The 114,235-nt window shown below is 57.4% G+C and carries 101 protein-coding genes, 1 tRNA gene and 1 pseudogene (2 of these 103 only partly in view); 37 read left to right on the top strand and 66 right to left on the bottom strand.

The features are described 5' to 3' along the window. From PK28_RS11295 to PK28_RS11265, 7 genes and pseudogenes are all read right to left on the bottom strand, one after another. Nucleotides 1-189, bottom strand: a pseudogene (locus PK28_RS11295) (beta-ketoacyl-ACP synthase III); it reaches 824 nt to the left of the window's first position. A gap of 58 nt (nucleotides 190-247) precedes the next feature. Beyond that, on the bottom strand, nucleotides 248-1,189 hold the full coding sequence (gene plsX, locus PK28_RS11290) for a phosphate acyltransferase PlsX (protein WP_044513906.1): 942 nt from the start codon (nucleotides 1,187-1,189) through the stop codon (nucleotides 248-250). Between the two features lie 74 nt (nucleotides 1,190-1,263). Further along, nucleotides 1,264-1,485, bottom strand: a complete 222-nt coding sequence (gene rpmF, locus PK28_RS11285; RefSeq protein WP_044513905.1) for a 50S ribosomal protein L32 — start codon at nucleotides 1,483-1,485, stop codon at nucleotides 1,264-1,266. A gap of 46 nt (nucleotides 1,486-1,531) precedes the next feature. Then, entirely contained in the window at nucleotides 1,532-2,068 is a 537-nt protein-coding gene (locus PK28_RS11280; protein WP_044516907.1) for a YceD family protein, read from the bottom strand. 76 nt (nucleotides 2,069-2,144) lie between these two features. Then, the gene (locus PK28_RS11275) at nucleotides 2,145-2,513 is read right to left on the bottom strand and encodes a helix-turn-helix domain-containing protein (protein ID WP_044513904.1); all 369 of its coding nucleotides are present in this window, start codon (nucleotides 2,511-2,513) and stop codon (nucleotides 2,145-2,147) included. A 136-nt stretch (nucleotides 2,514-2,649) separates the two neighbouring features. Further along, nucleotides 2,650-3,669: a 4-hydroxythreonine-4-phosphate dehydrogenase PdxA gene (gene pdxA, locus PK28_RS11270; RefSeq protein ID WP_044513903.1), complete on the bottom strand. Its 1,020-nt coding sequence runs from the start codon at nucleotides 3,667-3,669 to the stop codon at nucleotides 2,650-2,652. A 166-nt stretch (nucleotides 3,670-3,835) separates the two neighbouring features. Continuing rightward, nucleotides 3,836-5,290, bottom strand: coding sequence for a leucyl aminopeptidase family protein (locus PK28_RS11265; protein WP_044513902.1), 1,455 nt, complete (start codon nucleotides 5,288-5,290; stop codon nucleotides 3,836-3,838). Nucleotides 5,291-5,460: 170 nt separating this feature from the next. Here PK28_RS11265 and rsmA point away from each other — a divergent pair, with 170 nt between their 5' ends. From rsmA to PK28_RS21225, 4 genes are all read left to right on the top strand, one after another. Next, nucleotides 5,461-6,252 carry a 16S rRNA (adenine(1518)-N(6)/adenine(1519)-N(6))-dimethyltransferase RsmA gene (gene rsmA / locus PK28_RS11260; RefSeq protein ID WP_044513900.1) on the top strand — a complete coding sequence of 264 codons (792 nt, stop codon included), beginning with the start codon at nucleotides 5,461-5,463 and terminating at the stop codon, nucleotides 6,250-6,252. A gap of 59 nt (nucleotides 6,253-6,311) precedes the next feature. Continuing rightward, nucleotides 6,312-7,253 (top strand): NAD(P)-dependent oxidoreductase, encoded by a 942-nt coding sequence (locus PK28_RS11255; protein WP_082017072.1) that lies wholly within the window; start codon nucleotides 6,312-6,314, stop codon nucleotides 7,251-7,253. A 129-nt stretch (nucleotides 7,254-7,382) separates the two neighbouring features. Continuing rightward, on the top strand, nucleotides 7,383-7,856 hold the full coding sequence (gene greA, locus PK28_RS11250) for a transcription elongation factor GreA (protein WP_044513897.1): 474 nt from the start codon (nucleotides 7,383-7,385) through the stop codon (nucleotides 7,854-7,856). Between the two features lie 179 nt (nucleotides 7,857-8,035). Next, nucleotides 8,036-8,899, top strand: coding sequence for a nuclease A inhibitor family protein (locus tag PK28_RS21225; RefSeq protein ID WP_065814137.1), 864 nt, complete (start codon nucleotides 8,036-8,038; stop codon nucleotides 8,897-8,899). 98 nt (nucleotides 8,900-8,997) lie between these two features. On the opposite strand, the gene PK28_RS11240 is transcribed toward PK28_RS21225, so the two are convergent. The 3 genes from PK28_RS11240 to PK28_RS20945 all read right to left on the bottom strand — a co-directional run bounded on the left by PK28_RS11240 (nucleotide 8,998) and on the right by PK28_RS20945 (nucleotide 14,283). Next, nucleotides 8,998-10,029 carry an AI-2E family transporter gene (locus PK28_RS11240; protein ID WP_044513896.1) on the bottom strand — a complete coding sequence of 344 codons (1,032 nt, stop codon included), beginning with the start codon at nucleotides 10,027-10,029 and terminating at the stop codon, nucleotides 8,998-9,000. A gap of 105 nt (nucleotides 10,030-10,134) precedes the next feature. Continuing rightward, nucleotides 10,135-12,642, bottom strand: coding sequence for a DUF5686 and carboxypeptidase-like regulatory domain-containing protein (locus tag PK28_RS11235; protein ID WP_044513895.1), 2,508 nt, complete (start codon nucleotides 12,640-12,642; stop codon nucleotides 10,135-10,137). 261 nt (nucleotides 12,643-12,903) lie between these two features. Beyond that, entirely contained in the window at nucleotides 12,904-14,283 is a 1,380-nt protein-coding gene (locus PK28_RS20945) for a DNA/RNA non-specific endonuclease (RefSeq protein ID WP_044516903.1), read from the bottom strand. Nucleotides 14,284-14,910: 627 nt separating this feature from the next. On the opposite strand from PK28_RS20945, the gene PK28_RS11225 reads away from it, so the two are divergent. Both PK28_RS11225 and PK28_RS11220 read left to right on the top strand, forming a co-directional pair. Beyond that, nucleotides 14,911-15,249 (top strand): thioredoxin family protein, encoded by a 339-nt coding sequence (locus tag PK28_RS11225; protein ID WP_044513894.1) that lies wholly within the window; start codon nucleotides 14,911-14,913, stop codon nucleotides 15,247-15,249. A 133-nt stretch (nucleotides 15,250-15,382) separates the two neighbouring features. Then, complete coding sequence (locus tag PK28_RS11220) at nucleotides 15,383-16,147, top strand: YdcF family protein (RefSeq protein ID WP_044513893.1); 765 nt, start codon at nucleotides 15,383-15,385, stop codon at nucleotides 16,145-16,147. A gap of 56 nt (nucleotides 16,148-16,203) precedes the next feature. On the opposite strand, the gene PK28_RS11215 is transcribed toward PK28_RS11220, so the two are convergent. Then, nucleotides 16,204-17,607: an NAD-dependent succinate-semialdehyde dehydrogenase gene (locus tag PK28_RS11215; RefSeq protein WP_044513890.1), complete on the bottom strand. Its 1,404-nt coding sequence runs from the start codon at nucleotides 17,605-17,607 to the stop codon at nucleotides 16,204-16,206. Between the two features lie 234 nt (nucleotides 17,608-17,841). Between PK28_RS11215 and PK28_RS11210 the strand changes: the two genes are divergently transcribed. From PK28_RS11210 to PK28_RS11190, 5 genes are all read left to right on the top strand, one after another. Continuing rightward, complete coding sequence (locus PK28_RS11210; protein ID WP_044516900.1) at nucleotides 17,842-18,396, top strand: RNA polymerase sigma factor; 555 nt, start codon at nucleotides 17,842-17,844, stop codon at nucleotides 18,394-18,396. 2 nt (nucleotides 18,397-18,398) lie between these two features. After that, nucleotides 18,399-19,247, top strand: a complete 849-nt coding sequence (locus PK28_RS11205; RefSeq protein WP_044513888.1) for an anti-sigma factor — start codon at nucleotides 18,399-18,401, stop codon at nucleotides 19,245-19,247. A gap of 99 nt (nucleotides 19,248-19,346) precedes the next feature. Continuing rightward, entirely contained in the window at nucleotides 19,347-19,886 is a 540-nt protein-coding gene (locus PK28_RS11200; protein ID WP_156126359.1) for a heme NO-binding domain-containing protein, read from the top strand. A 102-nt stretch (nucleotides 19,887-19,988) separates the two neighbouring features. Further along, the gene (locus PK28_RS11195; RefSeq protein WP_044513882.1) at nucleotides 19,989-20,453 is read left to right on the top strand and encodes a peroxiredoxin; all 465 of its coding nucleotides are present in this window, start codon (nucleotides 19,989-19,991) and stop codon (nucleotides 20,451-20,453) included. 86 nt (nucleotides 20,454-20,539) lie between these two features. After that, entirely contained in the window at nucleotides 20,540-21,250 is a 711-nt protein-coding gene (locus tag PK28_RS11190) for a GAF domain-containing protein (protein ID WP_048825914.1), read from the top strand. A gap of 85 nt (nucleotides 21,251-21,335) precedes the next feature. Here the strand turns inward: PK28_RS11190 and PK28_RS11185 are convergent, their stop codons facing one another. The 7 genes from PK28_RS11185 to PK28_RS11155 all read right to left on the bottom strand — a co-directional run bounded on the left by PK28_RS11185 (nucleotide 21,336) and on the right by PK28_RS11155 (nucleotide 30,409). Beyond that, the gene (locus PK28_RS11185; RefSeq protein ID WP_044513880.1) at nucleotides 21,336-23,195 is read right to left on the bottom strand and encodes a M2 family metallopeptidase; all 1,860 of its coding nucleotides are present in this window, start codon (nucleotides 23,193-23,195) and stop codon (nucleotides 21,336-21,338) included. Between the two features lie 145 nt (nucleotides 23,196-23,340). Then, a complete protein-coding gene (locus tag PK28_RS11180) occupies nucleotides 23,341-24,276 on the bottom strand; it encodes a M90 family metallopeptidase (RefSeq protein WP_044513877.1) in 936 nt (311 codons plus the stop codon). A gap of 135 nt (nucleotides 24,277-24,411) precedes the next feature. Continuing rightward, nucleotides 24,412-26,940, bottom strand: a complete 2,529-nt coding sequence (locus tag PK28_RS11175) for a DUF5916 domain-containing protein (protein ID WP_048825912.1) — start codon at nucleotides 26,938-26,940, stop codon at nucleotides 24,412-24,414. Nucleotides 26,941-27,291: 351 nt separating this feature from the next. Beyond that, a complete protein-coding gene (locus tag PK28_RS11170; RefSeq protein ID WP_044513875.1) occupies nucleotides 27,292-28,119 on the bottom strand; it encodes a DUF4097 family beta strand repeat-containing protein in 828 nt (275 codons plus the stop codon). Next, nucleotides 28,119-28,985: a DUF4097 family beta strand repeat-containing protein gene (locus tag PK28_RS11165; protein ID WP_044513874.1), complete on the bottom strand. Its 867-nt coding sequence runs from the start codon at nucleotides 28,983-28,985 to the stop codon at nucleotides 28,119-28,121. Before PK28_RS11165 ends, PK28_RS11170 begins: the two co-directional genes overlap by 1 nt. Next, nucleotides 28,933-29,862 (bottom strand): HEAT repeat domain-containing protein, encoded by a 930-nt coding sequence (locus PK28_RS11160; protein ID WP_048825910.1) that lies wholly within the window; start codon nucleotides 29,860-29,862, stop codon nucleotides 28,933-28,935. Before PK28_RS11160 ends, PK28_RS11165 begins: the two co-directional genes overlap by 53 nt. Continuing rightward, nucleotides 29,837-30,409, bottom strand: coding sequence for an RNA polymerase sigma factor (locus PK28_RS11155; RefSeq protein ID WP_316931931.1), 573 nt, complete (start codon nucleotides 30,407-30,409; stop codon nucleotides 29,837-29,839). Before PK28_RS11155 ends, PK28_RS11160 begins: the two co-directional genes overlap by 26 nt. A gap of 394 nt (nucleotides 30,410-30,803) precedes the next feature. Between PK28_RS11155 and PK28_RS11150 the strand changes: the two genes are divergently transcribed. Both PK28_RS11150 and dinB read left to right on the top strand, forming a co-directional pair. Then, nucleotides 30,804-34,304, top strand: coding sequence for a PAS domain S-box protein (locus PK28_RS11150; protein WP_048825908.1), 3,501 nt, complete (start codon nucleotides 30,804-30,806; stop codon nucleotides 34,302-34,304). A gap of 68 nt (nucleotides 34,305-34,372) precedes the next feature. Continuing rightward, the gene (dinB, locus tag PK28_RS11145) at nucleotides 34,373-35,461 is read left to right on the top strand and encodes a DNA polymerase IV (RefSeq protein WP_044516886.1); all 1,089 of its coding nucleotides are present in this window, start codon (nucleotides 34,373-34,375) and stop codon (nucleotides 35,459-35,461) included. Nucleotides 35,462-35,467: 6 nt separating this feature from the next. Here dinB and PK28_RS11140 read toward each other — a convergent pair whose 3' ends face one another. From PK28_RS11140 to PK28_RS11130, 3 genes are all read right to left on the bottom strand, one after another. Further along, nucleotides 35,468-35,824: a low molecular weight protein tyrosine phosphatase family protein gene (locus tag PK28_RS11140; protein WP_044513871.1), complete on the bottom strand. Its 357-nt coding sequence runs from the start codon at nucleotides 35,822-35,824 to the stop codon at nucleotides 35,468-35,470. 295 nt (nucleotides 35,825-36,119) lie between these two features. Beyond that, nucleotides 36,120-37,508 carry a DEAD/DEAH box helicase gene (locus tag PK28_RS11135; protein ID WP_044513869.1) on the bottom strand — a complete coding sequence of 463 codons (1,389 nt, stop codon included), beginning with the start codon at nucleotides 37,506-37,508 and terminating at the stop codon, nucleotides 36,120-36,122. A 71-nt stretch (nucleotides 37,509-37,579) separates the two neighbouring features. Beyond that, on the bottom strand, nucleotides 37,580-38,518 hold the full coding sequence (locus PK28_RS11130; protein WP_048825907.1) for a YihY/virulence factor BrkB family protein: 939 nt from the start codon (nucleotides 38,516-38,518) through the stop codon (nucleotides 37,580-37,582). Between the two features lie 97 nt (nucleotides 38,519-38,615). On the opposite strand from PK28_RS11130, the gene PK28_RS11125 reads away from it, so the two are divergent. Further along, on the top strand, nucleotides 38,616-39,149 hold the full coding sequence (locus tag PK28_RS11125; RefSeq protein WP_197070405.1) for a DUF2062 domain-containing protein: 534 nt from the start codon (nucleotides 38,616-38,618) through the stop codon (nucleotides 39,147-39,149). Between the two features lie 50 nt (nucleotides 39,150-39,199). On the opposite strand, the gene PK28_RS11120 is transcribed toward PK28_RS11125, so the two are convergent. From PK28_RS11120 to PK28_RS11100, 5 genes are all read right to left on the bottom strand, one after another. Next, a complete protein-coding gene (locus PK28_RS11120; protein ID WP_044513865.1) occupies nucleotides 39,200-40,159 on the bottom strand; it encodes an enhanced serine sensitivity protein SseB C-terminal domain-containing protein in 960 nt (319 codons plus the stop codon). Nucleotides 40,160-40,253: 94 nt separating this feature from the next. After that, nucleotides 40,254-40,676, bottom strand: a complete 423-nt coding sequence (locus PK28_RS11115) for a c-type cytochrome (protein ID WP_044513863.1) — start codon at nucleotides 40,674-40,676, stop codon at nucleotides 40,254-40,256. Then, nucleotides 40,676-41,350: an SCO family protein gene (locus PK28_RS11110; RefSeq protein ID WP_156126358.1), complete on the bottom strand. Its 675-nt coding sequence runs from the start codon at nucleotides 41,348-41,350 to the stop codon at nucleotides 40,676-40,678. Before PK28_RS11110 ends, PK28_RS11115 begins: the two co-directional genes overlap by 1 nt. Next, nucleotides 41,347-41,796: a hypothetical protein gene (locus tag PK28_RS11105; RefSeq protein ID WP_044513861.1), complete on the bottom strand. Its 450-nt coding sequence runs from the start codon at nucleotides 41,794-41,796 to the stop codon at nucleotides 41,347-41,349. Before PK28_RS11105 ends, PK28_RS11110 begins: the two co-directional genes overlap by 4 nt. A 59-nt stretch (nucleotides 41,797-41,855) precedes the next feature. Then, nucleotides 41,856-42,347: a DUF4112 domain-containing protein gene (locus tag PK28_RS11100; protein WP_044513859.1), complete on the bottom strand. Its 492-nt coding sequence runs from the start codon at nucleotides 42,345-42,347 to the stop codon at nucleotides 41,856-41,858. A 159-nt stretch (nucleotides 42,348-42,506) separates the two neighbouring features. Here PK28_RS11100 and PK28_RS11095 point away from each other — a divergent pair, with 159 nt between their 5' ends. Further along, nucleotides 42,507-43,496, top strand: a complete 990-nt coding sequence (locus tag PK28_RS11095; protein ID WP_044513856.1) for an aldo/keto reductase — start codon at nucleotides 42,507-42,509, stop codon at nucleotides 43,494-43,496. A 168-nt stretch (nucleotides 43,497-43,664) separates the two neighbouring features. On the opposite strand, the gene PK28_RS19040 is transcribed toward PK28_RS11095, so the two are convergent. Further along, nucleotides 43,665-45,161: a DNA integrity scanning protein DisA nucleotide-binding domain protein gene (locus PK28_RS19040; RefSeq protein WP_197070404.1), complete on the bottom strand. Its 1,497-nt coding sequence runs from the start codon at nucleotides 45,159-45,161 to the stop codon at nucleotides 43,665-43,667. 173 nt (nucleotides 45,162-45,334) lie between these two features. On the opposite strand from PK28_RS19040, the gene PK28_RS11085 reads away from it, so the two are divergent. Next, the gene (locus tag PK28_RS11085; RefSeq protein WP_044513854.1) at nucleotides 45,335-45,610 is read left to right on the top strand and encodes a hypothetical protein; all 276 of its coding nucleotides are present in this window, start codon (nucleotides 45,335-45,337) and stop codon (nucleotides 45,608-45,610) included. Here PK28_RS11085 and PK28_RS11080 read toward each other — a convergent pair. Next, complete coding sequence (locus PK28_RS11080; RefSeq protein WP_044513852.1) at nucleotides 45,607-46,842, bottom strand: BaiN/RdsA family NAD(P)/FAD-dependent oxidoreductase; 1,236 nt, start codon at nucleotides 46,840-46,842, stop codon at nucleotides 45,607-45,609. The two genes, PK28_RS11085 and PK28_RS11080, sit on opposite strands and share 4 nt — an antisense overlap. 102 nt (nucleotides 46,843-46,944) lie before the next feature. Here PK28_RS11080 and PK28_RS11075 point away from each other — a divergent pair, with 102 nt between their 5' ends. After that, nucleotides 46,945-48,132, top strand: a complete 1,188-nt coding sequence (locus tag PK28_RS11075; RefSeq protein ID WP_044516875.1) for a cation:proton antiporter — start codon at nucleotides 46,945-46,947, stop codon at nucleotides 48,130-48,132. 14 nt (nucleotides 48,133-48,146) lie between these two features. Here PK28_RS11075 and PK28_RS11070 read toward each other — a convergent pair whose 3' ends face one another. The 6 genes from PK28_RS11070 to PK28_RS11040 all read right to left on the bottom strand — a co-directional run bounded on the left by PK28_RS11070 (nucleotide 48,147) and on the right by PK28_RS11040 (nucleotide 58,057). After that, complete coding sequence (locus PK28_RS11070; RefSeq protein ID WP_044513849.1) at nucleotides 48,147-49,925, bottom strand: chloride channel protein; 1,779 nt, start codon at nucleotides 49,923-49,925, stop codon at nucleotides 48,147-48,149. A 103-nt stretch (nucleotides 49,926-50,028) separates the two neighbouring features. Then, nucleotides 50,029-50,430 (bottom strand): hypothetical protein, encoded by a 402-nt coding sequence (locus tag PK28_RS20460; RefSeq protein WP_156126357.1) that lies wholly within the window; start codon nucleotides 50,428-50,430, stop codon nucleotides 50,029-50,031. After that, nucleotides 50,403-50,705, bottom strand: a complete 303-nt coding sequence (locus tag PK28_RS11060) for a hypothetical protein (RefSeq protein ID WP_156126356.1) — start codon at nucleotides 50,703-50,705, stop codon at nucleotides 50,403-50,405. Before PK28_RS11060 ends, PK28_RS20460 begins: the two co-directional genes overlap by 28 nt. A 65-nt stretch (nucleotides 50,706-50,770) precedes the next feature. Next, nucleotides 50,771-51,205 carry a nucleoside deaminase gene (locus PK28_RS11055; RefSeq protein ID WP_044516872.1) on the bottom strand — a complete coding sequence of 145 codons (435 nt, stop codon included), beginning with the start codon at nucleotides 51,203-51,205 and terminating at the stop codon, nucleotides 50,771-50,773. 107 nt (nucleotides 51,206-51,312) lie between these two features. After that, a complete protein-coding gene (locus PK28_RS11050) occupies nucleotides 51,313-54,303 on the bottom strand; it encodes a PD-(D/E)XK nuclease family protein (protein WP_082017069.1) in 2,991 nt (996 codons plus the stop codon). Between the two features lie 343 nt (nucleotides 54,304-54,646). Continuing rightward, nucleotides 54,647-58,057 carry a UvrD-helicase domain-containing protein gene (locus PK28_RS11040; protein ID WP_044513840.1) on the bottom strand — a complete coding sequence of 1,137 codons (3,411 nt, stop codon included), beginning with the start codon at nucleotides 58,055-58,057 and terminating at the stop codon, nucleotides 54,647-54,649. A gap of 299 nt (nucleotides 58,058-58,356) precedes the next feature. Between PK28_RS11040 and PK28_RS11035 the strand changes: the two genes are divergently transcribed. Continuing rightward, on the top strand, nucleotides 58,357-59,145 hold the full coding sequence (locus tag PK28_RS11035) for a hypothetical protein (protein WP_044513837.1): 789 nt from the start codon (nucleotides 58,357-58,359) through the stop codon (nucleotides 59,143-59,145). 120 nt (nucleotides 59,146-59,265) lie between these two features. Here PK28_RS11035 and PK28_RS11030 read toward each other — a convergent pair whose 3' ends face one another. Then, nucleotides 59,266-59,688 (bottom strand): acyl-CoA thioesterase, encoded by a 423-nt coding sequence (locus PK28_RS11030; protein WP_044513834.1) that lies wholly within the window; start codon nucleotides 59,686-59,688, stop codon nucleotides 59,266-59,268. Nucleotides 59,689-59,868: 180 nt separating this feature from the next. Between PK28_RS11030 and PK28_RS11025 the strand changes: the two genes are divergently transcribed. After that, nucleotides 59,869-60,063, top strand: coding sequence for a cold-shock protein (locus tag PK28_RS11025; RefSeq protein WP_044513832.1), 195 nt, complete (start codon nucleotides 59,869-59,871; stop codon nucleotides 60,061-60,063). 510 nt (nucleotides 60,064-60,573) lie between these two features. Next, entirely contained in the window at nucleotides 60,574-62,526 is a 1,953-nt protein-coding gene (locus PK28_RS11020) for a DEAD/DEAH box helicase (protein ID WP_044513830.1), read from the top strand. A gap of 165 nt (nucleotides 62,527-62,691) precedes the next feature. Here PK28_RS11020 and PK28_RS11015 read toward each other — a convergent pair whose 3' ends face one another. From PK28_RS11015 to PK28_RS11005, 3 genes are all read right to left on the bottom strand, one after another. After that, complete coding sequence (locus tag PK28_RS11015; protein ID WP_044513827.1) at nucleotides 62,692-63,138, bottom strand: PA2169 family four-helix-bundle protein; 447 nt, start codon at nucleotides 63,136-63,138, stop codon at nucleotides 62,692-62,694. 207 nt (nucleotides 63,139-63,345) lie between these two features. Continuing rightward, entirely contained in the window at nucleotides 63,346-64,608 is a 1,263-nt protein-coding gene (locus tag PK28_RS11010; RefSeq protein WP_044513824.1) for a BaiN/RdsA family NAD(P)/FAD-dependent oxidoreductase, read from the bottom strand. A 39-nt stretch (nucleotides 64,609-64,647) separates the two neighbouring features. Next, nucleotides 64,648-65,499: an SDR family oxidoreductase gene (locus PK28_RS11005; RefSeq protein ID WP_044513822.1), complete on the bottom strand. Its 852-nt coding sequence runs from the start codon at nucleotides 65,497-65,499 to the stop codon at nucleotides 64,648-64,650. 105 nt (nucleotides 65,500-65,604) lie between these two features. On the opposite strand from PK28_RS11005, the gene PK28_RS11000 reads away from it, so the two are divergent. Then, nucleotides 65,605-66,483, top strand: a complete 879-nt coding sequence (locus tag PK28_RS11000) for an SDR family oxidoreductase (RefSeq protein ID WP_044513820.1) — start codon at nucleotides 65,605-65,607, stop codon at nucleotides 66,481-66,483. A gap of 179 nt (nucleotides 66,484-66,662) precedes the next feature. Here the strand turns inward: PK28_RS11000 and PK28_RS10995 are convergent, their stop codons facing one another. Both PK28_RS10995 and PK28_RS10990 read right to left on the bottom strand, forming a co-directional pair. Further along, a complete protein-coding gene (locus tag PK28_RS10995) occupies nucleotides 66,663-67,514 on the bottom strand; it encodes a LysM peptidoglycan-binding domain-containing protein (protein ID WP_044513817.1) in 852 nt (283 codons plus the stop codon). Between the two features lie 74 nt (nucleotides 67,515-67,588). Next, a complete protein-coding gene (locus PK28_RS10990) occupies nucleotides 67,589-67,888 on the bottom strand; it encodes a YciI family protein (protein WP_044513814.1) in 300 nt (99 codons plus the stop codon). 100 nt (nucleotides 67,889-67,988) lie between these two features. On the opposite strand from PK28_RS10990, the gene PK28_RS10985 reads away from it, so the two are divergent. Beyond that, on the top strand, nucleotides 67,989-68,744 hold the full coding sequence (locus PK28_RS10985) for a glycosyltransferase family 2 protein (protein WP_044513812.1): 756 nt from the start codon (nucleotides 67,989-67,991) through the stop codon (nucleotides 68,742-68,744). Between the two features lie 2 nt (nucleotides 68,745-68,746). On the opposite strand, the gene PK28_RS10980 is transcribed toward PK28_RS10985, so the two are convergent. From PK28_RS10980 to PK28_RS10970, 3 genes are all read right to left on the bottom strand, one after another. Continuing rightward, nucleotides 68,747-70,048 (bottom strand): metal-dependent hydrolase family protein, encoded by a 1,302-nt coding sequence (locus PK28_RS10980; protein WP_410471225.1) that lies wholly within the window; start codon nucleotides 70,046-70,048, stop codon nucleotides 68,747-68,749. An 85-nt stretch (nucleotides 70,049-70,133) separates the two neighbouring features. Next, a complete protein-coding gene (locus tag PK28_RS10975) occupies nucleotides 70,134-70,640 on the bottom strand; it encodes a YkvA family protein (RefSeq protein ID WP_197070403.1) in 507 nt (168 codons plus the stop codon). Nucleotides 70,641-70,772: 132 nt separating this feature from the next. Further along, nucleotides 70,773-73,808, bottom strand: a complete 3,036-nt coding sequence (locus PK28_RS10970) for a T9SS-dependent choice-of-anchor J family protein (protein ID WP_044513809.1) — start codon at nucleotides 73,806-73,808, stop codon at nucleotides 70,773-70,775. A gap of 221 nt (nucleotides 73,809-74,029) precedes the next feature. On the opposite strand from PK28_RS10970, the gene PK28_RS10965 reads away from it, so the two are divergent. Continuing rightward, nucleotides 74,030-74,560: a DinB family protein gene (locus PK28_RS10965; protein ID WP_044513806.1), complete on the top strand. Its 531-nt coding sequence runs from the start codon at nucleotides 74,030-74,032 to the stop codon at nucleotides 74,558-74,560. 314 nt (nucleotides 74,561-74,874) lie between these two features. Here PK28_RS10965 and PK28_RS10960 read toward each other — a convergent pair whose 3' ends face one another. The 3 genes from PK28_RS10960 to PK28_RS10950 all read right to left on the bottom strand — a co-directional run bounded on the left by PK28_RS10960 (nucleotide 74,875) and on the right by PK28_RS10950 (nucleotide 77,048). Continuing rightward, nucleotides 74,875-75,498, bottom strand: coding sequence for an AlbA family DNA-binding domain-containing protein (locus PK28_RS10960; RefSeq protein WP_044513804.1), 624 nt, complete (start codon nucleotides 75,496-75,498; stop codon nucleotides 74,875-74,877). Between the two features lie 101 nt (nucleotides 75,499-75,599). After that, nucleotides 75,600-76,478, bottom strand: a complete 879-nt coding sequence (locus PK28_RS10955) for an SDR family oxidoreductase (protein ID WP_197070402.1) — start codon at nucleotides 76,476-76,478, stop codon at nucleotides 75,600-75,602. A 141-nt stretch (nucleotides 76,479-76,619) separates the two neighbouring features. After that, nucleotides 76,620-77,048, bottom strand: coding sequence for a DUF3127 domain-containing protein (locus tag PK28_RS10950; RefSeq protein WP_044513802.1), 429 nt, complete (start codon nucleotides 77,046-77,048; stop codon nucleotides 76,620-76,622). Between the two features lie 143 nt (nucleotides 77,049-77,191). Between PK28_RS10950 and PK28_RS10945 the strand changes: the two genes are divergently transcribed. Then, nucleotides 77,192-78,073, top strand: coding sequence for an isoaspartyl peptidase/L-asparaginase family protein (locus PK28_RS10945; RefSeq protein ID WP_231576142.1), 882 nt, complete (start codon nucleotides 77,192-77,194; stop codon nucleotides 78,071-78,073). A 208-nt stretch (nucleotides 78,074-78,281) separates the two neighbouring features. Here PK28_RS10945 and PK28_RS10940 read toward each other — a convergent pair whose 3' ends face one another. Beyond that, nucleotides 78,282-79,199, bottom strand: a complete 918-nt coding sequence (locus PK28_RS10940; protein ID WP_044516861.1) for a cyanophycinase — start codon at nucleotides 79,197-79,199, stop codon at nucleotides 78,282-78,284. A gap of 88 nt (nucleotides 79,200-79,287) precedes the next feature. Beyond that, nucleotides 79,288-81,096, bottom strand: coding sequence for a M1 family metallopeptidase (locus PK28_RS10935; RefSeq protein WP_044513799.1), 1,809 nt, complete (start codon nucleotides 81,094-81,096; stop codon nucleotides 79,288-79,290). A 264-nt stretch (nucleotides 81,097-81,360) separates the two neighbouring features. Between PK28_RS10935 and PK28_RS10930 the strand changes: the two genes are divergently transcribed. From PK28_RS10930 to PK28_RS20455, 3 genes are all read left to right on the top strand, one after another. Beyond that, on the top strand, nucleotides 81,361-83,106 hold the full coding sequence (locus PK28_RS10930; protein ID WP_044513796.1) for a L,D-transpeptidase family protein: 1,746 nt from the start codon (nucleotides 81,361-81,363) through the stop codon (nucleotides 83,104-83,106). Between the two features lie 362 nt (nucleotides 83,107-83,468). Continuing rightward, the gene (locus tag PK28_RS19035; RefSeq protein ID WP_156126355.1) at nucleotides 83,469-84,098 is read left to right on the top strand and encodes a helix-turn-helix domain-containing protein; all 630 of its coding nucleotides are present in this window, start codon (nucleotides 83,469-83,471) and stop codon (nucleotides 84,096-84,098) included. Nucleotides 84,099-84,785: 687 nt separating this feature from the next. Beyond that, entirely contained in the window at nucleotides 84,786-84,956 is a 171-nt protein-coding gene (locus PK28_RS20455) for a hypothetical protein (protein WP_156126354.1), read from the top strand. Nucleotides 84,957-85,088: 132 nt separating this feature from the next. On the opposite strand, the gene PK28_RS10920 is transcribed toward PK28_RS20455, so the two are convergent. Both PK28_RS10920 and PK28_RS10915 read right to left on the bottom strand, forming a co-directional pair. Beyond that, nucleotides 85,089-85,577: a hypothetical protein gene (locus PK28_RS10920; protein ID WP_044513795.1), complete on the bottom strand. Its 489-nt coding sequence runs from the start codon at nucleotides 85,575-85,577 to the stop codon at nucleotides 85,089-85,091. Between the two features lie 164 nt (nucleotides 85,578-85,741). After that, nucleotides 85,742-87,166, bottom strand: coding sequence for a DEAD/DEAH box helicase (locus tag PK28_RS10915; RefSeq protein ID WP_044513792.1), 1,425 nt, complete (start codon nucleotides 87,164-87,166; stop codon nucleotides 85,742-85,744). Nucleotides 87,167-87,359: 193 nt separating this feature from the next. Between PK28_RS10915 and PK28_RS10910 the strand changes: the two genes are divergently transcribed. Continuing rightward, complete coding sequence (locus tag PK28_RS10910; RefSeq protein WP_044513790.1) at nucleotides 87,360-87,884, top strand: NUDIX domain-containing protein; 525 nt, start codon at nucleotides 87,360-87,362, stop codon at nucleotides 87,882-87,884. 100 nt (nucleotides 87,885-87,984) lie between these two features. Here the strand turns inward: PK28_RS10910 and PK28_RS10905 are convergent, their stop codons facing one another. Next, the gene (locus PK28_RS10905) at nucleotides 87,985-88,536 is read right to left on the bottom strand and encodes a hypothetical protein (protein ID WP_156126353.1); all 552 of its coding nucleotides are present in this window, start codon (nucleotides 88,534-88,536) and stop codon (nucleotides 87,985-87,987) included. A 284-nt stretch (nucleotides 88,537-88,820) separates the two neighbouring features. Between PK28_RS10905 and PK28_RS10900 the strand changes: the two genes are divergently transcribed. Further along, entirely contained in the window at nucleotides 88,821-89,885 is a 1,065-nt protein-coding gene (locus tag PK28_RS10900) for a glycosyltransferase family 4 protein (protein WP_044513786.1), read from the top strand. Between the two features lie 145 nt (nucleotides 89,886-90,030). Here the strand turns inward: PK28_RS10900 and PK28_RS10895 are convergent. Continuing rightward, nucleotides 90,031-90,104, bottom strand: a tRNA-Asp gene (locus tag PK28_RS10895). A gap of 265 nt (nucleotides 90,105-90,369) precedes the next feature. Here PK28_RS10895 and PK28_RS10890 point away from each other — a divergent pair. The 6 genes from PK28_RS10890 (at nucleotide 90,370) to PK28_RS10865 (ending at nucleotide 95,217) form a co-directional block, all read left to right on the top strand. After that, a complete protein-coding gene (locus PK28_RS10890; RefSeq protein ID WP_044513783.1) occupies nucleotides 90,370-91,317 on the top strand; it encodes an acetyl-CoA carboxylase carboxyltransferase subunit alpha in 948 nt (315 codons plus the stop codon). 62 nt (nucleotides 91,318-91,379) lie between these two features. Then, nucleotides 91,380-92,228, top strand: a complete 849-nt coding sequence (locus PK28_RS10885) for an MBL fold metallo-hydrolase (RefSeq protein ID WP_044513781.1) — start codon at nucleotides 91,380-91,382, stop codon at nucleotides 92,226-92,228. A gap of 21 nt (nucleotides 92,229-92,249) precedes the next feature. Beyond that, nucleotides 92,250-93,020 (top strand): patatin-like phospholipase family protein, encoded by a 771-nt coding sequence (locus tag PK28_RS10880; protein ID WP_044513779.1) that lies wholly within the window; start codon nucleotides 92,250-92,252, stop codon nucleotides 93,018-93,020. Nucleotides 93,021-93,106: 86 nt separating this feature from the next. Then, a complete protein-coding gene (locus tag PK28_RS10875; protein ID WP_044513776.1) occupies nucleotides 93,107-93,682 on the top strand; it encodes a 1-acyl-sn-glycerol-3-phosphate acyltransferase in 576 nt (191 codons plus the stop codon). A gap of 75 nt (nucleotides 93,683-93,757) precedes the next feature. After that, complete coding sequence (locus PK28_RS10870) at nucleotides 93,758-94,624, top strand: methylated-DNA--[protein]-cysteine S-methyltransferase (protein ID WP_044516856.1); 867 nt, start codon at nucleotides 93,758-93,760, stop codon at nucleotides 94,622-94,624. A gap of 41 nt (nucleotides 94,625-94,665) precedes the next feature. Continuing rightward, nucleotides 94,666-95,217 carry a hypothetical protein gene (locus tag PK28_RS10865; RefSeq protein WP_044513774.1) on the top strand — a complete coding sequence of 184 codons (552 nt, stop codon included), beginning with the start codon at nucleotides 94,666-94,668 and terminating at the stop codon, nucleotides 95,215-95,217. Between the two features lie 36 nt (nucleotides 95,218-95,253). Here the strand turns inward: PK28_RS10865 and PK28_RS10860 are convergent, their stop codons facing one another. The 3 genes from PK28_RS10860 to PK28_RS10850 all read right to left on the bottom strand — a co-directional run bounded on the left by PK28_RS10860 (nucleotide 95,254) and on the right by PK28_RS10850 (nucleotide 97,562). Next, nucleotides 95,254-95,919: a DUF4159 domain-containing protein gene (locus PK28_RS10860; protein ID WP_044513771.1), complete on the bottom strand. Its 666-nt coding sequence runs from the start codon at nucleotides 95,917-95,919 to the stop codon at nucleotides 95,254-95,256. 42 nt (nucleotides 95,920-95,961) lie between these two features. Then, on the bottom strand, nucleotides 95,962-96,669 hold the full coding sequence (locus tag PK28_RS10855; protein WP_044513769.1) for a 16S rRNA (uracil(1498)-N(3))-methyltransferase: 708 nt from the start codon (nucleotides 96,667-96,669) through the stop codon (nucleotides 95,962-95,964). A gap of 107 nt (nucleotides 96,670-96,776) precedes the next feature. After that, nucleotides 96,777-97,562: a S1/P1 nuclease gene (locus PK28_RS10850; RefSeq protein WP_044516854.1), complete on the bottom strand. Its 786-nt coding sequence runs from the start codon at nucleotides 97,560-97,562 to the stop codon at nucleotides 96,777-96,779. Between the two features lie 169 nt (nucleotides 97,563-97,731). Between PK28_RS10850 and PK28_RS10845 the strand changes: the two genes are divergently transcribed. Further along, a complete protein-coding gene (locus tag PK28_RS10845; RefSeq protein WP_082017068.1) occupies nucleotides 97,732-98,847 on the top strand; it encodes an SDR family oxidoreductase in 1,116 nt (371 codons plus the stop codon). Between the two features lie 76 nt (nucleotides 98,848-98,923). Here PK28_RS10845 and pckA read toward each other — a convergent pair whose 3' ends face one another. After that, nucleotides 98,924-100,549, bottom strand: a complete 1,626-nt coding sequence (gene pckA, locus PK28_RS10840; RefSeq protein WP_044513768.1) for a phosphoenolpyruvate carboxykinase (ATP) — start codon at nucleotides 100,547-100,549, stop codon at nucleotides 98,924-98,926. A gap of 256 nt (nucleotides 100,550-100,805) precedes the next feature. On the opposite strand from pckA, the gene PK28_RS10835 reads away from it, so the two are divergent. Beyond that, a complete protein-coding gene (locus PK28_RS10835; protein ID WP_044513766.1) occupies nucleotides 100,806-102,542 on the top strand; it encodes a peptide MFS transporter in 1,737 nt (578 codons plus the stop codon). 463 nt (nucleotides 102,543-103,005) lie between these two features. Here PK28_RS10835 and groL read toward each other — a convergent pair whose 3' ends face one another. The 10 genes from groL to PK28_RS10780 all read right to left on the bottom strand — a co-directional run. Continuing rightward, on the bottom strand, nucleotides 103,006-104,652 hold the full coding sequence (groL, locus tag PK28_RS10825) for a chaperonin GroEL (protein ID WP_044513762.1): 1,647 nt from the start codon (nucleotides 104,650-104,652) through the stop codon (nucleotides 103,006-103,008). A 45-nt stretch (nucleotides 104,653-104,697) separates the two neighbouring features. Continuing rightward, nucleotides 104,698-104,988: a co-chaperone GroES gene (groES, locus tag PK28_RS10820; protein WP_044513761.1), complete on the bottom strand. Its 291-nt coding sequence runs from the start codon at nucleotides 104,986-104,988 to the stop codon at nucleotides 104,698-104,700. A 171-nt stretch (nucleotides 104,989-105,159) separates the two neighbouring features. After that, a complete protein-coding gene (locus PK28_RS10815; RefSeq protein ID WP_156126352.1) occupies nucleotides 105,160-106,887 on the bottom strand; it encodes a glycoside hydrolase family 26 protein in 1,728 nt (575 codons plus the stop codon). 287 nt (nucleotides 106,888-107,174) lie between these two features. Beyond that, complete coding sequence (secG, locus tag PK28_RS10810) at nucleotides 107,175-107,561, bottom strand: preprotein translocase subunit SecG (protein ID WP_044513757.1); 387 nt, start codon at nucleotides 107,559-107,561, stop codon at nucleotides 107,175-107,177. After that, the gene (locus PK28_RS19030; protein ID WP_048825889.1) at nucleotides 107,562-108,863 is read right to left on the bottom strand and encodes a DUF8458 domain-containing protein; all 1,302 of its coding nucleotides are present in this window, start codon (nucleotides 108,861-108,863) and stop codon (nucleotides 107,562-107,564) included. A 144-nt stretch (nucleotides 108,864-109,007) separates the two neighbouring features. After that, entirely contained in the window at nucleotides 109,008-109,541 is a 534-nt protein-coding gene (locus PK28_RS10800) for an LptE family protein (protein WP_082017067.1), read from the bottom strand. Beyond that, complete coding sequence (locus PK28_RS10795) at nucleotides 109,522-110,826, bottom strand: sigma-54 interaction domain-containing protein (protein WP_082017066.1); 1,305 nt, start codon at nucleotides 110,824-110,826, stop codon at nucleotides 109,522-109,524. The genes PK28_RS10800 and PK28_RS10795 overlap by 20 nt, the downstream gene beginning before the upstream one ends. 176 nt (nucleotides 110,827-111,002) lie before the next feature. After that, nucleotides 111,003-112,463, bottom strand: a complete 1,461-nt coding sequence (miaB, locus tag PK28_RS10790; RefSeq protein ID WP_071885144.1) for a tRNA (N6-isopentenyl adenosine(37)-C2)-methylthiotransferase MiaB — start codon at nucleotides 112,461-112,463, stop codon at nucleotides 111,003-111,005. 255 nt (nucleotides 112,464-112,718) lie between these two features. Next, nucleotides 112,719-113,993 carry an anthranilate synthase component I family protein gene (locus PK28_RS10785; protein ID WP_044516841.1) on the bottom strand — a complete coding sequence of 425 codons (1,275 nt, stop codon included), beginning with the start codon at nucleotides 113,991-113,993 and terminating at the stop codon, nucleotides 112,719-112,721. 50 nt (nucleotides 113,994-114,043) lie between these two features. Continuing rightward, nucleotides 114,044-114,235: the final stretch of a tetratricopeptide repeat protein gene (locus PK28_RS10780; protein ID WP_156126351.1), read on the bottom strand. Its footprint extends 1,275 nt past the window's final position; the window shows 192 of its 1,467 coding nt (coding positions 1,276-1,467); its start codon lies off the right edge, out of view; the stop codon is at nucleotides 114,044-114,046.

Raw genomic sequence — 114,235 nt, 5'->3', positions numbered from 1 at the left:
CTGAACCGCCTTAATAGCCATAACCGAAGTGCCCTGGTTCTCGCCTTTCAGAATGCGGCGCTCCTGGATACCCGTGCGACTCAAGATCCACTCGTCGTTGGTATCTACCATCGTCTCGAGCTCTTTGTTGGTCAGCACGTAGTCAGGGACATAGGCCCCTACTCCGGTAATGGCAGCAGTGATATTCATCGAAAAAAGAAGAAAACGCAGCTAAGAAAAAATCCGGCCGGGGCCGGACTTAGTCATTTTAGGACTTGAAGGTGCTTTTAATCTGGTCTGAGATGCCGGAATCGGCCATCTGGAAACCCTGCATGAGCATGTTACAGATAGCCTGCGGCGTGCTCACCCCGTGTCCGATAATAGCATTGTCGTTGATGCCCAGAATAGGGCTTCCGCCAATAGCTTCGTAGTTAAAGTTGTCGAAGAAGGGGTCATGCATGTTCTTCTCCGCCATGATTTCGTACACCGACTCGGCCATTTTTAAGAGCACGTTGCCGGTATAGCCGTCGCAGACGATTACGTCTGCCTTGGCATTAAACAGGTCGCGTCCTTCAATATTGCCGATGAAGTGTAGGTGTGGGTTTACTTTCAGCAATTGATGCGCGGCCTGCATAATGGCCGTGCCCTTGCCTTCTTCCTCACCCAGGTTCATCAGGCCCACTTTGGGCTGCGCAATACCCAGCACGTACTGGGCGTACAAAGAGCCAAGCTCCCCGAATTGCTCCAGCATTTCAGGCTTGCAGTCGGCATTAGCCCCTACATCCAGCATAATACCAAACCCACCGGCCAGCTTCGGAACAAAGTTAGCAATGGCGGGCCGCAGTACCCCCGGAACGGGTTTTACACTGAACATGGCTCCCACCAGCATAGCGCCCGTGTTGCCTGCTGAACAAAAGGCTTCTACCTCGCCGGCATGCAACATCCGGTAGCCCACGGCAATACTGGAGTCCTGCTTTTGCTGGTAGGCTTTGGCCGGATGTTCGCCCATCTCAATTATCTGCGAAGCAGAAACGAGGATAAGGCTGGCAGCCGCGGGCCCATGCTTTTCAAGCAGGGGCCGCACGGCATCTTCCTGGCCAATAAGCACAATCTGAGCTTTGCCGGCCAGCTTTTCAGCGGCCAGCACCGCGCCGTCGACGGCAGCCTGAGGAGCAAAATCGCCCCCCATTGCGTCCAGGGCTATCTTCATGTACGAAAGTTCAAGGGTCTATGGTCGGGAGAGCACTCCGGCTTGGGGCCGGCAAAACGAAGGAGAGCGGTGGGCTATTCTTCGTCGGGAGCAGCGGCGGCGGTAGCAACGGGAGCGTACCCTTTGATAGCTACTTTGCCGTGCAGGTACAGGTCGCCGTCCACCACATAGGCTTTGTGACGCAGGTGCAACTCACCGGTGGTGTTGCAGATAGAAATGGCCTTGGGGGTAAGGTTCTGGTGGGTGCGACGCTTGTCGCGACGGGTTTTGGAGGTGCGCCGCTTAGGATGTGCCATGGGTAAAAGTCAAAAGAAAAAAACGAAGAAAAAATCGATTGAAAACTTAGTTGAGGTTGCGCAGGGCGTTCCACCGTGGGTCCGTAGTATCCTCATCATCGTCATCCGGCGCGTCCTGCGAGCGGGTGCTGAAGATAAAGGTGCTGTCGGCATCGGGGTTTTCATCGGGCTCATTCTGGAAGCGCGGGTGCAGCTTCTTCATAGGCACGGCCAAGGCAATGTAATCGAAGAGATGCTCGGCAATGGGCAGCGTTTGCGTCTCCGGGGTAATCTGCAGCACATTATCGTCCAGCTCGGTCACCGTATCGCCGTAGCGCACCAGCAGTTGCTGCTGCACGTCAATGGGGTAATCAAACTCGTCGAGGCTCCGGTCGCAGATCAGCTTCACAGTGCCTTTAATGTGAAAATCCAGGGTCAGCACCCGCTCGGTCTTGGTCAGGGCCAGATCTACGTGCAGGTTGCCATCCTGAATAATGTTCTGCTCAAACCGCTCGAAAAACGCACGGTCGAGCTCAAACGCAAACGGGTGCGTCTTAAGCGCGAGCTTGGCAATGGCCAAATCAAATTGTGCGTCCTTTTTCACAGATAGGGTAATAGCAGGCGGCAAAAGTAGGAATATTTCCGCTTGCGTAAAAGGTAAAGCGGCTTACGGCAGCGGGTCAGGCGTTCTTTAAAATGAAATCGGAAGGAATGCCTAACCGTTCGTAGAGGCGTTTGGCCAGGTCCAGCGTGACGCGCCGTTTGCCACTCAGAATCTGGGAGAGGCGCCCGGCGGGTACTTCCAGCAACTGCGCCAGATCCTTTTGCTTGAGGCGCATCTGCTGCCGCTTCAGCTCAATCATCTCGGCCAGGGAGGTCGGTAGATTGGGAATCGGCAATAGGCCCAGCTTGCTTTCGTAGGTGTCCAGGGCAATAATCAGCTCCCGAAACTCCGCTTCCAGAGCGGCATTCCCTTCCACACCTGCTGCTACCAGCGCGTCCAGTCGGCGGAGCGCGGTACGGTAATCAGTAGGGGTATTGAGCATCATCGAAAGCAGAGAAAAAAGCAAACCGGCACATCATCCGCCGGCTTTGAGGATACAAACCTACGGTTGATTTTTTAAAACCGCAAACAAAATTTCGATTTTGGAAATAATATTTCGCTTATGTGCTTATTTCGGTGCCTTATCTTTTCTCCTTCACCGCTACCTGCCCGGCCCGCTCACGCACCAGATTACAGGCCATGTAAAGGGCTTCCCGGAAGGAAGTTGGATCGGCGCGGAAAGTGCCGGCCAGGCCGTACGCCGTACCGTGGTCGGGGGAGGTGCGGATAACGGGCAGGCCCGCCGTGAAGTTGACGCCCCGCTCAAAGGCCAGGGTTTTAAAGGGAATCAGGCCCTGGTCGTGGTACAAGGAAAGCGTGGCATCAAACTGCCGGAACTGGCCGGTGCCGAAGTAGCCATCGGCCGGGAACGGGCCGAAAACCAGGTGACCATCATTCAGAAAATCCTGAATCACGGGCTCCACAATCTCCTGCTCTTCGGTACCCAGCAGCCCGTTTTCACCAGCGTGGGGATTAAGGCCGAGCACGGCCACGCGGGGTTTCTGAATACCGAAGTCCTGCTTCAGGGAATTCAGCAGGATGCGCAGCTTGGTTGCCAGCAGCTCCTTGGTGATTTTGCCCGGCACGTCTTTCAGAGCAATATGGCCCGTAACGGTAGCTACACGCAGCTCTTCGCTGGCCAGCAGCATGAGGCTTTCGGGGGCGCCGAAAAAGCTGGTCAGGAATTCCGTGTGGCCGGGGTAGCGGAAGTCATCGGCCTGGGTGTTTTCCTTGCTGATGGGCGCCGTTACCAATGCATCCAGCAATCCGGCCTTCAGGTCGCGGGCAGCGGCCAGCAACGACTGCCGGGCGGCCGCGCCGCTGGCCGCGCTGGGCTGGCCAGGTGTGAGGGCGAAATCATCTTCCCAGCAGGTTACCGCGTTCAACTTGCCGGGGTCAATATCGGCGGCGGAGCGCACCTGACGGAAGGTGAGGTGCCCGGCCTGCTCGTCTACCGGAAACTCATCGAAGAGCACGGTCGCGGTGCCATATACCACGGGCGTGCAGTACTTGAGCAGGCGGCTGTCGAGAAACGTCTTATAAATGATTTCCGGCCCGATGCCAGCCAGGTCACCGACGGAAATACCAATGCGTGGGAGCATGAGTGAGGTTTTACTTGGAGTTATCTAGTTGAGGCGGGTATGCTGAGCCTGCCAATTGTCATGTCGAGCTAAGTCGGGACCTCTCGCGTGCTGATGTTGTGGTGCTATTGATTTTACCACACTAGCGAGATGCTTCGACTACGCTCAGCATGACGTTCTTATTTACTTAGGCTTTCGCTTTCAAAAAATCATAAAGCAGGCGCACGGCGGTGCCGGTGCCGTTTTTGCCGCGGTAGCTGTCGGGGGCGGAGAGGTAGGCGGGGGCGGCAATGTCCAAGTGAATCCAAGGGTAGCCTTCGGTGAAGCGCTCCAGGAATTTGCCCGCTGATATCTGGCCGGCTTCGGCCTTGCCCAGGTTCGCAATGTCGGCAATGTCACTCTTGATATGCTCGGCGTACTCTTCCCAGAGCGGGAATTCCACGATGCGCTCATACACGCGGTTGCCAGCAGTTTTCAGCGCGGCCATGGTGTCGTCCTCGGCGGTGCCCATGGCGGCAATGCCTTCTTTGCCCACGGCGCGGGCAGCGGCGCCGGTCAGGGTGGCTACATCAACTACCAGTTCGGGCTGATATTTCTTGGCAAATGCCAGTGCATCGCCCAAGAGAAGTCGGCCTTCGGCATCAGTGTTTAAGACTTCCACCGTGAGGCCGCTGTACATGGTAATCACGTCGCCGGGGGTGAAGGCCAGGCCGCCGGGGCGGTTGTCGGTGGCGGGCACCAGGCCGATGACGTGCAGGGGTACCTGGTTTTTAGCCAGCGCATAGAGCGTGCCTACTACGGCGGCCCCGCCGGCCATGTCGCACTTCATGGTGTCCATGCCGCCGGGGGTGGGCTTCAGGCTTAGCCCGCCGGTGTCGTACACCACGCCTTTGCCGACGAGCACAAATGGCTTGTCGTTTTTAGCATCTGCCGGCTTGTATTCCATAATGGTGAACGTGGGCGGCTCGGGGCTGCCCTGGTTCACGGCCAGCAGACCGCCCATGCGCAGGGCTTCAATGCGCACCAGATCCAGAATTTCGGTGTGGAAACCGGCCTGCTCACCGGCCTCGGCCATGCGCTCGGCAAACTGAATGGCGTTCAGCTTATTCAGTGGCGCGTTTACCAGGTCGCGGGCCAGTAGTACGCCGTCTACGACGTTGGTCAGCTCCTGCACAGCGGCTTCTGTCAGGTTAGGGCCGGAGAGGTGCACAGAGGTCAGCTCGGCCGCAGCTTTTGACTTGGCATCGGTTTTATAGCCTTCAAACTGGTAGGCCGTGAGGGCCAGACCTTCGGCGAAGGGCAGCGCGCCCGCGCCATCAGCCGTCAGGTCCTGTACGAACACCTCTTTTACCTTATCGGCTTTCAACTGGGCGTGGAGCTTGTGGCCCTGCTTGCGCAAATCTTCGGCTACCTGATAGGGTGTTTTTTTATCGGCGGCCACCACAAAATAATGGCGGTGCGAGTAATGATTCAGCGCAATCAGCTTGTTATCGGCGGCCAGCTGGTCGGCCACAAACTGGCGGGCCTGGGCCGGCAAATCAGTGGCGGCTTCCTCGGGCAGCGTGGTGGTGCCAGTGGGCAGCAGGAAAACCGTGTTGGCGTTTTTAGGGAATTCGGTGGCGTAGGCGAGCTGAAGCGACATAGTCAGACGTATCTTTGAGGGCGTGCAAGGTAGTTGTTTTGTAGAAGTGAGATGCTGGTACGAGGAAGGCTGCCGTAAGTAGGCCGCCTTCTTTCCCCATTTGCTCACCGGAAATCTGCATACGCATGTTACGGCCTGCCGCCTCATTCCTCGCCTTACCTTCCCGGAAAATGGATTCAGTTAAAGCCAAAAAACACCTCGGTCAACACTTCCTGGCCGATCCGAACATTGCGCGGCGCATTGTGGAGTCGTTGCAGCTGCCCGATGGCGTAACCGAGGTGCTGGAAATTGGCCCGGGCATGGGTGTACTGACGGGAACCTTGCTGCAGCACACCGAGTATCGCACGTCAGTAGTGGAAATTGACCGCGAATCGGTGGCGTATCTGCAGCAGCATTTTCCTTCGCTGGACGGCCGCATTCATTCCGCCGACTTTCTGAAGATGGATCTGGGTAAGCTCTATAATGATCAGCCCATCAGCATCATCGGCAACTTTCCCTACAACATCAGCACCCAGATTTACTTTCAGGTGCTGGCCCACCGGCAGCAAGTGCGCGAGGTAGTGGGCATGATTCAGAAGGAAGTAGCCGACCGCCTGGCGGAAGGGCCCGGCTCTAAAACCTACGGTATTCTGAGCGTGCTTTTGCAGGCCTATTATAAGATAGAGTACCTGTTTACGGTGCCGCCGCACGTGTTCAACCCGCCGCCCAAGGTACAGTCGGCCGTTATTCGCCTCACGCGCAACACCACCGAAAAGCTGGCCTGCGACGAGAAGCTGTTCTTCAAAGTAGTAAAGCAGGCGTTTGCCACCCGCCGCAAAACCCTGCGCAATGCCCTGAAGCCCTTTGGTATGCTGCCGGAGAATACTACGGACCCCATTTTTGAGAAGCGGGCCGAGCAGCTTAGCGTGGCTGATTTTGTGGGCCTGACGCAGCACGTGGAGAAATTCCGGCATAACGATTAGCCGTTTTCGCCCGCCCTTGTTACCGCATACTTCATCAATAGTTGTAGAAAATTCAGCCAGTGTCCCTCTGCCTCGTTATCGATGAAATGCACCCCAGCCTGCCCGATTACATGGCAGAAATAGGCGTGCAGCTGCATTACCGACCTGATCTGACCGCGGCCGAAGTACCCGCCGCCCTGGCCGCGCACCCCTACGAGGGCCTGATGGTGCGCAGCAAGCTGCGCATTACGGCTGCCCTGCTGGCCCACGGTCCCCAACTGCGCTACGTAGCCCGGGCCGGCGCCGGAGTAGATAACATTGACGAAGAAGCCCTGACGGCCGCCGGCGTAATGCTACTCAACGCGCCTGAGGGCAACCGCGACGCCGTGGGCGAGTACGCGCTGGGCCTGCTCCTGGCCCTGTTGCGCAACATCGTGCGTGCCGACCAGGAAGTACGCCAGGGCCAGTGGCGGCGCGAGGCCAACCGGGGCGAAGAGCTGGGCGGCAAAGCCGTGGGTATCCTCGGGTGCGGGCACATGGGCAAGGCCTTTGCGCGCCGCCTGGCCGCCTTTGGCTGCACTGTGCTCACCTACGACCAGGACCCGTTCTGCGACACCGGCGGCTTTGCCAGCGCCGTTACCCTGGCGGAGCTGCAAGCCCGGGCCGAAGTGCTAAGCCTGCACATTCCGTATACCGCGGCCAATCATCATTTCGTGAATGAAGCGTTCCTGAACGGCTTCCGCAACCCTATCTGGCTGGTAAATACGGCCCGCGGGGAGGTGCTGGACCACGCGGCGCTGGTGCGGGCGCTGCAAAGCGGCCAGGTGCGCGGGGTAGCCCTCGATGTGCTCGAAAATGAAAAACTTACGGCTCTTTCGCCGGAGCAGCAGGCGCGCTTCCAGTTTCTAATATCAGCCCCCAACGTGGTGCTCTCGCCGCATATTGGGGGCTGGACGCACCAGTCTTATGAGCGCATAAATCAGGTGCTGGCTCATAAAATTGCGGCATTCCTGCGTCCGTAACGGAATCTTCGGGAGGCGGCCTATGGCAACATTAGTGGCAGACTCGTATATTTGTCTCAAACCTGTATCGGGAGAACGGTCGGCACTGCTGACCGTTCTCCTTGTTTTTTAGCTTACCATCTCACGCTCATGTCTACTGTCAACTATTATACCCCGGAAGGCCTGCAAAGACTCAAGGACGAACTGCAGGACCTCAAAATCCGCGGCCGCGCCGAGGCCGCCCGTCAGCTGGCTGAAGCACGCGACAAGGGCGACCTGAGCGAGAATGCCGAGTACGACGCTGCCAAGGAGTCGCAGGGTCACCTGGAATTGAAAATCTCCAAGCTGGAAGAGGTGCTGGGCAACGCCCGCCTGCTGGATGAAAGCAATCTGGATGCCAGTAAAGTGCTCATTATGAGCAAGGTGAAGCTGAAAAATCTGAAGAATAATATGGTGCTCGACTACACGCTGGTAGCCGAGGAAGAAGCCAACCTGGCCGCCGGTAAGATTTCCGTGAAGTCGCCGATTGGTAAAGGCCTGCTGGGCAAATCGGCTGGCGATACCGCCGAAATTACCGTGCCCGCCGGCAAGCTGCAGTTCGAGATTCTGGAAATCAGCCGCTGATTTCAGGCGGTTAGCTGATGGCTGCTGGCTATTAGCTCTCGATAATAGAAAAGGCCACTGTTCCATACAGTGGCCTTTTCTTTGTCATTTGGAGTATATTTCCCGTCTCAACAACTCCGGTTGCTGGCCATCGGCTCAAAGCCAGCAGCCAACAGCCATCAGCTAACCGCTTTAAAACCATGCCTTCTATCTTCTCGCGCATCGTTTCCGGCGAGCTGCCGGCCTACAAAGTAGCCGATGACGACCACCACCTGGCCTTTCTGGACATTACGCCGCTGGTAGAAGGCCACACCCTGGTGATTCCGAAGAAGGAAGTAGACTATATTTTCGACCTGCCACCCGCTGAACTGGCGGCCCTGCACCTGTTTGCGCAGCGCGTAGCAAAAGGGGTGCAGGCAGCCGTGCCCTGCCGGCGCATTGGCGTGGCCGTCATCGGGCTGGAAGTGCCCCACGCGCACATTCACCTGATACCTATGCACAAGGTTTCGGATATGAACTTCGCCAACCCTAAGATTAAGGTGGCCGAGGAGCGCATGAAGGAGCTGGCCGCCGCCATTGCCGCCAAAGTACCGGATAATGGTATTGCCGCTGCTGAAAAAACAGGAGCTACCCCCAAGGCCACAAGTAGTGGGGACAAAGTATCGGCTGAGGCAGATGCTACCCTAAATCAGCTGAAGCAGCTCACCAAAGGGCTGTTTTTCATGAGCGAATCGGATGCGCCGCTGGAAGCCGTGAGCCTGGCCGCGCCGGACGGAGCGCTGTCGGACAAAGCGCTGGTGAAGCTGGTTGGCATGCCTGCCGATACCAAAGTGGAAACCCAGGAGCTGACCTATTTCCTGCGCAACCACACCGCCGACGACGGCGTGCTGGGTGACCCCGCGCTGGCTAACCGCTTCAAGGCCCTGCAGATGTTCCTGAAACAGGAACTGCAGGATGTAAAAGTGTATCGGCTGGGCAGTGGCCCGCAGGTAACTGTATATGCTCTGGGCAAAACCGATAACGGTAAGCTGGCCGGCTTCAAAACCGTCCTGACGGAAACCTAGGATAACTGACTAAAGCTCAGGCTTAATAATTCTTAACAAAGAAGACCGCCTTGGGAAAGGTGGTCTTCTTTGTTAAATGCTTTTGAAGTAGTTGATAATCAAATGCCGGACTCCCGCCGGCTGCGGTTTTCGCGCTCAAATACTTTGGTGAGCACAATAAAATAGGAGAGGAGCAACGGCCCGAGTACCAGGCCCAGAATACCGAAAATCTCAACGCCCAGTACCACCCCGGCCAGCGTGATGAGCGGGTGAATATCCCCGATGCGCTTGGCCAGCACAATGCGCAGCAGGTTGTCAATGTTCATGATGACGATAACCCCCACCAATAGCAGGCCCACACCCTGAGTAGTTTCGCCCTGCGCAATTCTAATAATGGCGGCCGGCCCCCAGACCAGCGGCGTGCCCAGTACGGGAATAAAGGCCATAAAGAATGCCACCACCCCCCAGAAATCAGCATCGCTCACGCCAAAAAACCAAAGGGCGACTCCAGTCAGAATAGCCTGAATGATGGAGATAAGCGCCGACCCAATGACGTTGGCATTCACGTTATTTTTCAGGGACTCGCCCATCTCGCGCAGCGTGCCGGGGCGGAAGGGCAGGTAGCGGTGCAGCCCCCGCAGAAAGGCAGCCTCCTCAATAAACATGAAATACAGCGCAAACAGCATCAGGCCAATTACTACCGTGAAATGCAGCAGCCCGCTGGCCAGGGACGGAATGCGCTGGCTCAGCCAGCTCATGCTCTGCTGCACAATGGTGCGCACGTTTTGCTCGGAGGTGAACGTGTAGCCAATGAGCTGCTCTACCCGGTGCAGCACGGCCATAATCTGGCTGGTGTCCTGCGCGTACTGCCGGATGCGGTCTACCAGCATGAAGGATAGAGCCGTAAACGGGAGAATAATGACTACAAAAGCGAAGGTGAGCAGGAAAAACGAAACAAACTGCTTATTCCAGCCCCGCTCATTTACCAGCTTCTGAAACCACGGGCGAAACACCACATACAAAATGCCCGAGCCCAAAAAAGCCGTGGTGTAGCTGCCCAGCCCCACCAGAATAAGGGTAGCCAGTCCCACCAGACATACAATGAGCAGAATATGCTGCTGACGGGCGGTGTAAATGTTATCGTTAGACATGGCCGCGGGAAAAGTAAGGAGGCGGCAAATTACAGTTTCAGCCCAAAAAACAGTTGCCCCAACATGGCGGGCACGTTGGGGCAACGGATACAGGTGGTGTTTAGGCTACAGCTTAAACTGAGCGCATACTTTCACTCCGAAATTCTTAGCGCCGGGATTATCCAGGTAAGTCAGGCGGTGAATGAAATCGACGCGCAGCACCTTGAAGATATTCTCCACGCCGTAGCCCATTTCCACATATGGCGCCGTGCCCAGCGGGCGGAAAGTAGGCAGGTTCTGGCCCTGGGAATCCACGGTGGGCGTGGCGCGGCGGTTGGCCTCGCTCACGCCGCCATACAGCACGTTGGCCGAGGCCAGCAGGCGCCAGTCGAGCTTTTTCAGCAGGGGTACGGAGTTGATGAACAGCCCTTCAAAGTAGTGCTCGGCGTGCAGGGAAGCATACCGGTCGCTCACAAACTCAAAGTAGCGCATCAGGTTATAGGCATTGCTGGTATAAATGGGCGACTCATTGCCCAGGTGCGTTTTCAGCACCGGGTACGGCACCGTGCTGGGAATGTAGCCCGCATCCAGGGTATACTCGGTGCGGCCCAGTTGTCCCAGCGGCAGGCTTTGCGCAACCAGCAGGTTAAATTTCTGATACTGGAAGTCGCTGCCCAGTACATTATCAATGCCCAGCGTGTAGCGGAACGTGAAGACCGGCCATTTGCGCAGCCCCACTGCGTAGCGCCGGTTTTTGTTCTGAATCAGCACCTCATCGGGGGCGTAGCGCGACTCCAGAATAACTTCGGATAAGGAGAACTTATCGGCCGTGGGGGCGCCGGGCTGGTGCAGGTCGCTGGTATAGTAGGCGAAATCGTAGAGCGGATCGAAGCGTTGGTGGCGCAGCGTGAGCTTCTGCGTGAAGCCGTGGAACAGGTCGGACTGGGCTGAGAGGCCGGTAACATCGCGCCACAGCGGCCGGCCCGGCTTAATGTTACCAAAGCGCACGGCGGCATCAAACAGCGGGTTTTCAATGGCATAGTCGTTGTCCAGCAGCGCTACCTGATCTACATCGTGGCTGCGCTCAAAGCGCAGCAGCGTCCAGTTGCGCCGGGCCAGAATCCGGTAGCCGGAGAGGCCATATTTCACGTCCCGGTCTTTGGTCCCGTAGGCCACGTAAGTACGCGCAAACCAGTTCGGGCTCAGGTCGCCGGTGGTGCGGAAGCCTACCTGCAGGCGGCTGCCTTCCACGTTGTTATAAGTATACAGGCTGGGAATGGGGCCGATTTCCAGCTTACCCACCTGCTTATAGCCCGTCACCAGCAAATCGGCCAGTTCCAGCGCCGACTGCACCGAGCGCAGCTTCCCTACCGAATCCAGGGCCGTGAGCGTGCGTACTTCCTGCGCCGACAAGGTATCGGGCCGATGCTGGTTCCAGAACCCGGCCGGCACCTCCAGCGCATCTACCGCGGAGGCAAACGGCTGCTCATAGAACTTGGCCTCGTGGGGTTGATCTGTGGCGAAGTTGGAATTGACCGTGTTAAAGCGCACCAGCAGGCCAGTTTGCTTTTTATTGGGTTTGAGGCCCACTACCACGCGGGTGCGCTGTGGCAGCCAGGGCCCGGCCGGAGTCGGTGCCAGATCCTGGTACACCCGAATCTGATCCACGAAATTGATGTTGGCCTTGGGGTCTACGCTCAGGTCTACGCGGCGCAGAGCATAGTCTTTCATCGTAATCCAGATGCGGCCGGTAAATGCCAGATCCTGCGGCCGCCGCGGAAATACCTTCAGCTGGTAGCAGCGGTCCTGGCCCACCAACACGGAGTCTTCCAGGTCGTAGTCATAAGTGATGCGCCAGCCCTCGGCAATGGGGGAAATGAAGTCTTTCCCCATCACAATCTGCCAGTTGGGGTAGAAGTCGTAATCCTGAAACGAGGAGCCCAGCACCTGCGACAGCACCGAACCATCCCGCGGAGCCACGCCGTGCAGCTGGGAGTGCTTGATATCTTCCCGCTCCCGGTTGGGCCGGTGCCGCACGTAGTAGCGCGAGAGCACCTCGGAGGCAAACACCGGCACCGTGGGCTTGCCGCTGGCGTTGCGCTCCATTTCGCCCACCGTCTGCGCCACGGAGGTCATATCCCGGATAACCTTTTGCTTTGCCAGACGGGCCGTTACATCAGATAAGGAAACCTCAACGCGGTTGTAGCTATCGAACTCAAATGAACCCAGCTGGGCTTTGTCGTGCTCTTTCTTGTGGGCCTGCACCTTGCGCAAAATAGCGAAGGCCGGGTTCTCGCCCCCATGCACCGTTACTTCGCCCAGCGCAAACGTGCTGCTTTTTAGGGCGAAGCCCACCGTTTGCTGTGGCTGCCGGGAAACCTTCCGGCTAAGCGGCCGGAAACCTACCGCGCCAGCCGTAAGCGAATCAACCGGTTGGGGAACGGTGAGCTGGAAACGACCATTTTCATCGGCCGTAGCTCCCAGGCTGGTACCGCGCACAAACACGGAGGCAAAAGGTACAGGCTGCCCCGTAGCGGCCTCCGTGACATGTCCGCTAAATACAATTCGTTGAGCAAATGAAACCGGAGCTGTCAGTAAAAAGAACAGGATTCCTAATAGAGTAAATTTTTGCATGCGCACCTAAATCCAACGTACTTCTAAATCAATCGTGCAAGGTACCGCTGATACTTTATGAACCCATGATATTTAATATAAGTATTTGACAATCAACACAAATAATTAAATATAAGAATAGCACAAATAAGGCACGCTGCCGGAGGTGTTCCGGGGAGAAGTGCCCGCATAACCAGCGGTAGACTGCTATTGTTTACCTAAAAAAAGGATAAGGTATTTCATTGATCAGTAAGAGGTATACATTTCTGAAGTCCAAAACGGCTATTTGGTTGTGCCCGTGTCTACCTGGCTTTCCAGCCGCTCCTGCACCACAGTGGGTACCTTACTTAGCAAATCCAGGCCGGTAGCATTTTCAATGGCATCAACGGAAACTCGGTAGCGGCTCCAGTCGGGGTTCACGCTTTGGTCGTTGGGCGTGTCTACCGCAATAATGCGGGCTTTGCCGTTGCTGATGCGGGTGAGGTCATCGGCGCCTTCGGGGAGGACGACCAGCACTTTCCACACCCGGGCGGGCACCGTTACGTGGCCATTATCCAGGGTGGTAGCAAAGCCGGCGGTGCCGGTGCCGCCCTTGCCGTAGCTGCCCATGATGATGTATACCTCGTTGCCGCGCTGCACCAGGGAGCGGGCATATTCCTCCAGCTTAGACCAGGTGCGCTGGTTGTTATTGCCGGCCTGCGGAATCATGTTGGTCATCAGGAAGGTGGCCGAGTTGTCGTCCAGGTCGGTGGTGCGGTCGGCGGAGGGGCAGTTGTGGCCCCGGTCGAAACCGCCGCCGGCGTAGCTGCGCGGCGTTACCTGGTAAAACTGGCGCGGCAGGGCGGGGTCGGGGCGGAAGTCATCCTGGCGCGGGGCGCTGCCCATCCAGGCCCGGTTGAGGTGCCAGCTTACCCAGGTAGGCGTGCCGCGCAGCGCGTTGTAGCTCAGCGTGTATTGCGGCTTCACCATCAGGTAGTTGGTGGGGTTATCAAGGCTGCCGGTGGCCCCACTGGGGTTGCCCAGCGCCATATTATCGTCGCGGCTGACCACCACGGCATCGGCCTGGGGTCGGTTCTGAGCGGGAGCAGGCGTAACGGCCGCCGGCGCGCTTCCCGCCGTGGTTTCCAGCGTAATATCATCCAGATTCAGGCGGGCACTGCCGCCGTCGGTCTTGCGGATTTCCAGGCGGAAGGGCCGGGTGGCGGCTACCGGGAAAATAGCCGTTACCAGCTGGGCTCCGCTGGTGCGCACCGGCTGGCCTAGGCGGGAAAAGAGGCGGCCGCCATCCTGGCTGGCCCATACTTCCCAGGTGCTGGCGCCATCGGTGCCGTAGCTGGCGGCGCTGATGCGAATGGAGCGCACCGTGGCCGGAGCATCGAAATTCATGCGCAGCCGACCCTGGCCCCGCAAACGGGCAGCGTGCATGCCGTTTTTATGGTCGGCGGGGGCGGAGCCAATCAGGGCATCTGTGAAGTGCCAGGTGCCGGAGCTCAACTGCTCATCTGCCTCGGCATAAGCGGTTTTGCTGCCAGCCTCAAAGGTTTCGGGGAAGCGGCCAACGGCGGGCGTTTGCGCCGGCTGTTCCGTAGGCGGGGTCTGGGGTTGCTGCGGAGAACAAGCCAGAATAGAAAGGCCCAGCAGAAGACTGGTGAGAGGCAGCATAGCGCGCATGATCAGGGTAAATAAGCCGCGCAAAAATAGCACACCAGCGGCAGAGCAAGGCTATGAGAAGGCAGGCACCACACCGGCCGGAGAATCAGGTGAGAACTGCCAGCGTTAGCAGGGAGGCGCCCACCAGGGTCCAGGTGCGCAGCAGGCGGTTTACCTGCTCGTGCTTTTGCTCCAGAAGCGAATAACGTGTTGCGGTATTGGTCATGGCTTTTGGTGTAGTTAACACAAATCCATTATGCCTACAAAACTCAATATCAATTCAATAACCAAGAGACAGAAGGACCGCTAAAGGATGCCTCGGACAAATAAAAAAAGACAAACCAATAATCAATATGCTGATTTTTAGATATATAAAATGATGAGTGCTAGTGCTTATAATGACGTCGGTGAATATCAGGTTAAGAAATGGCTTATGCATAGGCACAACACTCAGTATAAGCTGAAGGGGCAAAGCAATTGATACCGGGAGAAGCCAGAAAAAGCTATATAGACTTTAATCTTTTTATTGTCAGTAATTTACATGGATTAAGCAGATGCAGGGGATTTATTCGGCCTATTCTGGTGTATGCGTGTGTGCCAAGGGGCCGTACTTCACTTTCTATTATTGCAACACCACCTATGCGTATACTGGATACCCATGATGAGGTCCTCCGCCGTCTGACCCACGAAAGGCAGAAGGTTTTTGCCAAGTTTACTTCCGATAATTGTCCTACCTGCGAGCAGCTGACCAAGCCTTTCATCCGTTTATCCGATGATCCGGCTTTTGAAAATATCCTGTTTGTGCGGCTGAACTCGGAAGAAAACCCGGTAGCCAAACAAATGATGCAGGAGAAAGTAGCCCCATTCTTCGTGTCCTACTGCCAGGGTCAGCTATTGGAGTGCGACACGCTGTTTACCGAAGAAGAAGTGAAGAACATGATTCTGCGGCTGCGCCACTATATGCCTAAAGCATCGTAATGCGCTTTCGGGTGCATAAGGATATTGTTGCCTTGGGCTTTTTTCTGCTGACGCTGGCCCTGCTGTTTCTGTTCTTTCGCTAGCAAACGGCGCTGTTAAGCGCAGGTGAGGAATTCGCGGTAGCTTCGCGGCCATGTTCTTCGTGCTTTCCAAAGTGCTGGATTGGGCCCTGATGCCGGCCCTCTGGCTTGTTCTGCTCCTGCTGGCGGCCGTGCTGGACCGCCGGGCCCTCTGGCGCCGCCGCTGGCGGCTGGCGGCACTGGCCATTGCTATTATCGGTACCAACCTGGCCCTGGCCAACGCGGCCCTGCTGGCCTGGGAACTGCCGCCGGTGCCCCTGAGCCGCATTGCCCCCCACGATGCCGGCATACTGCTCACGGGCATTGCCAACGGAAAAAAGTCGCCCCACGACCGGGTGTATCTGAGCGAAGGCGCCGACCGCCTCCTGCATACGCTGTGGCTGTACCGGGCTGGTCGTATCCGCTACATTATTATTTCCGGCGGCTCGGGCGCCCTGCAGGGCAGCCAGCGAACCGAAGCTGCCGAACTGGCCATTCTGCTCCGGCTGGCTGCCGTGCCCACGGCCAACATCCTGATAGAAGACCGCAGCCGCAATACCCGCGAAAATGCCCTGTTCACGCGGGAGCTGCTACAGGCCCACCCCGATATTAAATCCTTGGTGCTAATCACCTCTGCCTTTCATCAACGCCGGGCTCTGGGCTGCTTTGAGAAAGCCGGGTTGCACCCCACCGCCTTTCCGGCCGGCTTCCTCACCCGGGACCCCAGCCCTACGCCTGATTACTGGCTGGTACCCAATGCCCAAGCCCTGGAGCGCTGGACCACCTTGCTGCATGAAGTAGCCGGTTACCTCATTTATAAGCTGATGGGTTACTGCTGATGCTTATTGGCAGAGAAAACGCAACTCGATAAAGCCTGTAGGTACCTATCAACCCGCTATTCGATTTTGGTTTTGTGAGCGGATGGCGCTGCCTCGTCAGCAATCCAGATGCTTTTCTGATTGACGAACTCCCGAATGCCCAGGTAGGAAAGCTCGCGCCCGTAGCCCGATTTCTTTACGCCGCCAAAGGGCATTTCCGGGGAGGACTTCACCAACGAATTCACAAACACAGCGCCGGCCTCTACCTGACGCGCCAACTCCTCGCCCCGGCGCACATCCCGCGTCCAGATGGCGGCACCCAGGCCAAAGGGCGAGTCGTTGGCCAGCTGCACAGCGTGGTCAGCGTTCCGGGCTTCCAGCACCAGCGCTATCGGCCCAAAAAACTCCTCGTGGTAGGCCGGCTGCCCGGGCTTCACATTCGATAAAATAACGGGCCGGAATAAAGCAGTGCCAGGCTTAGACTGCCCCCCATAGAGCTCTACGCGCGCCCCTTTCTTCACCGATTCCTCTACCTGTTTGGTGAGGTCGTCGGCCAGGTCGGGGCGGGCCAGGGGACCGTACTGGGTGGTTTCCTCCAGCGGGTCGCCGGTACGCATGGCCAGCAAGTGCGTTTTCAGCTTGCTGATGAAATCCTTCAGAATGGGTTTCTCCACAATAAAGCGCTTAGCGGCAATGCAGCTCTGGCCGGCATTAATCATGCGGGCCTGGGCGGCAGTTTTAGCGGCCAGCTCCAGGTCGGCATCGGCCAGCACAATAAAGGCATCGGAGCCGCCCAGCTCCAGCACGGTTTTCTTGATGTTGGCGCCCGCCGTGGCGGCCACGCTAGCCCCGGCGGCCTCGCTGCCCGTGAGCGTAACGGCCCGCACCCGGTCGTCGGCAATGAGTTTGGCCACCAGGTCAGACCCAATGAGCAGCGTGCGGAAGGCGTTGGTGGGAAAGCCGGCATCCTGAAAAATCTTCTCCAGGGCCAGGGCGCACTGTGGCACGTTGGAAGCATGCTTCAGCAGGCCCACATTGCCCGCCATAAGGGCCGGGGCTGCAAAGCGCACTACCTGCCAGAAAGGAAAGTTCCAGGGCATCACGGCCAGCACCACACCCAGGGGCTCGTGGGAGATAAGGCTGCGCCGGGCTTCGGTTTTGATGAGCTCATCGGCCAGAAATTCCTCGGCATGCTCGGCGTAGTAGTCGCAGGTAAGGGCGCATTTCAGCACCTCGGCGCGGCCATCGTTGATGGGCTTGCCCATTTCCAGGGCCATGAGGCGGGCCAGCTCATCCTGCCGCTCCCGCAGCAGGCGGCCTGCGGCTTGCAGGCACACGGCTCTTTCCGCAAAGGACGAGGTGCGCCAGCGGGCGGCCTCCCGGTGGGTCTGGCTCAGGATGCGCTCGGTTTTAGCCCAGCTGAAGGGCCGGAAGCGGCGGAGCGTGCGGTTGGTATAGGGATTGAAAGATTCAATAGCCATATGCGGGAGGACAAGGGGGCGAAAAGGCGCCTGGGTTCGGGAAGTGGTGTTTTGCCTTACGCAGCCCGCGGCCCAAAGGCTGCTAAAAGGCTGCTTTGTCTTCAAGGAGTGATAAAATATATAACAAAGTTGACCCCTTGCGTATTTAGGTGGCAAGAAACCGGGGTAAATGTTACATTTGGCCATAGGCTCGACCCCCAGTGTGGTTTAACGTCCTACTTATACGCAGACTTTGTGCCTTTAACCTCCACAGAATTAGCCTCCATCACCGAAGAGCAGCTGGTACAGCGGCTGCGGACCCGAGACGAGTCGGCCATGACGGTGTTCTACGATAAGTATGGCACCGCGCTTTATGGCGTCATCCTTCGTATTGTAAAAAAAGAAGAAGAGGCCGAGGACGTGCTGCAGGAAGCACTGGTTAAAATCTGGCATTCCTTTCTGAGCTACGATACGTCAAAGGGACGTCTGTTTACCTGGGTGCTGAACATTTGTCGGAATTTAGCTATCGACAAAATCCGCTCTCGTCAGCACCGCGTAGGTACTCGTACACAGCCGCTGGAAGACAGCCCGGCACAGTGGCAGGCCGCCCCCACGGCGTTCCGCCCTGAGCATATCGGGATACAGGAGATAACTAAACAGCTCAATCCGGAGCAAAAAGAGATTATCGACTTATTGTACTTCGGCGGTTTTACGCAAAGTGAAGTGGCAGAAGAACTCAATTTACCCCTCGGCACCGTTAAGACCCGCGCCCGGGCCGCCATCAAAGTACTCGCAAAACTGATTCGATAGCCGTGAACATTCAGGAATATATCGAATCAGGCGTTTTAGAGCAGTATGTGCTCGGGACTCTCACGCCGCGCGAGCAGGCGGAAGTAGAGCACCAGGCCGCTGCCTACCCCGAGATTCGACAGGAACTAGACCAGATTACGCAGGCCCTGGATGGCTATGCGCTGGCCCACGCCGCCCAGCCGCCCGCCGGCATGCGGGAACGGGTGCTGGCCGGCTGGCAGGCCGCTATTCAGGCCGATGCCCCGCCCACCGCTGCACCCCCCGTAGCTGAGCCCGGCCGCGTTATTGCCATGCCACCGCCCCAGGAAGCGACGCCCTCTACGGGGCGGGTGCTTACCTGGCTGATGGCCGCTGCCGTTGCGCTGCTGCTGGTGAGCAACTTTATTTTCTACCGCAACTGGCAGAATGCCTCTCAGGAGCTGGTAGCCATGCAAAGCTCCCGCGACGAGCTGGCGGCCAATACCCGTGTGGTGCAGCAGCGGCTGACCCAGCGCACCGCCGAGCTGGCTATGTTCCGGGATGATGCCTACCGCATGGTAGAGCTGACCGGTACACCCAACGCCCCAGGCGCTAAGGCCAAGGTGCATTTTAACCCCGCTACCCGGGCTGTATACGTAGAGGTGCGCAACCTGCCCAAGCCCCCGGAAGGCAAACAGTATCAGCTGTGGGCCCTGGATAAGGGCAAGCCCATTGACGCCGGTATGCTGGCCGAGGCTACCATGGTGGGGGATAGTGTGCAGCTTATGAAATCCATTGCCAGCGCGCAGGCCTTTGCCATGACGGTGGAACCTGCCGGCGGCAGTGCCAGCCCCACGCTTTCTTCCATGGCCGTGCTGGGCAACATGAACTAAACTCCGCCGCTCCGGCGCATAAGAAGCAGCTCCGTATCTTTACCAGAACCCCTGGTGAGAGCCGGAGCTGCTTTTTGTTTATCCTCTTAGTTTTTGGCTGTGCACGGAACCATCATGACCCTCCTGAAGCGCTATGTACAGACGCAATACGACCACGCCACCTGGGTGCGGCTGGTAGAGGCCTCCGGCATTGCCTACAGCGACTTTGAAGTGCAGGCCGTGTATCCGGATCAGGACCTGTATACCCTGGTGGGCCACGCCGCCGAAATGTCCGGTGTGCCGGCCGAAGAGCTGCACGAGAAATTTGGCGAGTACCTGGTGCCCGACCTGATGCTGATGTACGGCAAGCTGGTAGACCCCACGTGGCGGACGCTGGAAATGGTGGAAAACACTGAAAAGCATATGCACGTCCATATCCGGCATCAAAACCCCGGCCATAACCCGCCCGTGCTACAGGTAGAGCGGCTTGGGAAAAATGAGCTGCAGGTAGAATATGTTTCTCCGCGCCGGATGGGGGCATTGGCGGTAGGCATTATCCGGGGCCTGGCCGTGTATTACAACGAAGAAGAGCGAATTGAGATAGAGCCCGTAACCAGTGAAAACGGCGAGCGGGTGAGTATCCGGGTAAGGCGTAACTAGCCTTGCTAAACCGGATTGGGGCCGCCGGAACGGCCGGCAACCATAACCTTTCTACCCTGCCTGCGGTTAGGATCATTGCTTCAGGATAACTAAACACAGCACATGCTACAGGTAGGCAACTCAGCTCCAGACTTCACCCTCAAAACCACTACCGGCGAGACGTTTCGCCTCTCCGAGCAGCGTGGCAAGCGCAGCGTGGTATTATACTTCTACCCCAAAGATGATACGCCCGGCTGCACCGCCGAAGCCTGTTCTTTCCGCGACCAGTACGAGGATTTTAAGGATCTGGGCGCCGAGGTGGTAGGCATAAGCTCCGATAGCGAGGCCTCGCATCAGAAGTTTACCCAGAAGCACCGTTTGCCCTTCCCGCTGCTGGCTGATGAAGGCGGCAAAGTGCGCAAGCTCTATGAGGTGCCCCGCGCGCTGCTGGGCATAATTCCCGGCCGGGTCACGTTCGTCATCGACAAAGAAGGGGTTATCCAGTACATCTTTAACTCCCTTAACCGGGCCACCGACCACGTAGCCAACGCCAAGCAGGTGTTAACCACTCTGAGCATGCCGGCGTAAGCCAGGTACTGGCGACAAGCAGGATACATGGGGGTAGCTTAGAATACCCTTGGCCAATTTCTAAGAAGAGTACTTGATAGAATAGCATGAGCGATAAGCTTCCCCAATCTCTGATACCCGATACAGATGGTGCCCGCCTGCGGACGCTGCATCAGTACCAGATTGTGAACACCACGCCGGAGAGGATTTTTGATGATTTTGTCGCCCTGTCTGCGCAGCTCTTTAACGTTCCTATCTCCCTGATTTCATTGGTAGATGAGGATAGGGTGTGGTATAAGGCCAACACCGGAATGCCCGGGCTGGAAGCCGTGGCTCGCCCGGACAGCCTCTGCTCGGCGGCCATTCTGCAGGATGAGCCCCTGGTATATCCGGATCTGGAAAAGGAGCGTTGCCGGTTGGTGAGCCCCTTTGTGGCGCAGTCGGCGGGGCTGCGGTTTTACGCCGGCTCGGCCCTGCGCATGCCCGATGATTCTAACATTGGAACGCTGTGCGTCATTGGCCGGGAAGCCCGCGAGTTTACGGAAACGGAGTCGGCGCTGCTGACCCGGCTGGCCCACCTGGTTAGCCAGACCATTGCGCTGCGGGGCCAATACCTGGCCCAGGGCCAGCTGGCAGAGTGGGACTACGCCCACGATGAGCTGGAAGCCCGCCTGAACGAAAACACCACCCTGGCGCGCTATCTGACTTCCCGCGCGATGGGCGCGGCTAACTATGATACCGATGTGCTGGATATGGTGTATACCCGGCTGGAGAGCATTCAGAAAGTACTGGATAAATATCTGGTAGAGAGCCAATAGTCGGCGGTATTTCCGGCATCCATATAAAGAAAGAGCCCGCCGGATATGGCGGGCTCTTTTTGGTTAACCGGCAAAGCCGGGGTGCTTACATGGTGTACTTCCGGCCTTTGTTCTGCTGCTTCAGGTAAGCCATCAGCGGCTGGAAATAATCTACCATGGCGCGGGCAGAAAGGTCTTCGCCGGTTTTCTCTTTCAGCACCGTGCGCCAGTCTTTGCTGGCGCCGGGGCGCATAATGTCGGCCAGAAACTGCCCCACCTCTTTACTTCCGTAGTAGTTGGTAGCGTGCGGGTCCTGCTTCAGAATTTTCTTGGCCATGTGGTCGTGCAGCTGGAACAGGATAACGTAGCTCAGCGCGTAGTCATAGTACTGCGCGGGGTCGTCGTTGATGTGGGTTTTGGTGGCGGGGTCCAGGTACTGCTCGCCGCGCGTGGTGGGCGGCACAATACCCTGGTACTGCTTGGCCAGGGCCCACCAGCGGGCATTCAGCTGGTCGGCGGGGAGCTTATCGGCATAGAAGCTGTTTTCCCACTCACTCATCACCCCCGAAGCAAAGGGAATGAACACGGCATAGTTCAGGGCTTCCTTCAGCAGCGTCTGGGTCTGGTCGGTCTGGGTTTTGGGGTCTACCAGATTCAGGCCCGCCAGAAAGGGCTTTTGGGTAGCGGCCAGGCCCATGAGGCTGCCCATGGCCTCATGGTAGGCCCGGTTAGCACCACCGCGCAGCAGCACGGGCACCTCGGGGTTGGTGTAAGTGAGGTAGTAGTAAATGTGCCCCAGCTCGTGGTGGGTGGTTTCGTACCACTCGGTGTTGCCTTCCACGCTCATCAGGCTGCGCACATCGTGGTCCAGGTCCATATGCCAGGCCGAGGCGTGGTTGTTCTTTTTGTACCCGGCATCTTTAGGCAGCGGGTACAGGCTCGACTTTTCGTAGAACGAAGCGGGCAGGGCCGGGAAGCCCAGGCTCTGGTAGAAGCGCTCGGCCTGCTTTACCTGCCACTCAGCCCCCTTTTTGGCCAGTATGGGGTCGATGTTCAGGCCTTTCACGTCTACCATGGCGCTCCAGTCCTGGCCCCAACGGTTGGGCAGCCAGGAAGCCGGCAGATAGTCGGGCACCTGCTTCACGTTGTACTTCTTGGCCAGCTCGTAGCGGGCGTAGGTGTGCAGCTCCCGGTAAAGCGGGCGCAGCTCGTCGTTTATTTTGCGGACCAGCGCCATCATCTCCTCGCGGGTCATGCCGTAGTCGGAGGCCTGGTAGGTGAAGTAGTCGGGGTAGCCCAGGGCCTGCACGGTCTGGTTGCGCAGGTCGCGCAGGTTCAGCAGGCCATCTTTCAGCGTGGGGCCAATGGCTTTGCTGGCTTCCCAGATCTGCTGGCGCTTAGCCGGGTTTTTTTCCTTGCGCAGGAGCTCGTCCAGGTCGTTGGTGGTCACGGATTTGCCCTGGTACTTGTAGTCGAAACCGTAGAGCTTTTCTGTTTGGGCGGCTTCGGCCTTAATGCGGCGCTTCACCACCTCGGCAATGGTCTGGGGCGAGTTGGCGGCGTTGTACAGCGCCGTTTGCAGCTGCTTTACCTGCAGCTCGCTGAGGTCAGCTTTGTGGTCGAGCAGTTCCCGCAGGCGCTTGATATTCTCTGCCGAGCCGGTGAAGGCGGCCATGCGCTCATTAGCGCGGGTGGTGGCTCCGGAGTTGGCCGTGTCGCCAGCCACAATATGCGTGTTGGAGCGCCATTCCGCTTCCGCCGAGGCGGTGTAGAGGCGCTGGTATTCGGCGGAGTAAGACTTCAGAAAATCATCGGCCTGCTGGCTCCAGGAAGGGGCGGCCGCAACCGGCGCCGTTTCGGTGGGGGCCGGGGTAGTAGCTACGGGCGCCTTGCTGGTAGTAGCACACGACCATACGCCCGTACCCAGCGCCGCGAAGGCCAGGCCGGATAACAAGGTTTTTTTCATGGGTGGGAAAGAAGGGTAAGACAAAGGAAGGCCGCCAGGCGGCGAAAGGCCTAAATTAACCATCCGCCCGGAATTCGCACGGTGGCTCGGCATTCCCCGGCAAGGATAGCCGCGCCGGGGGAATGCGGGCCGCATCCATGACAACTCAGGCTTCCTGCAGCAAATGACATTCTTTGTACTTTTTGCCACTGCCGCAGGGGCAGGGGTCGTTGCGGCCAAACTTGCGGCGACTGCGCAGCGCCTTCAGCCACAGGCGCGGGTCGGTGGCCCACTGCCCAAAGCGGCTGCGCGGGTTCTGGCGGAAGGCCAGCAGCAGCAGCCCATATAGCTCGGGGTGCTCGGTCTGCAGCTTCTCGGGCTTCTCAAAGAAATACTCCGTTACCACGGCAAAAAACTCCGCCTCATTGGTGCCCGCGTAGTCGTTTATTTCGGAGCGCCCGGCCCGGATGGCGGCTATTTCGCGCTGCATCACGGCTTCCCACTCGGGGCGCAGGGCGGCCGGAAACGTGAGGGCCGGCACCCCGTCAATGACGCCATCGGCCTCATCCAGCAGATGCACAAACTCGTGAATGCCCACGTTCTGGCGGTCCAGCGAATCCTTGAAACCCTGCTCCAGGGAGGCTTTGGAAAGGTGCATGTAGTGGGAGGACTGGAAGTTGCGCACCGAGCCCAGCAGCGTGCCGGCCAGCGGGGCTTGCTCCTTGTGGGGGTCCTGCTTTTCCTTCCAGGCATCCGGCACCACCAGCACCTCGCTCAGGTTTCCATACTCCCAATCGGGAAAGCCAAACACCGGAATAATGGCCGAGGCCGCCACCAGCACCCGCGTAACATCGTCAATATCAGTCTGGATACCCGTAATGCGGGTCTGGGCCAGAAAAACCTGGATTCGTTTTTCGAAACGAGTTTTATCAACCTCGGAAAGCGACAAATAAAAGGCTACCCGCTCAGCCAGAATCTGCCGCCAGCTGGCCGGAAACTCCGCGGCCAGGGCCTGCTCGCGAAGGCGGGCGTCGCGCGTGACATACCGGTAAAAGAAAAACACCGTAACGGCCACCAGCGCCGCAAAAATAAAATACTGCATGGGCCCAGTAAACGGGGGCTTCCGGGGAAGGTTGTACGGTTTTTGAGGGCCCGGAACACCAAAAGCCCAGAGGCATTATTACTGACCTCTGGGTTTTTGGCTTTGTTTTGAAAACAGGCCTTTTTACTGCCGCCACTATTTAGGCCTTCTCACCATCAGATAATCCAGATAATAAAGAACCTTCACGGAGAGAGAGTTATTGTGCGGCGTATTGATGGTGTTGTTGAAGTTATCGAAGTACTGGGGCGTGGCTTTTTCGGCATTCAGGAAGGTGTAGCCGGCGTTTTTCCAGACCACGCTTACCTGCGAGCCGGGCGCAAACCACCAGGAGTACACCGCATCCACGTTGAAAGCATTGTAGGTATTGTCGCGGTTGCGGCGGTAGTCGGCCTGGCGCTCTTCGCCATCAGGGCCCAGCACGGCAAAGTCAGCGTAGCGCACGTTGCTGGTGTAGTGGCGCGTGCGCAGCGTGAACGACATACGGTTGGTGAAGGTATAGGCCGCCGATACTACGTTGGAAACCGTGGCCACATGGCGGCGGCCCAGCAGAATCTGCCCGGTGAAGGGCAAGTCCAGAGCTTCGTCCTGGCTGAGGCCGCCGTTTACAAAGCCAATCTGGTTGCGTTGCAGGCTCCAGTCCAGGCTATAGCTGAAGGTGAGGTGGTTGTTTATCCGGTAGCGGGGGTAGGCGCCCAGGCTGTATTTCAGGCGTCGCTCGCGCGGCAGCCGCTCATCCAGGCCGAAGCGCTGCAGACCGGCGTTCATACCCAGGGCAAACCGCTTGCGCGTATCGGAATTCAAGAAAGCCACGAAGTCGGCATTGCCGGGCACCCGCACAAAGAAGTCGCCCAGGGGGTAGGTGCGGGGCTCAAAGTAGTCGTGCGAAACGGGGCTCAGCACAAAGTCGTAGCCCACCTGCAGAAAGCTCTTGGTGAAGGTTGTGTTGAAGCCGTTGTAGAAATACAGGCTCTGATAGCGGGTAGGCTTATAGAGCAGCTCGTGGCCCACCTGCCCGAAAAACGCCATGTTGTTCACCTTCCAGAACGGCTGGTACTTGCGGTAGGCCACGCTAAACGACTGAGAAATACTGTTGTTGGAAAACAGCAGGCCCAAATCGTTGGGGTTGTACTTGTCTGACTCTATGCTGTGGTTTATGTCCCAGGTCAGATTGCCGCTGATTTTGCCCACGCCCAGGGAGTATTTGTAGCCGTCCTGGTCGTCAATAGGCTTATCCGAGCCGAACTGGGTACCGCGCCGCCGCGAATACACCATGCTGCCATCCAGGGCGTAAGAGTTTTTCTTGTTGTTGAAGCGGAACAGGCCGCCCGTCACGTTGGCATCGTAGGTACTGCCCCAGCGCGTGACGTTGGTGTTGATGAGCGACACATAGGAGTTGTTTTTCAGGGACTGATCCAGCACGGCAATGTTGTAATTGCTGAAGGGCTGCGTGAGGACCTCCCGCTCCTCGCCGGTTTCGGTGTTGCGCACGGTAGCGTACACATCATTGGAAAGCGCATTGAACAACCCCACGCCCAGCCCCTTTTTGGTGCGCCCCGAAATCTTGGTAGCATTCAGCAGGCGGGTTTCGGCCGGGTTGCGCAATATCTTCTCATTGGCACCCCGGCGTACCCCATAAAACCCGATGGGCGTGGCGCCCACACGGCGGGAGTAGAACAGGTTGCCTTTGTTGAAGAGCTCCGTGCCTTCGGTAAAGAACTGGCGGTTTTCGTTGAACTGCACCTCAAAGGGCGAGAGGTTCAGCACCTGGTTGTCGCTCTGCACCTGGCCAAAGTCGGGCACCAGCGTAGCATCCAGCGTAAAGCTTTCATTGATGCCCCATTTCACGTCAGCGCCGCCATTAAAGGAGGTGGTAGTGCGCTTGGTGCCTTCCTCATTCAGCGGGTTATGGTTCACATAAGCGGAAATGTAAGGCGTGAGGGAGAGGCGGAGCGGTGGTTTAATGTCGCGCACGCCGCGCAGCTCGCCCCACTGGTTTACAAAGCCATTCACGGTGGGCTTCACCTCGTTCCAGAAAAACTGCTGGTTGTCGCGCTTGCGCTGGCGGGCAAAGTTGAGACCCCAAAGCTGCTCGGGTAGTTTGCTGAAGCGAATGGCGGAGTACGGAATGCGCATTTCAGCCACCCAGTCGGTACCATGCTGGGTGGTGCGGGCATCCCACACGGCGTTCCAGTTAAAGTCTTCGCCCCCGGCCGGGGAGTAGCGCCCGTCCAGCTGCACGCCCGAGGTGGTCACCGTAAAGTTGTAGCCATTCAGCTGGTCGTGGTAGGTATCCAGAAACACGGAAAACAAGTCGGAGTTGCCAAACTGGTCCCGCTGGGTCATCTCCCGCATAATGGAGTCGGGGGAGGAGTCATGCATAATGGCCCCGATGTAGAGGTTGGCGTCGTCGTAGAGGACACGCACCTCGGTGCGGTGCTTCTCGGGCACGCCGGGGTTGGGCCGCTGCTGAATAAAATCGGTAGCAATGGGCGCCTGCTGCCACACGGCTTCATCCAGCAGCCCATCCAGCTTAATACCCCCACTAATGCGCAGGGCCTGCAGCTGCTTTTTGGGCGCTGCCGCTGCCGGGGCGGGCGCTACCTGGGCCAGGGCCTTTATGCCCAGAAACAGGAGGCCCAGAAAAAGAATAGAAATACGGAACATGGTGCTGGTTTTCAGGAGGTAGGAACTGAAAGTAGGGCGAGGAGGAGCAGCCTAAAACAGGGCCGCAAGCCGGACAAAGCCGTGGCAGTCAGCAACAAAAAGCTGCGCTGGAAAAAGCTGTCGGCAGAAGGAACGGTAGGAGGAGAGGGCTTGCTGCCGACGCCGGATGGAATGCTGCCGGAAGGCAGATTCCCGCAGAAGGGACGCGGTGAGCCCCGGAAATTAAGTACCCAGTCCCGGCAAACTCCCTTGTTACGGAGTCACTCACCACAGCTTACTCCTGATAATGCAGTATCAACAGAGAGGCCGGGACTGAGAATTACCCAACTGATATATGTATAAGTTAGTGCTTTACTTGGCCCGGCGGATATAAATGTCGCCGTTTAAGCTCTTCATCATAAACTCGGCGCCGCCGCCGTTAATCTTGCCGTACGTCCAGTTGTCGGTGTTAACGCGGTAGGTGCCATTCTTGGCGGTGCGCGTTACCTTGGGGGCGCTGTCGTCGGTGGTCATGTCGAAGTCGCTGTAGATTTCACCCATATCCGACTTCAGCTTAAGGGAAGCCTTGGCTTTGGCCGGTAGGGTAATGTCCAGCTTGCCGTTCACGGTGGAGAAGGCCATGGGTGCGCCCGCCGTTACGCTGTTGAAATCGGCTAATATTTCCCCGTTCACCGTGTTCAGCACTGCGGAGCCAGCCACATCCTTCAGCCGGATAGAGCCATTCACATTGGCTACCTCCAGCTCACCGGCCACGTTTTCTACCACCACGTCACCATCCTGCACAGTAGAAATCTGCAGGGAAAACTGCCGGGGCACCCGAATAACGAAATCAACCGGATGCTGCCAGGACTGCGTTTTGATATACACGTGGTTAGCGCGCTCCTGCGCTGTCACGTCCATGTTATCGGCCTGAGAAATGCGGCGCATACCGGCGGGCGCTTCCGAGGAGCCGGACTCGCGCCGCCCGCCCCGGGTAGAGGTTTCAATCACGACGTTTTTATCCGATGTGCCAATGACCCGAATACCGCCTCCCACCAGCTTAAGATGCAGTGTGCCGGGCTTGCCGGGGGAGCTGAGCGCCACCACCATCTGGTCTTTGGTAGCCTGCTGCGCCAGCAGTGGCTGGGCCCAGGTAAGTACCAGAAAAGCCAGGAGGGCACGAAATACTATCTTGTTCATCAGTTTTGCTTTTTGATGGTGACGTCGCCGTTCAGGGTTTCCAGGCGGATATCGGGGCCGCCTTTGCCCAGCCGCACGGCCGTCTCTTTGTTGAGTTTATACTTGGTGCCGGCGCCTTCGCGCTGCTGATTCTGCGTTACGCGGGCCGGCAATACTTCTGTTTGCGGGAAATCGGTATACATCTCGCCGTGCATGCTCTTAAAGTGCAGGTCCGCCGAGGCGTTGGCCGGATAGCTCACCGCTATGTCGCCGTTAATGGTTTGGTAGGAGGCTGCCTGCGTGGGCGCCGTGGTGAGGGAGACTTCTACTTTACCATTCACTGTTTTGGCCACAGTAGCCTCCCGGACATTTCGGATAATGACGGGGCCGTTCACGTTGCGGGCCTGAACCAGCCCCGTCACATCCTGTACCTGCATCTCGCCACCGTTTACCGTAGAGGCGTTTACTTTCATATCCCGGGGCACTTTCACCGTGATATCGAAGGAATACTCGTAGTCAATGTCGTGGTTGTTCCAGTTTCGGTTCCGGCGGGGCCGGGAGTCCTGGGGGCCCTGCAGGAATACAATTACACTGTCACCGCGCTGCTCAAAGCCCATCTGGGCTTCCTTTTTGCCCTGCTCTAGGTGGGTGGCGTTGTCGGCTTTAATGGTCCTGGTAGCTTCTACCACCACTTTATTGCCGCTATAGCCCTGCACCGTAACCGAGCCGAAGATGTTGTACACGGCCAGCGTGCTGCTGCCGGTGGCGCCGGTAAGGGTAATTTCCCGGTTGATTTTCTCTGTGGATTCGCGGTCCTGAGCCTGCAGAGAGCAGCTAGGCAGCCACAGAAGTGTCCAGATCAGTCCGAATATGGTGAAGGGTTTCATCGTAGGTTGAAGGGGTTGAGTGGTCCGCAGACCGTTCTGTAGACAAAGACTGAATGCTTTGCTCGATTTTGGTTTTTACCTGCTCGTTCAGGTTTTCCTGCTGCAGTAGTTTCCGCAGGGGGCGCACCGAGCGGCGCTCCTGCAGCTGCACCATCACATCGGCCATAGCCGACTGCACGAGCGGGGATTCCTGCCGGGCCAGAGAGCGTACCAGGCCCTGGCGCACGGTGGGGTCCTGGGAAAGGCCCGCCAGTACTTCCAGCGACGCCAGCCGCACATTCACGTTCGGGTCCTGGTTAAGCGTGCTGAGCAGGGCCGCCACCACCCGGTCGTTGCTGGGGGCCAACTCCTCGGCGTAGCTCACGGCGCGCAGCCGCTGCACCGCCGAGGGGTTAGCCAGCAGCGTGAGCATTTGCGCCTGCTGCACATTTCCGTCCGGGGCTTCTACTACCGCCATGGGCTGTTGGGAATCGGCCGGAGCAGCCGTTTCCCGGCCCCGCAGCAGGTAGCCGGCCGCCAGGCCCACTACCAGCAACACGAGACTGTAAGCCAGGCGGGTAGCATATTCCGGCTGCCACCAATCCTGCAGTTGTTGGAGCATGCCCGCCAACGACCAGCGCTGCTTGCGCTGCTCATCGGCCTGAAACTCCGCCAACATGCTGTAGAAGCGGGGGCGCAGCTGCTCACTGGGCTCCGGCACGGGCAGGTTTCCCATCGTGTGCCAGAGCTTTTGTACGGCCTGCAATTCGTGCTGGCAGGCCGGGCAGTGCGCCAGATGGGCGTGCATAGCCTGCTGTTCCTGCGCCGACAATTCGTTGGCCAGCAAGTCCATCAGCCCCTCTTGCACCCCCTCACAGTTTCCGAACTTGGCTTCCATTTTCCATTAGCAAATAAATGTCCTTCAATTGGCAGAGGGCCCGGTGCGCGCGCACCTTCACGGCTCCTACCGTCGTATCAAGCAGCTGCGCTATCTGCTCGTATTTCAGCTCCTGGAAACGACTCATGACGAGTATTTCCCGCTGTTCGGCACTGAGGCGGGCCATAGCCCGGTGCAATTGCGCTACCTCCTGTGCCTGCTGCAGACTGGCGTCGGCCGTCGTCCCGCCTGCAATTTTATCGGCCCAGTCTGCTATGTCCTGGTGGTGGGCCGAGGGTTTGCTTTTCTTCGCGGCATCGGCTAGCACGTTGCGCGCGAGGTGGTACATCCAGGTTCGAAACTCGCCGTCACCCGTGAAGGTGTGGCGGTATTTCAGCATGCGGTAAAACACGTTTTGCACCAGGTCTTCGCTGGCCGTGGCATTACCATTGGAGTGGTAGAAAAACGCCAACAACGGCCGATGGTAGCGCTCAAAGAGCAAGCCCATCTTATCGACCTGGCCGGCCTTCACTTGCAGCATGAGCGAATTGTCCGTGAGCGAGTTCAAGTGGAAGTCGATAAGTAGTGGGCGTATTCGAGCGTGGAAACTTCGGCTTTTGGGGAAGGTTACAGCTTATTTCAAATTAATTTTCGAAATACATCCGCTGCCCTTCTAATCCCTGGGTCAGGCCTGTTCCATAGTGGGCAGAAGCTCGCCAAAAGTGGCTGGTAGCTGCATTCAGCGAGCACCAGGCTACTGGGTAGGCGGTTGGTTTTTATAGCCGCAAAATAGTATCTAGGGTAAAATAGCTGCGCGAAGCTATTTATGAGCTACTTGCAGCCAGATTGCCGGGTATTGGATGGGGCGGTTTGTAGGCTCAGCTATACTTGGTTTCAAGGCAGAAGACACTTCAGGCCCCGCCCGGAGCTGCTTGCCGCAAGCCTACCCTTAGATTAGCGTAATGACTACCGATAAAAACCTTGCTTCCTCCTATAATTTCAACCCGCGGGAGCAGGAGCTCCTGCTGGTGCAGGAAGTATTTGATGCCGTGGTGCTGCTGGATCAGCACGGGTACATTACCTGGGTGAATCGGGGATTTACGGCGCTTTTTGGGTACGAGCACAGCGAAGTAGTGGGCCAGCCCGTCTGGATGATTCTGAGTGATTTAGCCAGCGACGAAAGCCCCGAGTACTACATGCAGGAGCGGCTGGCGGCTGGTACCGCTTTTCGCTATGAAGTGCTGGCCCCGCACAAGGATGGCACCATGGGCTGGGTGCAGGTGAAAGTGCAGCCCATGGGCCAGGGGCCCGATGGCGGCCCCCGCTTTGCCGGTCTGCTGGAGGATATAGCCGAGCGCAAAGCCACCCAGCGCTTTTTAGCCGAAAGCGAGGAGCGGTTTCGGTTTCTGGTGGAGCAGGTGCCCGGCGTACTATTTCAGTGGCGGGAAAACCAGGATGGCTCCGCCGGCCTTTCCTACAGCAGCCCCAAGCTGCGTGAGATGTTTGGCGTAGTGCCGGAGCAACTCAACCACCTGCGTGATATCATCCATCCGGAGGACAGAGCGCAGTGGGACGCCGCCATGGAGCTGGCCCGGAAGGAAGGGAAATCCTGGTCTTTTGAAGGGCGCCTGGTAGTACCCGGCCAGCCCCTGCGCTGGTGCCGGGCTAACTCCCGGCACTCCAGTACCGATGCGCAGGGTAGTATATTCAGCGGTATTCTCCTGGACATCACGGCGCTAAAGCAGGCCGAAGAAACCGTGCGCGAAAATGAGCAGCGCTGGCAGCTGGCCATGGAGCGCTTCGGCGACGGCGCCTGGGAGTTCAACTACCAGACCGGGCAGGAGTACTTCTCCAAAGCCTATATCCGCATGCTGGGCTACACCGAGGAAGAGTTTGAGAGTCATCAGCAAAGCTGGCTCAACCACGTACACCCCGACGACCAGGCCCTGAGCATACAGGCCTCCGATGCCTACCTGAGCGGGCAGGTGCCCATGTACTCTGTAGAGCGGCGCTTAATGTGCAAAAGCGGCGACTACAAATGGGTGTTGACCCGGGGCCTGATAACGAAATACGATGAGCAGGGCCGCCCCCTGATTATGACCGGCGTGCACACCGATATTTCGGAAATCAAGAAAGCCAACCTGGCCATTGAGGCCACTACGCTGCGCCTGTATACCACCATTTCCAACTTCCAGGAAGGCATTTTGCTGGAAGATGAAAGCAACCAGGTAGTGCTGGCCAACGAGGCTATCTGTCGCATCTTCGACTTGCCTGTGACGCCAGAAGCGCTGGTGGGCATGAACACGCTGACTTTTAATCAGCAGGTTAGAAGCAAGTTCAAAGACGAAGAGCAGTTTGACCGCCACTACCAGGCGTTGCGCCAGCACCCGCAGCTCAGAACCGGCGAAATCTTTAAGCTGAAAAGTGGCCGCACGCTGCAATGTGATTTTGTGCCCATTCAGGTAGACGATAAATACATTGGCAGCCTGTGCAAGTTCGAGGACATTACCGAGCGCAAAAACAATGAAGATGCCCTGAAGCGGCGGGAAGAAAAGTACCGCAGCATTATTGAGAGCATGAACATGGGCCTGGTAGAGCTGGACCTCAATAATAACGTGACCTATGTAAATCAGGCATTTTGCGACATTACCGGCTTTCAGCGGGAGGAATTCCTATACCAGAGGGCCATCCATCAAATTCTGCACCCAGAGGACGTGGAGTTCCTGGATGCCAAGAACAATAGTCGCCTGCAGGGCATTTCCGATACCTACGAGCTGGCCGTCATCAGCAAAACCGGAGAGGAAAAATGGCTGCTGATTAGTGCCGGGCCCATTTATAACGACCAGAAGCAGGTATACGGCTCCATCAGTATCACCCTGGATATCACGCACCAGAAGCAGTTGGAGCTTAATCTGCGTGCGGCCAAGGAGTTTGCCGAGGAGTCTACCCGCTCCAAAGAGCTATTTCTGGCCAACATGAGCCACGAAATCCGCACGCCGCTGAACGCCATTCTGGGCATGGGCCAGCTGCTGGCCAAAACCCCGCTCAACCAGGAGCAGCAGAATTACCTGCGGGCCATTGCCTCCTCCGGCGAAAACCTGCTCGTGATTATCAATGATATTCTGGACCTGTCAAAAATTGGCGCCAGCCAGCTGTCCATTGAAAGCATTGGGTTTACCATGGACCACCTGCTGCGCCAGGTCCAGAAAAGCCTGCATTTCAAAGCCGAAGAAAAAGGTCTGCTGTTCCTCACCTCTGTGGATGCGCGCCTGCCGGAAGTACTGCTCGGCGACCCATACCGCCTAACGCAGGTGCTGCTGAATCTGGCCGGCAATGCCATTAAATTCACCGAAAAAGGGCAGGTAACCATAACCTGCGAGCTACTGGCAAAGCAGCCCGGGCAGGTAGAAATTCAGTTCACCGTGTCCGATACCGGTATCGGCATCGACCCGGAATACCTGGCCGATATTTTCAAGGAGTTCAGCCAGGAAGATACCTCCGTTACGCGCAAGTTTGGCGGGACTGGCCTCGGCCTCAGCATCAGCCGCAGCCTGGTACGCCTCATGGGCGGCGAAATTCAGATTGAAAGCCAGAAATACCACGGCACCCGCAGCCAGTTTACGCTGGTGCTGCCGGTGGGCACCGCCCGGGACCTGCCCGAGAAAATAGAAGCCACCCCCGAAAGCCGGGAAATTCTGCGCGACAAGCACATTCTGCTGGTTGAAGACAACGCTTTTAACCGCCAGATTGCCAAGGGGCTACTGAGTAATGCCGGCATGCAGATTACCGAAGCCGAAAACGGCGCCATTGCCGTGGAGCTGGCCCGGCAGCACGTGTTTGACGTGATTCTGATGGACGTGCAGATGCCCGTGATGAACGGGTTGGAAGCCACTCAGTTTCTGCGCCAGCAACTGGTACTTACCACCCCCGTTATTGCCCTCACGGCCAATGCCATTAAGGGCGAGCGGGAAAAATGCCTGCAGGCGGGCATGAACGACTACCTCACCAAGCCTTTTCAGGAAGACGAGCTGTTCAAAATTATTGGCGCCTGGCTGACCGGGAAAGCCGGGCAGGAAAATGCCCTCGCTGTTTCCCGGCAGCCGGAAGAGCCGCCTTTTTATAATCTGGAAATCATTCAGAAAATAGGGCAGGGCGACCAAAGTTTTGTCCTCCTGATGCTGGAGTCGTTTATAGAAAGCGCGCAGGAGGCTATTGAGGAGCTTACCACCGCCCGCCAGCACCAGGATGTACAGGTGCTGCGCGCCAGCGCCCACAAGCTGAAGCCCAGTCTGGAGCACGTACAGGTGCACCGCATTCTGCCGCTGGTGCTGCAGCTGGATAAATGGCCCGGCAGCTTTAACCCCGATATTCTGGAGCCCCTGATTGAGGAAACCACGCTGCTGCTGCAGGAATTAATAGCCCAGATGACCCAGGAGCTGCATTCCCTGCAGAGCGAGGCCTAGCACCGGCTACGCCCATCCGCGCTGCGGAATCCTGCATGGGCCGGCGTATCTTTGGGCTCTTCCATACTATGGCCACCGAGCACCCCGATACCCGCAAAATCATCCATCTGGACATGGATGCTTTCTATGCCTCGGTGGAGCAGCGCGACAACCCCGAGCTGCGCGGCAAACCCGTAGCGGTGGGCAGCCCGCGCCAGCGCGGCGTAGTAGCCGCCGCCAGCTACGAGGCCCGTAAGTTTGGGGTGCGCTCAGCCATGCCCTCCACCATTGCCCAGCGCAAATGCCCCGAGCTTATCTTCGTAAAGCCCCGCTTCGATGTATACAAAGCTGTTTCCAGGCAGGTGCGGGCCATTATGGAAGACTACACGCTCCTTATTGAGCCGCTTTCCCTCGATGAAGCCTACCTGGACGTAACGCATACCCTGCAGGACCAGCATACCACGGCCACGGAGCTGGCCCGGCAAATCAGGGCGCGCATCCGGGCCGAAACGCAGCTGACGGCCTCGGCCGGCGTTTCCTACAACAAGCTGCTGGCTAAGCTGGCCTCCGATTACCGCAAGCCCGACGGGCTCTTCGTGATCCGCCCGCACCAGGGGCCGGCGTTTGTGGAGGCGCTTTCCGTGGGGCAGTTTCACGGCATTGGTCCGGTAACCGCCGCCCGCATGAACCAGTTGGGTATCTTCACCGGCCTTGATCTGCGCCAGCAGTCGGAAGCCTTCCTGCGCCAGCACTTTGGCAAGGCCGGCGGCTACTATTATGGCCTGGCCCGCGCCCAGGACCACCGCCCCGTAGAAGCCGACCAGGTCCGCAAGTCCATCGGCTCCGAAAACACGTTTGGCCAGGATCTGATGACCACCGAGGAACTGCTGGCGGGCCTGGAGCCTGAAATTCAATCCGTTTGGGGTACCACGGAGCGCATGGGCGTGCGGGGCCGCACCGTAACGGTCAAAATCAAATACACTGACTTTCAGGTGATAACCCGCAGCCGCACTTTCAGTGTGCCGCTCACCACGCAGTCCGCTTTTCAGCAGGTCAGCAATGAGCTGCTTCTTGGTATTCTACCCCTGGTAAAAGGCGTGCGCCTGCTGGGTGTTTCCCTTTCTTCTTTGGATGCCACGGAGCCTATAGCTGGGCAGCAGCTGCGTCTCAACCTGTAAAGGAATTTACCTTTGCTGCCGCCAAACGTCCGGCCCGAGGTGCTCCGCCAGCCGCTCCCGCAAAAGCTCCTGCAGCACCGGCGAGAGGAACTGGAATTTATCCGGGATGCGGAGGTTTATGATGGTTTTGCCGGCCAGCTCAGCCCCAAACTTTTGCTGCAGAATATCCGCATGCCGGCGCTCCATCACAAACACGGTATCGGCCCAACCCAGATGCCCGGCCGTGACGCGCACCCGGGCACCTGGCTCGGTGCCGGCCGAGCGGGCTTCATAGTGCGAATGCCCATCAAAAAGCCGCTCTGCCGTAAGGCTGCGCCAACGGTTCTGGCTGCAGATAAAGAGTAGCTGATGGGTGTTGCTCATGCTGAAACTCAATAACCTCCGTTGGGAGAAGAATTTATATAAATCAAACTGACCTCTACCATACAGCACGTATGGTAGAGGTCAGCTCATAATTTTGATGTGTATCGGAATCCGATTTTTTGTTGTTTGTCATCCTGACGCAGGAAGGACCTTTCTCCCGCTGGAATGAGTCGTTATGATGCGAGTCGTTCAGCCATAAAAAGGTCCTTCGCAAGCTCAGGATGACAGGAATTACTGATCAGCTTATCTTTCAGCTAAGCCAAAGAGAGTTATGCCAGTAAAGTTTACCTGCTGATTATTCCGCTACCGAAACCCGGATTTTCCGGCCTTTGATTTTGGCGCCGGTCACCCGCTCGGCCACTTCCGCCGCCATTTGGCGCGGCACGGCCACGTAGCTGTAGTGGTCGAATACTTCGATGTGGCCCACGGCGTCGCGCTCCAGACCGCCGTGCGCCATAAAGGTGCCCACCAAATCGTGGATGCTCACCTTCTCCTTTTTGCCGGCGGAGATGTGCAGCGTTACGTTGGTTGGCTTGGGCGCTTTGGGTGCGGCCGGGGGCAGCTTAGGTGCTTTGATGACATCCCACTTAATGCTGGCGGCAATGGGCCACTTCTGCACGTGTGCCTGCTCTTTGGGCGTGGCCAAAATGTGGGCGGTACCCTCGGCGCCGGCGCGGGCGGTGCGGCCGGCCCGGTGCTGGAAACCATCAGCCTTATCCGGCGCATCATACTGAATCACGGTGTCCAGCAGCGTTACGTCAATGCCGCGGGCGGCTACGTCGGTGGCTACCAGTACCTGGCTGGAGCCGTTGCGCAACTTAAGCAGGGCTTTGTCGCGCTCGGGCTGGGGCATTTTGCCGTGCAGTACTTCAGCGGCTACGCCGCGGCCCTGCAGAAAGCGGGTGAGCTCCACGCACCGGTCGCGGGTGTTGCAGAAGATGAGGGCGCGGCCGGTTTCGGGCTGGTGCAACAGGTGCAGCAGAGCGGCGGGCTTCTGCTCCAGGGTGCCAACATGGCCCAGCAGACGCAGGTTTTCGGGGAGGCGGTCATCGTCCTGGCCCACGTCAATCACGCGGGGGCGGGTCAGGTTTTTGCGAATCAGATCCACCACTTTATCCGACATGGTAGCCGAGAACAGCAACGTCTGGCGGCGACGCGGCAGGCGCTTCACAATCTCTACCAGCTCATCCTGAAAGCCCAATTCCAGCAGCTTGTCAGCTTCATCCAGCACCAGAATTTTCAGCTGATTAGGGATAATGGTGCGGCGCTCAAAGTGGTCGAGCAGGCGGCCGGGGGTGGCTACCACCACGTGCGGGGCCTGCTTCAGGCTCTGGGTTTCTTCGCGGAAGGCGTGGCCCCCGTAAAAGGCGGCTACGCGCAGGTTAGGCAGGTATTTGCCCAGCTTCTTGAGGGCGTCGCGCACCTGCAGGGCCAGCTCGCGGGCGGGCACCAGCACAATTACCTGCACGGCATCCTGCTTTACATCCAGCTGCTGCAGCACGGAGAGGCCGTAGGCGGCGGTTTTACCCGAGCCGGTGGGGGCCTGGCCCGCAATGTCCTGCCCGGCCAGCGCCAACGGAATTACCTGCTCCTGCACGGGGGTAGGGGTGGTAAAAGTCAGTTCCTCCAGGGCCTGCAGAAAGGAAGGAGCGAGGCCGAGGTCGGCGAAAGTAGCAGTAGACATACACGGGTTATTTGCTGCAAAGGTAGGGCAGATTTACGGAGCCGCTGCTTTTCGCGTTAACTGGCGTCTCTCTACTCGTCGGCTACATCCAGGAGCCGATAGCGCACTGCTGATTTTTTAGCCCGGATATCGACCCCAATGTAGTGCGCATACACCTTGGTAAAGCACGCCCCGAAGTAGAAAATCATAGCGGAGTAAAACACGAACAGCAGCACCAGCACAATGCTTGACGCCGGCCCGTAAATGGGCCCCAGGTTGCGCGGTACCAGGAGGTGGCCCAGCACAAACTCGCCCAAATCAATGAGTACGGCCGTGAGCAGGGCCCCGCGCAGCACCGCCCGCCACGGCACTTTGGCCAGGCTCAGGTTGCGAAAGGTGGCGGCAAACCAAGCGGTAAGAATCACCAAAGAAACCAGCTGATTCAGCACCTGAAGCACAAAGTAGCCGAAGGTGGGGTCGAAATCCTTGATGTAATCGGCAAACAGGGCCAGGCCGGTATCGGAGGCAAAGGCCAGCACCGAAAGCAGGGCCGTGGCCAGCAGCGCGCCCAGGGAGCGGGCCCGCTCTTTCAGGAGTTTCTGCAGCTTGTGCGTAGCCCGGCGGGGCCGGATACTCCAGAGTTGATTGAGCGAGTTCTGAATGACCACGAACAGGGTAGTGGCAATAAACAGTAGAAACCCAAAGCCCAGCCACGTGACCAGCCGGCTGCGCTCTACGTTGGATACGTTCTGTAGAATTTGCTGCACCAGCTCGGCGGCCGAGGAGCCCAGCAGGTGCGAAAGTTTCACCAACAGCAGCCCGCGCACCAGGGAGGTAGAGTAGAAAGAGCCGATAATCTGCACCAGAATGATGAGAATGGGCGGCAGGGCAAACGTGGTGAAGAAAGCCGTGGCGGCGCCCAGCCGCAGCGGGTCGTTGGCGGCCAGCACCCGGCCGGCGCGGTGCAGCAGCAGAAAGAAATCCGTCCAGGCTTTGGGGTGAGGCTCGCCTGGCTCGCGTACTTTTGTCATGGGCTTCGCTACCGTCTGTCGGCGGCGGGCCGTGGGTGCGTGGCGCGAAGATACGCGGCCGCGCCTCATCTGCCTATACCCTCAGCCCACCCGTATTTTGTCTGACTTGCAATCTGCTTCTTCCTCCACAACGCCACTGCCCCGGTCCGGCTGGTTTCGGCGCCGCGTTCTGGAGCCACTGCTGAATTTGCTGCGGCAGGGACTTTCGCCCCGGCAGCTGGCCCTCACGGTGGCGCTGGCTTTTTCCTGTGGGCTGGTGCCGCTACTGGGCGTAACTACGCTGCTGGCCACGGCCACCGCCGTGCGCCTGCGCCTGAATGTGGCTGCTTTGCTACTGATAAGCCACTTATTAAGCCCCCTGCAGCTGCTGCTCATGATTCCGCTGCTACAATGGGGCGAGAAACTGATATCCAACAGCAAAAGCTCGGGCCTTACCCTGGAAAAGCTGCGCCATTATTTTGCCAATGACTGGGCGGGGGGCCTGCAGGTGCTGTGGCGCGCTGAGCTGGGGGCGCTGCTGCTCTGGCTGGGCCTTTCGGCCTTAATGGTGCCGCTGCTGTTTGTAGTGCTGCGGCCCTTGTTTTCCCGTCTGGCCGCCCGGCAAAAAGCGAAGGCGGTTCAAAGTGCATAAAAAAAGCCCCCGTTTGCAGCGGGGGCTTTTTTTTAGTGGAGATTTGAAAATTAAGAGCCGCGCTGGTAAATGGGCTCCGTTCCGCGGAAGTAGTTGGCCAGCGGGTCCTCGGCGGAGGGGTTAATCAGCATCAGGTCAATGGTTTGGTCCTGCTGCAGATGGCCCTGCAAAATGGGCCCCATTTCCGGGAACAGACTGGTGTCTTCATTATCAATGATGAAGCCCAGCAGCAGGCGCGGCGGCGCGGGGTTATCTTCCACGGTTAGCTGCGCGAGGTACACGGACTCAATGGCGGGGTGCGAGGCGCCGAAAATCCGTACGGCATGAATCAATGCTTCGGGCCGCTCGGCGGGCTGGTCCAGGGAAACACGCTTATCCGCCAGGGAGCTGTCCTCTTCCTCATCGGCGCCCGAGAGGTTGCCGGCCAGCAAATCTTCCAGCTCCGGTACGGTCAGCAGCTTGCCAAAAGGCGAGAAAGGGTTCAGCACGCATTCGGCGCCCTGCACCATGCGGAAATAATCCAGGCCCGAAATCAGCATGTAGGCTACGTCGCCGCTCACGGCGCCATTCTCATACACCCGGTCCAGGGAGCTGAACACCGGCAGTTTACCATCATTCAGCACCTGGAGCTGAATCTGCATGCCGGGCTCGGGAATAATGAGGCCGGTGGCGGGGTTCTCTTCCTCAAAAGCCGGGAGCACCACCAGGTTCTGGCGCAACAGCTCCCGGTAGAACAAAGCCCGGGAGTTTGGGTCCTGCGCCGCCTGCAGCAGGGCCGCTTCCAGCGCATTGTTCGGCTCGAAGGTGGGCATGGGAGGCATGATGGGCTGCTTCATCGGCGGCAGAGGCGGCAGCGGCAGCTCAACAGGAGCAGGCGAGGTATAGTTGGGGCGCTTATAGCGGGGGCCGGCTGCCTCGGGCGCTGGGGTGCCAGGCGCGGAAGACGCAGGCGTGGCGGCCGGGGTAGGCTCAGCGGGTTTCTTGGATTTCAGGAAGTCAAACAGACCCATGGTAATGCGTAGCGAATGAAAAGGTGACCCAAGCTAGCCATTCTGCCCGAAAACTACCGGCAAAAGGCATGGGAAAATGATGCGAAAAGTACCCTTAGCGGCCGTCGCTGCCCTGGCAGGCGCCCAATAGTTCCGATACTTCCCGGATGGTGTACGGCTCGCCTTTGTTGCCCCATGACTGCTGCAGGAAGTTCAAGATGTTGGTAATCTGGGAGTCCGTCAGGTCCTCGTGGGGTGGCATCACCTGGTTATACTCCACGGCATTCACCACCACCGGGCCTTTCTGGCCTTTGCGCACAATGCATGGCAGCGCGGCCCTGTTCTTTGATAAATAATCGGCACCGGCCAGGGGCGGAATCAAACGGCGCAGGCCGGCGCCCTGCTCGCCGTGGCAGCTGGAGCAGTGCTCCTGGTACAGGCGCGCGCCTTCGTTCTGCTTGTTGGTAAAGCAGCCCGCCAGCAGCCAGATAGCCGCAGCTATGGCGGCGCCCCGCAACAGGTGGATGGCGGCAGGCATTAGGGCTTTGGTTGTTTGGCAGCTTCTTCGGCCAGCAACACGGGCAGCTCCCGCAGCAGGCGGTCTACCTCCTTGGGGTTCATGCCATCATAGAGTCCGCGCACGTGGCGCTGCCCGTCTACCAGGGCAAACGTGCCGTTGTGCGCAAAGCCGCCGGCCGCTTTTTTGTCGGCTTCGGCGCCCGTCATGTAAGCGCGGGCAAGGGCAAAGATGGTGTCGTGCGGGGCCGTTACAAACTGCCACTGGCTGGCGTTGGTCACGCCCAGGCGCTCGGCATAGTCGCGCAAAACGGGAATGGAGTCGTGGGCCGGGTCAATGGTGTGGGACAGGAAGGCCACGCGCGGGTTGTTCTTATACTGCTCATACACGCGCAGCATTTCGCTCTGCATTTTGGGGCAGATGCTGGGGCAGGTAGCAAAAAAGAAATCTGTGACGTAGACTTTGCCCGCTAGGCTGTTCGTGGTTACCGTTTTGCCCTCCTGGTTGGTGAGCGTGAAACGAGGGATGGTGGCGTAAATGGTATCGGCGGGGCCGCCATCGGGCCGGGCGCGCACATCATGCTCCCCAATGTAGGGCAGAGTGGTGGCCTTATCGGCCTTGTTTTCGGAGCAGGAAGCCAGCAGCAGGGTGCTGGCCACGGCCAACAGGCCACGGCGGAAAAAGCGGTGCATCATGGGGTAGGTGGCGTGGAGGAAGAAGCGGAAGGAGCAGTGTGTCGCTGCAGCAGCGCCTCGGCCGAATCGAGGCTGGTGTTCATCAGCTGCGCTACGGAGTCAATGCGGTGTTGCTGCACCGTGTAGTACACCATTTTGCGCAGGTGCCCTACGGTATCGGCGGGGCGGCGGTACTGGTGCATCCAGTCCATCATGGCAGCTTCTGCCGCCAGCAGCGCTCTTTTTTGGCGCCCGGCCGCGGCCGTATCCGGCAAAGCAGCTTTTTGCAGCTCCTGGCGTTTGGTGTAGAGCTGGTCCATGCGCATCATCAGGGAGTCGTGCGCGGCCAGCACACGTTTTTCGGCGGCAGCTTCCTGCGCGGGTGCATCCGCCGAAGGCGAGCAGGCGGCCAGTAGCGGGAGCAAAAGCAGCGCCGCCGGGCGGAAAATGGACAGAGAACTTTTCACGCCGCAAAGGTACGGCACGTTTGCTTGCCAGCGGTGCCCAGGAGCCGGATTTCGTGGCGCTACCAGGCGTGGCGCAGGTGGGCGTAGTTCCACAGCCAGGCCGTGCCGGCCCACAGCCCCCAGAACAACAAGGCAAAGAAGGCCAGAAATAAGATGGTAACTACCGCAATCAGCCCTTTGCCGCTGCCGCTGTACTTGCCCTCGGCGTAGTGGCGGCGCAGCAGCTCCACGTTCCGGTCGTTGCTTTTATAGGCGAAGTCGAATAGGTTGCCAATGAGCGGAATAGCACCAATAACCGTGTCCAGCAGAATGTTGAGGGCCATACGCACCACCAGCTGGCCACTGGCGCCGTGGCGCATCATAGTCAGCAACAGCACCCCCGACACCGCGAAGGTAGACAGGTCGCCGACCACCGGAATCAAACCCAGCAGCGGGTCCAGCCCGAAGCGGAAAGAGGTGCCTGGCAGCCGGAACTGGCTGTCCATCAGGCGGGCCACCCGCTCTACCCACCGCAGGCGCTCATCATTGGAGAAAGTAGGAGGACTAGGCATGGGCGGCGGGTGGTACGTGAGAGAAAAGCAGAATTATGGCAAAGGCGGCAGCGTCGCCGAACATGTGCCCTTCAACGGCGTTCCTATAGTATAAGGTTATGCCGGCGCTGCCAGCTTCATCAGGCTTACTTATTCACTTCTCACATTAGTTCCCTACTTATGCAAACCCGCACTTTAGGCCGGAATGGCCTGCAAGTATCTGCCCTCGGCCTTGGCTGCATGGGCATGTCTGATTTTTACGGCCAGCGCAACGATGCCGAAAGCACGCGCACGCTGCACCGCGCCGTGGAGCTGGGCATTACGTTTTTTGATACTGCCGACATGTACGGCCCCTTCGTGAACGAAGAGCTGCTGGGCCAGGCCTTTGCCGGGCAGCGCGAGCAGGTGGTTATAGCCACTAAATTCGGTATTCAGCGCGACCCGAACGACCCCTCCAAGCGCGGCATCAATGGCCGCCCGGAGTACGTGCGCCAGGCCTGCGAAGCCAGTCTGCGCCGCCTGAAAACCGACTACATTGACCTGTACTACCAGCACCGGGTAGACCCCACTACGCCCATTGAGGAAACCGTGGGTGCCATGGCCGAGCTGGTGAAAGAAGGCAAAGTGCGCTTCCTGGGCTTATCAGAGGCCGCGCCGGATACCGTGCGCCGCGCCCATGCCGTGCACCCCATTACGGCGCTGCAAAGCGAATACTCCCTCTGGAGCCGCGACCCCGAGGATGGTGTACTGCAAACCTGCCGGGAGCTGGGTATTGGGTTTGTGCCTTACTCACCGCTGGGCCGGGGCTTCCTCACTGGCCAGATTCAGAAGTTTGAGGACCTGGCCGCCGATGACTACCGCCGCTTCACGCCCCGCTTTCAGGGCGAGAACTTTCAGCGTAACCTGGATTTAGTAGCGCGCATCAAAGAAATGGCCACCGAAAAAGGGTGCACGCCCGGCCAGCTGGCACTAGCCTGGGTTCTGGCGCAGGGCAACGACATTGTGCCCATTCCCGGCACCAAACGGGTGGAAAACCTGGAAGAAAACGTAGGTGCGCTCAACGTACAGCTCAGCCCCGCCGACCTGCAGGCCATTGACGCCATTGCCCCGCAGGGCGCCGCGGCCGGCTCCCGCTACCCGGCCGAAATGATGAAATCCGTAAACGGCTAGACAGTTGCGAGTTACTGGTTGATAGTTGCCAGTATAGGAGTATTTTCAAGCATGACGAATGATGATAAAAAAAGCCTTTCCGTCCAGGAAAGGCTTTTTTTATCATCTGGTCTGGCAACTATCAACCGGCAACTATCAACCGGCAACTCGCAACCGATAACTGGCAACTCATTTCTGCAGCGGCGGCAGTAAATCAATCCAGCCATCCTCACTCACCACAATAGCTAAACAGGGGTAGCGGCTGCTTTCCACATAACGCAGCGCGGAGTTAAAGCGGGAGCCGCGGGAGGAGTCGCCTTTAGCTGTGGCCAGGCCATCCAGAATGGCGCCAATGGCAAAGCAGGTACCGGCCGGATCAATGAGCACGGCGCCGTCAATATTGGTTATGAGGCGCATGACGCTGGGGTTGATGCGGCAGGGCGTAATGCGGTAGCATTGGTTGGAAAGCCGGGCCGCTTCGTGCGTAGCCCCTTCCGATATCAGCAGAATGGTGCCCGTGGGCTGGGAGGTGGCGCTCAGGGTAAGCGACCAAAGGTGCTGAATATCGGCCTGGGGCAGGTTGGGCCAGTTGCGGTGAATGGCGCGCTCAAAATTATACTCATCCACGCGGGAGCGGGGCAGGCGCGGCGTGTTCGATACTACGCGCATCATCACCTCGCCATTGTGGGTTAAATCCCAGCTGTAGTGCTTGGTGAAGTGCACCGTAAACAGCGGCTCGTGGCGCGGGTCGTCGGGTTCTACCACCCGGCCCAGCCCAAACAGGTTGGTGGCATCCGTAATAAGGGCGGCTTTGTCTTCGCTGAGCTCCAGAAGCTTGCGCACCGAGCGGTGGTCGCGGAGCGGAATGGGAGCTTCCAGCGTCAGAATGGGCTGAATGGCCTGGTGATGTCGCCGGGCAATTACCATCAGGCCAATCCCTTCGTCGCCCTCGTGGCGCAGGGCGGCCACGCCGTTGCAGGCATCGTAGAGGCCGTGGGTGCCGTTGGCTACGCCCAGCATAAAGCGGCGGCCGGCGGCGCGCAGCAGCTCGTTATAATCCCGGTCGAGAATGGGACGGTCTTCGTCCCCGTCGGTTTCCCGCAGGGCGCGGGTGCAGTCAATGAGAAACTCCTGCGCGGTGGCTTGCAGCAGGGAGCCCGGGCGCCCGCTGGGCACCGCCGGCAGGGCATAGTGGCTGCGAAAAGCCTCGGCGTTCATTTGCACCACCACCAGCACCAGATAGCCATCTACGGTCACCGGCAACGAGCAGAAGGACACGCGGGGCTCCTCGGTAGCTGTCTCCAGCGAGGCTACGGTTTCGGCTACCGAGCGGCGCAGCAGGCCATACCAACGGTTTTTTTCGTAGCGGTCATGGTCCAGCGGGTGCAGGTGATACACTACTTCCCGCGGGCCTTCCGGCTCCAGCAGGGCCGCACGCTCTTTCACGCCCTGAAAGTGCACGGGCTGGTAGCGGTGGGTGGGGGGCTCTACCACTACGGCCCCGGGTTCAGCCCCTTCTTTGGCGGAGGCCAGGCCCAGCAGAAATACTTCGGGCCGCAGGTTGCGGTCAAGCAGGTTGAAGATTCCTTCGGCAAAGAGCTGGGCTGAGACGCGGAAAAGGCTTTTCTGAGAATCCCACATGGGCAACGGTGAGCGGCCGCCGGGCGGCAATAAGGCATAGTGCACGCATACCTACGGCAAAAGTCCCGAAAGGTAACGGAGGTAGCAGATATTTACCGGCAACCATTTCACCCAACGCAGGTTAGCAACGTATAAAACCAGGGCGGCACTTGCATTGCCGTTACAATTTGGGTAAATTAGACAAGAGCCGCCTTGCGCGCCTATCAACTGCTGCCACCATGTTTTTTGTTGATATTCTGCTGGGTTTTGCCTGTGCCATGTCGTTTATCCCCATCACGACGGGCTACTGCGCGCATAGCTACGGACGCTCGTTCTGGCTCTGGTTTGCTCTGGGGTGGCTGCTGCCCATTGTGTCCTTTTTCATTCTTTTTACCCTGATTTACCGCAAACACCTTGACCAGGGTGAGCGGCTGCTGGAGGAAGCCAAGGACATTCTGGCCGCCGCCGAAGAGGCGGAAGAAAGACGTACCCGCCTGGCCCCCCGGCCCGATTAACCGTACAGATACGCCTGCATGGCCTGGGCCGCCCAGGCGCCGGTGCTAAAACACCCCTGTAAAAGGTAGCCGCCGGTAGGCGCTTCCCAGTTCAGCATTTCGCCCGCTACAAAGGTGCCGGGGCGCTGGCGCAGCATCAGGCCGGGCGTAAGCGCCTCCCAGGCAACTCCGCCGGCCGTGGAAATAGCTTCGTCCAGGGGGCGCAGGGCCGTAATGGGAAGCGGTAGGTGGCGCAGCAGCCGGGCCAGCTCCTCAGGGGAGGCCGTGGCGGCGGTGGGTGCCACTTCGCGCAACAGGGTGGGCACCGGCGCAGCCAGATGCAGGGCCTGTTTCAGGAAATCGGCCAGGGACTTACCGCGCCGGGGGGCGCGCAGCCGGCTAAGCAGCTGCTCATCCGTGAGGTCGGGTTTCAGATCAAGCCAGAGAGTAGCCGGCGGGCCTGTTGCCAGCTCCTGGCGCAGCGCCGGGGTAAGGGCATATACCGGGGTGCCCTCCACGCCATATTCCGTGAGCATCAATTCTCCCCGCACCCGTTGGGCACCGCAGGTCAAGGCAATATTTTTAAGCGGCGCCCGGGCTACTTTCTGCTGAAAGAAAGCTGACCACGCTACTTCCGCGCCGCAGTTCGCCGGCGCAAACGGCACACAGGGCACGCCAATACTTTCCAACGCCGAAACCCAGGCGCCATCAGAGCCGGTTTTGGCCCAGCTGGCGCCGCCCAGGGCCAGTAGGGTAACCCTGGGTTCCACCAGCAGCTCTTCGCCGGAGGCAATATTTTGTATGCGTAGCCCGGTGCTGCCCGCAAAGCCCAGCCAGCGGTGCCGCGTGTGCAGCACCACGCCCAGTTGCCGCAGGCGGGTTAGCCAGGCGCGGAGTAAGTCGGCGGGTTTGTGCGCCGCCAGGGGAAAAATACGCCCGCTGGTGCCCACAAAGGTTTCAATGCCCAGCTCCGTTGCCCAGCGGCGTAGTTCAGTGGGGGAGAAGTGCGTCAGAAATTGGGCGAAGGTGGCGCTGTCCGGCCCGTAGCGGGTGGCAAAGGTCGTTTCCGGTTCGGCATTACTCAGGTTAAACCCGCCGTGCCCGGCCACCAAAAACTTGCGCCCCACGGTGGCCTGCGCTTCAAAAAGCACTACCTGATGCCCCGCCTCGGCCAGGCGCTGCGCGGCCAGCAGCCCGGCCGGCCCGCCGCCTACTATTACTACCTCCGCCTTCAAAATGGTATGTTTGCTCATCACCCGGGGCAGCAAGATACAATGCCTGGCGGCAGTAAAGTGCGGCATTTTTCCTCCTTTCCGGCCCGGGGCGCGTACATCCTACCCAACTTTACTTCGCCTATGGGCCCTTATTCTATTCTGATTTACCTGAGTATTGCGGTAATTCTCTCCTATCTGTTTGATATGGCAGCCCGGGCCACCAAGGTGCCTTCGGTGCTGATGCTGCTGCTCACGGGTATTGCCCTGCGCCAGGCCGCCGACTACTTCGATGCCTCCCTGAATATTCCCTCCGTGGTGCTGGAAATCTTCGGGATAATCGGGTTGATTATGATTGTGCTGGAAGGCGCCCTGGATCTGAAGCTGGAGGCGGGCAAAGCGCCCCTAATTCGGCGGGCTTTTTTTGCGGCGGCCCTCATGCTGGTGGTACAGGCAGTGGCCATTGCCCTCGTCCTGAAAGCATATTTAGGCGCTTCGTTTCAAAGCTGCCTGGTCAATGCCGTACCGCTCACCGTTATCAGCAGCGCCATTGCTATACCCAGCGTGGCTAACCTCACGGGCGAAAAACAGGAGTTTATCGTGTACGAAAGCACCTTCTCCGATATCCTGGGCATTATGCTTTTCAACTTTGCCATTCAGGATAATTTCGCGCAGGGCATCTCGGTTATCACCTTCTCACGGGATGTAGTGGCCGTGCTGGTGCTTTCCGTGGTGAGTACCGTAGCGCTGGCATTTCTGCTGCACCGCATCCGGCTGCATGTCAAGTTTTTCCTGGTTTTCGCCTTCCTGATTCTGATTTATTCGCTGGCCAAGAAGTTTCACCTGTCGTCGTTGGTGCTGGTGCTGGCGTTTGGGCTGGCCGTGAACAACGCCGATGTTTTCCTGAAAGGCTGGCTGCGCCGATTGGTGCACCCCGAGCGGCTGGCCGCTGAGGTACATCAGCTCAAAAGCATTACTGCCGAATCTGCCTTCCTGATTCGTACGTTCTTTTTCCTGCTGTTCGGTTTCTCTATTACGCTGGCCAATGTTCTGAATATAAGCCTTATCGTGCAGGGCCTGCTGATTGTTGGCATACTCACGCTGATCCGGTTTTTCTACCTGCGCTATGCCGCCCGCACCGACATGGTGCCGGAGCTTTTTATTGCGCCCAAGGGGTTGATTAGTGTGTTGCTGTTCTACAGCATTCCCCAGCAGCACCTCATCGGCGAGGTCAGCGAGAATATCCTGTTTGTGGTTATTCTGCTTACTGGCGTGATGATGATGGTGGGGCTGCTGCTGGCCGGCCGGGAGCCGGAGCTGGGCGAATATTGATGGAGTTTCCGGTGCTAGTCCGTTTCCTTAATCAGCTGCTTCCGGTAGCCGGCCAGAATAGCTGATTTCAGCAGGAACCCTACGTAGCGGCCCCGGTCTACCACGGGCAGGGCCCAGGCGCCTACCTGCTCCATGCAGCGCAGGGTGTCCAGCATGGTATCGTCGGGGTTTACAATGGCGGGCGGCTGAATCATCAGGTCGCGCACCAGGGTGGTTTTGTAGTGCTCGTCATCAAAGAGGGCATCGCGCACCGTATCCAGCGTTACTATGCCCTGCAGCTCGCCTTCGCTGTTCACCACCGGAAACAGGTTGCGGGTGGCGTGCCGGAAAATATCCACCAGCTCGCCCAATGTGGTTTCGGGGCGCACGCTCACAAAATCCCGCTGAATGAGGTGGTGCAGATCCAGCTGGGCCAGCAGGCCCCGGTCCCGGTCGGCGTGCATGTAAATTCCCTGCTTCACCAGCTTGCGGGTGTACACGGAATAGGGCTCGAAGTACTTGGTAATCAGGTAAGAAAAAGAAGTAACGGCCATGAGGGGGACAAACAGTGCATAGCCGCCCGTGATTTCCGCAATGAGGAAGATGGCCGTGAGCGGGGCGTGAATAACGCCCGCCAGCATGCCCGCCATGCCCAGCACAATGAAGTGCACCTCCGGCACGGTATTAATTCCGCTCAGGTTAATGAGGCGGGCATACACAAAACCCGCCAGCGCGCCCACAAACAGCGAGGAGCCAAACATGCCCCCGTTGCCGCCCGAGCCTACCGTAACCGTGGTGGCCACCACTTTCAGCAGCATACTGCCAATGGCTACCAGTAGCACCAGGCCCACGCTTTCGTCGCCGTACACGGAGAAAAGGGAGCCGTCTACCAAGTGGCTGGATTGCCCGCTCAGCAGCAGCTGCACAATATTGTAGCCCTCGCCGTACAGCGGCGGAAACAGGAAAACCAGCAGCCCCAGGGCCAGGCCGCCAAACAGGATTTTGTGGTAGGCGCCGGGCCACCGCTCATAAAACCGTTCGGCCGCGAAATACACCCGTATCATATATACCGAGAGCAGGGCCGTGAACATGGCCAGCATCAGGTAAAACGGAATGGCTTCCACGGGCCAGCTGGTGGTAATGAGCACGAAGGGCTGCCCGGCATATAGCAGCTTAGACACCACTGTAGCCGTGGCCGAGGAAATGAGCAGAGGAATGAAAAACGGGGCCGAAAGCTCCGAGAGAATAACCTCAACCGCAAACAAAACGCCCGCAATGGGGCTGTTGAAGATGGCCGCAATGCCGGCCGCCGCGCCACAGCCCACCAGCAGCCGCCTTTCCCGCTTCCCCACGCGCAGCACACGCGCCACATTAGAGCCAATGGCCGAGCCCGTAACGGAAATAGGCGCCTCCAGACCAGCTGAGCCACCAAACGTGACGGTGAAAAAGGACGTCACCATTTGCGAAAACAGCTTGCTGCGCGGCACAATACTGTTCTGGCGGGCAATGTTGTACACAATAGGGCCAATGCCCCGGCTTAGCGTGCCGCCCAGCACATAGCGCGTGAATAGCACCGAGAGCGAAATACCAATAATGGGGTAGAGCGACAGCGCAAACACGCGGTACTGCTCCGGCACCCAGGCAAAAATCAGGTCCTGCGAAAAATGAACCGAGTTTTTGAGCAGTACGGCGGCCAGACCAGCCATAATTCCCACCAGCACGCTCAACAGAATAAGATAGGCCCGGTCGTTAATGTAGCGTAAGCGCCACAACAGCAGTGGACCCAGGAGTCGATGAACGATGCTTTTGGGCATGGGAAATTAATTCACTTCCGGAGAACAGGTAGCATAAGGCGCATACCCGTTGTAACGATAACGGACAAATTATAAAACCCACTGCAAAAACAGTGCTTTTTTTCTAAGGTGTCTTTGCCGGTTGGTTCATCCAGCGCCAGAATATGAAGCCACCCAGGGTATATGCCACCACATCTAAAGGGTCAGCTACCATCCGGGAGTTGAAATACGGCATCAGCAGCTCAAACCAGATAGCTATGACCACCCAGGTGCTGATAATCCAGGAAAGGGGCAGCACAAAGGCGGGCTGGCGGAAATAACACCGGCGCATAAACCACAGCAGCAAAGTGAGTTGCAGGGGCAGGTCCACCAGATCGGCCAGATGGGAGTTGACGAACGTGGGCAGCTGCCAGAAGGGCCAGTAGCGGTTAATGCACGCAAAAAGGTACAGCGCCGTGCCCAGCAGGAACAGCGGGTGCCGCAGCTCGGCGGGTATGCTTAACCGGCCAGCGCGGTTACCAGCCATAGCATAAAGGCCAGCAGGGCGGCAAATGCCAGCTGCCCGCCCCGAATGATGTATTTGAAAAAACGCAATGCCGCCCCATCCTCCGGCTTTATTTCGATTAGCATGATGCCCGCCAGCGGTTCCTGGGCCAGCTTTTCCCGGGCCTGCTCACTGCGGTTGCGCACGGGGTCCAGCAGCTGTCCGCACCGCACACACCGGTCATCGGGGCGCTGCTGCCACTCCGACCAGTGCCCGCAATGGGGGCATTTCTTCGATGCAGAAAGTGGAGCGCTCATGCGTAAATGGGTAAGGTGAAAAAAAGCGGAAGGCCAACAGAGCAGTGACTCCGCTGGCCTTCTTTTTATTCTTCCATGATGTCTTCGTTCCAGAGGGCGGGCTCGGCTTCGATGAACTCTTCCATCATCTGCACGCACTCCGGTAAGTCCAGATCCACCACTTCCACGCCGTGGCTTTCCATAAACTCCCGGGCCCCGTCAAACGTGCGCGACTCGCCCACCACTACCTTGGGAATTTTGAACTGCACAATGGTGCCGGCGCACATGTAGCAGGGCATCAGGGTGCTGTAAATTACAGTGTCGCGGTAGGTGTGCTGGCGGCCGGCGTTGTTCAGGCAGTCCATTTCGCCGTGCTTAATGGCGTTGTTTTCCTGCACGCGCTTGTTGTGTCCGCGGGCCACAATCTGGCCATTGCGCACCAGAACCGAGCCAATCGGAATACCACCTTCTTTGCGGCCCTGGCGGGCTTCGTCAATGGCGGCCTGCATGAATTCGTCCATCATAGTATTCATTATTGAAATGCGCTTAGGCGTGTTCAGTCAGTGAAAAAAGGAAAGGCTGCAAGGTACAGAGGCCCACTCAGAAACCGGAGTTGCGCCTGAATTTCTTACCGCGCACAAATACCCCGGTACGGACAGTACTGACACTTTTCCAGGTCATCGGTTTTCCGGATGGGCTCCTGCGGATCCAGCATGCGGTTTGCCAACTGCCCCAGCAGTTCCTCGCTGCGCGCCATAAACGACATGCCTTCCTCCGTCAGAAAGCCCATATCCGCCGACATGGGTCCCGCGCTCAGGTTGCGCAGAGAGATAATAGCCGCATCGGCGGCGGGGCGGCCGTTTTGCTCCAGCATGAAGCGATACAGCCACAGCTGCCGCACTTTATCAGCCGCGGAGGTAGAGTCATGCAGCAGCCGCTCCACTGCTTCGGCAGGGCCTTCGCCGCGCTTTTGCAGGCGCAGTTCGGCGGCCTGCACCATCCCGGTTTTATAGTCGATAACGCGCAGGCGACCATCCGGCAGCTCATCCAGGCGGTCGGCGTAGCCGATAAGGCGCATGGGCAGCTTCTCGCCGTCGGGGCGGGGCACAAATACGGTGGCGTGCAGGCGCTCTTCCAGGGCATGAATGCGCAGCGGCAGGCCGCCGGGCTGCTCGGCCAGGCCTTCCAGGTAGCGGCGCACCAGCTGCGTGGCAACCTGGCCCAGCACGTGGTTCAGGCCTTCGTCGGCGCGGGCGTGGCGGTCGGTTTCTTCCTGGCGCAGGGCCTGCTGCACGGCGGCCGGCGCCTGTTTCAGCAGGCCGGGCAGGTCCTCGGCCGTCAGCGGGCGGTTCTCCTGAACAAAAGGTGTGAGCAGGTGCTCCAGGGCTTCGTGCACTACCGTACCAAAGGTATCGGCGCCCAGGTGTTCTTCCACTTCTTCGTTTTCCTGAAACTTAGCAATGCGTGCAAAATAGAATTGCAGGTTGCAGCCCAGGTATTGGTTTAGAGCCGAAGGGGAGAGGCCTTTATCGAGCACATGGCGCAGGGCCTGGAGCATTTCGCCGTCCTTTTCCAGCACTAGGTCGCCGGCAGTTTGCTGGGGCAGGGCCTGGGGCTTCGGGTGGCCGCTGCCTTCGGTGTCTGCCTCTACCAGCGCCGTGAGCTTTTCCAGCGTCATGTTGGGGCTCTGGGGCAGCAAGTCATTCTCAATCTGCAGCAGAAAGCGGCTTCGCTCGCCGGTGCGTGTGCCTTCCGCGCCAGGCAGCACGTGCACCAGATCTACGCGGCGGGCGCGCTGCAGCAGGCGCCAGAAGTGGTAGGCCGTAGCCGATTCGTGGTCGGCGTAGGTTGGCATCCGGAACTCCTTCAGCACATCATACGGAAACAGGGAGCCATGCCGCTTGGGCGCCGGCAGCACGTTTTCGTTGCAGCTGAGAATGATGATGTGGTCGAAATCCAGGGCCCGGGTTTCCAGCAGACCCATTACCTGCACATCGGCAATGGGCTCCCCGCTGAAGGGCAGGCGCGTGGTGCGCATCTGTTCATACAAAAACCGCCGGAAAGAGCGCACCGACAGCCGCTGCTCCCGGCAGTCAAACGCCGAATCCAGCTGCTTCACCAGGGTGTAAAACAGGTACAGATATTCCGCCTCAATGGCCGAGTGCTGCTCCTCATACACCTGCTTCAGCAGATCAATAAGCGTGTAGCAGGCCCGGATAATATCGTCGCAGTCGTTCCAGGTGCGGAAAAGGGCTTCAATGATGGGGTGATGATGGCCCAGCTCCAGTAGCTCGCGGGCGGGCAGCAGCACAGCGTTGCGCTGCACAATCTGCCGGCACACTCGGTCCAGCAGGCCATGGTATTTTTCGTTGGGCTGATGATCGAGCCACTGCTGATAGCGCCGCAGGAAGGGGTGGGCCAGCAGCTTGGTTACGGCCAGGTGGTGGTAGCGCGGTATCCCGTAGTCCGGCCCCTCGCCGCCTTCCCGAATACCGGTCAGGTGCACTTCAAACAGCAGATCCACCAGATTAAACAGCGGCGTGCTCTGGAAGCTCAGACCCATGGTGACGTTATAGCTGGGCACGTGCTCCGGCGGAAGGCCGTGCAGCACCGGCAGCAGCAGCGTTTCATCGGGCAGCACCACGGCTACCGTGGCATTGGGGTTTTGCTGCCGGGACTCGGCCAGCAGCTGACCGGCCACTTTGCCCTGCATAGAGGCATTGGCCACGCCCACAAAACGCATGGCCCGCGGCAGCCCGCGCAGCCACTCCACGTTGCCGCCGAAGGCCTCCCGGGAAAGCTCCCAGCGCGTGAGGTAGCGCCGCAGGTACTGGCCGGCGCGGTTGGGGGAGTCGGCTTCCAGGTAAAACGGGTCCCCATCGAAGCGCACTTCGGCGCGGCCGTGCTTCAGCAGCAGGCGCACCAGCCGCTCCTCCGACCTCGATAAAGCTCCCAGGCCCACAAACACGTGGCGGGCGGGTTCTTCGCCGCGCAACAGACGCTTTTCCATGCCTTGCACCGCCAGCCGGTAGGCCAGGCCGGGGTAGGCGAGGTGCTGGGCCAGCATCTGCTTTTGCAGCCGCTGGTACACTTTTTCCAGGTCGTCCCAGAACCGGAAATACTGCCCGGTAATGGAATCGGGCTCGGGCGTTTTGGTCAGGTCCCAGCGCTCCAGGGCCTTGGCCTGGGTGAGATATTCAAACACCTTGTGGGGCGGCGCCAGGTTCTGGTCCAGGTTGGAAAAGTCGGCCAGCAGCAGCCCGGCCCAGCCCACAAACCGGTCGAAGTCCAGGTTGGGGTCAATACCTTTCAGGATATCGAATAGCAAAAGCTGCAGGGCAATGGGCTCTTCTACCTGTACGCCGGCCAGCTCTACCATGTAGTCTTCCATGGCCGCCACGCGGGGGCTCCACAGCGCCTCACCCGCGCTCAGGCTCATGGCCAGCTCGTTCTTCAGATACACCACTGCCCGGCGCGTGGGCACCACCACCACCAAATCAGACAGCTCCTCGGCAGAGTAGCGCGCCGTAAGGTCCTGCGCCACCTGGGCGAGGAAGGAGGTGGTGGCAGAACCGGTGGAAATAGCAGATGAATTAAGGCTGGCTAAGATAGATGGCATGCGGCAGGGTAATGAAAAGGTACTGTTTCAGATTTGGGATGTCACACAGAAAAAAGGTGCTTATTTGCGGAATACATATCGTTTAGAAAAGTCTCCATATTTCGTCCCAACCAAATTTTATGAAAGCTAAATATGCCATCCTTTGTCTTGCTTTAGGCTTGTTCCTGAGCGTGGTTGGGTCACTCTTTAAGATAATGCTTTGGACTGGGGCTGATATCCTTATAATATCAGGCATGGTGCTCACTATCACGGGTGTTATCCTGTTTGTTTACAAGCTCATGTCTCAGCCGAAAATCAAAGATTTTTTGAATAAGTAAACGGAAATAGCCGGGTGTAAACCTGGTTAAAACACTACCACTTCCTCGGTTCCAAAATAATACAGCACACATTGCACCTCAGCATAGCCCAGCTGCCGGAACAGCTGTGCATACTGCTGCAATTGGTGCCGGTGCTGGGGCTTGGGCGGCGGAATCTTGAAGTCGAGAAGGGTAACGCGGGTGCCGTTGCGCCCAGCTGCAGCGCCGGTTTCAAATACTACCCGGTCGGGCTTGTAGTCACGGCGCCGCACACCGCCAATGAGGATTTCCCGCTCCGTCTCTACGCTTACCTGCGGCCCGAAATAGGGTGCCAACTGCGGGTGGCTTACTACCTGACGCAGCTTCTGCACCATTTCGGCTTTTTCCTTGGTGCTGATGATGCCTTCGGCGGCCAATTGCCCGGCTACGCGCTCCACCTCCGTGGCCCGGTGCAGGCGGCGTAGGCCGTAGTGCAGCTTGCGGTTCCACTCGCCTAGTTGCTCCTGCTCATCAAAATCAAATATGGTGGAGGCGTGCCGACGCAGGCGCAGGCGTTCCTCCCACGGCACGGAGGTTAGATTAGTGAGGGGAAAGCTGTCCGTCTTTTGCCGGGCGCTGCTGGCAGGCGTTAAGCTGCCTTCGCTGAGAATAAAGGCCGGGCGTTCCTCATCCCATTCTCCCAGGCTCACTAGATATTGGTGCAGCAATTCCGCTACGGAGCGGGCCGGGTCGGTACTAGATGTGGCTTCCTCCGATTTCTTTTTCGCGTCGGGGCGTTTGCTGATGATGTAGAGCCGTTGGCGCGGGCGGGTGAAAGCCACGTAGAGCATGTTCAGGCCCTCCAGAAAGGTTTTTTCGCGCTCTTCCACATATTGCTCGGCCAGGGGAGTGCGCTGTAGGGCTTTAGTGAGCCCCACTACAGCTACGCCGGGCATTTCCGGAACTGGCTTTTCGTCTTCTTCCAGGCGGCCCCAGAGCAGCGTGCCACGGTAAGGCTCCAGGCTCCAGTCGGCGTAGGGTACAATAACTACTCCGTAGGCTAAGCCCTTGGCTTTGTGCACAGTGGTGATGGTAATAGCATCACGGCCGGCGGGGGCATTGATGCTGAGGGCGCTTTTGCGCTGGTCCCAGTAAGTCAGGAAATTGTTGAGGTTGTTGCCCTGGCGCAGGCTGAATTCCAGGGTTAAATCCAGGAAGCGGAACAGGTATTCACTTTCCGCGTTGCGGCCCAGCAATCCAAAGGTGCCAATGAGGCGTTCGGTTAGCTCATACAAGCCCAGGTTGCCGGTTTCCTGCTCCCGCACATCGTAGCCCAGCGTACGCAGCTCATCGTAAAATTCCCGGACATGCGGAGCGTTAGCCAGCCCGGCAATGTGGCGCGCCCTGGCCGGCGTAGGAGCCAGGCGGCGCACTACTTTATCTACCAGCAGTAGGGCTTCGGCCCGAGCCAGCGTATCGGCGGGCTGATTGAGCACCCGGAAAATGGCCACCAGTAAATTCACTACTTCCGCAAATTCCAGAGAAAGGGAATCAGCCGAAATAATCTGGTAGCCGCGCTCTTTCAGGAATTTAGCCACTAACCGGCTGCCCCGGCGCGTGCGGCAGAGCACGGCCACATCTTGCGCCCTAAAACCATCGGCCATGGCCTGCTCCACCAGCTGCAGCGTGAGGTACAGCGTGCTTTCGTCGTAATCCAGCGTGGCCTCGGGCAGGTGCCCGGGCAGCACTTCTTCGGTATAGTGCCCGGCCCGGGCATCGTAGCGGCGGGCGGGCGCATTGTCCTGCGTAAAAAGCAACTCCACATGGCCCGGCAGCTGACCAAGCGGCGCTACTGCCTGCCCAAAATGCGCATCGTAAATGCCCTGCACCAGCGGCAGCATGGCGTGGCGCTGACTGACGTGCTCAAAAAACGCATTGTTGAAGCTGATGATTTCAGCCGCAGAGCGGAAGTTGGTATTCAGGGCTTTTGGCTCCAGCACACTATCTAAAGTGTAATACCGCTCGCGCAGCAGTTCCTGAAGCTCAGGGTCGTTGGCGCGGTTTACCAGTATCTCCGTCTGGCCCTGGTGCAGGCGCAGAATCTGCTCCATCTCGCCGCCGCGCCAGCGGTAAATAGCCTGCTTGGCGTCGCCTACGGCCAGGGAGAGGTTGCCGGTAGATACGGCGTTTTCTACCAGCGGCAGCAGGTTATTCCATTGCAGTACAGAGGTGTCCTGAAACTCGTCAATGAGCAGATGCAGGTACCGGTCGCCGAGACGCTCATACAAAAAGGGCACGGGCTCAGTAAGGACGATGCTGGCAATGCGGCGGTTAAACTCACTGATGAGCACCACATTTCGCTCCCGGCTGATTTGCTCAACTACTTTATTCAGCTCGTTCAGCAGCGAGGCGTGAAAGAGGTACGGCTGCATGGCCGAGAGCAGAATGTAGTGGGGGAGGTATTGTTCGCGCAGCCGCATCAATTCTGCGAAGGTGGACGTCAGCACGTCCTGCACAGCCGCAATGCGCTCAGCATATGGCGCTTTTTTGCCGACGGCGCTGGCCCAGTTTCCGGATTCGTAGGTTTTCAGGGCTGTGGCCGTAGGCGTGTCGCCATCCTGCAGCCAACGCTGCCAGTTGGCAAAATGGGTATAGATGCCCTTCTCACCGCTAGCCAGGTGCGCGGGCTCAATTCCGGCCTCGTGCAGGGCAGTCAGTGCCATTTGCGCGGTGGCGGCTACTTCGCTTTCAATTTCCTGGCGGCGCTGGCGCAGGGTTTCGTGCAGGCGGCGGAAGTCCTGCAGCGTGAGCTTCTGCAGCTGCGTGACGGCCTCGTGCACGGTTTCATTAAAGAGAAACTGCCCGAACTCCGCCAGCTCGGTGGGCAGGTTGTTCCAGCTCTTGCCTTCGTCGGCGCGGCTTAAAGCGTATTCCGAAAGGGCTTTGGAAAGCAGCTTGCTGTTCGGGTCGCGGTTTACTTTGTCCAGCAGCACGGCCACGGCGCTTTGCAGCACGGTATCGGTGTCCAGCTCGACCTCAAACGAGGCCGGCAAACCCAGCTCCCGGGTGAAAGCCGTGACAATGCGCTGCACAAACGAGTCGATAGTGCTGACGGCGAAGTCGGCGTAGTGGTAGAGCACCAGCCGGAACGTGGCGGCCGCGCGGCGGCGCACTTCCTGCTCCTGTTCCGCTACCGTTTGCGCCAGCCGGGGCAGTTGGTTTGCCGCGGCCAGCTCGGCCGTTACTTCGGCCAGCAGCCTATCCGGTTTTCCTTCCTCGGGGTAGGCAAATTTTCGCAGCGCGCCAATGATGCGCTCCTTCATTTCGCCGGCGGCATCATTGGTAAAAGTGATGGCCAGAATGCTCTTAAAATAAGCCGGGTCGTCGGAGCCCAGAGCCAGCTTCAGGTATTCTTTGGTGAGCTGATAGGTTTTGCCCGAGCCGGCGGAGGAAGAATAAATCTGGAAAGTAGCAGGCATAAAAAAGGCGCTGAATAGCGGGGCAAGTTACACCGCGGGCAGCAGTAATCTGGTAAAAGAAATACGGCAGGAATCAGCCGTAACAAAATGCGGGCATTGCGCCGCAACAGGTTATAAGATTTTGTGGGGCTTTCTTTGTTTTGTTTTTATAAAATGTTGAATATCAAAAATATAAATCATAATCGATGCTCTATTTTAAGCAAAAATCAGGCCTGTATTCCCAGTCCAATGCCTAACCTATGCCCCCGGAAATCAGTAAAATCAGGTCTCATTAGTTCACTACTTAACACCCACATACTATGGCACAGGAAAATCAATATTCGCGGGACAACTACCGCGAGAATTATCAGGATTCTGACATGGGCCGCCGCAGCAATTATCGGGATGACGACTATGATATGCGCGGCCGCGGCCAGTACTCCGGACGATACGAAGATGACGACCGGGGCATGCGCAACCAATATGGCTCCTCGCAAAACCGCAACCGCTCCGACTACGACCTGGGCCGGGCAAGTGGCTATGGCTCGTCGGGTTACGGATCTTCCAGCTATAATTCCTCCGGCTATGGCGGCATGAGCGACCGTTCGTCGGGCTCTTCCGGCATGGGCCGCGGTAGCCGCCATGACCAGTACGAAGACCGTTCGCGCAATCAGTACGGCCGCTACGAGTCCGATGATGACAGCCGCCGCAGTCGCAGCCAGAGCTGGGGCAACCCCTACGGTAGCGCCAGCAGCCGCTATAATGATGCCGACGAATACCGCAGCAGCCGTTCCGATTTCGGGATGGGCCAGGGCTACGGCAACGACATGTACGAAAGCAACTCGCGCGGCCGCAGTCAGTACGCTTCTTATGACGAGGACGACCGGGGCAGCCGCTCCTCTGGTTATGGCAGTGGCCGCGGCTCCAGTGCCCGCTATGAAGACCGGGATGAGCGCGGCCGTTTCCAGTCCTCCGACGATGACCGGAACCGCAGTCAGTATGGCCGCCGCCACGAGGATGACGACGACCGGCGCGGTGGCCGCTCCGGCCACGGCGGGTATTATGGTGATTCGGAAGGGCACGCCCGCAACGCCCGTGGCGGCCGGTAACCTACCGGCGTTATTTTAAAAGTTAAACAGGCCCTGGTACATGCCAACGTACCAGGGCCTGTTTGGCCTTTACTGCCCGCCGGAAGGCAATAAGATAGTTCCTATACTAACTCTAAAAGGCTATGACAAAGGCTCCTTAAGACGTTGTATCACGTGTGATTCTATGCGGCGGGGCCGGCCGGTGCCGGGGTCCAGTAAAACCCACCAGGTTTGGGCTTCGCACAGCAGTACATTATCGGAGATGCGCTCTATCCGGGTAAACCGCTGCGACAAGGCCCCGCGCACGTCGCCCAGCCAGGTAGAACAGCGCAGCTCTTCGCCCTCCAGTGCCGGGCGCAAATACTTTATGCGGTGCTCCTGCACCACCCATATGTACTTCTCCCGCTCTCCGGAAGGGAAAGCAGCCAGCCAGTGGGCTCCGGCGGTGTCCTGTACCCAGCGCACGTACTGCACGTTGTTGGCGTGGTTCAGCTCATCAATATCCGACGGTTGCACCCGGATGATATGGGAGAAGAAAAAGGGTGCGGGAGCTGGTACCGGCATAGAGTGCAAAATAAAGTTGGGTTAAGTACAGACAACAACTGATAACTAGGTGGAACTTCTAAGAGAAGTTGTATATTTGACGCAACTTAAGAAGATGAGTCTCGCTTAGCTTGCCGAATAAACAAGGTTTCAGCAGTAGTACAGTACCCATTTCTTAACGAAACCTTATATCCTTCCAACATGCAGACGGGAACTGTAAAATTCTTCAACGACGCCAAAGGCTTCGGATTTATCAAAAACGACGAAACTGGCGAAGACATCTTCGTACACGTAACGAACCTGCTCGTAGACGAGATTCGTGAAAACGACAAAGTTCAGTACGAAGTAGCTCAGGGCAAAAAAGGCCTGAACGCTGTGAAAGTACAGCTGGCTTAGTCTAGTCGTCGTTAGTTATCTAAGAACTAGAAACGACCTTTAAAAGGCACTCCTCAGGAGTGCCTTTTTTTTATGCCGTGAATAGTAGCGCGAAGCGCCGGCTTCGCGCACGAGCAGCGCGAGTTACTACGGCGTTAGTACAAGCGGCGCGTTTCCGGCTATTCGCTGCGCTCGTGCGCGAAGCCGGCGCTTCGCGCTACTATCCATCTGGCGCTTCGCGCTGTAATAGAACCTCAGTTCGCAGGATATTTCGGCGGCTATCCATTATTCTGCTCGTAAAGGATAGATGCATAATTCAAGCTCATCTGGCAAAATTGTAATCTTTTACGTACCTTTGCAGCCGCATTGAGAACGGCCCTGTTCCGCGCAGCTGTAGCTGCCCAGTAAAAAATTGTAGGCCGGCTTTATCTTCCGTCCGTTGCTTCCGTCACTTGTCGTTGTTGTAGAGTGGGAGAAGAGCGTCGCTGAATTCGCTGTTTTCAGAGCTATACACTCTCCATAACCATCGACATGGAAAAAGAATCGGAAAAAATGAAGTTCAGTGAGCTGACGCTCTCTGAAGAAATGCAGCGCGCTATTGCGGAAGTAGGCTACGAAGAAGCATCCCCCATTCAGGCCGCCGGTATTCCGGTGTTGCTGCAGGGCCGCGACGTAATTGGCCAGGCCCAGACGGGTACCGGCAAAACGGCCGCCTTCTCCATCCCCGCCATTGAGCGCATTGATACGGACTCCCGCGAAGTGCAGTGCCTGGTGCTCTGCCCCACCCGCGAGCTGGCCGTACAGGTATCAGGCGAAATCCAGAAACTGGGTAAATACAAGAAAGGCCTGGCCGTAGTGCCAATCTATGGCGGCTCCAGCTACGACCGGCAGTTCCGCGCCCTGGAGCGCGGTGTGCAGATTGTAATTGGTACCCCTGGCCGCGTAATGGACCACATCGAACGTGGTACCCTGAAGCTCGACTCCTGCAAGATGATCATCCTCGATGAGGCCGACGAAATGCTGGACATGGGCTTCCGCGACGACATCGAGACGGTGCTCAAGAAAATGCCTGAGGACCGCCAGACGGTATTCTTCTCCGCCACGATGAGCAAGCCCATCATGGAGATGACCAAGCGCTACCAGAAGGATCCGCAGATTGTGAAGGTAAACCATCAGGAAATGACGGTTACCAACATCGAGCAGAGCTACTTCGAGGTGCGTGGTCCCCAGAAGAAGGACGTCCTGACGCGCCTCATCGACATGTACAACATCAAGTCGGGCATCGTCTTCGCAAACACGAAGCGCATGGTAGACGAGATTGTGGGCGACCTGCAGGCGAAAGGCTATTTCGCCGAAGGTCTGCACGGCGACATGGGCCAGCAGCAGCGCCAGAACACGCTGGATAAATTCCGCAAAGGCACCCTCGAAATCCTGGTAGCTACCGACGTAGCCGCCCGCGGCATCGACGTGGACAACGTGGAAGTAGTAGTGAACTACGACCTGCCCGCCGACGAAGAATACTACGTGCACCGCATTGGCCGTACCGGCCGCGCTGGTAAACTGGGCAAAGCCTTCACCTTCGTGAGCGGCCGCGACATTTACAAGCTGCGCGACATCATGCGCTTCACTAAAGCCACCATCAAGCAGGAGCGCGTGCCTTCCTTTGAAGATGTGTCGGAGGTGAAAACCACCCTCATGCTGAACTCCATTAAGGAGGTCATTGTGAAGGGCAACCTGGACAAATATCTGGCCCGCGTACAGCGCCTCATCGATCAGGACCAGGAAGAGGCAGTAACGTCACTTGACATTGCCGCCGCCCTGCTCAAAATGACGATGAAGGAAGACAAGCGTGCGCAGGAAAGTCTGGATGCCAGCCGCACCCAGGGTGCTGCCCGCGCCGGCTTCACGCGCCTCTTCGTTACCATGGGTAAGAAGGACCGTTTGCACCCCCGCGACATTGTAGACCTGATTGCCGAGAACACCAGCCTCACGGCCGGCAAAGTAGGGGACATTGCCCTGTACGACAAGTTTAGCTTTGTAGAAGTACCGAATGATTTCGTACAGGAAATCATTGACCAGCTGGGTCGCAGCTCCATTCAGGGCCGCCCGGTAGCTTTCAACATTGCTACGCCGCGCCAGGAAGGTGATGCGCAGCAGGAAGGCAACACCCGCGGCTTCGGTGGCGCCAATGAGAACCGTCCGGCCCGTCGTGGTCCCGGTGGATTTGGCGGCGAGCGTCGCGAAGGCGGCAGCAGCTACGGCGGTGGCTACAAAGGTGGTGACCGGCGCGAAGGTGGCAGCGGCTACGGTGGAAACCGTGGCGGCAGCAGCTATGGCGGTGGCTACAAAGGTGGCGAGCGTCGCGAAGGCGGCAGCAGCTACGGCGGTAACCGCGGTGGCAGCAGCTACGGTGGCGGCTACAAAGGCGGCAGCGGCTCCGGCGGCGGCTACAAAGGCAAGCGCGACGGCGGCTACGGCGAATAGAACAAACCATATTATATGGATGGGTAAACGGATAACACCCATTATGTGCGTGTTACCTCCATCAAGGCCAACAAAAAAGCCCCTCATTTGAGGGGCTTTTTTGTTGATAGAATTTATCGAACGGTATCCGTTATATCCGGTTACCAATCCGTTAAATCTGAGGGCTTACTTAGCCGAGTCGCGCATGGCCCGGATGTTATTGTGCGCTTCCTGCACACCCTGGTACTGCTTTTCAATCACAGTTTTCAACGTGCCGGGCAGGTCCTGGGCTTTCAGGGCCGTCTGATAAGCGGTTTTGGCGTAGTCTTCCCCACGCTCGCACTCACTCAGAATGCTCTTGTTGTCTTTGCTGGTGAGGGCACCTTTCAGATTAATCCAGGCCCGGTGTACGGTGCCGGTGATGGAGCTTTCTTCGTCTGGCTTCAGGTCCAGCTTAAACATCTGGTCTTCCAGCTCCGTGATATAGCTGGCCCGCTGGGCGGCATATTTCTTAAACGTGTCTTTCAGCTGTGCATCTTCCACGTCGGTCATGGCTTCAGCATAGCCTTTCTGGCCGTCCTTTAGAGTTTCAATCAGTTCGTTTACGAGGGCCTGGGTTGCTTTGGCTTCCATGGGGTAGGAGTTTAGGAGTTGAGGTTCTAGGTTGTGTCTCCCTTTACTGCCGACTTGCCCGGAAGGTTGCAAAGTTGCACTTATCAGCTTTGCTATAGCACCAGATTGGGCCAGGCACCTTCTGGGTTAAGAAGGTGCCTCGTGAAATCAAGCGCATGCCTGATGCAGCCGCGTTATCCGGCACCGGCCCTTTTCCTGATTTAACGGTTATTTATTCAGTTGCGGTAATACTGCATTGGCCATAGCCTGGCCGGCCAGATACCCGGTGGTCCAGGCGGCCTGGAAATTGAAGCCGCCCGTTATACCGTCAATATCAAGCACTTCGCCGGCAAAATATAATCCCGGCACCAGGCGGCTTTCCATGGTTTTCATGTTGACTTCGGCCAGCGGAATGCCGCCGCAGGTCACAAACTCTTCCTTGTAAGTGGTTTTGCCCCGCACGGCCAAAGGCTGGCGCAACAGTACCTCTATGAGCCGGTTTTGCTGCTTGGCAGGAAGGTCACTCCAGCGGGTTTCCGGGCCTATGCCTGCCAGTTCCGTAAGGGCGCGCCACAACCGTTGAGGGAGCCCCAGCAAGGCGTTGCTGACTACGCCTTTGCGGCCGTTTTCCGCACGAAAAGTGTGCAGCCAATCGCGCAAGGTTTCCTCGGTATATTCCGGAATCCAGTTGATAAGAGCCGTACCCGTGTAGCCCAGCTGGGCCAGGCGGCGCGCTCCCCAGGCCGAGAGTTTGAGCACGGCGGGGCCACTTATACCCCAGTGCGTAATGAGCAGCGGGCCCTGGTATTCCAGCTTCTCGCCGGCCAGCACCACGCGCGCCTGCGGCACGCTCACGCCCGGCAGCTCTTTGAGCGGCGACTGTGGCACGTTGAAGGTAAACAAAGACGGAACCGGCGCTTCCACGCTGTGCGCCAGGGCCTGCAGCCAGGCATACTGCTCCGCTTTGGGTGCGCCGCCGGTGGCAACCAGCAACTTGTCTACCGCCAGTGGCTCCGCTTGATTTCCGCTCAGATGCAGCCGGAATCCACCCTCGGGCTGGGGTTCAATTCGCTCTACAGCCGTGTGCGTAAGAATGCGCACGCCTGCTTTGCGCGCGGCTTCCAGTAAGCATTGCGCAATGGTTTCGGAGGAATCCGTAACGGGAAACATCCGGCCATCCGCTTCGGTCTTCAGCGGCACACCGCGGCTGGCAAACCAACGCACCGTGTCCGGCGCGCCAAACTGCTTGAAGGGTTCTTTCAGCTGTTTGGCACCGCGGGGATAGTGCTGCACCAGCTGTGCGGGGGTGTCGGCGGCGTGGGTTACGTTGCAGCGCCCGCCACCGGATATGCGCACTTTGCTGAGCAGCTTGCCGGTTTTCTCCAGCAGATACACCGTCAGTAGGGGGTTGGCTTCGGCGCAGGCAATAGCCCCGAAGAAGCCAGCCGCGCCGCCGCCCAGAACGGCTACAGTATGAGTTACATTCGTCACCCGGCAAAGGTACGCCACGGCTGGCGCCCGAGCTGCGTTTTAGCAAAAAGCAAGGGCGGCCACTACATCATCATACCGGAACTGATAGCCGGTTGCCGCCCGTAAATTGCTGCTGCTGATGGTTTTGCTGCCTTCCAGAGAATCCATAGCAAAGGTGGGTGGTGCCAGCCCCAATGACTGGGCCGCCAGTGGGTAAAACTCCCGGCGCAGAGGATGCTGCGCGGCGCAGGCATTAAAGGTTTGGGCCGGCTGTGGGTTTTCAATCAAGGTATGCAGCACGCCCACACAATCATCTAAATGAATCAGGTTGACCGGCGCCGTTCCCTGCGGCAACTCCTGGCGCCCCGCCAGGAAGCGGCCTGGCGCCCGGCCCGGCCCCATTAGCCCCGCCATGCGAATAACGGTGGTGCTGATACCGGGCAAGTTCTGAAAAAGTGCCTCGGCCTGTAACATCTCCGAGGTGGAATCGGCGGAAGCCACGGCATCCTGTTCCTCCATCGTGCGGTTAGCTTCCGGATACACGCCAGTAGAGCTGACAAAAAGGATCTGCTTTACCTGCGAACCAACCACGGCCGCCGCTACGGGGCGGAGTAAATCCAAATACGGAATGCCTTGTTTAGCCCTCGGCGGGACGTTGAGCACCAAGATGTCGGCTTTGGAAAATAACCGCTGCAGCGTACTATCAGTAGCCGAAAGGGTGGGGCTGAGCTGCAGCAGATGGGCGCTGATTCCGGCTTCTTTCAGTAAAGGCAGGCGCTCGGGGGAGGTAGTAGTGCCGATAACGGAGTAGCCGTGTGCCAGCAGGTGCTTGGCCAGGGGGAGGCCCAGCCAGCCGCAGCCTAATACTGCTATGGTTTGTGGCGAGTCAGCGGAAGTGGGAGAAGGAAGCATCGGACAAAAGTCGGAAAAAGCTATTACTACTTTTCTGCAGGAAGCCGCGGCAATTTGCGTAATTGCGCTGCTTGCATCCTATTTTGATTTAAACCCCACTCACCCATGGCCTCTACGCATCCCTATGCCCAACCCATGCTCCGCGACAATGCCCTTCAAGGAAAAACTATTGTTGTAACGGGTGGTGGCACCGGCCTGGGCCGCGCCATGACCACGTATTTCCTGCAGCTGGGCGCCAACGTCACCATTACCAGCCGTAAGCTGGAGGTGCTGGAAAAAACCGCCACCGAACTGCGCGAGCAAACCGGCGGCAACGTGCTGGCCGTGCAGTGCGACGTGCGCAAGTACGATGAAGTAGAAGCCATGCTCCAGCGCACCATTGACACCTTTGGCGGGGCAGATGTGCTGCTGAACAACGCGGCCGGCAACTTTATCAGCCCTACGGAGCGCCTCAGCCACAAGGCGTTTGATGTCATAGTAGATATCGTTCTGAAAGGCTCCTACAACTGCACGCTGGCCTTTGGCAAGCGCTGGATAGCGGAAAAAAAGCCCGGTACCATTCTCAATATTGTTACTACCTATGCTTCCGTAGGCTCGGCCTATGTGGTGCCCTCCGCGGCGGCCAAAGCCGGCGTACTGGCCATGACCCGCTCCTTGGCCGTGGAATGGGCTAAATACGGAATCCGTTCCAACGCCATTGCACCCGGCCCTTTCCCCACCGAAGGCGCCTGGAGCCGCTTGTTTCCGGAGCCGCTGGCCAAAAAGCTGGACCCCGCCGCTTCCGTGCCGCTCAAGCGCGTGGGCGAACACCAGGAACTGGCCAACCTGGCCGCCTATCTGGTATCCGACTTCTCTGCCTACATGAACGGCGAGGTAGTGACCATTGACGGCGGCGAGTGGCTGAACGGGGCTGGCGAGTTTAATAAGCTGGAAGCTATTCCGGCTCCCATGTGGGACGAAATTGAAAAAGCCATGCGCCGCTAAATCACTTATTCATTCGGATTAGACGGATGTAACGGACTTTGTGGACGACTATTCCCGATAACAAAAAAGCCTCGCAGTCTGCGAGGCTTTTTTTGTTAGGACTTAATTAAAGTGGAATCAATTCCATCCGTAAACAATCTGTAGAATCTGCGGGCCGTGAAATCCAGGTGAAGCCGTGGTTACAGCTTGTAGCCTTTATAATCCTTACTGAATTCGGCCCCTGGAATAGGCTGATTGGCAATGACATCGAAAAACTCGAATTTCTCGAACAGACCTTTGTCATCAAATACCTGCACGGCCATGGGCAGGAACATCTTCTGATCCACGCACACAATGGTGCGGCGGCCGTAGGCGTTGGGCACCTGCAGGGTGCGGCCGGCGGCTACCACTTCGGTGGGGCTGAGGTGGTTGCGTTCCAGAATGCGGTACTCGCCACTGCCAAATTTATCGGCAATCTGGGCGGGGGTTTCGGGCTTGGTTACTTTATAGCTGACGTAGCGGAACTGAGGAAAATCGGAGCGGAGAATAAAGCACGGGCGCCCGGCTACCAACGTGTCGCCGGCGTAGCGGAAGCTCCGCTCAAACTCCTGATCCTGGCGCTTGCCGGAGCCGTGCAGGATTTCGGCAATAGTGCCAAAGCCGGCATCCAACACACTGTGGTGTTGATTTTTGCGCATCAGCGTGCCGTTGGGGTCCAGGCTAAGGGTCACGTAGGGAAAGCTGTTGGGATACACCCAGGCATCACCATCGTTCTGCCCATGCACCCAAAGCACTTCAATGCCTTTCTGGTTGCGCAGATAAACGCGCAGCGGAGCGTAGGCAATTTTCATTTGCGTGCGCGCCTGCTGGTAGTTTCCCCCAATGCGTTCCTGGGCCCGCACATTACAGCGCAGGGTTTTGAGGTTGCTGATAGAAGAGCTCAGGCGGGTAACCAGCTGGGCGGTGGTTATTTTTTCGGCCGGAGCAGAGGCTGCGCCCAGCAAAGTTGCCAGGATAATAGCCAGAGAAGTTTGCCGAAGAATACGCGTCATAGACAATTGAAAACAAAACACATAAGCAGGCCTTCTGCATAAACCAGGCCGAAGCCCGGCAAGCAGAAATATACCTAATTCAGACTGATGCGAGGAAACCGGGAGGCCGAACTATCAAACAAAAACAGCTCATCAATTTCAATCTGCTTAAAGAACCGGTACAGGGGCAGCTGCTCTACAATAGCCCGAACAGCTTCGCTGGACGGTCCGTTCATCGTTATCCAGCCCCGGGAACGGTCGGCGCTGATGGCATACACCTCTACCACGCTTTGCTCAATCAGCTGATTGACAAAGGTGCGGTGAGCCGGAATAAGGGCAACAAACTCCTCATCGAAGAACTCCGGGAGCCGCACCGATACAACGAACTTGGACATAGAAGCTAGAGACACTTGGTTAGCTAACGCCGGATACAAGTGGAAAGTTGACTGCCCGCCGCGGGAGTAACTTTTTTGGCCTATATCCGATAGAGCACCCATGCACTTCGTCGTAATTACTCCCACGCACAACCGCCTGCAGTTTCTGCCGGAAGCCGTTGCCAGCGTAAGGGCCAGCGTGCTGGCTCCGCTTAAAATTTCCGCTGAACACCTCATTTGTGAAAATGCCTGCACCGATGGCTCAGCCAGCTGGCTGCAGGAAGCCGCCGGGCAACCGGGTTTAGCGCTCCGTTACTGGCCCAGCCAGCAAAAGCTGCTGCCCGGCCCGGCCCGCAACCTACTGATAAAGCACGCCCCTGCCGATGCCTGGATTGTACCCCTGGACGACGACGACCTGCTGCTGCAGCGCACTCTCTACCATTATGGCGCGGAAGTGACCCGCAACCCCGCCGCCCAATGGTTTGTGGCTGATTTTCTGCGCATTGACCAGGAACGGCGCTACCTGCCCAACGAGGATTATTACGCCTGGCAGTTTGATTCTCCGGCTGATATGCTGCGCGCTATTTTTAAAGCCGAGCATTTTATTCAGGGCAACGTCTGCTACAGCCACGCCTTGTTTCAGGAGGTGAAAGGGTACGATGAGGAGCTGGCCATGGCCGAAGATCTGGACCTGTACGTGCGGTTTCTGCTGGCCGGGCACCTGCCCGTTATTTGTCCGCACATCAGCCACCTGCACCGCTTTCATACCAGCAACATCAGCATAGGAGTAGATGCCGACAAGCATGGCCACGACCTACAAGTGCTGTATGATAAGTATGCGACGCAGCTGGCCGCCGTAGGCGTAGAGTGGCCATAAGCCTAGGGCTGCTTATACAGTACCCCACCTTTCATCACCAGCTGCACGCGGCGCAGGACCTGAATATCCTGCGTGGGGTTTCCCTGCACGGCTATAATATCGGCCAGCAGACCGGGGGCCAGGCGGCCACGGTCTGGTAGGTGGAAGAGGCGGGCGTTGCCGCTGGTGAGGCCCGCCACTACGGCCTGCGGCTTCATTCCGTATTCGTGCACCAGCAGCTCGGCCTCCCGGGCATTGTCGCCGTGGGTGAACACGCCTACATCGCCGCCAATGGCCAGGGCTACTCCACTGCGCAGGGCCGCGGCCATGCTGCGGCGCTTTTCCTGAATGCGCTCCGGCTCCGGGTCCTGGCCTTTGCGCCAGCCTTTGTACTGGGCGCTGGCGTCGCCGGCGGCTACGGTGGGGCAGAGGGCCACGCCTTTTTTCTTCATCAGCTGAAACACTTCCAGCGTGCCGCCGTCGCCGTGCTCAATGGTTTCTACGCCGGCCAGCATGGCGCGGCGCATGCCTTCCGGAGTGCTGGCGTGGGCTACCACGGGGCGGCCGGCGCTCCGGGCCGTCTGCACAAGGAGGGTAAGCTCCTCCTGGGAAAAAGTAGGCCGACTGGGCTCATCTTTGCCCCAGCGGTAGTCGGCGTATACTTTAACAATATCAACTCCCTTGCCTATCTGCTCCCGCACAGCCCGCACAAGGCCATCAATTCCATCAGCTTCCTGCGCCCCCTGTGGTACGGCAACATCAGCCGTAAGCTTGGGGCCGTAGCTGCCGGTGGCCACCAGCGCCGGGCCGGCTACCAGCATACGCGGCCCCGGGATAATACCTTCGTTGATAGCCTGCTTTAGCGAGACATCGGCGTAGCCGGCGCCTTCCGTACCCAGGTCGCGGGTAGTGGTGAAGCCGGCCAGCAGGGTTTTCTGGGCATGCACCGTAGCGCGGGCAACCCGCAGCGCCTGGGATTCCTGCATCACCTGCTCATTCCAGGTGGCCTCGTTGTAGGGGTGCAGCAGCAGGTGGGAGTGGCCCTCAATTAAGCCCGGCAGTAAGGTGAGCCCGGGCAGCTCCAAGGTGTGCGCCCCCGCTGGTGCCGTAATCCGGTCGGCCGGTCCGCAGGCTTTTATCCTGTCGCCTTCCACTAGTACTACCCAGCCAGGATGCAGGGTTTCGCCATCAAAAATGGCCTCGGGCTGTAGCAGAATGCTGGTAGTGGCCGTCTGACCGGCCGTCTGAAAACTAAACAGCAAGAGACAGAGCATCAGGCGGAAAGCGTGCCTTAGCCGGATGTGCGGAAACAAGGAGTATACCATAGCAGCACGAAGGAAACGAAAAGCGCCGCCTTCCCCAATGGAAGACGGCGCCCAACGCAAATAAAGTAAAGTCGGAAGGCGGTGCTTAGGAATGACCCAGCTCTGCCACCGCACCGGTTATGGTAGCATCGGTAGCGGCGGGCACGGCCGCGGCAACGGCCGCAGCCTCAGTTGCGTGGGTACGTTCCCATTCCTGGAAGCTGACCAGCTCATCCCGGAACTTGCTGATAAACCAGCTGATCAGAGCCAGATCATCCATCAGACCCACAACCGGAATAAAGTCAGGCACCAGGTCCAGCGGGGAGAGAACGTACAGCAGCACGGCCAGCCCGGAAATAATGGTGCTGGTTTCGATGCGGCGGTAAGTGCCCGTTACATAAGCGTTTACCAACCGGATGAGGGTGCGCACCATGTCAATGGTTTGCTGGAAGGGGCCTTTTTTGCTGTTTTCATCATCCAGCTTGGCGGCAACTTCGCGCAGGGCAACGGCTACGGCAAAGGGTTTGCCCAGCAGCCGGGTAGCCCGTTTTAAGAACAGGCTGAACACGGCATTCTTGGCAATTTTCACCCCTTTTTCGGCAAGAGTTGACATAAGGAAATAAATCGAATGGAAAGAAGAGTACGACTGCATGTACGTGCCAGTGGGCCAGGTGTTGTTGCCGGCAGAAGCGCATAAAAAAAGCCCACCGAAACCGGCGGGCTTTTTTAAAAGTGTCAGAGGAGCTTATTGCTTCTGCAAACGCTGGGTATACACCTTGCTACCGCTGGTGATGCGAAGGATATACAGGCCGGAGCGCAGCTTGCTGAACTGCTGGTTCAGGCGCTGATTTACCTGTTCCAGAGTGCCGGTAGCTTCTACCACCGTGCGGCCATCAATGGCGCTTACCTGCAGGCGTACTGCCTGAGCGCCAGCCTGGGCCAACTGCAGCCGTACGGCGGTGCTGGCGGGGTTGGGGTACACGCTCAGCAGGCGGTTCTGCGCTGCCGCGGCCTGTTTGTTAGGCAGGGCAACGTTGGCCGTATTGTAGCGCGTCATCACCGGATAGTGGTCGGTGGTGGTGGTGCCGTAGTTCTCAATCATGGCGGCTACATCCGTGCGGATGCGGGCGGAGCCGGGCAGGTAGAACTGCGCCATCTCATTGGACAGCACCACGTGGTCGATGATATCATTGTAGGAAACCGTCGACTTTTCGCCGGCCAGGCTGAGGGGCAGCGTAACGGCCGTGTAGTTGGTAGCATCCTCGGTGAAAGCGCTGTAAGAAGAAGCCGTGGTGCTGATACCGGTGGTAATGGTTTTATCCAGGTCGTCGTTGAAGTCGCCGAGGATAATCACATTCTTGGTAGCAAAGTCGGCGTCCAGCTTGGCCTTCAGGGCTTCCGCACCCTTTTTGCGCCGGTCGTAGGACTCGGCCAGAGGCGTTACGTTGGCTTTGGCGTGAATCAGGATGAAGTTGATGCGCTGCGTTACATTGTTCAGGGTTACATCAGCCTCCATCAGGTAAGGGAAGCGGCCCGATGCCCAGTAGCCGTAATCGTCGCAGGAGGTGCAGCGCAGCAGGCCGGTGAACGTAGGGTTCTTCACCACGGAGGCGCGGTATACAAAGGCCAGCTTCTGGGCCTTGGCATATGAGTTATCATCGGTTACGTTAGAGCCAAAGTCCGACACCATGTACTTATAGCCACCCAGCTGCCGTACAATGGTGCCCAGGCGTACGGTATCCACTACTTCGGCCAGCGCAAATACATCGGCATTCAGCTCCTTCAGAATCTTGGCGGCGTTTTCCTGCTGCAGGTTGTCATCTTTGGGATTCTGATCAGGCGAGCCAAACCATTCCATGTTCCAGTTAACAACTTCCAGGGTCTGGGCTGCCTCAATGGTGTTGCCCTGCAGGGCTACCGTAGCGCTGGTGGCGCCTTCCGAGGCAATGGTCACAGTGCCTTTGTAGGTGGCCATGGATACGGTAGGCATAAACAGAACCTTCACCGTAACCTTGCCCTGGGCCGCTTCGGCGGGGGTATAGGTAAGGGAAGAAACGAAGTTGGTGGTGCCATCTTTGGAGAGCACAAACTCCGGGTTGCTGGAGATGATAGTGGCGTTGGCCGTGAGGTTTTTCAGCGTGGCCACAAAGGTCTTGTTACCACCGGTGTTCACCAACTGATAGCCGAAGTCCAATAGCTCGGGGGTGGCGGCCAGGATGGTGGCGGCCGGCGTGCTGGATTTGCGCAGGCGCACATCGTCCAGCGTCCAGCGGGCGGCGCCGGTGGTGGTGCTGGTGTAAACAAAGGCCAGGTATACGGTTTTGCCTTTGTAGGCCGAGAGGTCGATGTCGCCGGAATCCATCCAGGTGTCGCCGGTGGCGAAATCAGCATTCAGGTCGGTCCAGGTTACGCCGGTGGCGTTAGGGTCGCCGGTGCCGGTGTAGTTGGTAGAAACCCGCAGCGCCAGGCCGGGGCCGGTAAAGGCCACGCGGCTCCAGAACGAGAGCAGGGGATAATCGGTAGCACTCAGCGCCAAAGCCGGCGAGATAAGCCAGTCTTCGTTTTCCTTATTGCCGCTGGAATAGCCGTTGATCTGCACGCCATAAGGCTTGCTGTCTTTGCCGGCAGCATCGGCGGCATCATGACCAAAAGTGGTGCAGGCCCAGGTCTGGGTGCCCGTTACGCTGTAGGCCATCCAGCCATCGAAGTCCGTGCCGGAGCAGTCATCAAAGGAGAAAAGGTTGTCGTTGGGGTCAACCCCGTAGCCCTTCACAGTTACCGTTTTATCATTGGCGCCGGTGCTGGCGTTGGTGATGGTACCCGAAACCGTGCCGCTGGCAGTGGGGGTGAACCGCACATACACGGGCAGGCCGGCCGTAAGCTCCGCCGGCGTAAAGGTGACCGAAGTAGCAAACGTAGTATTGTCTTTTGATACCTCAAAAGGGGCAGGAGCCGTCACAGTTGCATCGGCGGTCAGGCTGGCGGCAGTGAGGGTATAAGGAACACCGGCGGAGGCGGCCCCTATGGTCTGGCGGCCCAGATTCAGGGTGTTAGGCGTTACGGACAGGGTAGGGGTGGTAGAAGTGCCCGCCGTCCAGCTCAGCGAGAAATCATCAATGGCAGTAGAGGCACGGCTGCCCGAGCCGGAAGTAGAAGCCAGAGCAACAATGCGAATCCATACCGGGCCGGTTTGGTTATCCAGCTTATTTTCAAAGTCAACGGTAATGGTGTTGTTAGAGAAGGTACTGCCACCCGTGGTTACTGTGCTGCCTACTGCGGTAAAGGCAGACGGTGTAGCACCCACGCCATAATCAACTACCCAGGTAGTGGTACGGGTGGAGGCCACATCCAACGACTGCAGCTTAAAGCTTAGGTTGAAGTTGGTTTTCCCCGTGGTGTTCTCAATCGTAAAAACAAAAGCCCCGCCGGGGTCACCAACGGAGCCAGTCTGGCGCAGACCCAGTGCCCGATCTGTGGAGGCATCCTGCTCTGTTGCGGTAGCGGTCTGCGTAAGACCATCAGCGGAAGCAAAGTTTTTGAAAGCGCCGCTGGTGTTATTCCAGGCCACTTTAGCCGTGCTAAAGGTAGCAACCGGTGTTCCCGGGGCCGTAGCACTTGCTCCCGTATAAACCGAGAAGCCCGTGGGAAGCTCCGTTCCGATACCATCAAAGGTTTCCGTGTAGGGGCTGGTACCCAGGGATACCTGAGCCATGGCGCTACCGGCGGAAAGCAGCACCGCCGCACAGCCCGTCAGGTACCGAAAGAGTAAAGTGTTTTTCATGCGTAATGGATTAAGAATTACTGAAAAGCAAAAGTACTGGCCCAAAAATAGTCTAAGATTAAGGGAATGTTACCAAAACGAGGATTTATTAAATATATGCTAATGCAGGTAGCATCTGATTGGGTGAATATGCTTCATGAATAATGGCTGCCAGGCATCCGTTTTGCCAACTCTCTGTACATTGTCCTGCATTTCATGTTTCCCCTCCGTTATCCAGCCGCATGCTTACCAACCGCCCCACTGCCGGCCAGTACGCCCCCTACTACGATACCTACGTTCGCCTGATTCCGGCCGACGCCGACCCCCTGGCCTTTCTGGAGCAGCAACCCCGGGAGCTACGCCAGCTTCTGGAGCCCCTCACCGATGATCAGGCTCTGTTTGCCTACGCGCCCGGCAAATGGACTATTAAAGAGTCGTTGGTGCACATGATGGATACGGAGCGCATTTTCGCCTACCGCGCGTTACGCATTGCGCGCGGCGACCAGCAGCCGCTGCCCGGCTTCGATCAGGACAGCTACGTGCCCGCCTCCGGAGCGAATGCCCGCGTCCTGACCGATATTCTGCAGGAGTATGATACCGTGCGGGCTGCCACGCTCAGCCTGTTGCGCTCTTTCCAGCCCGATGCCTTTGAGCGCCTGGGCTCCGCCAGCAATAACCCGGTAAGCGTGCAGGCCCTGGCCTATATTATTCCCGGCCATGAGGCCCACCACCTGCAATTGCTGCGCGAGCGGTATTTGCCGGCCCTGAAATAGGCCCCTCCACAACACAGAAAGCCGCCTTCTCGTTAGGCACTAAAACCCGATTTACTTACCTCAGTCCTCTCCATCATGGCAAAAGCACAAGAACCCCGCAAAGAAAAAAAGAAGGAGCCTGCTAAAACAACTAAGGAAAAGAAGGCCGCTAAGGAAGAGAAGAAAAAAGCCCGCGACAGCCGCCAGGATTAACTTTTCGACATAATACAGCCGCCGCCAGATTTACCAGATCTGGCGGCGGCTGTGTTTGTAACTCATTAGGACTGGCCAGTACTGCTGTCAGGAACGATTCTGATAACAGACCAGCTTGGCACTTACAGCGTGTAGTACACTTCTTTCTGTTTGTCGTGGTGCTTGATGTAGCCGTGCAGCGTGAGCTTAATGAGGGTGCGGTGGGCGCGGCGCTGGCCAATGTTGAGCAGCTTCATGTACTGCGCCAGCGTAATCCGCGGATTTTTGCTGAGATAATCCAGCACGGCCAGCTCCTCCTTATTTAAAGGCAGCTTCTCCAGGCCGGGCGCGTCATCCAGCGTCAGGGATTTTTCAGTGAGCTGACTGGTTTGCACACTTTCGTCGCGCACGCGCACATAGCCACGCCAGTCGCCATCGGCCACCTGCGCCCGGTGGGGCTTGTGCGCACTCTCGCGCACCGTTACAATTAGTACGGTGCGGCCATCTTCCTCCACTTCCTCAAAGGCCAGCGGCACCGGTGGGTCTGTGTACAACTCTGAGGCCAGCCGCAACACATACATTTCCTCCTCAGGTTCGCGCACGCCCACCACGCGTCCATCATCATCTACCCCCACCAGCACCTGGCCGCCGTGCGTGTTAGCCAACGATACGATGGTGCGGGCAATGCGGGTAGGGTGGGTGGTTTTCTTTTTGAATTCCAGCCGTTCCCCCTCGCCCTGCGCAATCAACTCCAGCAGTTCAGACATGGGAAATAGTAAATGACGAGGCCTGAAAAAGTGGTAATAACCAGTACCGCTACAACAGCTCAGCAGCACGGCGGTTAATCTGATTTGGCCGCCTGGCGAGCTTACTCCATACCGGTTTCTTCTTCTGAAATGCGCCAAAGCCGGCTGGCTTCGGCTCGGCTCTGGGCTTTGGCGGAGCTGCGGCCGGGCTTATTTCGCTTGAAATATTTACCGCTGATGCGCGCTACCTCCGGGGCGGAGGCCAGATAAATGCTGGTTTGGGCCCCCCGCTCGGTACTGATCATAAACGGCAGGGCCATGTACCACATCGATTTCATCAGCAACGGCGTTTGCGGGTTCATCAATCCTGAGTTCACCATGCCGGGGTGTACGCAATTGGCCGTAATGCCCGTGAGCTCCAGGCGGTGAGCCAGCTCGTTGGTAAACAGAATATTAGCCAGCTTGGAATCACAGTAAGCTGTAATGGCGCTGTATTTATGCGGGTCGTTGCGGGCTTCCTGCGAGGCTTCAATCTGGCCCAGCCAATGCGCTTCTGAGGCCAGCGTAATAATGCGGGCCTGTTCCGCCGCCATCAGCTGGGGTAGCAATAAGTTGGTCAGCGTAAACACCGACAGATGGTTTGTTACCCAGCTCAGCTCATGGCCTTCTTCGGTCACGGTAAGCGGCCCGGGCATAATGCCGGCATTATTAATCAACACATCCAGCCGGGGGTAGCGCCGGGCCACCTCGGCGGCCAGGGTGCGCACGTTGCGCAGCAGGGATAAGTCGCACAGCAGTACATCCACGGGGGTTTCCGGCCCGGCGGCCTCCTGCACCGTGGCCCGGGCCAGCTCGGCTTTTTCCGGGTTGCGGCACACCAGCACCAGGCGGGCGCCTTGCCGGGCCAGCTGCCGGGCCGTAGCCAGGCCAATACCCCCCGAGGCCCCGGTAATCAAAACCGTTTTGCCGTGCATGTCAGAAATGGAGGGGGAGGAGGCCATTGGAAATAAAAAATCGAAACTCTGCCGCATAAACGTGTAAAGACGGGCCCTGAGTTTACCATTTATTGATTTTTAGCAAAACAAAATGCCGCTCCCCGGAGAGAGCGGCATTTTGTTTGTGGAAAGCGAAGCTGATGAAACCTAGAAAGGCAGGTCGTTGTCGTCGTCGCCGGCAATAGGAGCCGCCGAAGGCTGAGCGCGCAGATTCTGGTTCTGGTTGGCAGCCGGACGTGGTGCGGCTTGCTGCTGATTGTAGCCACCAGCTGAAGCACCACCGCCGCTGGCACCACCGGAAGCGGGTTCCAGCTTCCAGGCTTCCAGGTTGGTGAAGTACAGCATCTGGCCGTTTTTGTTGAAGCCGCGGCCGCGCAGGTTAAAAGTTACCTTAACTTCGTCGCCCACTTTGTATTGGTCGATGAGAGCGGTTTTGTCTTGTACCAACTGGAATTTGATATGCTCAGGGTACTGGCCATCTATAACTTCCAGCACGAATTCGCGCTTGCGGAATTTCTCGCTCACCTGCTGCTCGTCAAAAATTTCGTGCAGGCGGCCGGTAGCATCGTAAGCCATAAGAAAGGATAGTTTGGGGAAGTGAAAACAGTAGGTCAAACCTACGAAAAAAAAATGACCCTACCGGCACCTGGGCTGTCAACTTGCCCGGCCCGGGGCCGTAGGCTTAGCTACGTATTTTTCACCTTGCAGGTAGTACTCTTATGATAAATGAATTGGCGCTGGCCTTACACGGCGGGGCCGGAACCATAGCACGGGCCCGCATGACGGCTGCCCAGGAACAAGCTTACCGCACCGCGCTGCAGTCGGCCCTGGAAATTGGCTATGCGGTACTGGAGGCCGGTGGGCCCGCCCTCGATGCCGTGGAAATGGCTGTCCGCTCGCTGGAAGACTGCCCTTTGTTTAATGCCGGCCGCGGCGCCGTGTTCACCCACGATGGCCACCACGAAATGGATGCCGCCATTATGGACGGCCGCAACCGCGCCGCCGGCGCGGTTGCCGGCGTGCGCACCGTGAAAAACCCCATTCAGGCCGCCCGCCTGGTGATGGAGCATACGGAGCACGTACTGCTGGCCTGGCCCGGCGCCGATGAGCTGGCCAAGGAGCACGGCCTGCCTACGCAACCCGCCGCCTACTTTTTTACCCAGCACCGCTACGACCAGTTACAGGAGGCCATTCTGGAGGGCCGCGTACGTCTGGACCATAGCCAGGCGGTAAAAGAGCCGGCGCCCCTGGTAGAGCCCGGCGCTTTCCCGGAAGATCCCAAAAAGAAGATGGGCACCGTGGGCGCCGTAGCCCGCGACCGGTATGGCAACCTGGCCGCCGCCACCAGCACCGGCGGCATGACCAACAAGCGCTACTCCCGCATCGGCGACTCGCCCGTTATCGGGGCCGGTACCTTTGCCGATAACGCTACCTGCGCCATCAGTTGCACCGGGCACGGCGAGTTTTTCCTGCGCGCCGTAGTGGCCCATGATATTTCCTGCCTCATGGAATACCGCGGCCTAAGTTTGGCAGAAGCCTGCCGCATTGTGGTGCACGATAAGCTGGCGCCGGTGGGGGCGAGGGCGGCCTGGTGGCGGTAGATGCCGCTGGCAACATCTCTTTGCCCTTCAACTCCGAAGGAATGTACCGGGCCAGCCGCACCTCTAACTCTCCCCTGGAAATTGGTATTTACGCCGACTAGCTACTCCTTATATATATAGGTGCATTGTGGCTGCCTGTTTCAGCCCAACAAAAAAGCCCGGCATCCTGTCTCGGACGCCGGGCTTTTTTATTGGGCTGAAGGAGGGACTAATGGCCCGCGTGCGAGCTTTCCGCCAGCGTAAGCATGTGTTGCTGGTGCGTTTGCCGGTCGCAGTAAAAGCGCCGTTCCTCGATATCATACACGTTGCCTTTCGCCAGCACGTGCATCGTCATACCTTCCAAAGAAAGGGCAGTGCCATTCTTCACGGTAGGGGCGTTGTTATGGCCTATGTTGTGGCCATCCATAATAATAACCAGGTTGGAGCCGATGGTTTCAATCAGATTGCCATCTGTAATCAGCACGCCGGTATCCTCGCCCAGGCCAATGCCAATGAGCTTGTGATGCAGGCTGACGGCTTCAATCAAACGGCCAAAGCGGCCCCGCTTTACAAAGTGGGAGTCAATCACCACATCATCAATCAGGGCCAGGCCGGTTCCGATTTTAACGGCACCTTTCAGAAGGGCATCCGGCACACTACCGCCGGTAATCATGATTTGCGACATAGCCATGGCGCCGGCACTTGTGCCAGCCACCACAAAGTTGGGCTCCGTGTAATAGCGGCTGGTCAGCAGGTCCAGAAACGGGCTGTCGCCAAACATTTGTTTCAGCCGGGACTGATTGCCCCCGCTGAACATGATAATGTCGCAGGTGCGCAGGCGCTCCAGGTATTCCGGCAGGCGCGCGTCTTCCGGGGTGCGGATATCCATCACGCCCACATTGTGGCAGTTCAGCATCCCGAAGGATGACGTGTAGATAGTACCCACTTCCACCGGAATCATGGAAGCCGTGGTCACCACCTCAATGCGCGGGTCGGTTTTGTGCGACTCGGTTACCACCCGCTTCAGAATGCCCAGCTCAAAGAAATTGAGGTAGTACTTCTTCCGTACCCGGGGGCTGGAGTAAGTGCCCTTATCTTCATTGCCTCCAACGGCAATCAGTTTCCCAAGAGGTTTTTGTGTTTTCAATTCAAATACTACTTTATTACTCAACAAGGCAAAGCTAGTACCTGCAGGCAAGCTTCGCGCCATAAAAAACGGCGGTGTTGGCTTTGGTTTACGAACGCCCCAGCAGAACATCCAGTGTTCCACTGGCTACGGAGTGGTAGTTGGGGCGGGCCTGCGTATATACGGCCTGCGCCCGCTCATGACCATCGGGCGCGGCTAAAAGTGCTTTGTAGAGGGGCACCAGAAACTTGCGCCGCCCTACGCGGGTCAGAAAAGATTCCAGCGCGGCATCGGCGGGGTGGTAGCCAGCGGCCAGCGTGTGCGGAAACCAGGCCGCCAGAATTTCGGAGTTACCCGAATGCGTAAGCTGAAAGGCCGCATCCAGCTCGGCCAGCTTGTCGGAAGACAACGGATCCGGCAGGCCCTGCAGGAAATGAACCCATTCGTGGCTGCTCCAGCCTTTGGTGGAAAGCAGGGTAGCGGGCGTACCGTCCAGCCAATCCTGCCGGGCCTGTTCTACCAGCGTGAAACGCTCGGAGGTTACGGGCGGCGCTACGGTGGGAATGCCGGGGGCATCCACCCAGGCCGAAAGCTGGAGCTTTTCTTCCAGGCCCGAATGCTGATTCAGCAGCTGGCGCCGGAGGTAGGCCAAAAACGAGGCGGTATCCATAGACTGAAAACGGTGCCGGGCAAAGTATTCCTTAATAAAGGCATCCAGCTCGTCGCGGCCCACCAGGTGCTCCAGGGTCAGGAGAAGGTAGTCGCCTTTTTCGTAGGCAATTTCATTCAGCCCTTCGTCGGGGTCGCGGCCGGCCAGGTTCAAATGCAGATGGGTGTCGGCGCTGGCCGGGCCTAGCTCTGCCAGGGTGTGCAGCAGGGAGGTGTGTCCCAGTACCTGCAGCATATCCGCGTAGGGGCGGCCGTAGAGCTTTTCCATAATGCGCCGCTCAAAGTAAACGGTAAAGCCCTCGTTCAGCCAGAAGTCGTTCCAAGTGGCATTCGTCACCAGGTTGCCGGACCAGGAGTGGGCCAGCTCATGGGCCACCAGACTGGTCAGGCTTCGGTCGCCGGCCAGAATGGTGGGCGTTACAAATGTTAAACGGGGGTTTTCCATTCCCCCGAAGGGAAAGCTGGGCGGAAGCACCAGCAAATCGTATCGTTCCCACTGATAAGGTCCGTACAGCTCTTCGGCGGCCGCCACCATTTTATCAAGGTCTGCAAACTCACTGGTAGCGGTGGGCAGGGTTATCGGTTCTGCATAAATGCCGGTGCGCCCGCTCAGGGGCGTGAAGGCCAGATCCCCAACCGCCAGGGCCATGAGATAGGCCGGAATAGGCTGCGTCATGCGAAAATGGTATTCGCCCAGCGCGTTGCGCATCTGCGGGTTTTCGGCACTCATTAAAGCCAGCAGGTGGGAGGGCACGCGTACGGTGGCTTCATAGGTGAAGCGCACCCCGGGCGAGTCCTGGCATGGCAGCCAGGTACGCGCCAGAATTGCCTGCGACTGGGTAAACAAAAAGGGCTGCTGCTGCCCGGCCGTCTGCGCCGGCGTCAGCCACTGCAGAGCGGCGGCCCCGGGCGCGGTGCGGTAGCGGATGGTGACCTGGCTGGTGCCGGCCGGCAGCGCAATGCGCAGGGACTGGCCCAGGATAGCATCGGGCTGCCCCAGCTCCCAGGTAGTAGATGTGTCATGCTTGTGGTCGCCCACACTAACGGCGTCTATCTGCAGGTCGCGGGTATCCAGCCACAGCGTGGCGGCCTCGCTCAGGTCTTGCAGCTGCCAGGTAGCTTCTCCGGAAAGTATATGGGTACGGAAATCAACACTCAAATCAAGCATCAGATGGCGCACGCTCACCTCCGTAGGGCGGGCATAGCTGTGCGGATCGGCGGGCAGCGGCAAGGCAGCAGAAGTAGGCATAGAAGACCGGCAGAAAGAGGATGGACGAAAAGGGCAGGACGTAAATATAGCCAATACGCTACGTGGCCCAGCCGGTTAAAATAGGTGAAAAGTGTATCTGCAAAAGCAGTAACTTGCGACATGGCGTAGCTTGACCCTATCCCAGGGAAACATAACCTTACCCGGTTATTTAAAGTAGAACGACCGACCAGCAAAGCAGCAGCTTTTGGCCTGCCTGGTCTATCACCGTTCTATTGGCTTCTGAGCCGCTACCCCGTTCCTGACATGAAATCACCGTTTGCATCATCTTTTTTTTCCACTTTTCTGCTCTGGGTGCTCAGCCTGTCGCTTTTAGCGTCGACGGCTGCCTGCAGCGATGATCAGAAAAGTAAAATCCAGAGTGCCCTGCCGGGTATTGTTTCCAAGCCCGGCGGCCCGCAGCCCAAGCTGGATAGTGTATATGTGGTTCGCCAGATGCTGGCCGAGCCCGCTTTTAAAGACCAGCTGGACTGGGCCAAGAAATTCTACCGGGAGCGTGACTTTCGCTTAGGCTGGTTCCGCAACCATGAGTTGGTTCCGCAGGCGCAAACCATGCTTTCCGTCCTCGATAAAGCAGCCGAAGAAGGCCTGGACCCGAAGGATTACAAAGTAAAAGACTTCAATAAGCTGTTTGCTGAGCTGGAAAAAGCCCAGCAGGATACTACCCGGCGCAATGCGCTGGAGAAGGAAATTGATGTAGCCCTTTCCGGTACGTATTTTAACTATGCCTCTGATTTTTACCGCGGTACGGTGGACCCCCGCAAGACAAAAGGCGTGGATTGGCGGGTGAAGCGCAACAAAATCAAGTTGCACAAAGCCCTGATGACCATTCTGAAGGAGCGCGAAAGCACGTACCCGTACTACGAGTTTGAGCCTCTGCACCCCGAGTACGACCGGCTGAAAAAAGCCCTGGCCGATTACCGTGCTCTGCAGCGTAATGGCGGTTGGGTAAAGATCCCGGCCACGCTTAAGCTCAAGCCCGGTGATGCCTCAGCCAGCGTACCGCTGCTGCGCCAGCGCCTGCTGAACGAGCCAGCCCCGGCCGCTACTCCCGTTACGCCGGTATCTAATGGCGGCCCCAATACTCAGGCGGCTCCGGCACCTAAGTATGATAGTGAGCTGGTAAATGCCGTAAAAGAATTTCAGGAGCTCAACGGCCTGCGCCCCGACGGGGTAGTGGGTGGCGAGACGCTCAAGCAGCTTAACGTTCCTTTAGAAGACCGGATTGAGCAGATTATGCTGAATATGGAGCGGTGGCGCTGGGTGCCTAAGCGCTTCGAAGCCGACTATCTGTTGGTGAATATTCCGGACTACAAGCTACACGTTATCGAGAATAATAAAGAGGTTTTTGACATGCGGGTAATTGTGGGCAAGACCCTGAACGCAACGCCCGTGTTCAGCGACAAAATGGAATATGTAGTGCTGGCGCCTTACTGGAATGTGCCCTACAGCATCATCGATAAAGAGTTGCGTCCGAAGCTAGCGGCTGATCCTTACAGCACGCTGGATCGTCTGGATATGGAAGTAGTGAAAGGCTCCGGCGCTAAAGCTACGCCGGTTGACCCGGGCACCATTGACTGGGCCAACCTCACGGAGAAAACCTGGCGCTATACCCTGCGCCGCCGCCCCGGCCCGCAGAATGACCTGGGCAATGTGAAGTTTATCTTTCCGAATTCAGATGACATCTACCTGCACGATACGCCGCATGATGAGCTCTTCAACCAGACCAAGCGGGGCTTTAGCCACGGCTGCGTCCGTGTACAAGACCCCATCCGGCTGGCTACTTACCTGCTGCGCAATAAGAGCGGCTGGGGAGAGTCGAATATCATGAGCACTATCTCGCAGGGGCAGGAAAAATATGTGAGCCTACCGGAAAAGCTTCCGGTTTATCTGGTGTATTTCACCTCCTGGGTAGACGAAGCAGGGAAGGTGCATTTCCGCGACGACATCTACGGCCACGATAAATCTTTGGCCCGCGAGTATTTTGATTAGCGAGTAACGCTAACCTGGTAGCACCGGGTCTCAGCCATAGGTCTTTCATAAAAAAAGCCGGCGCTGCCTTCACGGGTGGAGCCGGCTTTTGCATTTTGAAATCCTCTGATCGAAGGGGTGCGAAAACGGGGGCCATAGGAGCCGTGCAGAATATCGGCACAGTCCAACTCCCTACAAGGCTAGCCAGCAAGAAGGTGGCGCTGTTGTTACCCTGGGCAGACGGCAGCAAGAAAAGCTGCATTATAGAAGAGAAGCACTGATTACATATGCAATACAATTGTAAATAGAATATGCCTAAGTTTACTATTGTTATTCATATCGTAATTAAGTTACATAAGTAATCAAAGGGAGGTTCTGAGCAGTTGTGTACAGATTACACGGGATATTCTACATTTGTAATCAAAGCTGTAGCTATTTTTCTTATTATGGTAGAACGCATTAAAACCCTGCTGGCCACGCGCCAGCTTACTCCTACCCAGTTTGCGGATGCTATTGGAGTGGGACGTCCTATCATCAGCCACATTTTAACTGGCCGGAACAAGCCCAGTCTGGAGGTAGTGCAGAAAATCCTGGCGGCCTTTCCTGATTTAAGCGTTTCCTGGCTTCTTTCAGGGCAAGGAGAGATGCAGGGCCTGGGTACAAGCTCAAATGGAGACAGTGAGCTTAAAACAGCGCAAAAAACTGTAGTGAAGGAAAAGCCTCCTAAGCAACAGTCTGCCAGACCCTCATTATTTGAGCCAGCACAGCCTGATGTGGGTAAGATTATTGTGCCCGAAGTAGCGAAAAACGTGGTTCCGGAAGCTGCTCCTCAAAGCACCCCGGCCCTGGAGGCTCCTTCTGCTCAGGTTACAACTTTGCCGCTCCCGGTATCTCCGCCCACTCAGGACAACGCCTCCGCTTTACTGACTGGAATAGCTGAACCAGGCAAAGCTATCCGGCGCATTGTCATCTTTTATCAGGATGGTACCTTCTCCGCGTATCAGCCAGAGTAATAGGGTTGTTGCCAACTCTGGCTTAGCAAAGACTATAACCGTTTCGTTAGTATTTATAGTCAGGCCTTGGAAACGGTGCAATTTGGCAGAGTAGCTTAAGGAAGGCTTGTCTGGGAACAAATACGAAGCCTTTTTAGATAGATTAGGTCGAGCTGTTATACGTCTTTTAAATGATAAATTTATAATATCTGACAGCGAAATGAATTATTGTTTAAAATTATGTATTGTGCTTTAATACTGGTTATATATCAATTACTTATGGGTTATAAGTTCAATCTTTAGTAGTGTGTTTATATGATTGATTTTGCAAATCCTTTTACATGGAATAATTTTATTTATACCGCAGTTGAGGCTATGTATATAGGAAAGGTGTAATGCTAATCTGGTTAACTAAGTTGTAAGATTGAAATTGTTATATAAATCTTGGGATTGTAGATGCTAAAATGTTTGGTAGTGGTTTTTGCAAAGTAATAGCCGTTATTATTGTTACAAAAGTAAATAATGGTGTTTTGCCTCATCATTAAGGATGAGCAGATATAGCTTGCCTGAACATTACATTTGTAGTGATAAGCCAGCAGAGCTTAAGGCGCATTCGCACATTCCCTAACTGTCGGCGGGTTTTGCGCTCCTGCTTTTACTGCGGAAAGTGGGCTTGTTGGAAAGAAGCGGGCTGCTTACCTTTGGCGCATGAAAAAATTCCGTCTGCTCCTGTTGTCCGCCGTCGGCGCTTCCCTGTTCCTGTCGTCCTGCACTCAGGCTCCCGACGCCGAGAAAGATCCTAATGCTGATGCCGCTTACAAGCGCAGCCATCGGGCTGAGCAGTATCGTGAGGCACAACGCAGCAACGTAAACTACTAACCGGAGCTAACTCTGGGCTGCGCTACGGCGTGATGTCCACCTGTCCTGGTTTAATTTCATAATTCCGTAAAACCCACAGCCCCGCCAGACATGTTCTGGCGGGGCTGTGGGTTTTCGGGGCTAGGCTTATTACTATGCGTTAACTAAGCTGGCGGAGGCAGGAGCGGACGTTTGCGCAAGCTCCGGAAGCTTGATGGAGGCCACCAGCTCATCTTCCAATATCTGGGCCCAGGTACGCAGATAAAGGACTACATCGTCGCGCTGGTTGTGGCGCAGGGCGTTGCGACGCTCCAGAGGCAGCCTGGAGGTAATGCGAGAGTCGGAAAGACGCTCCAGATAAGTTAAATCCTGACGGGAAAATCCCAGGGCCAGCATTTCATCAATGGTTTGGTCAATGGGGAGGCCACTGGTGGGGCAATAATCCGTGAGCTGCTGCTCCCAGTCGCCGTGGCGCTGCATAGCGCGGGCATGAATTTCGCCTTTCGTGAGGCGCGTAATGGTTTGGGCCAGATGGCCGCAGTTGCAGCTCCCCATATGCCCCCATTGATAGGGAGCCTGGGTCTGCAGGCGCTGAGCCGTGTTTCGCAGCGCCTCAATAACCGGAAGAGTGCTTTGTGCCATAAGCTGAAGGGCTGATGCAGAGTCCAAAATGATACTTCTCTGGTGGTACAATGCCGGAAACGGCCAATTTGTTTCAGATTCCCTGGAAAGAAAGCTACTAGCCCTATATGCAAAGAGCACAGCCGGCTGGCTGTGCTCTTAATGACTTTCCTTTAAACGAGTAGTTAGCGGGTGCCTGCGCCGGTACCGCCTGAGCGGTTGCCGCCGCGGAAGGAGCGCCGGGGGCCGCCATTGCCACCGCTGGCAGCACGGTTGCCGGAGCCACCACTACCATTCCCTCCTGAGTGCCCGGAAGGCCGTGAAGGGCGGGAAGTAGCATTGGAATCAGAATGGGAGCGGGAAGGGCGTTCCTCCCGGGGCCCACGGCCAGGGCGTGCGGGGCGGCCAGCCGGGCCTTTGGGCTTTTTAATGGGCGCTCCGCCATGCAGCGGCACGGGCGCTACCGCGCTGCTGGTGTAGGGGTGCTTATCCACCACGTCAATCTGCCGACGAATCAGCAGCTGGATATCCTGCAGATAGGCGCGCTCCTCATCTTCCACAAAGGAAAGCGCAATGCCGTTGGCGCCAGCGCGACCCGTGCGGCCAATGCGGTGCACGTAGGTTTCGGGCTCGTTCGGAATTTCGTAGTTGATAACGTGGGTTAGCTCATCCACATCAATGCCGCGGGCCGCAATGTCGGTTGCCACCAGCACGCGGGTGGAGCCGGCTTTGAAGTTGGACAGCGCACGCTGCCGGTGGTTTTGCGACTTGTTACCGTGAATGGCCTCGGCCGGAATGCTGGCTTTGGCCAGAGTTTTCACCACCCGGTCGGCACCGTGCTTGGTGCGCGTGAAAACCAGTACCCGGCGAATGGATTTATCACCGAGCAAATGCTCCAGCAAGGCGGGCTTATCATTTTTCTCCACCAGGTATACGGCCTGCTTTACCGTTTCTGCCGTGCTGGAAACGGGCGTAACCGCCACCTTCACGGGGTTGGGGCGCAGAATGCTGTCGGCCAGCTGCTGAATCTGGCTGGGCATAGTAGCCGAGAAAAACAGCGTTTGGCGGCTGGTGGGCAGCTTGGGCAGGATGCGCTTAATGTCGTTGATAAAGCCCATGTCCAGCATGCGGTCGGCTTCATCCAGCACAAATACTTCAATGTGACGCAGATCCACAAAACCCTGGCTCATCAGGTCAAGCAAACGACCGGGGGTGGCAATGAGGACTTCCACCCCGCGGTTCAGGGCATTGGTTTGGGGCAATTGACCTACACCACCGAAAATAACGGTGTGGCGCATTTTCAGGTGCCGGCCGTAGGCGGCGAAGCTTTCCCCAATCTGAATGGCCAGCTCCCGGGTGGGCGTCAGCACCAGGCAACGAATACGGGACTGCGAATGACGCTCTACCTGAGCAGTCTGGTGCAATACCTGCAGGATAGGAACGGTAAAGGCGGCGGTTTTGCCGGTGCCGGTTTGCGCCACGCCCAGTAGGTCGCGGCCATCCAGCACGTGCGGTATAGCTTGCTGCTGAATAGGGGTAGGAGTAGTATACCCTTCTTCTTGCAAGGCGCGCAGAATAGGGTCAATCAGATTCAATTCGTCGAAAGACATCAACAGGAAATAAGGGAAGGAAATGGGTTGCAGCCCTCTGCAGGCAGAGCAGCAGCAGGTAATATCCGCAAAGGTCGGGTTTTTAACCCAGCTATAGCCACTTACGGCTATATTCAGGCCAACCTCGCGGTAGCAGGCCCAGTATAGTGGGACACGGCAGCGCCTTATTTGGTTCAACCTCTTCCTTCTCGCTATGCACGTTACGCACCGACAACTACTCCATAATGGGCATTATAAGCTTAGCCAACTGACCGTTCAGGATGGTGCTTGTGAGTTGCGACGGGAGCGGTTTGAGCCTGGCCAGGCGGTAGCCGCGCTGGTTCTGGACACTCATCGGCAGGAATATATTCTGGTGCGCCAGTACCGGGTGGGGGCCGAAGATGAGATGCTGGAAATACCGGCCGGCGTGCTAGACCACGAGGGAGAAGCCCCGGAAGAAGCCATGCGCCGCGAGATTATGGAAGAAATTGGCTATCAGGTAGATAAAATGGAGCTGATAGCCGGCTTTTACCCTTCGCCCGGCAATAGCGCCGAGTTTATCCATTTGTATTACGCCGAAGTAAGCCGGCAAACCGCGGAAGGCGGCGGGGCTGCTGCCGAAAATGAGAAGATAGAGATAGTGCGCCTGCCATTGGATAAGCTACTTCAGCAGCCTATTCAGGATGGCAAAACCTGGCTAGCTATTCAATGGGCGCAGCTGCAATCTAAGCCGGATTAAACCTGATTAGGTGTTTATACAGATGGTTAAAAAGAAGTCCCCTCTCTAACTTAAGAGCGGGGACTTCTTTATTTTTATATAGTAGTGGCAAGCTGCCTGTTTACTGCGTATTTACTACGTATTCAAAGTCTTCCTTTAGCTTGGCATCGTTAATAAACACCCTTACCGACTGTGGAGAATCGGTTTTAACAAATGGAATAACCCGTTGGCTCTTGTACAGGTCGCGGTTCCAGAAGCGCCCTTCCCCGGCTGGGAGTGAGGGAACGTTCAGTAACTCTTTACCCTCCTTATCCTTCGCTACCACGCTCAGGTAGGCGGGGTCCGCATTCTGAGAGCCCCGACGGTACATGGTAACCGACAGCTGGCCACCGGCCGGAAGGCTGTTCAGCTTGCGCTGGTAGGTACTATCGGCCCAGCTGTTCATCTTTTTCAGCTCGTTTATCTCCGTCAGCAATTCTGAGTAGGGGCGGTAAACCAGCCGCGTTACGCTGGCCGATACTTCCGCGTCTTCATCGGTGTTCTTGGTTACGTTCAAAACATAAGGGCATTCCGAGTCCTTCTTTGGGACCATATACCGCTTGCGCTCTGATTTTACCTGCGCGGATGCCGCCAGCGTGCTAATGAGAAAGAGAGCGAGAAAAAGTTGTCTCATGAGGCCAATTTAAGTATATCCTTATGTATTTATCCCAAGGGGATAACAAAGTTAATGAGAAAATTCAGGGTAAGGATAATTTTTGAAGCATTTCCCGAAATAGAAATGCTTCTTGGCTTAGTTCAAAAATCATATTTCCCCGGGCTAAAAGTACGGAATGTTACTTCCCGCTCAATCCAAGGAACAGTTGACAATAAGCGCTCTGTAGACTTTGGCGCTGTCTTTCTTTGGTACCTTTGTGTGGCTACTCATGGGTGTGTTGCCCGCGTCAGCTTATTTCTCGAATGAATATACTTTTCCTGACTCCCTATCCGCACGGGAAAGCACCTTCCCAGCGGTTTCGGTTTGAACAATATTTACCCTTGCTGACGGCGGCTGGCCATACCTATACTCTGGCCTCCTTTGTCTCGGAGAAAACCTGGGCTATTTTATACAAGCCGGGGCATACGTTTGCCAAGGCCCTGGGTATTCTGGGGGGCTTTGCTTCCCGCATCGGTCAGCTGTTCACTTTATCTGGCTACGATTATGTCTTTATTCACCGGGAGGCGTCCCCCATTGGTCCGCCGGTATTTGAATGGCTGATAGCCAACGTCTTCCGGAAGAAGATTATTTATGACTTTGATGATGCCATCTGGATTCCCAACACTTCGGAAGCCAATAAGATAGTAGCCGGCATCAAATGGCACGATAAAGTGGGCAGCATCTGCCGGTGGGCCTATAAAGTGAGCTGTGGTAACGCCTACCTGCGCAGTTTCGCGGCCCGGTACAACCCGCAGGCCTACATCAATCCTACCACAATTGATACCCTGCACCTGCACAACGAAGTAAAAGACCAGCAGACAGAACAGATAGTAATAGGGTGGACGGGTACGCATTCTACCATGAAATACCTGGAGCAGGTGGTGCCAGTGCTGGCCCGGCTGGAGCAAAAGTATGCTTTTGAATTCCGGGTCATTTCTAACCAGGCGCCCACCTTACCGCTCAAGTCCTTGCGCTTTCTGCCCTGGCGGAAAGACACGGAAATCAAGGATCTGTTGAGCTTTAATATTGGCCTGATGCCTTTGGAAGACGACCCTTGGGCCAAAGGAAAATGCGCCTTCAAAGCCTTGCAGTATATGGCCCTGGGGGTACCGGCCCTGGTTTCGCCGGTAGGCATGAACACAGAAGTTGTAACGGATGGCGTAAACGGCTATATCTGCTCTACACCTGAGCAATGGTACCAGGCCCTGGAAAGGCTGATTCAGGATGCACCTTTGCGCACACGCTTTGGCGAGGCTGCCCGAAATACCATTGAAACCCGCTACTCTGTTAAGTCAAACGAAGCCAATTTCCTGTCCTTATTCAGCTAAGGCTACTCTCGGGAACGGCGAATACAACAAAAAAGGGATGCCTGCTCCATGGAGCAGGCATCCCTTTTTTGTGCCTCGGGCAAGCCCTCAAGCGATACTCGTGTTAAAAGCAAAAGGCCCCTCAGATTGCTCTGAGGGGCCTTTGCGGTCCGGACGGGACTCGAACCCGCGACCTCCGCCGTGACAGGGCGGCATTCTAACCGACTGAACTACCGAACCGTTTTACTTACCGGAAGACCGTGTGTTTTCCGTTATTGTGATGCAAATGTAGAGGGCCTTTCCCGACTACACAACTCCGGCGCTAAAAAAACCGCAAAATAAATGCCGGGAAGCACTCTAATGGCTGTTTATCAGGCACAAAAATTTTAACCCTAGCCCACACAATTCCCTGCAAAAGGGGCGCGGCTCTTCTCCGTTGCTTCACTTACCTTTGCTTCCCTTCTCAAAAAGACTACCCAACCCAGACGTTCCCCTTCTTCGGCCAATGCTCCTCGATTTCGAACAACCCATCGCCGCCCTCGAAGGCAAGCTCCGCGAAATGCAACAACTGGCGCACGATAGCCAGGTAGATGTATCTGAAGCGGTAGCCGCTCTCGAAGCCAAAATAAAAGCCCTCAAAAAGGAAACCTATGCCAACCTCACCCGCTGGCAGCGCGTGCAACTCTCCCGCCACCCCGACCGTCCCTACACGCTCGATTACATTGATGGAATGACCTCCAACTTTGTAGAGCTGCACGGCGACCGGACCGTGGGCGACGACAAAGCCATGGTAGGCGGCTTTGCTGAGCTGGGTGGCCGCACCGTCATGGTGATTGGGCAGCAGAAAGGCCGTAACACCAAGCAGCGCCAGTTCCGCAACTTTGGCATGCCCAACCCCGAGGGCTACCGCAAAGCCCTGCGCCTGATGAAGCTGGCTGAAAAATTTAACAAGCCCATCATCACCCTTATTGATACGCCCGGCGCATTCCCCGGCCTGGAAGCCGAGGAGAGGGGGCAGGGCGAGGCCATTGCGCGCAATCTGAAGGAAATGTTCCTGCTGAAAGTGCCCGTTATCTGCATCATCATTGGCGAAGGCGCTTCGGGTGGTGCGTTGGGCATTGCCATTGGCGACCGGGTACTGATGCTGGAAAATACCTGGTATTCGGTTATTTCGCCGGAGTCCTGCTCCAGCATTTTGTGGCGCTCCTGGAACTACAAAGAGCAGGCCGCGGAAGCCCTGAAGCTGACCGCTACCGATATGCTGCAGGCCAGGCTGGTAGACGGCATCGTGAAAGAACCACTTGGTGGTGCCCACACGGACGCTAAAAGGATGGTGGATACGTTGAAAAAGACCCTCCTCAAAACCCTGGAAGAGCTGGACGCGCTGCCCTACGATGAACGCATCAGTCAGCGCATAGACAAGTTTGCCGCCATGGGCGTAGTAGTAGAATAAGTTGCATTGGAGGGGAGACGCACGGCGGCAACGCGGCGTCTCCCTTCATTTTTACCTGTACCATGACGATTCATCCGCTCGATACCGGTCTGTTTAAGTTGGATGGCGGCGCCATGTTCGGCGTGGTGCCCAAATCCATGTGGCAGAAGCTCAACCCGCCCGATGCCAACAACATGTGCACCTGGGCCATGCGCTGCCTGCTGGTGGAGGATGGCAACCGACTGGTACTGGTGGATAATGGCATTGGCGACAAGCAGGACGAGAAGTTTCGTGGGCATTTTTACCTGCATGGCGAAGGCTCCCTGGAAAAATCACTCCGCCAGCTGGGCTATACCTCCTCTGATATTACGGATGTGTTTCTGACGCACCTGCATTTCGACCATTGTGGCGGTTCCGTCATTCGAACAGCCGAGAATAAGCTGGAAGTAGCCTTTCGCAACGCTACGTATTGGTCAAATGAGGCGCATTGGGAGTGGGCCGTACACCCCAACGCCCGCGAGAAAGCCAGTTTCCTGACGGAAAACATTTTACCCATTCAGGAAAGTGGGCAGCTGAAGTTTATCCAGCCCCGAGCCGGGGTGCCGGAGCCGCTATCTGTGTTCCGGGAAATCATTTTTGCCGATGGCCACACGGAAAAAATGATGGTGCCCCTGTTGAAGTACAAAGGCCGCACCGTGGCGTTTATGGCCGATTTGCTGCCCAGCACGGGGCATATTCCCCTGCCGTATGTTATGGCCTACGATGTGCGGCCTCTGCTAACGCTGGATGAAAAGGAGCGGGTGCTCCGCCGCGCGGCCGATGAAAACTGGGTACTGGTGCTGGAGCATGACGCTACGGTGGAATGCTGCACCGTACAGCACACCGATAAGGGCATACGCCTGGCGGAAACCTTCCGCTTCGCTGATTTATAAACCCTCACTGTTAACCTGGAAATGCCGCAGCACTTAGCCATAGCATTGTCAGGGGGCGGCGCGCGCGGTATTGCGCACTTAGGAGTGCTGGCCGCGCTGGATGAGCTGCAAATTCCCGTAGGAAGGCTGGCGGGCGTCAGCTCCGGGGCCATTGCGGCCGCCTTTTACGCCGCAGGTTATCCGCCCGCAGATATTCTGCGCATGCTCACCAGCACTAACGTGGCCCGCCTGATGCGCCCGGCGTTCAGCAGTTTTGGCTTACTGCACATGGATGCCGTGGAGCAGCTGTTTGTGCGCTATTTAGGCCCGGGCTGCACCTTCGCCGCCCTCCATTGCCCGCTTACCCTGGTAGCTACTGATTTACGCGAAGGCATCTCCGTGTTTTATGATCAGGGGCTCTTAATTCCGCCGTTGCTGGCTTCCTCGGCGGTGCCCATTGTGTATCGGCCGGTCGAGTTTGAAGGTCGTCAGCTGGTGGATGGGGGGCTGTTGAACAACCTGCCGGTGGAGCCCTTGCTGGGGCATGGCGTGCCGGTGGTGGGCGTGCATTGCAACCCCGTAAATCACACGGCCCGCATTACCACATTCCGCCGCCTGGTAGAGCGTACGCTGCATCTGGCTATCAATGCCAACACGGCCGCCCGGCAGCAACTCTGCCAGTTGCTGATTGAGCCCCCGGAGCTGCATCAGTACCGGCCGCTCAGCTACCGCCTGGCGCCCGAGTTATTTTCTATCGGGTACCAATACACGCTGCAGCTGGAAAAGGAGCTGCGGGCTTTGCTGGAGGAATAAGCTGCAGATGGAGCAGAGAGGAATAGGCAGCCCATAAAAATCCTCTATTTTTACCCCTAACTCTCCCTCAGTGTCTTTCCACCTCCATGCCCAAACCTGCCAACACGCCCACTTTTTGGTATCTGTTTTCTAAATTCTGGTTCTGGCTTACGGGCTGGAAGCTAGCCTCCGTAGTTCCACCGGATATCCGGAAAGCTATTATGATAGCCGCCCCGCATACCAGCAACTGGGACCTGCTGTATGCCCGCGCGGCTTTTTTCCTGATGGGAGTGCCGGTCCGCTTCACTGTAAAAAAGGAGTGGGTAGATAACCCGATAGTAGGCGGGCTGATGAAGTCCCTGGGCGCCCTGGCCGTAGACCGCCGCCGCAACAACAGCCTGGTAGACGGTATGATTCAGCTATTTAACGAGCGGGAAGAACTCGTTATCATGATTACGCCGGAGGGCACGCGCAGCTACCAGCCCAAGTGGCGCAAAGGCTTCTATTTTGTGGCGCAGGGCGCGCATGTGCCCATTCTGCTGGGCTTCCTGGATTATAAAAACAAAGAAGCCGGCGTAGGTCCCGCTGTGTACCCAACCGGCAACTATGAGGCGGATCTGGAGCAAATTCAGGCTTTCTACCGCACCAAAACCGGCCGGTTCCCGGAGCAGGGCGTACGCTAGCGCAACTCCGCAAGAATCGGGTTGATGTCGGGCGGCAGGCAGCGTAGCTTTGATTATCACGTAGCATTTCAGCGTATGGTCACTACCCCAGCCACCCTCGATTATCAACGTATTGCGCAGGCCATTCAATTTCTGGAAGCCAATTTCCGGCGGCAACCCAGCCTGGAGGAAGTAGCCGCGGCCGTGCACCTGAGTCCGTTTCATTTCCAGCGGCTGTTCAGCGAGTGGGCCGGCATCAGTCCCAAGCGCTTTGTGCAATACCTCACGGCTGATTTTCTGAAGGCGCGGCTGGCCGAAGCCGCCCCGCTTGCGGAGGCCGCCGAGGAAGCCGGCCTGTCGGCCCCCTCGCGCCTGCACGATTTATTTGTGACCCTGGAGGCTGTAACACCCCTGGAGTACCGGACGGGCGGTGCCGGCGTGCAAATCAGCTACGGCTTGCACGACACTCCTTTTGGCCCGGCCTTGCTGGCCGCTACGGAGCGCGGCATCTGTGGGCTGCACCTACTGCAGCCGGAGCAGCCCGACCTCGACGCTGCCCTGGCGGCGCTGCGGAAAGCCTGGCCCCAGGCCAAGCTTCAGCCCAATGCCGCCCGCACGGCGCCCCTGCTGGCCCGGGCATTTGCGCCGGTAGCGGGCCAGCCCCTGCATCTGCTGGTGCGCGGCACTAATTTCCAAGTGAAAGTGTGGGAGGCGCTCTTGCGGGTGCCGGTGGGCCAGGTAGTGAGCTACCAGCACGTGGCGCAGGCCATTGGGCAGCCACGGGCCCTGCAGGCTGTTGGCTCGGCCGTAGGCGCTAACCCGGTGGCCCTGCTGATTCCCTGTCACCGGGTTATCCGGAAGGAAGGCATATTGGGCGAATACCGCTGGGGCTCTACCACCAAAAAAGCCCTGATTGGCTGGGAAATGGCCCAGGCTGAACTACATGCCGCGCAACTTGTGTAGATTGCCTGGCGCGTAGCCTGTAGTAGCACGCCACCTGCCGTATGCCCGAAAAACTCCAGACCCTGCTGTTCATTGCTATTGGGCTATTTATCTTTATAGTGCGCATGTGGCGCAAGGCGCAGGAAACCATGCGTCGTGAAGCGCAGGAGCGCCCTCTACCCAAGCCGGTAGCCCCAGCACAAAGGCCTGCGCAAAAGCCTGCAGTCAATTTTGAAGAGCTCCTGCAGCAGATGATGGAGCAAAACCAGCCGCGTAAACCACAACCGGAGGTAACTCCCGCTGGCCGGGCTATTCCGCAGGAGTCCGCCCGGCCGGCCCGTTCGCTGGAAGTAACTGATTCCACTGCCCGCAGTCTGGAAGTACCCGCCATGCAGCGCCAGGCCCGGAGCCAGGAAGTGGAAGCCGGGCCCACCCGCCGGGCGGCAGTATTACCGCGGGCGGCCGTAGCGCATGGGCAGGAGGACTATTGGAGCCGCCAAAGCGCCGCTGCCAACCGCCCCCACACCGCCGCCGACGTGGCAGCCCACCTGCGCAACCCCACCGATGTTAGGACAGCTTTTGTGCTGGCGGAAGTGCTGCAGCGCCGTTTTTAGCGCAGCCAACACTTCTGGAAAAAGCTAAGCTGAGTATTAGTCCTGCGTGAGGGCATAAGCCACCAGGTTGGCACCCATACGTAGCGCCGCATCATGAATAGCGGGCGTGTCTCCGGGGTAGGTGCCTACATCTTCCCAGCCATTGCCCAGGTCGCACTCATAGGTGTAGAAGCACACCAGGCGGCCTTTATACAGCAGGCCAAATCCCTGGGGGCGCTTGCCGTCGTGCTCGTGTACTTTAGGCAAGCCCCGCGGAAATTGATATTTTTGGTGGTAGATGGGATGCGTAAAGGGAAGCTCCACAAACTCCAGCTCCGGAAACACCTTCTTCATCTCGGGCCTGATAAACCGGTCCAGCCCGTAGTTGTCATCAATATGCAGAAAACCGCCGCCCGTGAGGTAATGGCGAAGGTTTTTAGCTTCGGCTTCCGTAAAAGAGACGTTGCCGTGGCCTGTCATGTGCACAAACGGGTACGTAAGCAGCTCCGGCGAATCCAGCTCTACGGTTCCTTCCTCCGGATCAATATTGGTGTTCAGGGTACGGTTGCAGAACTGAATCAGGTTCGGCAGGGAGGTTTTGTTGGCGTACCAGTCGCCGCCCCCGCCGTAGTGCAGCTTGGCAATGCGGAAGCTGGGGGCTGCGGGGCCGGCTGCCAGCAGCGGCAGCAGAAGTAGCACGGTAATCAGCAGTCTTTTAAACATACTTCAGGGAGTAAGTCAGATACTTAGGCTACAAAATTTGCGCTATTGCAGTTCGTGGGCTACGTGCACGGTATGTACCGCCGCCAGAGCCGCCGTTTCGGTGCGGAGGCGGGAGGCACCCAAGGTAACCGGCCGGATGCCCCGGGCAAAAGCAGCTTCAATTTCCTGCGGGGTAAAGTCGCCTTCCGGACCAATGAGAATGCAACATTCCGGGCCGCTGGCGGCCACGTGGGAAAGGGGCGTCCGCTCTCCTTCAGCCAGGTGCGCAATAAAGGTAGTTTCGGGGGCTACGGTGGGCAGAAACTGCGCAAAATCTGTCAGCTCGGTTAGGTCCGGCAGCCAAGCCTGCCCGGATTGCTTTAGGGCACTCACCGCAATTTTCTGCAGGCGCTCCAGCTTCAGTTCCCGCCGCTCGGAGCGGGAGCACCGCAGGAAAGTAATTTTATCCACCCCCATTTCGGTGGCTTTTTCCACCAGCCATTCCATTCGGTCGAGGTTTTTGGTGGGGGCCACGGCCAGGTGCACCTGGTAGGCGCGGCGCGGAATCTGCTGCTCGTGCAGGATGCGCAGGCGGCAGCGCTTAGCATCAGCTACTTCCACTTCGGCCTGAAAAATACTGCCCCGGCCGTTTACCAGCTCCACAGCATCGCCGATGCTCAGGCGCAGCACCCTCACGGCGTGCTTGCTTTCGTCTTCGGGCAGGGTATAGCCGGGTAGGGTAAGATCAGGGGCGAAGAAGGTGTGCGGCATAAAACAAAGCTACGGGAAACGAGGGCAAGGCAGCAGCGCTACTGCATAACAAACCCCGGCACGAAACTCATGCCGGGGCTGCTGAATGCTTCTATAAGCGGAAGTGGCTAACCGAATGTTTCGTTCAGTAATTCCGCCAAACGAACCCCGGCCTGCTGAATCCGCTGCTTCATCAGCTCAGAATGGGCCGGGTAGTAGTTATAGTCGATATCGGTGCCGTTGGGTGCCTCCTGGTAGATCTTCTCGCTGCTCTGGTACGATTCCCAGAACCACTGCTCTATAGGCGTGTGCTGCCACTGGTGCACCAGTTGGTGCGGCAGCTTATGGTCGTACTGGCAGCCCATTTCGGTGTAAGTCAGGCCCTGGTAATCAATCAAGCCACTATCCCAGAGGCTGTGCAGGTTGGTGTCCTTGCCCCGGAATTTCAGTTTGATATCGTTGCCGCCTTTGTCCTCGGCGTGGCCGGCGTGCAGAGGCTGGTGGGCGTCGCCTACCAGGTGCACCACAAACTTGAGGGCGGCCACCCGCTCGGCCTGCGACTTACCAGGGTCTTTCAACTCCTTCAGCTTGGCCTGCAGCATATTGTAGGCGTTGGGCTCGGTCTGGCCTTTCAGGGCCTGCAGGTATTGCTCCTGGTTCAGGCCGGAAGCGGTGTTTACATAGTGCCAGGGGGCGGTATGCTTAAAATCAGGGTAGTAGCGCACTTCATCCGGCCAGGTGCTCACCATGGTCAGGGTTTCGGTGCCCAGCAGGCGGTGCACTTCGCGCTTGGCTTTGCGGGAAAGATGCTGCTCGGCAATACGACCCACGGCCCGATGGCCATCTACTCCCCAGGCACCAACAAACCCTGGAATAAGGAGCAGCAGGGCTGCCGAAAAGAAACGTTTCAACATGAAAATAGAGAAGAAGTAAACGACGCCGCAAATTACCCGCTTTTTGGCGGATGGCTGCACCGGAAGGCGCTCCTCCTGTAGGGAGCCATATTTTATACTGTCAGGGTGCAGTTATTTCCGTAAATGCAAGACCAACATTCTATTCTATCCATCTAAAGCCAACCTGCTGATGACACCAAAATTGAAAAAACTAAAAGACCAGGTTATTGTAATTACCGGGGCCTCTTCCGGCATAGGGCTGGTTACGGCCCGCATGGCCGCCGAAAAGGGAGCCCGCCTGGTGCTGGCCGCCCGCAGCGAAGATGCCCTGCGGGAGCTTACCCATGAAATAGAGCGGAAAGGCGGCCAAGCTACGTACGTGGTGGCCGATGTAAGCCGGCAGGAAGACGTCCATAACATTGCCCGCAAAGCGCTGGAGCGGTTCGGAGGCTTCGATACCTGGATAAACGACGCCGGAGTATCCATCTATGGTAAGCTCACGGATATTCCCATTGCGGATATGCGCAAGCTTTTTGAAACCAACGTGTGGGGCTTGATTTATGGCTCCCTGGAGGCCGTGAAGCACCTGCGGAAGCAGGGTGGGGCTATTATCAATGTAGGTAGTGTTCTCTCCGAGAGCACCGCTATTCTGCAGGGCATCTACAGCGCCAGCAAACACGCCGTAAAAGGCTTTACCGATGGCCTGCGCATGGAGCTTTCCCTGGATGAGCTTCCCATTGTCGTTACGCTCATCAAACCCGCCGCCATTGACACGCCGTACACGCTGCACGCCAAAAATTACATGGAGCGCGAAGCCCAGCACGCGCCGCCCGCCTATGCCCCCGAAACCGTAGCGCAGGCCATCCTGCACTGCTGCGAATCGCCGGAGCGCGAAATAACCGTGGGTGGGGGCGGCAAAATGATAACCGGCATGGCCCACTGGACCCCTGCTCTGCACGATACCTTCCAGGAAAACGTGTTTGTAAAGCAGGAAAAAGCCGATTACGCCCCACGTCCGCTGGCCCAGAATGGCCTGGACCAGCCCTCCGGCTCCCTACAGGAGCGGGGCAACTACCCCGGCCACACCCGCGAAACCAGCTATTATACCGAGGCCAGCACCAGCAAACCTATTCTGCGCACGGCCCTGGCTGTAGGAGCGGGTTTGGCGCTGGTGTCGCTGCTGGGCCGCAGCAAAAAAGGCAACGGCCATACCAATGAGCACGAGAACAGTAGCCACCGGGATGCTGTTGACCTGGACACTCAGTTTAAGTACCCGATAACAGATCCAAACCCGAGCGTTCATTAACCCCGCCACTCCAACCGTCAACAAAAATCCCCACCGGCAGCTGCCGATGGGGATTTTTTGTTGAAAGCAGTAAGCCTTATACGCCAGCTTCAGCGGCCACCTTTGGGGCGCCGGCCAGAATTTCTTCGTTGGCGAAATCGGCATACTTCTGGAAGTTGTGCACGAATTTCTCCGCCAGCGAAGCAGCCGTTTTATCATAAGCTTCTTTATCCGACCACGTGTTGCGCGGGTCCAGTATTTCGGCAGGAACGCCAGCCAGCGAAACGGGCATTTCTACGCCGAATACCGGGTGCTTCACAAACTCCACATCATCCAGCTTACCGTTTAGGGCGGCCGTAATCATGGCGCGGGTGTAGGGAAGTTTCATGCGGGAGCCGGTGCCGTAGCTACCGCCCGTCCAGCCGGTGTTAATCAGCCACACGTTTACATCGTGCTCCTCCATCTTCTTGCCCAGCATCTCCGCGTACTTAGTGGGGTGCAGGGGCAGGAATACCTGGCCAAAGCAGGCCGAGAAGGTGGTCTGGGGCTCCGTAATGCCTACTTCTGTGCCCGCCACCTTAGCCGTGTAGCCCGACATGAAGTGGTACATAGCATGGCTCTTGTCCAGCTTGCTGATGGGAGGCAGTACGCCAAAGGCATCGGCGGTGAGGAAGAAGATGTTCTTGGGCACGCCGCCCACAGAAGGCTCTACCGCATTATCAATAAAGCCGATAGGATAAGCCGTGCGCGTGTTTTCCGTTACCGATTTGTTGGTGTAGTCTACCGTGCGGGTGCCGGGAATAAAGCGTGTGTTCTCCACAATGGAGCCAAAGCGAATAGCATCCCAGATCTGGGGCTCCTTCTCCTGGCTCAGGTCGATAACCTTGGCGTAGCAGCCGCCTTCAAAGTTGAAGATACCGGCGTTGCCGGGCATCCAGCCGTGCTCATCGTCGCCGATGAGGCCGCGGTGCGGGTCGGCGGAGAGGGTGGTCTTGCCGGTGCCCGATAGGCCGAAGAAAATGGCGGTGTCGCCCTGCTCGCCAATGTTGGCCGAGCAGTGCATGCTCAGCGTGTTTTTCTCGTGGGGCAGCAGGTAGTTCAGCACGCCAAAGATGCCTTTCTTCATCTCGCCGGCGTAGCCCGTACCACCAATCAGAATCATCTTCTTCGCGAAGTTGATAATAGCGAAATTGCTCTGGCGGGTGCCATCCACGGCGGGGTCGGCCTCAAAGCCAGGGGCACAGATGATGCTGAAGTCCGGCGTCCAGGTAGTATCAGCGCCTTCGGCGGGGCGCAGGAACATGTTGTAGCAGAACAAGTTGTGCCAGGCTAGCTCGTTTACTACGCGGAGCTTCAGCTGATAGTCGGGGTGGGCACCGGCATAGGCATCACGCACAAACAGCTCTTTGTCGGCCAGGTACTGCACCATTTTGGCCTGCAGCTGATCAAATTTCGCTGGATCAAAGGCAATGTTGATGTCGCCCCACCAAACGCTGTCTTCGGTGCTGGCATCCTTCACTACAAAGCGGTCCTTGGGCGAGCGGCCGGTGAATTTGCCGGTGTCAGCCATGAGGGCGCCATTGTCGGTGAGGGTGCCTTCGCCGCGGCGCAGGGCCTGTTCTACCAGCTCGGCGGGGGTAAGGTTCAGGTGGACCGGACCAGAGGTACGCGTAAAGCCCAGAGGCTGAAGGCGGGGGAGGACGTTGGCGGCAGAATCTTGCATAGGGCCGAAAACGAGGTTAAAGGGTGGGTGGGAAAAATGGGGAATCAGGAGACAAAAATAGACAAAAACCCGACTTAGTCAGTACCTAATAAAAAAGAGCGAAAATTCGCTTATGCTTTTTGCACGCTTTTTCCGGTTTCCAGCGAATTAGTCCGGTAATGTCTGCAGTTTGGAAAGTTTTGTAGATTTACCAACCCTCGTTCGGTTGCAGCGAACAGGAACCCTGTTTTCATCTTTCCTTACTCACTCACCATTCATGCAAACAACATCTGCTGCTCTTCATCAACAGCCGCCCGTAGCCGCGAACAGCGGACACCCGCGGGGCCTGTACGTACTTTTCGCCACAGAAATGTGGGAGCGTTTCAGCTATTATGGCATGCGCGCCCTCTTGTCGCTGTACATGATCAAGGCCCTCCTGATGAACAAGGAGATGTCGTCGCTCATTTATGGTAACTACACCAGCCTGGTGTACCTCACGCCGCTGCTGGGCGGCTACGTGGCCGACCGCTATTGGGGCAACCGCCGCTCAATTCTCATTGGGGGCCTGATGATGGCCGCCGGGCAGTTTGCTCTTTTCTTCAGTGCATCCCTCTACCAGACGGGCCAGGCCGATGCCCCTCAGATGCAGCTGCTGCTGTTCTTTCTGGGCCTGGGCCTGCTGATTTTCGGTAACGGCTTCTTCAAGCCCAATATCTCCTCCATGGTGGGTACGCTGTACCCCGCCGGCGACAAGCGTATTGATGCGGCCTATACCATTTTCTACATGGGTATCAACCTGGGCGCCTTTATGTCGCCGCTGGTGTGCGGTACCCTGGGCGACACCGGCAACCCCGCCGACTTTAAGTGGGGCTTCCTGGCCGCTGGTATTGGTATGCTGCTGGGCACCATTACGTTTGAGCTGCTCAAGCACAAATATGTGGTAACAGCCACCGGCGCCCCCCTTGGCGCCAAGCCCGAGCGCAGCGTGGAGCACTCCCCCGTGGTGCCTACCCAAACCGATGCTCCGGTACGGGCCGAAACCCTTGCGCAGCCCAGCAAGAGCTTCGCCAGCAAGCTGCCCATGCTCATTGGCCTGTTTGTGGTTATATATGCCGCCATTGCCTGGCTGATGAACCGCGACTGGATTGGCGCGCTGGTATTCTCGGCTATGATTGTAGCGCCCATCACTATCCTGACCGACTCTACGCTCACGGCCCGCGAAAAGCAGAAGATCTACGTTATTTTCATCCTGAGCTTCTTCGTTATCTTCTTCTGGGGCACGTTTGAGCAGGCGGGTGCCTCGCTCACCTTCTTTGCCGATGAGCAGACGGACCGTACGCTGGGTTCGGCTGTAGTACCAGCTTCTTATTTCCAGTCGGCTAACGCCCTGTTTATCATTATATTCGCGCCCATCTTCGCGGTGCTCTGGACGTGGCTGGGCAAACGGGGCGCCGAGCCTTCCTCACCCCTGAAAATGTCGATCAGCCTTATGCTGATGGCCGTTGGTTACCTCATCATTGCCTTCGGCGTGAAAGGTGTGGACGCTACCACCAAAGTGAGCATGTTCTGGCTGATTACCATGTACATGGTGCACACCTTTGCAGAGTTGTGTTTGTCGCCCATTGGCCTGGCTCTGGTGAATAAGCTGGCGCCCGCCCGCTTTGCTTCCCTGCTGATGGCCGTGTGGTTCCTGGCTACTGCCGCCGGCAACAAGCTGGCTGGCGTACTTTCCGGCCTGTATCCTCCCGGCCCCGGCGAGTTTGCTAAAGCAGCTAAAGAAGGCATCAACCTGCCCAACATCCTGAACGGCACCACGCAGGCCACCGCCGACATTACCGCCAAGCTCAGCAGCCTGGAACTGACCTCTCACTGGCCTACTTTCCTCGGCTTTCAGATCACCAGCCTCTACGATTTCTTTATGATTTTCGTGGGCATGTCGGCCGTTGCTTCGCTGATTCTGTTCGTGCTTTACAAGCGCCTCTACACCATGATGGAGGAGCCTGTAACTGCGTAAAGCAGCTTCTGGAGTGATTATCAAAAAGCCCTAATGACATGTAATGTCATTAGGGCTTTTAATTTAGCAGCAATACTGAAATGGCTTGTTTTGCGGAGTTATCCATTGTTTTTAAGACTTACCCACTTTATGTCAGACCGGGTGCATACAGTCCTGATAATATTCTCCAGCTTCGCAGTTCTGTGCGCGGGGTTGAGCTTGGTTAGCGTGCAGGTCAGCCTAAAATATGAAACCGGGGCGGACAGTTGCCTTTCTCTTGTGTCAGGCCGCGACTTATGTGCCGACTATAGATTTATGAAATGGGTAACCGGAGGCTTATTCGTTTTAGTGATGCTGTTAATCGGGTTTAGTAACCAGCTAATCAATAAAAAGTGAGTTGCTCCTCCAAATAAGAAAGCCCCGCTGGACAACGTCCAGCGGGGCTTTTTATAGTCTAGGCTAGTAATGCACCAGACGGATGATCTTACATCATGCCACCCATGCCACCCATGCCGCCCATACCGGCAGCAGCGGCACCAGCGCCACCTTTGTCATCTTCGGGCTCATCCGAAATAACGCACTCGGTGGTCAGGAGCAGGCCGGCAATAGATGCGGCATTTTCCAGGGCCAGACGCGTTACTTTGGTGGGGTCGAGGATACCAGCGGCCATCAGGTTTTCGTAGCGGTCCTCGCGGGCGTTGTAGCCGTAATCACCTTTGCCTTCGCGCACCTTCTGTACTACTACCGAGCCTTCGCCACCGGCGTTCTGCACGATGGTACGCAGGGGAGCTTCCAGAGCCGTACGGATGATGTTTACGCCGGTACGCTCGTCGCCATTCAGCGTATTCACGCCTTCCAGAGCATCAAGAGCGCGCACCAGAGCAACACCGCCGCCGGGTACTACACCTTCTTCCACGGCCGCGCGGGTAGCGTGCAGGGCATCGTCCACCCGGTCTTTCTTCTCCTTCATCTCTACTTCCGTAGAAGCACCGATGTAGAGGATAGCAACCCCGCCCGACAGCTTGGCCAGACGCTCCTGCAGTTTCTCCTTATCGTAGTCCGAAGTGGTTTTCTCCACCTGAGCTTTGATTTCGTTTACACGGGCCGTGATGCCTTCTTTCTCGCCTTTGCCATTGACAATAGTGGTATTGTCCTTGTCAATGATGATTTTCTCGGCCTGGCCGAGATATTCCAGCGTAGCGTTTTCCAGCTTGTAGCCGCGCTCTTCGCTGATAACGGTACCGCCCGTGAGAACGGCAATGTCTTCCAGCATCGCCTTGCGACGGTCGCCGAAGCCGGGAGCTTTTACAGCCGCAATTTTCAGCGAGCCGCGCAGCTTGTTTACTACCAGCGTAGCCAGGGCCTCACCGTCCACATCTTCGGAGATGATAACCAGGGGCTTGCCGGTTTGCACCACTTGCTCCAGCACGGGCAGGAGCTCCTTCATGGTGCTTACTTTCTTGTCGTAGATCAGGATGAAGGGGTTCTCCAGCTCCACTTCCATTTTCTCCGCGTTGGTCACGAAGTAAGGGGAGAGGTAACCACGGTCGAACTGCATGCCTTCCACCGTTTTTACTTCGGTTTCAGTACCACGCGCTTCTTCCACGGTAATCACGCCTTCTTTGCCCACTTTGTCCATAGCATCGGCAATCATCTGGCCGATTTCCATGTCGTTGTTGGCCGAAATAGCGCCTACCTGAGCAATTTCCGAAGAGTTTTCAATCTTCTTGGACTGCTGCTTCAGGTTAGCCACTACTGCGTGCACGGCTTTATCGATACCGCGCTTCAGGTCCATGGGGTTAGCACCGGCGGCTACGTTTTTGGAGCCGGCCGTGTAAATAGCCTGGGCCAGTACGGTGGCAGTAGTAGTACCATCACCGGCCTGATCAGCAGTTTTGCTGGCTACTTCCTTCACCAGCTGAGCACCCATATTTTCAATCGGGTCTTTCAGCTCAATTTCCTTGGCAACCGTCACACCGTCTTTGGTAATGGTGGGGGCGCCAAATTTCTTGTCGATAACCACGTTGCGGCCTTTAGGGCCCAGGGTTACTTTCACGGCGTTAGCCAGTTTATCTACGCCGCGCTTTAGCTTATCGCGGCCGTCGGTATCAAATTGGATGTTCTTAGCCATCTTATTTTACAGAGGTATGAAATCAGGAGAAAGAAAAGGCAGGGCTTAGAGCACCGCCAGGATATCGGACTCACGCATGATGAGGTAGTCCTTGCCTTCAATGGTGATTTCCGTGCCGGCATATTTGCCATACAGCACCTGGTCGCCTACGCTCACCTGGGGCTTGAGGGTGGTGCCGTTGTCGGCCACTTTGCCTTCGCCTACGGCTACTACTTCGCCACGCTGGGGCTTTTCCTTAGCCGTATCGGGGATGATGATGCCCGATTTGGTTTTCTCCTCGGCAGCAGCTGGCGCGATGATGACGCGGTCAGCCAGTGGTTTCATGCTAAGTGACATAAAGTATGTTTTGGATGAAGGGTGTACACAAAGGTTGCGTGTGCCCGCAGTCCGCACTTCTTGTGCCAGCCCTACTAAACCTGACAGAATGAACGCCGGACCCGGATTTGTGACTAGTTTTTTCCTTGAAATCTGCCACTCGTGTCAGGTTTACCGGCCATGCCCGCCAGATCAGTTAGCCTTTGCCAGGCTTTGTGCACGGTCAGCGGGAGGCGGTGTAGCCTGCAGCATAGCCGCAAACTTATTAAAGGCTGCCGGGGTAATGCTCCAGTCCGGGGCCTGAATATTGCCCCAGGCCTCCGGCAAGTCTTGCCAATTGAAGTAGCAGGCGCCAACCACTTCCGGGTGTTCCCGGAGGGTCTGGGCAGCACCCTGGAGCCACTGTTGCTGAAAATCATCGGGGCCTTTCACCCCAAATTCAGTTATGAAAATAGGCTTGTGGACAAATTCCATCCGGCAGGTTTTGCGCAGGAATATGTCACGGAATGTTTCCTGCTGCGTATGATCGGTAATATTCTTGTCCGGAAGGCCATAAATGGCAATACTGATATAGTCCACCACATCGTCGCCGGGCCAGAAATCCAGGGAGCCCCGGTCGCCGGCCGGACCCCACACTAACCGGATATCAGCGTTATTCTCCTGGTTGAATAAGGCAAAATAGCGGTACGCCTTAATGTAGGTCAGCGGGTTCTGGCTTTGCCAGGCGTAGCGCGTAATAGGTATTTCCATCTCATGGGCCCAGCGCAGGTATATAGTGTGCCGCGTATTGGCCAGCAGGCCATACAGGGTTTTGAGCTGCTTATCGTAGTGGCCACGCAGGATATTAGCCAGCACATTCGGGTCCCGGGGCTTGTCAGGCCCATTCCAGGGCTCCACGGTCAAAATAACGTCATGATTCCTGCTGAACACGCCCTGCAGGTCTTTCTGCAGTCCACCGTTCATTATCTGGAGCCAATCCGTGAACAGATGCTCTACCCGGACCGCCGGCTGGTCTACCAACAAATGGTTGCGGTCTAGTACGCCCAACACGGGTGGCGTATCTGCTGCTTTGCTTTGAATGGACCGGCGCAATGCGCGGGCAGAGTGTGCGCTTTGTGCCATCCACTGCTGATGGGCGCGCATGTCCCGGGCGGCGGCTACCAGCCACTCTCGCTGAAAGCTCTTCCGCGGTACTGCCGGGGAGCCCAGGATGACCACTGGTTTCTCTACTATAGCCACGCGGTGCAGCTTTCGCAGCAAAGCATCCGGCCCGGTACTGCCGCCCGGGTAGGCCGGGGCCTGCGCTTCGGAAGCACTGCCCAGCGTAATGCTGACCAGATCCACCACATCGGCACCAGGCCAGAACTCTAAGTCGCCGGGGTAGCCGGCCGGGCCCCATACCAGCTTGGCCTGCGGGGCCAGCTTGCGGCAGCGCTGTGCGAAATACCGGTAAGCATTGCTGAAGGATTTGGGTGCCTGGTTTTGCCAGGGATACACTTTAGCCGGTACCTCCATTTCCGGGTTTAAGCGCAGGTAGTACGTATTCTGCTGGGCGGCAATACGGGCGCAAAGCTGGTCTATCTGCTGATCGAAAGCGCCTTGCATCAGTTCCTGCATTACATCATTGGGAGCCGTAAGCAGGTCTTTTTCGGGCCATAGCTCAATGGTCAGTAACACGGAATACTTTGCCGGGAGTACGGGTAGCTCAGTCCTGATGGGTAGAGAATAGGCAGTGGCGGGGTTCCAGCGCATTGAGTAATGGCGCAGGTTGCTGCCAACTGAACCCTGTGCTCTGGCCGGAACAAATGTGCCGGCTTCTACTACTTCTAATACGGGCTGAGAAAGCTGCTCCTGCAAAGGCAGGATGGTGGTATATCGTTTATTAATCCACGTAAAAGCCGCCAGTAGTAGCAGAAGCACGGCTAAAGCAGTAGAAACCCCAGACTTTTTCATCACCGGATAGAATAACAAAGAGGCATGGCAGGCATCAAAACCGAAGTATGGCACTGCGCCGGTGGAATCCGAGCAAGAAGTAACTAACCAGGAAGTAGTTTTCCGCTTGACTTAAAGGCTGCCATAATTACGAAATGGTACTCAGTAAATGTATAATTTAATCTTGAAATAAAAATATATTTTAAATAAGACACAAAAAAACGGGTGGCTCCCCTAAGGAAAGCCACCCGTTCAAAATCTAAAAAGCAAATTGCTTAAGGAGCCGGCGTGGTAGCGGGCGCAGTAGCCGGTGCCTGCTGTGCAGGGGCAGAAGGTGCGGGTGCGGTAGGAGCCGGGGCGGGCATGGTAGCAGGAACCTGCGTTTCCATAGCGCGCTGCTGGTTTACACTCCGTACCGGAGCACTATCACCAGAGGCGCTATTTACCATCTGGGTGCCCAGCGACAATACCATCAGGGCAATGGCAAAGCCCCAGGTCAGGCGTTCCAGCAGGTCGCCGGTGCGTTTCACGCCCATAAGCTGGGCAGTGCCGCCGGCGCCAAACTGGCTGGAAAGTCCGCCTCCTTTAGGATTCTGGGCCAGCACCACCAGGGCTAGCAAGAAGCACACAAAAATGATTAGGCTGATCAGGGCAATGTACATCTACTCCGAAAGTTTCAGTTGATTAATTTGGTCGGCAAAGTACGTCTTTTTTTCGGGCTGGCGCACCATCAGCTGTTCATATATTTCAATGGCTTTGGCCACCTTGCCCTGCCGGACCATTATTTTGGCCAGGCTTTCGGAGGCCAGCTGCGGCACAATGCTGGTACTGCGCACCGATAAATCCTGCTGTTCATCCACGGGCGGCAGCGTAGCCGGCGCTTTCAACCGGGGCTGAATCTTCAGGAAACGGTTGATCAGCTCGAAGGAGGAAGGAGCCGGTGGCGCCGCAGGACGATTGGCCTCGGCATGGGCCAACAGTACGGCATCCGGTTCAAAGAAAGCTGATAGCGGCAGATCCACCGTTTCTTCGCTGCGCGGCATTAGGGCAAAGCCCATTCTACTGCCGCAAGGCAAGCCGTAGCCCAACTCATTATCGGCGAAAAAGGCCGGAATGCCTGTTTTGGGAGTGGCATCTTCCAGTTCCGGCAGCTGATACAGCACGGGAGGAACTAACGGGGCCGGCTCTTCAAAGCCATACTCAAAGCGGGAAGAGCCGGCATCGGCCGGCGGCCGGATAGGAGGGGCCACCGGGGGCAGCTCATCCAGAATGCCGCCGACAAGGGGTTCTGTTTCAGAGGAGGCTACTGAGGAAGTGGTGCTTTCTTCTTCGGCAAGAATAAGCACAGCCGGCTCTGTAGATTCTTCTACTTCCGGTTCTGACGAGTTTTCCAGTGCTTCCGCCTGTGCTTCAACCTCCGCAGGCTCTTCAACCGCTTCGTTTATAACTTCATCCGAAACTATCGGCACTTCCTCCGGAGCCGCTTCAACTGGGACTTCTGGCGTAAGGGTTATTGCTGCTAGTGTTTCAGGCTCACTTTCCAGGGCAGGGTTTTCCGGGGTTATATCTGCTTCAGGGACCAGCGGGGAAGCTAACTCAAGTGACGTGGGGTCCGCTACGGGCAGAAGGGAAATTTCTTCCTCCGTGGGCACACCGGGCGCTTCCTCCGTTACCGCTGGCTCCGGTACAGCCATGGCGGCTGGGGCCGCTATAAATGGTGCAGCAGGTTGTGGCTGCCGCTCAATCAGTTCACGCAACAGCTGGCGGTCGGTGGCGTAGGTGGCGGCGTGGCGCAGGCGCTGGCTGGCCAACATGCTGCCGTGGTCGTGCGCAGCTTTGGCCAGCAGCAGGTGCGCCGTTTGGCAATACGGAAAGGTGGCCGCCAGCTGCTCCAACTCCCGGGTTTCAGCTTCTGAAATGGAAGTTACATGGTCCAGAATCTGCAGCAGGGACGCACGGGTCATGGAAAACTAGGGTTGCGGCGGGTGATAGGGCGAAAGACGGAAGCCTTCCGGTGCAAAAAAGAGCGATACGGCACGGCACCCGTACCACGGGCACTACCGAATAACAACAATACAGCAATTTAGCCAGTAAAGCACGCGCGGCGGCTACCAGTTGGCTACGGATTTATTAAAGGCATCCGTAATAATGCGCTCCGTAATGCGACGTACCTCGGTCTGGTTATTATTGATTTGCGTGGCATCCTGGGAGCCGGGAAAGTCACCGTAGCTCTGGAAAGTCTGCTCGAAATCCTGCTTGGGGTCTTTGGTATTGGTGAATTTTACCCGCACCTGAATGGTCAGCCGGTTCAGGCCTGCCTGGTCGCGCCCTTCGGTCTTCTCAATAGCCGCGGGGGCAATATCGTAGCCGATGATGGCACCCTCAAACTGCAGGTCACCATCGCGCGCTATCAGCTTCAACGTGGTATTGCGCTGAAAATAATCCTTGAAATCTTCCGTAAAGCGCTGGGAAAGAGACGACGGGCCGTTGGGGGCGCTATTAGGGAAGGTAAGAATGGATAGCGTCTTAACGGTGGGGTCGATGTTGGTGCCGGTGAAGGAGTACACGCGGCACCCCGCCGCGCCAAAACCAATCAATACGATGCAGCAGCTAATCAACCACTTATAGCTGTTCCAGGTCATATTGTTTGAGTTTGCGGTAGAGGGTACGTTCGGATATGCCCAAATCGTGGGCGGCGTATTTGCGCTTGTGGTTGTGTTTCTTCAGTGCCTTAATAATCATCTCCTTTTCCTTCGCATCAAGGGACAGTGTTTCTTCTTCCGTCTCGTGCGAAATGTCTTCTACCCGCTGGCTTTCGTCCTCATAATCAGCGTCTTCCTCCACGGAGGGAATGAAATACTCCGAGCCGGCCTCGCTTGGCTGCCGCAGCGGGCGCCCACCTTCATAAGGGGCCACGTTTAGGTTGGTAAACAAGTGGCTGTTTTGTCGCACCAGCTCCTGCGCTTCGTGCGGCCGCTGGCCGGCGGCCAGCTCCAGCACCAGCTTTTTCAGGTCCGTTACGTCCCGGCGCATATCAAACAACACCTTATAGAGCAGGTCGCGCTCCGAGTACGCATTGCCGGCGCCATCGGTGGCGGTGCCGGCCGCGTGCACCAGCATGGGCAGGCGGCTGGTTTGCTCGGCGGGCAAATACTGGCGCAAGCGGCGCAGATCTATTTCCCGCTCCGTTTCCAGCACCGACATCTGTTCGGCCACGTTCTTCAGCTGCCGGATGTTGCCGGGAAACTGAAAGCGCTGCAATTCCACTACCGCATCCGGCGTCAACGACACTGGCTTTACGCGGTAACGCTCGGCAAAATCCGTAGCGAACTTGCGGAATAATAGATAGATATCGTCGCCTCGCTCACGTAATGGTGGAACCGTAATGGGAACGGTGTTGAGGCGGTAATAGAGGTCTTCCCGGAATTTGCCTTCGCGCACGGCATCCAGCAGATTCACGTTGGAAGCGGCTACCACGCGCACATCGGTCTTCTGGACTTTGCTGGAGCCTACCCGAATAAACTCGCCGTTTTCCAGCACGCGCAGCAGTCGGGCCTGGGTGCCCAGCGGCATTTCCCCGATTTCATCCAAGAAAATAGTGCCGCCGTTGGTTACCTCAAAATAGCCTTTGCGGGCTTCCTGCGCCCCCGTAAACGAGCCTTTCTCGTGGCCAAACAACTCCGAGTCGATGGTGCCTTCCGGAATAGCGCCGCAGTTAATAGCAATGAACTGCCCATGCTTGCGCGGCGACAGGGCATGAATGATCTTGGAAAACGACTCTTTACCCGAGCCGCTTTCGCCGGAAATCATCACCGTCATGTCCGTAGGCGCCACCTGAGCCGCCACCTGAATGGCGTAGTTCAGCGCCGGCGCATTGCCGATGATGCCGAAGCGTTGTTTGATGCTTTGTATTTCGGAAGGTGTCAAAATCAGGAGGGGAGTTTCGTGTGGAAGACGAAAAGCAGCGCGGCTTATTTTACTTTGGGCAGAATAAAAATCTTCATCCTGAGCTCCCCGGTTACTTTTTCATATGAGCACCAGTACTGGTAATAGTAACCGCGCTAACGTGAGAAGGTCCTTCGTGAACTCAGGATGACAGAAAGTTACACCGCCTCGCCCAGCAGGGTACTGGCCGAGCCACTATGAACCAGCACGTTCACATAGTCGCCTTTTTTGTAGTGCTTTTTGGGGAAGATGACCACCTGGTTCTGGCTGTTGCGGCCGCTCAGGTGTTCATCAGAGCGCTTGGAGAAGTTCTCAGCCAGTACTTTATGCACTTTGCCCACGCCCAGTAGGTTTCGCTCGCGGCTGTGCTGCTGCTGGAGGGCAATGACCTCAGCCAAGCGACGCTTTTTCACCTCCAGCGGAATATCGTCCTCCAGCTTGCGGGCAGCCAGCGTGCCGGGGCGCTCCGAGTAGAAGAACATATAGGCCATGTCGTACTTCACGTACTCCATCAGGCTGAGCGTGTCCTGGTGCTCTTCCTCGGTTTCGGAACAGAAGCCCGAAATCATATCAGAGCTGATGGCGCATTCGTCGCCTAAAATGCGGCGGATGGCCTGCACCCGATCCTCGTACCAGGGCCGGTCGTAGGTGCGGTTCATGAGCTTGAGGATGCGCGTGTTACCGCTCTGGGCGGGCAGGTGAATGTACTTACAGATGTTCTCGTGCCGCGCCATGGTGTGCAGCACCTCATCGGTAATGTCCTTGGGGTGGGAGGTGGAAAATCGGACGCGCAGCTCGGGGCTGATCAGGGCCACGCTTTCCAGCAGCTGGGCAAAGTTTACCTGCTCGGCGCCATCTTCCGAAGCCCATTTGTAGGAGTCCACGTTTTGGCCTAGCAGGGTAACTTCCTTGTAGCCGGCAGCTACCAGGTCGTGGGCTTCCTGGATGATGCTGTGCGCGTCGCGGCTCCGCTCGCGGCCGCGGGTGAAGGGCACTACGCAGAAGGAGCACATGTTGTCGCAGCCCCGCATGATGCTGATGAAGGCCGTAATGCCGTTCGAGTTCAGGCGTACCGGCGTGATATCGGCGTAGGTTTCTTCCCGGCTGAGAAGCACGTTCACGGCTTTCTGGCCGCCGTCTACCTGCTGAATCAGCTGGGGCAGGTCGCGGTAGGCATCAGGGCCCACTACCAGGTCTACCAGCTTTTCTTCTTCGAGAAACTTGCTTTTCAGACGCTCGGCCATGCAGCCCAGCACGCCCACCAGCAGGCCGGGGTTGCGCTTTTTATGGCCGTTGATCTGCGACAGGCGCATCCGCACCGTTTGCTCGGCCTTCTCCCGGATAGAGCAGGTATTGAGCAGCACCAGATCGGCTCCTTCCAGCTGCTCCGTGGTGTCAAAACCTTCATTAAACAGAATGCTGGACACAATTTCGGAGTCCGAGAAGTTCATCTGGCAGCCGTAGCTTTCAATATATAGCTTGCGCTTACGGCCCGTGCTGGTAGCGGCACTCACGCGCACCTCCCCGGATGGGGTTTCGGCGTGGGTGGTAGCGTCCGTGCTCGGGGTGGGCAGGGCAGGCGTATCGAGGAAATCGAGGGTAATCAGCGGTTGGGACATGGGTGTTCGTCGCAGGGTCAGCTTCTCAGCTGGTGAGCGGGCAAAGGTAGCGGTTTTAGGGCAAAAATGACAGAATGGCAGAGCGGCTGAGCTTGCAAAAAGCCGTTGTTCAGGCGCTTTTTCTGCTATTGGGAGGCCGGAACGAAAGGAACTGCCTGACTGATAAGGCCAATGGAATCTGCTTCTTGGGTTGATGAAAGTTTGTGCTTTACCAGCGCAGGATTTCAGGCTCAATTGCTTTTAGAAAGTAGAAAATCAATCAATTACGGCGCCTAATACATCCAGCATAGCTTGGGCTTTGAGCAGGCATTCCTCGTATTCGCGCTCTGGCACGGAATCGTAGGTAATGGCCGAACCCACCTGAAAGCTGAGGTAGCCGGTATTCTGGCGGTATTGCAGGGAGCGGATGACGACGTTGAAATCAAAGTCGCCGTTGGGCAGCACGTAGCCGATGCTGCCGCTGTAGAGGCCGCGCCGGGTGCGCTCATACTGCTCTATCAGCTGCATGGCCCTGATTTTAGGTGCTCCGGTCATCGAGCCCATGGGAAATGCGGCCAGCAATGTGTCAACCACGTCAGTGCCGGGGCGGGCCTGGGCCTGCACGGAGGAAATCATCTGCCAGACGTGGCGGAAAGGGTACAGGCCGAAGAGCTCGGGTACCTGCACCGTGCCGGTTTCGGCTACCCGGGCCAGGTCGTTGCGCACCAGGTCCACAATCATCAGATTCTCAGCGCGCTCCTTCTCGTCGTGCAGCAGGGTGTGGCGCTGCTGCGCATCCGTTTTCGCAGTGTTGCCGCGGCGGATGGTGCCTTTAATAGGCTGGGAAAGCAGCGTAGCACCTTCGCGGCGCAGAAAGCGTTCCGGCGAAGCACATAACAGGTAGCGGTCTTCCCATTTGTAAAACCCGGCAAAAGGAGTGGGCGAAGCCGCATTCAGCCGCTGAAACAAGGCCACCGACTCCAGTTGCACCTGTTCGGCATAAAACTCCTGACACAGATTCAGCTCATACACTTCTCCGTTCAGAATGTCTTCCTGAATGTTCTCCACAGCCCGCAAATAATCTTCCTTGGGCATACGGGGCCGCACAGTGGGAACATTGGGGGCCGTATCAGTCAGGGGCGTACTCAGAATGTCAGCTAATACGGTTGCCGGGCCGTGTATTTCTAAGCTTTCCGAGAGAAAGCGCAGCCAGGTTTCGGCCTCAAAGAAATGCAGAGCCGGCCACTCCAACCCATCTGGGTGGCCGCTATTCAGGAGCGGTTCAATTTCGTTTTTTAGCTCATAGGAAAGCATCCCGCATCGGGGAGCCATGGCAGGCTGCCGGAGCCAGCTCCGCAGCTCAGCCAGCGACGATGGCGCAACTGCCGGCGTGTGCCGCACGGCCAGCATGGACTGGAAACCGCCGTAGGGATACGCCAGATCATTGGAGGTGTAATAGGCACAGCACCGGAACCGGGCAGCCCAGCCCAGCGCCAACTCCCGGAAACGGGCCGCAGAAACAGGAAGATCAGTGTAAGGAACTACAAGCACGGGGCAAAGGTAGCGCCGCGCCACCGACAGCAAGTACGAAACGGGCGTGTTTACTTCAAACCCGCCAGGGCCACTTTAGCTTTGGCATCGGTGCTGTTCTTGTACTCGTGCCGGGGGTAGCTCAGGGCTTTCTGAAAATAGGTGCGGGCCGTGTTTTTCTGCCCTTCGGCCAGGTAGAGGTAGCCTAGCTGCAAGGCCGATTGCGGGGCGAAGTAATATGGCGCCTGCCCGGCCAGGGCAAT

Source organism: Hymenobacter sp. DG25B, assembly GCF_000801315.1.
Classification (GTDB): Bacteria; Bacteroidota; Bacteroidia; order Cytophagales; family Hymenobacteraceae; genus Hymenobacter.
Note: the sequence above shows the minus strand (reverse complement) of the source record. Positions and strands in the feature narration are given on the sequence as shown.

Bases quoted from the DNA above. Each gene is read 5' to 3' on its own strand.
- plsX (WP_044513906.1), bottom strand. From the start codon at position 1,189: ATGAAGATAGCCCTGGACGCAATGGGGGGCGATTTTGCTCCTCAGGCT.
- rpmF (WP_044513905.1), bottom strand. From the start codon at position 1,485: ATGGCACATCCTAAGCGGCGCACCTCCAAAACCCGTCGCGACAAGCGT.
- PK28_RS11275 (WP_044513904.1), bottom strand. From the start codon at position 2,513: ATGATGCTCAATACCCCTACTGATTACCGTACCGCGCTCCGCCGACTG.
- pdxA (WP_044513903.1), bottom strand. From the start codon at position 3,669: ATGCTCCCACGCATTGGTATTTCCGTCGGTGACCTGGCTGGCATCGGG.
- PK28_RS11265 (WP_044513902.1), bottom strand. From the start codon at position 5,290: ATGTCGCTTCAGCTCGCCTACGCCACCGAATTCCCTAAAAACGCCAAC.
- rsmA (WP_044513900.1), top strand. From the start codon at position 5,461: ATGGATTCAGTTAAAGCCAAAAAACACCTCGGTCAACACTTCCTGGCC.
- greA (WP_044513897.1), top strand. From the start codon at position 7,383: ATGTCTACTGTCAACTATTATACCCCGGAAGGCCTGCAAAGACTCAAG.
- PK28_RS21225 (WP_065814137.1), top strand. From the start codon at position 8,036: ATGCCTTCTATCTTCTCGCGCATCGTTTCCGGCGAGCTGCCGGCCTAC.
- PK28_RS11240 (WP_044513896.1), bottom strand. From the start codon at position 10,029: ATGTCTAACGATAACATTTACACCGCCCGTCAGCAGCATATTCTGCTC.
- PK28_RS11235 (WP_044513895.1), bottom strand. From the start codon at position 12,642: ATGCAAAAATTTACTCTATTAGGAATCCTGTTCTTTTTACTGACAGCT.
- PK28_RS20945 (WP_044516903.1), bottom strand. From the start codon at position 14,283: ATGCTGCCTCTCACCAGTCTTCTGCTGGGCCTTTCTATTCTGGCTTGT.
- PK28_RS11225 (WP_044513894.1), top strand. From the start codon at position 14,911: ATGCGTATACTGGATACCCATGATGAGGTCCTCCGCCGTCTGACCCAC.
- PK28_RS11220 (WP_044513893.1), top strand. From the start codon at position 15,383: ATGTTCTTCGTGCTTTCCAAAGTGCTGGATTGGGCCCTGATGCCGGCC.
- PK28_RS11215 (WP_044513890.1), bottom strand. From the start codon at position 17,607: ATGGCTATTGAATCTTTCAATCCCTATACCAACCGCACGCTCCGCCGC.
- PK28_RS11195 (WP_044513882.1), top strand. From the start codon at position 19,989: ATGCTACAGGTAGGCAACTCAGCTCCAGACTTCACCCTCAAAACCACT.
- PK28_RS11190 (WP_048825914.1), top strand. From the start codon at position 20,540: ATGAGCGATAAGCTTCCCCAATCTCTGATACCCGATACAGATGGTGCC.
- PK28_RS11185 (WP_044513880.1), bottom strand. From the start codon at position 23,195: ATGAAAAAAACCTTGTTATCCGGCCTGGCCTTCGCGGCGCTGGGTACG.
- PK28_RS11180 (WP_044513877.1), bottom strand. From the start codon at position 24,276: ATGCAGTATTTTATTTTTGCGGCGCTGGTGGCCGTTACGGTGTTTTTC.
- PK28_RS11175 (WP_048825912.1), bottom strand. From the start codon at position 26,940: ATGTTCCGTATTTCTATTCTTTTTCTGGGCCTCCTGTTTCTGGGCATA.
- PK28_RS11170 (WP_044513875.1), bottom strand. From the start codon at position 28,119: ATGAACAAGATAGTATTTCGTGCCCTCCTGGCTTTTCTGGTACTTACC.
- PK28_RS11165 (WP_044513874.1), bottom strand. From the start codon at position 28,985: ATGAAACCCTTCACCATATTCGGACTGATCTGGACACTTCTGTGGCTG.
- PK28_RS11160 (WP_048825910.1), bottom strand. From the start codon at position 29,862: ATGGAAGCCAAGTTCGGAAACTGTGAGGGGGTGCAAGAGGGGCTGATG.
- PK28_RS11150 (WP_048825908.1), top strand. From the start codon at position 30,804: ATGACTACCGATAAAAACCTTGCTTCCTCCTATAATTTCAACCCGCGG.
- dinB (WP_044516886.1), top strand. From the start codon at position 34,373: ATGGCCACCGAGCACCCCGATACCCGCAAAATCATCCATCTGGACATG.
- PK28_RS11140 (WP_044513871.1), bottom strand. From the start codon at position 35,824: ATGAGCAACACCCATCAGCTACTCTTTATCTGCAGCCAGAACCGTTGG.
- PK28_RS11135 (WP_044513869.1), bottom strand. From the start codon at position 37,508: ATGTCTACTGCTACTTTCGCCGACCTCGGCCTCGCTCCTTCCTTTCTG.
- PK28_RS11130 (WP_048825907.1), bottom strand. From the start codon at position 38,518: ATGACAAAAGTACGCGAGCCAGGCGAGCCTCACCCCAAAGCCTGGACG.
- PK28_RS11120 (WP_044513865.1), bottom strand. From the start codon at position 40,159: ATGGGTCTGTTTGACTTCCTGAAATCCAAGAAACCCGCTGAGCCTACC.
- PK28_RS11115 (WP_044513863.1), bottom strand. From the start codon at position 40,676: ATGCCTGCCGCCATCCACCTGTTGCGGGGCGCCGCCATAGCTGCGGCT.
- PK28_RS11110 (WP_156126358.1), bottom strand. From the start codon at position 41,350: ATGATGCACCGCTTTTTCCGCCGTGGCCTGTTGGCCGTGGCCAGCACC.
- PK28_RS11100 (WP_044513859.1), bottom strand. From the start codon at position 42,347: ATGCCTAGTCCTCCTACTTTCTCCAATGATGAGCGCCTGCGGTGGGTA.
- PK28_RS11095 (WP_044513856.1), top strand. From the start codon at position 42,507: ATGCAAACCCGCACTTTAGGCCGGAATGGCCTGCAAGTATCTGCCCTC.
- PK28_RS11085 (WP_044513854.1), top strand. From the start codon at position 45,335: ATGTTTTTTGTTGATATTCTGCTGGGTTTTGCCTGTGCCATGTCGTTT.
- PK28_RS11080 (WP_044513852.1), bottom strand. From the start codon at position 46,842: ATGAGCAAACATACCATTTTGAAGGCGGAGGTAGTAATAGTAGGCGGC.
- PK28_RS11075 (WP_044516875.1), top strand. From the start codon at position 46,945: ATGGGCCCTTATTCTATTCTGATTTACCTGAGTATTGCGGTAATTCTC.
- PK28_RS11070 (WP_044513849.1), bottom strand. From the start codon at position 49,925: ATGCCCAAAAGCATCGTTCATCGACTCCTGGGTCCACTGCTGTTGTGG.
- PK28_RS20460 (WP_156126357.1), bottom strand. From the start codon at position 50,430: ATGGCTGGTAACCGCGCTGGCCGGTTAAGCATACCCGCCGAGCTGCGG.
- PK28_RS11060 (WP_156126356.1), bottom strand. From the start codon at position 50,705: ATGAGCGCTCCACTTTCTGCATCGAAGAAATGCCCCCATTGCGGGCAC.
- PK28_RS11055 (WP_044516872.1), bottom strand. From the start codon at position 51,205: ATGGACGAATTCATGCAGGCCGCCATTGACGAAGCCCGCCAGGGCCGC.
- PK28_RS11050 (WP_082017069.1), bottom strand. From the start codon at position 54,303: ATGCCATCTATCTTAGCCAGCCTTAATTCATCTGCTATTTCCACCGGT.
- PK28_RS11040 (WP_044513840.1), bottom strand. From the start codon at position 58,057: ATGCCTGCTACTTTCCAGATTTATTCTTCCTCCGCCGGCTCGGGCAAA.
- PK28_RS11035 (WP_044513837.1), top strand. From the start codon at position 58,357: ATGGCACAGGAAAATCAATATTCGCGGGACAACTACCGCGAGAATTAT.
- PK28_RS11030 (WP_044513834.1), bottom strand. From the start codon at position 59,688: ATGCCGGTACCAGCTCCCGCACCCTTTTTCTTCTCCCATATCATCCGG.
- PK28_RS11025 (WP_044513832.1), top strand. From the start codon at position 59,869: ATGCAGACGGGAACTGTAAAATTCTTCAACGACGCCAAAGGCTTCGGA.
- PK28_RS11020 (WP_044513830.1), top strand. From the start codon at position 60,574: ATGGAAAAAGAATCGGAAAAAATGAAGTTCAGTGAGCTGACGCTCTCT.
- PK28_RS11015 (WP_044513827.1), bottom strand. From the start codon at position 63,138: ATGGAAGCCAAAGCAACCCAGGCCCTCGTAAACGAACTGATTGAAACT.
- PK28_RS11005 (WP_044513822.1), bottom strand. From the start codon at position 65,499: ATGCTTCCTTCTCCCACTTCCGCTGACTCGCCACAAACCATAGCAGTA.
- PK28_RS11000 (WP_044513820.1), top strand. From the start codon at position 65,605: ATGGCCTCTACGCATCCCTATGCCCAACCCATGCTCCGCGACAATGCC.
- PK28_RS10995 (WP_044513817.1), bottom strand. From the start codon at position 67,514: ATGACGCGTATTCTTCGGCAAACTTCTCTGGCTATTATCCTGGCAACT.
- PK28_RS10990 (WP_044513814.1), bottom strand. From the start codon at position 67,888: ATGTCCAAGTTCGTTGTATCGGTGCGGCTCCCGGAGTTCTTCGATGAG.
- PK28_RS10985 (WP_044513812.1), top strand. From the start codon at position 67,989: ATGCACTTCGTCGTAATTACTCCCACGCACAACCGCCTGCAGTTTCTG.
- PK28_RS10980 (WP_410471225.1), bottom strand. From the start codon at position 70,048: ATGGTATACTCCTTGTTTCCGCACATCCGGCTAAGGCACGCTTTCCGC.
- PK28_RS10975 (WP_197070403.1), bottom strand. From the start codon at position 70,640: ATGTCAACTCTTGCCGAAAAAGGGGTGAAAATTGCCAAGAATGCCGTG.
- PK28_RS10970 (WP_044513809.1), bottom strand. From the start codon at position 73,808: ATGAAAAACACTTTACTCTTTCGGTACCTGACGGGCTGTGCGGCGGTG.
- PK28_RS10965 (WP_044513806.1), top strand. From the start codon at position 74,030: ATGCTTACCAACCGCCCCACTGCCGGCCAGTACGCCCCCTACTACGAT.
- PK28_RS10960 (WP_044513804.1), bottom strand. From the start codon at position 75,498: ATGTCTGAACTGCTGGAGTTGATTGCGCAGGGCGAGGGGGAACGGCTG.
- PK28_RS10955 (WP_197070402.1), bottom strand. From the start codon at position 76,478: ATGGCCTCCTCCCCCTCCATTTCTGACATGCACGGCAAAACGGTTTTG.
- PK28_RS10950 (WP_044513802.1), bottom strand. From the start codon at position 77,048: ATGGCTTACGATGCTACCGGCCGCCTGCACGAAATTTTTGACGAGCAG.
- PK28_RS10945 (WP_231576142.1), top strand. From the start codon at position 77,192: ATGATAAATGAATTGGCGCTGGCCTTACACGGCGGGGCCGGAACCATA.
- PK28_RS10935 (WP_044513799.1), bottom strand. From the start codon at position 81,096: ATGCCTACTTCTGCTGCCTTGCCGCTGCCCGCCGATCCGCACAGCTAT.
- PK28_RS10930 (WP_044513796.1), top strand. From the start codon at position 81,361: ATGAAATCACCGTTTGCATCATCTTTTTTTTCCACTTTTCTGCTCTGG.
- PK28_RS20455 (WP_156126354.1), top strand. From the start codon at position 84,786: ATGAAAAAATTCCGTCTGCTCCTGTTGTCCGCCGTCGGCGCTTCCCTG.
- PK28_RS10920 (WP_044513795.1), bottom strand. From the start codon at position 85,577: ATGGCACAAAGCACTCTTCCGGTTATTGAGGCGCTGCGAAACACGGCT.
- PK28_RS10915 (WP_044513792.1), bottom strand. From the start codon at position 87,166: ATGTCTTTCGACGAATTGAATCTGATTGACCCTATTCTGCGCGCCTTG.
- PK28_RS10910 (WP_044513790.1), top strand. From the start codon at position 87,360: ATGCACGTTACGCACCGACAACTACTCCATAATGGGCATTATAAGCTT.
- PK28_RS10905 (WP_156126353.1), bottom strand. From the start codon at position 88,536: ATGAGACAACTTTTTCTCGCTCTCTTTCTCATTAGCACGCTGGCGGCA.
- PK28_RS10900 (WP_044513786.1), top strand. From the start codon at position 88,821: ATGAATATACTTTTCCTGACTCCCTATCCGCACGGGAAAGCACCTTCC.
- PK28_RS10890 (WP_044513783.1), top strand. From the start codon at position 90,370: ATGCTCCTCGATTTCGAACAACCCATCGCCGCCCTCGAAGGCAAGCTC.
- PK28_RS10885 (WP_044513781.1), top strand. From the start codon at position 91,380: ATGACGATTCATCCGCTCGATACCGGTCTGTTTAAGTTGGATGGCGGC.
- PK28_RS10880 (WP_044513779.1), top strand. From the start codon at position 92,250: ATGCCGCAGCACTTAGCCATAGCATTGTCAGGGGGCGGCGCGCGCGGT.
- PK28_RS10875 (WP_044513776.1), top strand. From the start codon at position 93,107: ATGCCCAAACCTGCCAACACGCCCACTTTTTGGTATCTGTTTTCTAAA.
- PK28_RS10870 (WP_044516856.1), top strand. From the start codon at position 93,758: ATGGTCACTACCCCAGCCACCCTCGATTATCAACGTATTGCGCAGGCC.
- PK28_RS10865 (WP_044513774.1), top strand. From the start codon at position 94,666: ATGCCCGAAAAACTCCAGACCCTGCTGTTCATTGCTATTGGGCTATTT.
- PK28_RS10860 (WP_044513771.1), bottom strand. From the start codon at position 95,919: ATGTTTAAAAGACTGCTGATTACCGTGCTACTTCTGCTGCCGCTGCTG.
- PK28_RS10855 (WP_044513769.1), bottom strand. From the start codon at position 96,669: ATGCCGCACACCTTCTTCGCCCCTGATCTTACCCTACCCGGCTATACC.
- PK28_RS10850 (WP_044516854.1), bottom strand. From the start codon at position 97,562: ATGTTGAAACGTTTCTTTTCGGCAGCCCTGCTGCTCCTTATTCCAGGG.
- PK28_RS10845 (WP_082017068.1), top strand. From the start codon at position 97,732: ATGACACCAAAATTGAAAAAACTAAAAGACCAGGTTATTGTAATTACC.
- pckA (WP_044513768.1), bottom strand. From the start codon at position 100,549: ATGCAAGATTCTGCCGCCAACGTCCTCCCCCGCCTTCAGCCTCTGGGC.
- PK28_RS10835 (WP_044513766.1), top strand. From the start codon at position 100,806: ATGCAAACAACATCTGCTGCTCTTCATCAACAGCCGCCCGTAGCCGCG.
- groL (WP_044513762.1), bottom strand. From the start codon at position 104,652: ATGGCTAAGAACATCCAATTTGATACCGACGGCCGCGATAAGCTAAAG.
- groES (WP_044513761.1), bottom strand. From the start codon at position 104,988: ATGTCACTTAGCATGAAACCACTGGCTGACCGCGTCATCATCGCGCCA.
- secG (WP_044513757.1), bottom strand. From the start codon at position 107,561: ATGTACATTGCCCTGATCAGCCTAATCATTTTTGTGTGCTTCTTGCTA.
- PK28_RS19030 (WP_048825889.1), bottom strand. From the start codon at position 108,863: ATGACCCGTGCGTCCCTGCTGCAGATTCTGGACCATGTAACTTCCATT.
- PK28_RS10800 (WP_082017067.1), bottom strand. From the start codon at position 109,541: ATGACCTGGAACAGCTATAAGTGGTTGATTAGCTGCTGCATCGTATTG.
- miaB (WP_071885144.1), bottom strand. From the start codon at position 112,463: ATGTCCCAACCGCTGATTACCCTCGATTTCCTCGATACGCCTGCCCTG.